This is a genomic window from Enterococcus sp. DIV1337a (genome assembly GCF_051712285.1).
GTDB classification, from domain to species: domain Bacteria; phylum Bacillota; class Bacilli; order Lactobacillales; family Enterococcaceae; genus Enterococcus; species Enterococcus faecalis.
In genome coordinates, this window is record NZ_JBIOOP010000001.1 from 1737746 (window position 1) to 1853088 (window position 115343).

Consider the following 115343-nt stretch of genomic DNA (forward strand, 5'->3'; position numbering starts at 1 on the left):
ATTTTTATTCGTTACATAGCTGTCAATTTGGGAAACGGCGTTATTTTTTTGTGAATCAATGGATAACTTAATTGTATAAGTAACATAAACGCACAAAGCAGCCACCGTTAACAAAATAATACTTGTTAACAGTAGACTGTATTTTTGTACTAATCGATTTAATAAATATTTTTTTTTAAACAGTTTTTTGAAGATTCGCTTCATTTTGTTCCAACTTTCCATCAATAAACTGGCGATTTTTACGCGTGACATAGGCACACCACATCATAATTAAGGCAAACGAAGCAAATAGTAGCAGTCCTTTCATCTTCCAAGTTAAAGCAACGATACTAATTACACCGAATAAGACTTTAAAAAATACACCGAGGTTTAAAAAGATACTGATAAATGAAAGCTTCATTAAATCAATAGTTGAGATAAAATAGCTTCCTTCATATAGTAGCATATAAATATAAAAAATAACGAGTATTAGTGAAACAAAAAATAAAATAAAAGTAATAATTAACCACATTATCCCAGTAAATTGAACGGCTAAATAAATATTATAAAAAATAAATCCTAAAGTGAAGAGAAAAAGTAAAAAATAACAGTTACTTCTTTTAAAATGTGCTTTCCATGATTCAAATGCTCGTTTAACGGTGATTGCTTGATAATTCATGCCCTCTTCCAAAATGAAATCAGTCATCATTTGGAGTGCTGGACCAACACCAAAAATAATCCCTCCAGCTAAACTAAATAACACAAACAGTAAATTTAGTTTGATTACTGTCCAGGAAAGGTAAAACAACCGTTGAATCCCTGTACTTTCCATCTTCCTCTTCCTTTCTATTATGTAAAAGGCTGAACCAAAAGCGCTCAGCTAATGCCTCAGCCTCCTGTGATTATTTTTGAGATTGGATATATTCGTCTAATTGTGTTTGCATTTCTTTTTGAACTTTATCCCAGCCAGCTGTTTTCAAGTCATCCATTAATTTTGGAAGTGTTTCTTCTGGATCAACAGTTCCTGTATTTAAGCTTGCTGCGTAACGGTTCATAACTGTAGCAACGTTAGTGATTTCAGTTTTCACTTTATCATTTACAAAAGTGAAACCAAGAATTGGTGAATCTTTTGCTTCTTCGATGCTCTTATCACGTTCTTTAACCATTTCTTCAGTGACAGATTCTTCTGGCCAAATGATTAAGTTGTTTCCTGTGTTCCAAGCACTCAAATGAGTTGTTGGTGTGTAATCTTTCAATAATTTCACGCGATCATCGCCAACTTTTTCATATTGTTTGCCTTCTTCACCATAAACAAGTCCGTTTAACAATTCTGGATTGCTGTTTAATAAGCCTAGCAATTCAACAGCTTTTTCTTTGTTTTTAGACGTATTGGCAACAACATAGTTAGCCATTTGCGCTTGTGATGTTGTTTTTAATGGTTCTGTTAGTGGGCGAGAAACAAGTGGTTTGCCAGCAGCTTGTGTTAAGATTGTATCACCATAATCCATAGGTCCTTGTGTTTCTTGACGCATGAACCAAGTATTGGTATTTAAGTCATATGGTGTTGTACTTGTAGCAGCATCTGTTGGAATTAAGCCATCTTTATACCATTGATGTAAGACTTTTAAATTATTAATCATGTCTTTGTCGGCATATTGGTTAATAATTTTTGGTGAGCCAGTATCAGTTGTTTTTACTGCAAATGGATATTGGTTACCAATAGGGAAGTCATAATTACCTGTTGCAAAGAATGTTTGGCCGATAGCAAAAGCAGCAATATTTGGTTCTTTTTTATGGAATTCTTTTAGAACTTCCGTTGCACTTTCATAACTACCATCAACTTTACTAATATCTAAATTGTATTTATCGACATATTCTTTATTAAAAGTTAAAACTTGTTGACCGTAAGAGTTACCTAAAATTGGGAACGCATACAGTTTTCCATTGATCGTATTTCCTTTAATATAGTTATCTGGCAATTGATCATAGGCTTCTTTGGCATATTTAGGTGCTAACTCAGTTAAATCAGCATAGGCGCCTTTTTGTGCATTCGTTGCATAATTTTGTGCTAATGAAATATCATAGCTTTCACCAGAAGCAACGATTGTTGACATTTTTTGGTCCCAATCGCCCCAACCAACAAATTCCATTTTTAATTTTGCCCCAATTTTTTTCTCGATAATTTTATTCGCATTATCGATTAATTGGTCATAATTATCTGGTTTGTCCCCAACACGATACATTAATAACGTTGGTGTACTATCATCACCTTTTGACGCTGCATCTTTTGAAGATTTACCGCACGCGCTCAATCCTACAGCTAAAGCTGCTGCGCCAGCTACGGCTAATCCTTTTTGCCATTTTTTCATTCCTTATTTCCTCCTGTACAATTTTATTCTTTCACGCCACCGATTGTTAAACCACCCACGAAATATTTTTGGAAGAATGGATAAGTTAACGCAATTGGTAACGTAGATAAGACAACAATCGCCATTCGAGCCGATTCACTTGGTAGAACGCCTAACCCTTCTTGTGCTGCTGCACCCATATCCGTACTTCTTGATAAGAACTCTAAGTTGTTTTGAATTTTCATCAATAAGTACTGTAATGGTACCAAGGAATCTTTTTGAATGTAAAGTAATGCATTGAACCAATCGTTCCAATAACCCAAAGCCGCAAACAAACTAATTGTGGCAATCCCTGGAACGGCTAGTGGTAACACAATGCTGACAAAAATGCGCATTTCACTTGCGCCATCAATACGCGCTGATTCAATAATACTGTCAGGCACGGTTTTCTTGAAAAACGTTCGCATCACTAAAATATTAAATGGTCCTAAAGCTAAAGGCAAAATTAACGCCCAAATTGTATCTTTCAATTGCAATAAGTTTGTCATTACTAAATAGTTCGCAACCATCCCTGGTGAAAATAACATTGTAATTAACGCAAACAATGTAAAGAATTTTTTAAATGGAAAGTTGGAACGAGAAATGACATAGGCATATAATGACGTCATTGTTGCATTGACAATCGTCCCTGTCACCGTAATGAAGACCGTTACCCCTAAGGCATGAATAATGCGTTGACTCATTGCCCCTTGGAAAATGTAACGATAGGCCTCCAATGAAAATTCTTTTGGCCAAAACCGGTAGCCGTTTGCTGCTAATGATCCTTCACTTGTCAATGAAATCATAATAACAAAGAAAAACGGAACCACACAGGAAATAGCAAAAATAGCAATGACAATATTGAAAATCAAATTCGCTGTCGGATTGAAGGATCGAACGTTAACGCTAGTGACTTTTTTCTTTTTCATAATCCTTCCTCCTAAAATAGTGCTGAATCTGGTTCAATTCGACGAACAACTAAATTCGCAATTAATAACAAACATGCCCCAACGACAGATTGATATAACGCTGCAGCTGCCGTCATGCCTACATCACCAGTAGCCGTTAAGCCATTGTAAATATAGGTATCTAACACACTTGTCACGTTGTAAAGCGCACCTGAGTTTCTTGGTACGATGTAGAACAAACCAAAGTCTGCTCTGAAGATACCGCCGATGTTTAAAATTAATAAAACAGACATCATTGGTAAAATTTGTGGAATCGTAACATTTTTTATTTGTTGCCATTTGTTGGCACCATCTACCATCGCTGCTTCATAGTATGTCGGATCAATCCCCATCACAGAAGCATAGTAGATAATACTGTTGTAGCCTAGACTCTTCCAAACATTTAGGAAGACAAAAATTACTGGCCACCAACGTGGATCTGCATACCAGTTAATCATTGTGCCGCCATTACCAGTAATCCATTGATTCAAAATCCCTTTATCCGGACTTAAAAAGGCATAAACAAAATAGTTAATAACCATCCAAGATAAGAAATATGGTAGCAATGACATCGTGTGATAAACTTTAACCAAGCGACGATTTCTTAATTCACTCATAATAATAGCAAAAGCAATCGCGAAGAATAAGTTAAAGGCTAAAAAGACGACATTGTACAAAATGGTGTTTCTAGTAATTAACCAAGCATCTTTTGATGCAAATAAAAATTTAAAGTTTTCAAAACCAACCCAAGGACTTTCTCTTAAACTAGCTAAGAAACCATCTGGCGAAATATGAAAATCTTTAAATGCGACCACATTAGCTAAGACTGGTATATAGAAGAAAAATATAAACCAGATAAATCCTGGTAACGCCATAAGGACTAAGGCCTTATAACGCCATACATTTTGAAAAAACCCGTTTTTCTTCTTCATTCGTTTCGCTCCTTTCATAAATATAATAGCGTTTTCATAATAGCTTTTTAAGGAACAAATTATAGGATTTGAGAAACAAATTATAGATTTTGTGTCATTTTAAGGTGAAAATTTGCCGAATAGACTTTTCTTTGTGAAAACGTTTATCTGATATTTTTTTAACAACTGCTTAAGAACCTTAAAAATAATTGGATAAATCTCACTCATAAAGCGGTTTCGCTAGTGCGTATTTGTTGTATAAAAGCTGAGAACTTGTTATTTTCACAAAGGATATTATCTAATTATTTTTGAGGAGGACTATTTTTGAATTTTATCCGTAAAAACACTAGAGCAATTATTTTAATTGTGGTTTATTTTTTCACAGTTTTAATGCAAGCTGGTTCTTTATTATTATTAGCTATTTCACTACTATTTAATAATAATTTAGTAGAATCATCTTTTGCAAATCTCGTAACAGGCTTGACTATTACTGCTATTGTGGGAATAGTTTTATTTTGGAAAGAAATTGTTGCAGGGTTCGACTATTTTAAAGAAGAGACCCTTTGGCGTATTTTTAGCATTTTCTTATGGGTGGGACTGATTTTTTTAGTCGATGTCATTATTCAAAAAATAATGAGTAATTATCAAAGCGGTAATCAACAAGAAGTTCTTTCATTCGGTAATCAAGTGCCTTTATTGGTTATTTTATTCTTTTTAGCGATATTAGGGCCAATTGTCGAAGAACTAGTTTTCCGACAAGTGCTAATGAATTGTTTATCAGAGACAATCGGTATAGCCTTCGCAACCGTGATTTCAATTTCCCTGTTCACCTTTATGCATATACAACAGCCTCTTGATTTTCTCGTTTATCTGCCTGGAGCTATTTTATTATCTGCGGCTTATTTAAAATCAAATCGCTCGATTGTATTTGTCATGGCTATTCATATTATTAATAATATGTTGGGTTTCTTGTTATAAATCAAAAAGAGTTGGAGACATAGGTCATTTTGACTTATGTTTCCAACTCTTAAATTTTCAGCTAATTAGTCGCTCTAAAGCAATCGATTTTGTTTACTCCTCTTTTTCTTTGTTTTTCTTTATAACATAGAGAATTAATACAATTAAGATCAGTCCTACACCCAGATACGCAAATATTTTTTGGACTTTTTCTCCTGTTTTTGGTAAATAGGATGTTTTAGACGTTTCTTTCTTGTTTATGGCAATTTCATTTTTACTATTTTTTGTAGGTTTATTCTTGTCTGTAACAACTTTTTTTGTTTCCTTTTTATTTTCCGCTGGTTCTTCGGGTGTAATGGGCACCTCTGGTTCTTCGGGCGGATTGACTGTGTCATCTACTTTGGCTTTGTTAAGAATTGTTTCGCCCGCTTTGGCTTCTTCGTTAACAATTACTTTGAAACGAATACTCCGTTCTTTCGTATCCGTGATACTTGGGTATTCCGCTGTAATTGTGCCGTTGGTCTCTTTCAAGCTGGTTGGCTTGGGTTCATCACCGACACTTGTCAGGCTATCTTTGACATATGTCAGTCCTTTTGGTAGTTGGTCTGTGATAACCACTTTGTTTAAGACGCCGTTTTCGACAGTGTTGCGGAAGCTGATGGTGTATTCGATTTCTTCCCCTAGTTTTGGTTTGGCGGTATTAACAGTTTTTGTAGCGGTTAATTTCCCTGCTTTCGCTTCTGGCACCACCGGCACCTCTGGTTCTTCGGGCGGATTGACTGTGTCATCTACTTTGGCTTTGTTGAGAATTGTTTCACCTGCCTTAGCTTTTTCGTTGACGATTACTTTGAAGCGAATACTCCGCTCTTTCGTATCCGTGATACTTGGGTATTCCGCTGTGATTGTGCCGTTGGTTTCTGTCAAGCTGGTTGGCTTGGGTTCATCACCGACACTTGTTAGGCTATCTTTGACATACGTCAGTCCTTTTGGTAGTTGGTCTGTGATAACTACTTTGTTTAAGACGCCATTTTCGATGGTGTTGCGGAAGCTGATGGTGTATTCGATTTCTTCCCCTAGTTTTGGTTTGGCGGTATTAACGGTTTTTGTTGCGGTTAGTTTCCCTGCTTTTACTCGAGGTGTGATTGGTTCTTCGGGTGTAATGGGCACCTCTGGTTCTTCGGGCGGATTGATGCCATCGTCTACTTTGGCTTTGTTGAGAATGGTTTCGCCCGCTTTGGCTTCTTCGTTAACAATTACTTTGAAACGAATACTCCGTTCTTTCGTATCGTTGATACTTGGGTATTCCGCTGTGATTGTGCCGTTGGTTTCTGTCAAGTTAGTTGGCTTGGGTTCATCACCGACACTTGTCAGACTATCTTTGACATATGTCAGTCCTTTTGGTAGTTGGTCTGTGATAACCACTTTGTTTAAGACACCGTTTTCGACAGTGTTGCGGAAGCTGATGGTGTATTCGATTTCTTCCCCTAGTTTTGGTTTAGCGTTATTAACGGTTTTTGTTGCGGTTAGTTTCCCTGCTTTTACTCGAGGTGTGATTGGTTCTTCGGGTGTAATGGGCACCTCTGGTTCTTCGGGTGGATTGACTGTGTCATCTACTTTGGCTTTGTTAAGAATTACTTCACCGGCCTTAGCTTTTTCGTTCACGATTACTTTGAAGCGAATACTCCGCTCTTTCGTATCCGTGATACTTGGGTATTCCGCTGTGATTGTGCCGTTGGTTTCTGTCAAGCTGGCTGGCTTGGGTTCATCACCGACACTTGTCAGGCTATCTTTGACATATGTCAGTCCTTTTGGTAGTTGGTCTGTGATAACTACTTTGTTTAAGACGCCATTTTCGATGGTGTTGCGGAAGCTGATGGTGTATTCGATTTCTTCCCCTAGTTTTGGTTTGGCGGTATTAACGGTTTTTGTAGCGGTTAATTTGCCTGCTTTCGCTTCTGGCACCACCGGCACCTCTGGTTCTTCGGGCGGATTGACTGTGTCATCTACTTTGGCTTTGTTAAGAATTGTTTCGCCTGCCTTAGCTTCTTCATTGACGATCACTTTGAAGCGAATACTCCGTTCTTTCGTATCCGTGATACTTGGGTATTCCGCTGTGATTGTGCCGTTGGTTTCTGTCAAGTTAGTTGGCTTGGGTTCATCACCGACACTTTTCAGGCTATCTTTGACATACGTCAGTCCTTTTGGTAGTTGGTCTGTGATAACCACTTTGTTTAAGATGCCGTTTTCGACAGTGTTGCGGAAGCTGATGGTGTATTCGATTTCTTCCCCTAGTTTCGGTTTGGCGGTATTAACGGTTTTTGTAGCGGTTAGTTTGCCTGCTTTCGCTTCTGGCACCACCGGCACCTCTGGTTCTTCGGGCGGATTGACTGTGTCATCTACTTTGGCTTTGTTAAGAATTGTTTCGCCTGCCTTAGCTTCTTCATTGACGATCACTTTGAAGCGAATACTCCGCTCTTTCGTATCCGTGATACTTGGGTATTCCGCTGTGATTGTGCCGTTGGTTTCTGTCAAGCTGGTTGGCTTGGGTTCATCACCGACACTTGTCAGGCTATCTTTGACATACGTCAGTCCTTTTGGTAGTTGGTCTGTGATAACCACTTTGTTTAAGATGCCGTTTTCGACAGTGTTGCGGAAGCTGATGGTGTATTCGATTTCTCCCCCTAGTTTCGGTTTGGCGGTATTAACGGTTTTTGTAGCGGTTAGTTTGCCTGCTTTCGCTTCTGGCACCACCGGCACCTCTGGTTCTTCGGGCGGATTGACTGTGTCATCTACTTTGGCTTTGTTAAGAATTGTTTCGCCTGCCTTAGCTTCTTCATTGACGATCACTTTGAAGCGAATACTCCGTTCTTTCGTATCCGTGATACTTGGGTATTCCGCTGTGATTGTGCCGTTGGTTTCTGTCAAGTTAGTTGGCTCGGGTTCATCACCGACACTTTTCAGGCTATCTTTGACATACGTCAGTCCTTTTGGTAGTTGGTCTGTGATAACCACTTTGTTTAAGATGCCGTTTTCGACAGTGTTGCGGAAGCTGATGGTGTATTCGATTTCTTCCCCTAGTTTCGGTTTGGTGGTATTAACGGTTTTTGTAGCGGTTAGTTTGCCTGCTTTCGCTTCTGGCACCACCGGCACCTCTGGTTCTTCAGGCGGATTGACTGTGTCATCTACTTTGGCTTTGTTAAGAATTGTTTCGCCTGCCTTAGCTTCTTCATTGACGATCACTTTGAAGCGAATACTCCGCTCTTTCGTATCCGTGATACTTGGGTATTCCGCTGTGATTGTGCCGTTGGTTTCTGTCAAGCTGGCTGGCTTGGGTTCATCACCGACACTTGTCAGGCTATCTTTGACATACGTCAGTCCTTTTGGTAGTTGGTCTGTGATAACCACTTTGTTTAAGACACCATTTTCGACAGTGTTGCGGAAGCTGATGGTGTATTCGATTTCTTCCCCTAGTTTTGGTTTGGCGGTATTAACGGTTTTTGTAGCGGTTAGTTTGCCAGTTACTTCTTCGTCTGCAATTTTTGCTTCTACTATATTAGAAGTTTCGTTGATTTTTGCAGATGTTAAAATATCTACTGCCTCAATGGTTGCGCTATTAGGCACTAATTCATTTGCTTTTGCTCGTTCATTTATCTGAGCTTTAAATTCGTAAATTGTTTCTGCTGTATCAGCTTTGTAGCTACCTCCTTGTGTAGCAGTTGCACCATTACCGACACGGACTATAATTTCTTTATTGGTTTCATCATATTCAGCTTGATCATCGCCTGAAGCATCCGTTTTTTCACCAGAATTTGGTCCACTAATAATTTTTAAAGAGCCTGGCACATAATTTAAGCGAGTATCTAGTGCATCCTTCGAGACTGAATTTATCGCTTCTGAATCAGCTTTTGTATTTTTTAGTGAGACACGGTACGTGATCGTTTCACCAACTTTGTAAGTTTCTTTTGGTTCCACAATTTCTTTCTTAATTTCAAATTCAGGCGTTTCTGCGTTTACAGCAAAACCAATCGCATTCGTAGAATAATCGTCACCACTACTTGTTGTTCTAAAATTAATTTGGTTTTGTCCAGCATTTAAAACACCTTCGGGAATTGCCATACGATCGATATCAATATCTAAAAAATTAGGATAATCTGGTGCAAATTTCCCTGGATATTTGTCTACCATATGTTCATCGTTATCTGTCACAGTTGCGTTCATAGCATTATTAACTGGGTTGAGCGTGTTCGAAATATTTACCCAAGTTCCTGCGCTATTTTTAATCTGTGCGTTGTCTCCAGTCCAGTATTTATCTCCTTGAACAGTAAACCAGGTCACAATTGGATCAAGCTTTCCTTGTTTTGCTGTTAAAAAGTTGCTCATAGTAAATTCATTATTGGTTCCAGCAGCATTGCCACGTGCTCCATAGTAAATACTAAAAGCTCTTGATTTACTTGCCTGATCCTTCGTAACAACAAATAAACTCCAACCACTAAAGTTATAATATTGATATTGACCATTTAAACTACTTGTCATAGGAATATCTGCTAACGTATAACTTCCGGTCGCACTTTTATCTCCTTGTAAAATTGAAGTTACATCTGCATAATTAGAAAATCCAGTATTATTGTAACCGAAACGTTGTCCTGGGTTTGTTGCATCTTGATCGATACGATGGTACCTTTGGGGCGAAACGCGCTGTACAGTTCCATTTGGTGTTGTAAATTGTACTGGTGCACTAATTTCTTCATCAGAAAGATTCGTTCCGTAAGCAGGACCTTTATATCTAGACGCACTCCAAAATAAGCCCGCCCAAGCAATCTCTTTTGCACCATTTAAATCGATATAAGCCCGACTAGAGTTATACGTATTTGGATCATTGTCAACATCTGCAAATTCTAAAGGAAAATTGTTAATTGCATAACCACTACTTGCTCCTCGTGTGTTTAAAAACGTCTGAGCAGCTGCCGTATTTTCATTCGCAATTTTTAGATTAGTATTTCCCGTTGAAAAAAGTTCTCCTCTATGAACACTTTGATAAATTGGTGTATCAAAGCCCCGTCCAGGTGTTGGTGGTACTAATGGCCCAGTGGGTTGTGCCTTTAACGGAGATTGCTCAGCACTTTCGGTATCCTCTGTTGGTGCTGTCTCTTGGATTCTTTCTGTCGCCTTTCCTGCTTCAGGCTTTGTTTCGTTGCTATTAGTTGAGGTCTTTTCATTTGTAGAAGAAACTGTTTCGCTTACTTGATTTTCTACTTTTGTTTCAGAAGTTTCCTGTTTTTCCTTCGATACTAATTCTTTGTCTGCTAATATATCTTTAGTGAGTAAATCAACTGCTAGCGTTCCTTTTTCACTATCATTTACTAGTACGCTCACTAATAACTTGCTTGTCGTTTTTGTCGTTATTTGCCCATTTATGGTAATCTTTCTTGTTGTATTTGGTTGAAGGTTAGGAATCATAATATCAGTTGTTTGATCTTCCTCATTTGTTTCAACTTTTACTTGCTCTTCTAGAGCCGTAGGTCCTCTCTCTTCACTTAAAGTATCTAATACAAATTTGATTGGACTATCATTGTTATTTTTTTGCTTTAAAATGATGTTTTTGATTGGTACATCTTGTATATTCATAATCTCATAAGTAATAGTTTTAGAATCTTCTTTAGTTGATGTATCTTTTACTTTTCCTGTTACTTTAAGTCCTTCTTTTTCAACTGTATTGCTAGTATCATCTGTTACTTCTTGAGCAAACGCACTCATCATTGGTAACAAATTTAAAATAAATAGCAATATGATCATTAGATAGCTGACAAAATTTTTAACTGCTTTATTCATTTACATTCTCCTTCGTTCTTTTTATTTAATTAAAAAAATAATCTTCAAGCAACTTTTACAATTACTAATTAGTTCTTAATATCCACCTCCATGAAATACTTTTTCAACCTTCAATTTTTTATTTATTTAGCTACAACAACTTTTTTAAACGTACAATTTTCCGTTTCTCCTTATAACCAAAAAGTAACATATTTTATTATCTAAAAAAAGAAAAAAGACCGATATTTCAACAAAATATCAAAAATTAAATAACATATTTTATGTCAAGCAAATATATTGACTTTCACTAAAAAGCACAAGTATAGACAAGTTCTAACTTCAAAAGCAATTTTTTTATTGTTTTCCCTTTAATAACATTCGTTCTAAATTGTTTTAAAAACTAAAACTTTTTTCATGTAATTTTCATTACATTTACCAAAAAAAGAAACTAACTTGGCTACATTTGCCATTGCTAGTTCCTTTTTTTGTTTAAATTGTTTTACTTTTCCTCTAAAATTTCAATCCAACCACAATAATATTCAATATATTGATTATCCTCTTCTAGTTGTGTCAAGATATGTTCTCCGACAACAACGCCTGTTTCAAATCCTTCTTTTGCTAAACGCTTCTTTACTTCTTCGATATTATTCAAACGGGTATCTTGCGTATTGACTTTTAAAATAAAGCCTTTGTATTGGCTACTTGATTCTTTGTGCCAAATCACTTTGTCTAAACTTTTTTTATTCACATGGTTCGCCAAACAAATCCCATATGTCAGTTCATTTGATTTACTTAAATCCCCATAGATTCCTAAAGTTGAAATATGTTCCATGTAAACCTTCATCTCTTCTGGATTCTCAATATCGACAACAACAATTTTATCAAAAGGAATTGGTTCATCTGAAAAAACCAATGTTTCTAAATCAATTAACGCATGTAAATGTAACTTTCTTTTTTTGATTTCTTGGTATTTATGTTGAAGCCTTTTTATTTCCTGTCCCAGTTGTTCTTCTGTTGCTTCCATTGTGGCATAAAGATCGGTAGGTGTCTTTTTATATAAATTCAACATATCCTTAATAGGAATCCCCATTTTTCGATAAAAATCAATATCATATATTTTAAATAAATCTTCTAAATCAAAGGTTCGATACCCGTTTTCTTCATTGCGTGTTGTACTAATCAACCCTTGTTCGTCCCAATAACGAATCGTGGACTTGGGGATATTTAACAACTCAGAGACATCTTTTATTGTGTAATTTTTTTCCATCCTATTCCCTCCATCAAAAAGTTTAGCATTTCTACTGTTGACATTCAAGTTACTTGAACGTGTACAATGACTCCTTGTAACAGCTAAAACGGAAGTGTTTAAGGAGGAAGTTTCATGAAATTAATGAAAGAATTTATTAAAGAAAATAAATGGATTGTTCTTGCAACAACTTTAAGCATCTGTTTGCAAATTGCAGGAACCCTTGGCGTCCCTAAATTAGTTGGCAAGTTGATTGACGTGGGCATCGTTAGTGGTGATCAACAAGTGATTAAAGCGATTGGCTTACAAATGTTACTTGTGGCATTCATTGGAACAATTGCTGCAATTATTTCTAGCTATTTGTCTGCTTTAGTAGCTGCTAAATTCGGTTTTCAAGTTAGAGGATTGTTCTTTAAAAAATTTCAACAATTCTCGATGAAAAATGTTGATAAATTTGGTTCAAATTCTTTGCTAACTAGAATGACCAACGATGTAGACAATGTTCAAACAATGATTGTGTTGTTTTGCCAATTAATCTTTCCAGCACCTATTATTAGTTTGTTTGCCTTAGTGATGACATTTTCTTATTCAATCTCATTAGCTTGGGTAACATTGGCTTCAATCGTATTTTATTCAGTCGTCGTTTATTTCTTAATGAAAAAAGGCACCCCTTTATCTTTAAAAATCCAACCAAAAATGGATCGAATTACTACGACTTTACGAGAGTTCTTTACTGGAATTAATATGATTCGTGCATTCAATAATCAAGACTTTGAAGAGCAGCGAACCAATCAAACATTTAAAAATTACGCTGAACGCATGAGTAAAGTGAATCAAATCTTTGCTTGGATTACTCCCGTTGCCTTTTTATTAATGGGCATTGTGTACGCCTCTATTTTATGGTTTGGCGGTAATTTAGTTGCGGTAGGCACCCTACAAATTGGTACCGTTACAGCTGTTATTGAATATACGCTTCTAACTTTGGCCTACTTAATGATCGCAGCTATGGTATTAGTTGTCATTCCACGGTCCGTTGCTTCCTTGAATCGATTGCAGGAAGTTTTGTCAGAAGAAATTGAAATTAGCGATCCTCTTACTGAAGCAACCATTACTTATCATCCTGAGAAAGCCTTGATTCGCTTCGATCAAGTCACGTTTAAATACACAGAAACAGCTGATCCTGTTTTAGAAAATGTTAGTTTTGTCATCCCTAAAGGAAAAACAACGGCGATTGTTGGTGCAACTGGCGCTGGTAAAAGTACTTTAGTTAAGTTACTTTTACGAATAAACGATGTCACAGCTGGCACGATTAGCTATTCTGGCACAGATATCCGCTCATTGTCTCAGCAAACGATTCGCCAAGTCATCAGTTATGTGCCACAAAAAGCCTTTCTTTTCAGTGGGACAATCTTATCAAACTTATTAATGGGAAACGCTGAAGCAACTCCAGAAGAAATAAAAGCGGCCCTAGAAATTTCTCAATCTTCTGAGTTCATCGATTCCTTACCACAAGGGATTGAAAGTTTCGTAGCACAAGGTGGCTCCAACTATTCTGGTGGTCAAAAACAAAGAATGTGTATTGCGCGAGCCTTAATCAAACCGGCAGACGTTTATATTTTCGATGACAGCTTTTCCGCATTAGATTACAAAACTGATGCCGCTCTACGTGCCGCTTTACATGCACAAATGTCGGACAAAACTTTACTCATTGTTGCTCAACGGTTAAGTACCATCATGAATGCGGACAATATTATCGTCCTAGATGAAGGAAGAATTGTTGGTCAAGGTATTCACGCTGATTTACTGGCCACTAATAGCTATTACCAAGACTTTGCTAAATCGCAAGGTATCTTACCCAAATAACTAAAGAAAGGATGTGACTGCTTGAAAGGAAGCTTTCTTTTCAAGCCATACAATGAAAAACACAATGAATCTTCAAAGCTTTAAACGTTTCTGGAAAATGATTAAACCTGAGCATCCAATCTTTTATGGTCTAATGATCTGCAGTTTAGTTGGAAACTTATTAATTGTTGCCATGACCTTTATTATGGCAATCGGGATTGATAATCTCTTGGAAACTATCAAACGTGTCGGCCTCAAAGGCATGACGCTTCCTTTAGTTGAGCAAGCGCTCTTAGGTCCTGTCTTGCTTTTAATTCTCTTTTCAATCATAAGTAGTATCGCTTCTTTTATTCAGGAACGAGCAATGGCTTCCTTAAGCGAACGGGTTACTTTAAGAATTAGAAAAGAAGTGACAAAAAAGTTTAAAACTTTACCAATGGCTTTCTTTGACAGTCATCAAGTGGGCGATATCATTAGTCGCTCGACAAGCGGTTTAAACCAATTGTCGCAAGTTCTATTAACAGGAATCAACCAATTTTTCACTTCCGTTGTGACTATCCTTTCTGCCGGCATTATGTTATTTTATATTGATGCAAAATTAACCATTTTAGTCTTACTCCTAATTGGCGGCAGTACCTTCATTACAACAAAAATTGCGAATAAAAATAAGGTATTTGCTGATCAAAGTCAAGCTGAATTGGGTCAATTAAATAATAAAATGGAAGAATATTTAGCAGGAAATTTAGTCACAAAAACCTTTAACCAACAGCAAAATGCTGAAAAAACAATTGGTGCCGTTAATCAACAACATTATCGTGCCTTTAAAAAAGCACAGTTTCTAAATTTTGCGATTTATCCAGCCATTCGTTTTATCAATCAGTTGGCTTTTATCATTAGTGCTATTTTAGGCGCAATGCTCGTTTTATCTGGTGGTATCACGATTGGTTTCTTGCAAGCGTATTTGCAATATATCAACCAAATTTCTGAGCCGATTTCTACCGCTTCTTATGTCATTAACTCAATTCAAGCAGCAATGGCTTCCATTGATCGGATTTTTGTTATCTTAGATGAAGCTGATGAACAGCCAGAAGCGACTCATTTAGAAACTATTTCTTCTCCTAAAGGAGCCATTGAATTTAAAAATGTGCAATTTGGCTATACACCAGAGAAAATTTTAATGAAGAATGTTGATTTTTCCGTTCAACCGAAAAAAACAGTAGCCATTGTGGGACCAACTGGCGCTGGTAAAACAACATTAGTTAACTTATTAATGCGTTTCTATGAAATAAATCATGGAACCATTACTTTTGATGGGATTGATATTACGAAACTTTCTCGACAAAATCTAAGAAATTTATTTGGCATGGTTTTACAAAACACTTGGTTATTTGAAGGAACTGTAGCAGATAATATTGCCTATGGCAAAAAGGACGCTTCTCGTGAAGAAATAATTGAAGCGGCTAAAATTGCCCAATGTGATCATTTTATTCGGACTCTACCTCAAGGATATGACACAATCATTTCTAGTGAAAATGGCGCATTATCACAAGGGCAACAACAGTTATTAACCATCGCCCGAATCATTTTAGCAAATCCTCCTGTTGTTATTCTAGATGAAGCAACTTCGAGTGTGGACACACGAACAGAAGCTCATATTCAAAAAGCTATGGAAACTGTCACAGAAAATCGAACAAGCTTCGTCATTGCTCATCGATTATCCACTATTGAAAATGCTGATTTAATTTTAGTGATGAAAAATGGCGATATTATTGAAAAAGGAACGCATCAGGAACTATTACAAGCTCCGACTCTTTACGCCAGCTTATATAATAGTCAATTTCAAACCACTTAAAAAGAACTGGAACGAGTCATTCTTCTTTTGACTCGTTCCAGTTCTTTTATTGCTTAGAAGTATTGAATTCCCATTGCTTTTTTGACTTCCGTTAAGGTTTGTGCTGCCACTTTTTCAGCAGCAAGACTCCCTTTATGCAACATTTCCATAATTGCTTCTGGATTTTTAGCTAGCTCTTCACGACGTCGACGAATCGGTGCAAGTTCTTCTTCTAAGACCTCAATTAAGTAACGTTTAATTTTCACATCACCTAAACCACCATGACGATAGTGTTTTTTTAATTCTTCAATATATTCTTTATCTTTCCCAAAAACATCCAAGTAAGTAAAGACCATATTTCCTTCAACTTGTCCTGGGTCCTCTACACGAATATGATTTGGATCGGTGTACATACTCATTACTTTTTTCTGGACCACTTCAGCTGGATCTGAAAGATAAATACCATTGCCTAAAGACTTGCTCATTTTTCCATTGCCGTCAATTCCTGGCAAGCGTCCCATACCTTTTGGTGGTAAAACTGCTTCCGGTCTAACTAAAACTTCACCGTAGGTCTGATTAAAACTATGCACAATTTCTTGCGCTTGCTCCAACATTGGTTTTTGATCTTCCCCAACTGGGACTAAACTCGCTTGAAAGGCAGTAATATCAGCAGCTTGTGAAACGGGATAAATAAAAAATCCTGTCGGAACACCTTCGCCAAATTTTTTTTGCTCAATTTCTGCTTTGACCGTTGGATTCCGCCGAACACGTGATGTGGTCACTAAATTTAAATAGTACATCGTTAATTCAGCTAACTGTGGAATTTGCGATTGGATAAAAATTGTTGTTTTCGTAGGATCTAAACCAACTGCTAAATAGTCCAAAGCAACTTCTAAAACATTGGCTGAAACTTTTTCAGGATTTTTTGCATTATCTGTTAATGCTTGTAAATCTGCAATCATGACAAATAATTGATTTGTAGGGTCTGCTTGCATTTCTACTCGTTTTTTTAAAGAACCTACGTAATGTCCTAAGTGCAATTTACCAGTTGGACGATCACCTGTTAAGATAGTATTCATTGTCTACACACCTTTATCATTTTTAAGTAGTTTAGAAAAACAAGACAACAAAAAAGGTTGTCTTGTTTTTCTGTTTATTTTTTCTGATCATCTTCATCCATTTTCAGAACCGCCATAAAGGCTTCTTGAGGAACTTCCACGGACCCAATTTGTTTCATCCGTTTCTTCCCTTCTTTTTGTTTCTCTAACAATTTACGTTTACGAGAAACATCGCCACCATAGCATTTAGCCAGTACGTTTTTGCGTAAGGCTTTAATATCTGAACGAGCCACAATTTTTTGACCTATCGCCGCTTGAACTGGGACTTCAAACTGTTGACGTGGAATTAGTTTTTTCAGTTTCTCAACAATCGCTTTCCCACGCTCAAATGCGAAATCTCGGTGAACAATAAAGCTTAACGCATCCACTTTTTCAGCATTTAATAGAATATCCATTTTCACTAGACGGCTGGTACGATAGCCAGCCATTTCGTAATCTAAGGATGCATAGCCTTTTGTACTTGATTTCAATTTATCGAAAAAGTCAAACACGATTTCAGATAACGGAATTTCATAAACTACGTTTACACGATAATCATCTAAGTAATCCATTGTAATGAATTCGCCACGTTTACGTTGTGATAATTCCATTACTGCTCCTACATAATCGTTTGGCACCATGATTTGTGCTTTAACATAAGGTTCTTCCACAGATTCAATCGTTACTGGTTCTGGAAATTCAGCTGGGTTATCAACAACGACGGTTGTCCCATCGGTTTTATTAACATGATAAATTACAGACGGTGCTGTTGTAATTAACTCTAAATTGAATTCTCGTTCCAAACGTTCTTGAACAACATCCATGTGCAGCAAACCTAAGAAACCACAACGGAAACCAAACCCTAAAGCTTGTGATGTTTCCGGTTCAAATTGTAACGCCGCATCATTTAATTGTAATTTTTCTAATGCTTCCCGTAAATCATTGTAGCGCGATGTATCAATTGGATATAAGCCACAATATACCATTGGATTCATTTTGCGATAGCCTGGTAGTGCTTCTGCTGCTGGATTGTCGGCCAAAGTCACTGTATCCCCGACCCGTGTATCTTGAACCGTTTTAATGCTAGCGGTGATATAACCCACATCACCAACCATTAAATAATCACGAGCGATTGGTTTCGGTGAAAAAACGCCGACTTCTGTTACATCAAACGTTTTACCATTACTCATCATTTGGATTTTATCCCCAGGACGAACGACACCGTCAATTACACGAATATTTAAAACGACCCCCCGATAACTATCGTAAATAGAGTCAAAAATCAAAGCCTTTAAAGGAGCCTCAATATCGCCTGATGGAGCTGGTACATACTCCACCACTTGTTCTAAAATATCTTCAATCCCAATCCCTGCTTTTGCACTTGCTAAAACAGCTTCCGATGCATCAATTCCAATTACGTCTTCAATCTCTGTCCGAACACGCTCGGGATCAGCGGCGGGTAAGTCAATCTTATTAATAACAGGTAAAATTTCTAAGTCATTATCCAATGCCAAATAGACATTTGCTAGCGTTTGCGCTTCAATTCCTTGCGCCGCATCAACAACTAGAACAGCCCCTTCACAAGCTGCCAAGCTACGAGAAACTTCGTAGGTGAAATCGACGTGCCCTGGTGTGTCAATCAAATGGAAAGTATAGGTTTCACCATCTTTGGCTGTATAGTTTAATTCAATTGCGTTTAATTTGATGGTAATGCCGCGTTCTCTCTCTAAATCCATTGAATCAAGTAATTGATCTTGCATTTCTCGACTGCTAACTGTATTTGTTTTTTCCAAAATCCGGTCGGCTAAAGTTGACTTCCCATGGTCAATGTGGGCAATGATCGAGAAATTACGAATTTTCTCTTGTCTTGCTTTCATTTCTTTACTGTTCATTTTTTGCCTCATTTCTTTTAAGAAAAGCTAGCTCCCTGCTAGCTTCATCAATCAATTGTTATATTTTAGTTGCCTTTTTTATCAAATTATCATGTTTAAAGGTCTAGGATAATCAGCACTTTTCATTATACCAATTTTTGAAGAAGATTTAAAGCACTTCCCTTTTATTCTTTTGGTATCGAAAGGCTGACAGAGTTTCGAAAAATTTGGTATACTAAAAACAGTAAATTTATTGGAGATGGAAAAATGGATGAACAAGAATTTCGCAAGCAACTGACCTTAAAGCCTGTTGAGGAAGAACACATTGATCAATTTAATGAACTTCTTTCCTATGTTTTTCAAGTGACTGAAGCAGATATTGAAGAAAGTGGTTTTGAAAACAAACGCGCATTTATCAAATCAAAACAACCGATTTTAGAACTTTCAAAAGTATTTGGCTGGTTTCACGAAAATCAATTAATTTCACAAATTGCTATCTATCCATGCGAAGTCAATATCCATGGTGCTTTGTATAAAATGGGCGGCGTTACTGGTGTCGGTACCTATCCTGAATATGCCAACCACGGTTTAATGAAAGATTTGATTCAAACGGCATTAGAAGAAATGCGCCAAGATAAACAGTGGATTTCTTATCTTTTCCCTTACAACATTCCTTATTACCGACGTAAAGGTTGGGAAATCATGTCTGACAAGTTATCTTTTAAAATTCGGGATACGCAATTACCAAAAACCGTTCCCGTTCCAGGAATGATTGAACGGTTAGCAGTCGATCACCCGGATGTCTTTGATGTCTATGCACGATTCGCTCGTCAAAATCACGGCGCGCTCATTCGTAGTGCCTTCAACTGGGAAGAATATTGGCGTTTCGAAAACGAGGAAGAACGGACTGCTGCTGTCTATTATGGTGCCAATCAAGAACCTTTAGGAGTACTTTTCTATTGGGTGGCCGATGAGGTGTTCCATATTAAGGAAATGTTTTACTTAAACCAAGAAGCCCGAAATGGCTTGTGGAATTTTATTACTGCGCATTTTTCGATGGTTTATTGGGTCAAGGGCGATATCTATAAAAACGAACCATTAGCCTTTCTTTTAGAAGATAGTCAAATTAAAGAAAGCATTGAGCCCTATTATATGGCTCGAATTGTTGATGTCAAAGCCTTTTTAGAAAATTTTCCTTTTGAAAGTACGGCTAAGCCATTCCATTTTGTCGTTAAAGATCCTGTCGCTGAGTGGAATAATGGTATTTTTGGCTTAATTTGGGATGAAAATGATCAAGTAACCATTACGGATGAACCTCTAGGCACCTCCGTTCACTTAGATATTCAAACACTAACTTGTTTAGTCATGAATTACCGACGCCCTTCGTACTTACATCGAATTGAGCGCATTGATACAGATAAAGAAACTTTAAATTCTTTGGAACGGATTTTTCCTGACCAAGAAGCTTATTTCAGTGATTATTTCTAAACCCTTGGATTGGAGACAGACAAATGACAAAAATTTATTTTGCAGGACCTTTATTTTCGCAAGCTGACTTACGTTATAATGCCTATTTAGTCGAACAAATTCGACAATTGGATAAAACAATCGATCTTTATTTACCACAAGAAAATGCGGCGATTAACGACAAATCTGCTTATGCCGATAGTAAAATGATCGCCTTAGCAGATACAGAAAACGTCCTTACTAGCGATTTATTGGTTGCTTTATTAGACGGCCCAACCATTGATGTGGGCGTAGCTTCCGAAATTGGCGTTGCTTATGCCAAAGGAATTCCAGTGGTTGCCCTTTACACAGACAGCCGCCAACAAGGTGCTGATAATCACCAAAAGCTTGATGCTTTGAACGAAGTCGCTGAAAATCAGTTCCATTATTTAAATCTTTACACAGTTGGTTTGATTAAATTGAATGGGCGGGTAGTTTCTTCAGAAGAGGACTTGTTGGAAGAAATTAAGCAACGATTGTCATAATAAAAAAGAACGAGCGCATGCGCTCGTTCTTTTTTATACTTCTTCTATTGGTTCATTTTCAAAAACTAATTGATTGTCTAATAGACTAATCGTGACTTTTGTTTTTGGCATTACTCGACCAGAAACAATTTCTTTTGCTAATGGTGTTTCGACTTCACTAGTAATGAAACGTTTTAATGGACGAGCCCCATAAGCTGGTTCATACCCATTTTCAGCAATCCATGTTTTAGCTTCATCAGTGATTTCCAATACAATTTCTTGTTGCTCTAAACGATGAGCAAGTTGTGCGGTCATTTTACCAATGATTCCTTTCACATTATCCAAGCTTAATGGTGTGAATAAAATGGTATCATCAATTCTGTTTAAGAACTCTGGTTTAAAGTGTCCTTTTAGAATATTCATGACTTGATTTTCAACTTCTTCTGGAATTGTTCCTTCAGGTGTCACACCTTCCAATAAAAGCTGAGAACCGATGTTACTTGTCATAATTAAAACTGTATTTTTAAAGTCGACGACCCGACCTTTAGAATCTGTTAAACGACCATCATCTAAAACTTGTAATAAGATATTAAAGACATCTGGGTGCGCTTTTTCAATTTCGTCTAATAAGACAATTGTATATGGATTTCGACGAACAGCTTCCGTTAACTGGCCACCTTCTTCATAACCAACATAGCCTGGAGGGGCACCCACCAAACGAGATACGGCATGTTTCTCCATGTATTCACTCATATCAATCCGTACCATATGATCTTCAGAATCAAACAAATCTTCAGCTAAAGCTTTAGCAAGTTCTGTTTTACCAACGCCAGTTGGTCCTAAGAAAAGGAACGAACCAAGTGGGCGATTTGGATCTTGTAAGCCTGCTCTTGAACGAATCACCGCATCACTAACAGCATCCACAGCTTCATCTTGACCAATCACACGTTTGTGTAATGTTTCATTCAGTTTCATTAATTTTTCTCGTTCGCCTTCAACTAATTTTGTCACAGGAATGCCGGTTAAACGACCGACCACTTGCGCAATTTCGTTTTCAGTAACCGATTCTTGTACCATTTTGACGTTATCTTTGGCGTTCTTTTCTTCCAATTCTTTCAATTCATGTTCTAATTGCGGAATTGTTCCATGACGTAAAACAGCAGCTCGTTCTAAATCATAATTATTTTCAGCATCTTCTAATTCATGTTTTGCTTTATCAATCTCTGCACGTTTGTTGGAAACCGCATTAACTTCTTCTTTTTCCGTTTCCCATTGCATTTTCATTGAGTTGGCTTCTTCACGCAAATCTGCTAATTCTTCTTGCAAATTGGCTAACCGTTTTTTACTTGCGTCATCCGATTCTTTTTTCAAGGCCGCTTCTTCAATTTCTAGTTGCATTAACCGACGTGTTACTTGATCGAGTTCTGTTGGCATCGAATTCATTTCCACTCGAATCGTTGCGCTTGCTTCATCGACTAAATCAATCGCTTTATCTGGTAAGAAACGATCAGTAATATAGCGATCGGATAAAGTAGCAGCAGCAACTAAAGCATTGTCATGAATATTCACGCCGTGGTGAATTTCAAACCGTTCTTTTAAGCCACGCAAAATAGAAATTGTATCTTCTACTGTTGGTTCTTTGACTAATACTTTTTGGAAACGACGCTCTAAGGCTTTATCTTTTTCCATATATTGGCGATATTCATCAAGCGTTGTGGCACCAATTAAATGCAATTCACCACGTGCTAGCATCGGTTTTAATAAATTCCCGGCGTCCATACTGCCTTCTGTTTTACCAGCTCCGACGATGTTATGAATTTCATCAATGAATAAAATGATTTTGCCATCACTTTTTTTCACTTCTTTTAAAACAGCTTTTAACCGTTCTTCAAATTCGCCACGAAATTTTGCTCCCGCAATTAAAGCGCCCATATCTAAAGAAAAAATAGTTTTATCTTTTAAATTTTCAGGAACATCTTTACGAACGATTCGTTGTGCTAATCCTTCAACAATCGCTGTTTTACCAACACCTGGTTCACCAATTAAGACTGGATTATTTTTAGTTTTTCTTGATAAAATCCGAATAACGTCACGAATTTCTTCGTCACGACCAATAATTGGATCTTGTTTTCCTGCTTTTACTTGTTGTACTAAGTCGACACCGTATTTCTCTAGTGCTTTATATTGTTCTTCCTGGTTTTGAGAAGTCACACGATCTCCTCCTCTCATCTCTTCAATATTTTTTCTTAACTCTTTTTCAGTAATGCCTTGTTGCATTAAATATTTTGTTAAACGATAATTTTTCAATTTCATTAAAGCTAAAAGTACAATTTCGGTTGATAAAAATTCATCTTGAAATTCTTCTCGAAGTGAATCAGCTTCTTGCAATAAATGGAACAAATTTTGACTTAAATTTTGACCATATTGCACATTACCGCCCGCCACACTTGGATATTCATCTAACGCGTTATCTACTTCTCGTTCAAATGCGTCAACATCTAAACCAGCATCAGTGTAAAAATTACGCCCAAAATGGTTTGGTTGAAGAAAAATTTTCCATAAATGTGCGATATCAATTTCTTGATGTTGCCGTGTCACCGCAACTTTTTGAGCTTCAGCAATCGCCTCTTGTAGCGTGGTTGTCATTTTTTCAATATTCATAAACGATCCCTCCCGTTTATTGTTTTGTCTTTTTTATTTTAACATTCTTTACAATTATTATTATCCGACTTTTGATGGATTTCTTCAAAAGTTAAGGTATTCGTAAACCTTATAAATTTATTATACTCCATTGGTCAGCAAAGGTCAATAAATAAATTGACCTTTTTTGACCTTTTTGATAAAAAAAACCTAAAACAGTTAAATATCACTGTTTTAGGGCTTTTTTCGCAATAACACCTGGTTTGACCAACTCTTTATTGCATTGATTTATTAAAAATAAAGTTTTAACGTAAGATACTTTTTATCGGCATAGCTAACCAAAATAGCCAAACTGGTTATTGCTAAAAATAATTCGTACTCATAACCACTAAAACCACTTGCCAAACCAAAAGAAAAAATAGCTCCGACTAAAACTGCTATGAATCCTACTGATACCAATGGAATTAAAAAGCCAATAATCATAAATAATCCACCAATTAATTCAATTGCCGCTACACCATAAACAAAAAGACTTGGCAAACCAATACTAGCAAAAAATGCTAAAGTATCTTCCAATGACGTTACTTTCATCACTCCATGAATTAGCATCGTCACCCCTAGCCAAATTCTAATCACTTGAATGCCTCGTTGTTGTTTATCCATACTTCTCCTCCTTTGTTTGCATTAAATAGCCAATGTAACTATTTAAGTTACATTGTAAAGGATAAATCGAAAAAAGTATAGAAAAAACAAACGTATTTAACAATACGTTTGTTTTTTAATCCTTCAGTTTATAACATTATAAGAGAAAAGCGAGAAGAATCCTCCTTCTTCTCGCTTTCTTGTTATCCTAAACCAACACGTTCAAAAATCGTGTCAACATTTTTTAAATGATAATGGTAATCAAAGGCATCATCTAGCTCTTCTTTTGATAAGACAGAAGTGATTTTTTCATCCGCATCTAACAACGGACGGAACGCCGTTTGATGATCCCATGCGTAAGCTGTTTTTGGTTGGACCAGATCATACGCTTCTTCACGTGTCATGCCATGGTCAATCAATTTTAATAAGACACGTTGGCTGTAAATTAGTCCATAGGTCGCATCCATGTTACGTTTCATATTTTCTGGGAAGACCGTTAAGTTTTTGACAATATTACCAAAACGATTCAACATGTAATTTAGCAAAATCGTCGTATCGGGAATAATAATCCGTTCAGCAGACGAGTGAGAAATATCTCGTTCATGCCACAAACTCACATTTTCAAAGGCAGTAATGACATGACCACGAATCACACGTGCCAAACCAGTCATATTTTCAGAACCAATTGGATTCCGTTTATGCGGCATTGCCGAAGATCCTTTTTGTCCTTTTGCAAAAAATTCTTCTACTTCACGTGTTTCTGATTTTTGTAGACCACGAATTTCTGTTGCAAATTTTTCAATACTTGTCGCAATTAATGCCATGGCAGAAACATATTCTGCGTGTAAATCACGTGGTAAAACTTGTGTCGAAATCTCTTGAGCACGGATCCCCAAATGTTGGCAAACATATTCTTCAACAAATGGTGAAATATTGGCAAAGGTACCTACGGCTCCACTGATTTTACCGGCTTCGACACCTTTGGCTGCATGTTCAAAACGTTCAATGTTGCGTTTCATTTCAGAATACCACAACGCTAATTTCAAACCAAATGTAGTTGGTTCTGCGTGAACACCATGCGTTCTTCCCATCATGACCGTATGTTTATACTCTTTAGCTTTGGCTCCGACAATCTCCGTAAATGTTTGTAAATCTTTCCGTAAAATATCATTCGCCTGTTTCAATAGATAACCATAGGCAGTATCCACAACATCTGTGCTGGTTAACCCATAGTGCACCCATTTTCGCTCTTCACCAAGCGTTTCTGAAACGGCACGAGTAAAAGCGACAACATCATGACGTGTTTCTGCTTCAATTTCTAAAATACGTGCAACATCAAATGATGCATTTTCTCGGATTTTTTGTACATCTTCTTTAGGAATTTCGCCAAGTTCTGCCCAAGCTTCATCCGCCAAAATTTCAACTTCTAGCCATGCCTTGTACCGGTTCTCATCTGTCCAAATTGCGCCCATTTCGGGTCTTGTATAACGATCAATCATTGTGCCTTATCCCCTCTTTACTCCTCAATTTTTGAAAAATAATTACGACCAAATCTTTGTTTCTTTAATTTCTTCCAGTGTTTCATCGATTTCTCTGGTTAATATAGTAATATGCCCCATCGCTCGTTGTGCTTTTGCTTCACTGTGGCCATAATAGTGGAAATGCCAATCTGGATGTTCATTAATAATGTCCATTGTTTCATAGGCTTCATTTCCAAGCACATTGACCGTGACCGCTTCAGACAACAGTTGAATCGTTGGCATTGGCCAATTACATAAACCACGAATATGCGTATCATATTGGCTAAAAGAACAAGCATCTATTGAAAAATTCCCGGCATCTTCTGGACGAGGTAAAATTTTATTTACATAAATCCCGCCTGTTTCTGTATAAAACATTTCAATTGAAAGGGTGCCGACTAAACCAACTGCTTTAGCAATCACCTTAGCAATTCGTTGCAACTCACCACTGACTTCTTCATCAATTCGGGCTGGTGCAATCGTTTCATGTAGCTTACGCTCTTTTTTAATTGTTTCCACAACTGGAAATGTCGCAAATTCGCCACGACCATTACCAGAAATCAGAACAGATAATTCTTTTTCGTAAGGAATCCAAGCTTCTAAGACACAGGTTCCTTCTCTCAGAAGATTCATGGATGGCGCTAAGTCTGAAGTACTATGTAGTACATAACGACCTTCCCCTCGCGTATTCTTCAAGATACACGGATAACCAATGCCATCAATTGCTTCTTGAATATCAGTCGGACTAACAATCGTTGCATAAGGTGCAATCACAATATTATTATCTTCCAAGAAACTTTTTTCCATTAAACGATCTTGCGTAATCGCTAAAATGTCTGTTCCTTGCGGTATATTCGCCAAATGTTGAATCGCTGTTAACGCATCAACATCTGCATGTTCAAATTCATACGTAATCACTTGGGCACGTTTTGCCAATTTCTCTAACGCTTCAGGATCATTATATGCTCCTAATAATTGCCAATCGGCAACTTGTGCAGCAGGACAATCAATTTGTGGATCTAGCACACCCACTCGAAACCCCATTTCTCTTGCACTAAGGGCCATCATTTTTGCTAAATGTCCGCCACCAATGATACCAATCACTTGACCAGGTAATAGTGGTTTATCCAAGTTCATCACAACTTTCCATCACAGTTTTATCCTTAAAATCCTTCTGCGGTTTCTCGTCGCAGTCTAGCCTTTAAGAGTGCTCTTTTTACATGATACAAGGAAAAAGGCTCAACTTCAAGTGCCAGCAGTGTTTCCATTAGGTTTTCTCATCAGAATTTATTAACGTACTTTAGGATAAAACAGCGGTAACTTACTACTCGTCTCTTTGGAACCAAGCTTTTTTCTCTTATTCTCTTCAAATTGATGAAAACATTAAATTTTTCTAAACGATGATTAGGCCAAAAAAGTATGAAAGAAAAGCCACCTGACCTTATCTATCATACTTTTTTGAAACTATTCGTTACTTTCTGGGGTTTCTTTTAAACCATTGAATAAAAGATTTAAAACAATCGCGGTAATGCTACTCATGACAATCCCATTACCAGTAAACATGCTAACAGTTTCTGGTACTTTATTAAAGAGCGTCGGCATAATATTAAAGCCTAAACCAAAGCCAATCGAAATGGCAATAATCAATAAATTTTTGTCATTTGAGTAATCAACTTTTGACAACATGCGCATTCCTTGGACAGCCACCATTCCAAACATAACCAGCATTCCACCGCCTAAAACTGGCTCCGGGATAATTTGAGCCATCGCACCAATTTTTGGTAATAAGCCTAAAATAATTAAGAAAAAAGCAGAAAAATAAATTGGTCGACGTGTTTTGATCCCAGATAATTGAACTAACCCGACATTTTGAGAGAAACCTGTATAAGGAAACGTATTAAAAATCCCACCTAAAATAACGGCTAAACCTTCTGCATGATACCCACGACGTAAATCATCTTCGCCAATTTTCTTCCCTGTAATGTCTCCTAAAGCAAAATAAACACCTGTTGATTCAACCATACTAACAATTGAAATAATAATCATCAACACAATAGAAGAAAGGTCAAACGTTGGTTTGCCAAAATAAAATGGTTGCGGAAAATGAAACCACGTAGCTTGACCAACAGGTGACAAATCAACTAATCCCAGAAACGCAGCTAAAATTGTGCCACCGACTAGGCCGATTAACACGGCAATTGACTTGATAAAGCCACGTCCCCAAACTTGTACAACAATGATTAAGGCAATTGTTACAAATGCAAGGAGCAAGTTTTTAGGATCACCAAAATTTTTGTCCGTTGCTAAGCCGCCACCCATTTTTTCAACAGCAACAGGAATTAAGGTCAAACCAATAACTGTAATAACTGTGCCGGTGACTAAAGGCGGAAATAGACGTTTAATTTTTGAGAAAAATCCTGCAATCAGAACGACAAAAATGCCCGAAGCAATAATTGAACCGTAAATTGCCCCAACCCCTTTGTTCGTACCAATCATGATTAAAGGTGCAACTGCTTGAATGGCACAACCTAAAACGACTGGCAAGCCAATCCCAAAAAACTTATTCACCGTTAATTGTAAAAGTGTCGCAACGCCGCACATAAAAATATCGATTGAAATCAAATACGTCATTTGTTGCGAATCAAAATTCAAGCCGGTTCCGATTAATAAAGGAACGGCAACTGCTCCAGCGTACATCGCTAATAAATGTTGCAATCCTAAAACGGCGGCTTTCCCATTTGGTGTTTCCGTCTGTTGTGGTGTATTCAATTGTTTTGTTTCCAAGATTATGCATCCTCCTCTAAAAACGTCACCGTTCCTTCACTTAATGAAGCAATACGTGCTAAAGAGACTACATTTAAGCCCATGTCTTCTAATAACTGACGACCATCTTGGAATGATTTTTCAATTACGATACCAATTCCTTCAACCTTTGCACCAGCCTGTTGGCATAATTCTACCAATCCTTTGGCAGCTTGTCCGTTAGCTAAAAAGTCATCAATAATCAACACTTTATCAGCATCAGATAAAAATTTTCTTGAAATTGAAATTTGACTGGTCACTTGTTTTGTAAATGAATAAACTGAAGCCGTTAAAAGCTCTTCATCCATGGTTAAACTTTTTGCCTTACGAGCGAAGATCATTGGCACGCCTAATTTTTGCGCTGCGTATAAGGCAGGAGCGATTCCTGATGCTTCAATTGTAATTACTTTGGTAATGCCTGCTTCTGCGAAAACCTCAGCAAAACGATTACCCATAGCCTCCATCAATTCTGGATCCACTTGGTGCGTAATAAAACTATCTACTTTTAAAACACCTTCACCTAATACACGGCCATCATTTTTAATACGTTCGACTAATTCCTTCACAATATGAACTCCTTTACTTATTTTTCGATAGATGCTTTGTTCTCATCCTGAGGAAAGGACGGTTCGTTAAAAACGAACGAAATAAAACAAAGTGCTATTTATATTCGTGTTCTAACAAAAGAAAAAAGCCCATTTTGCCAAAGCAAAAAAGGGCTATCCGCTCTTCTTCACTTATAGACCAGCATTTACGGTGCTGGGTAGAGACGGTCAACCGTATTTTGACCTTATACAAGCTTCTATGTTTCTCTAGGATAGTACAAAAATCTCTAACTTTCAATGGTTTAACAACTTTTTTTCATTAGAATTTTCAAATAATTGGTTCATTCTTCCATTGTTCCGTAAAAGCGAACATTAAATAGCCAAAAACGCTTTGGCAGTCTATCCTGCCAAAGCGTTTTTTATTCTTCATCGGTTGCTTTTTCTTGTTCACGATATTTTTTCATTTTTTTGCTGAATAATTCACCGTTACTAGGGGGCGTATATGTAATAGCATTCGCTCCGGCGATAATGGTTTCATGAATACTCGATTCAGTTGGTCCTCCTGTTGCAATAATCGGTAATTCTGGATACTTGCCACGAAAATAGCGTACAGTGGCTGCAGTGTCTTTTCCTGCACTGATATTAATCATATCCACGCCAGCCGCAAGTTTTTCATCAATTGGCGTATGAATAGAAGTTACTGTGCTGATAATAGGAATATCGATTGCTTCATCCACCATTTTAATTGTTTCAATTGGTGTAGGACCATTCAAAACGACACCCATTGAGCCTTGTGCTTCTGCAAATAAACTCATATAAGCAGAACGCATGCCTTGCGTTAAACCGCCGCCGACTCCTGAAAAGACAGGAATATCCGCTGCTTCAATAATGCCTTTTGTAATCGCTGGATGCGGTGTAAAAGGATATACAGCAATCACTGCCTGTGCATCCGTATTGCGGATAATCGCAATATCTGTCGTAAAAATAATTGATTTTATTTTACGGCCAAAAATTTTAATGCCACTGGCTTGCCGAATAATCTCTGGCATTTTTACAATATCTTGTTTCAGCGGCGTCATAATTTCTGGAATCCACTTTTCGCTCATTGTCATCGTTCCTCCATGCTTAACGGTCGTATTTATTTAAATTGTATTCTTCAATTACATGAATGATCTTATCAGCGTATGTAGGATCCGTTGCGTATCCAGCATCTTGAAGCGCTTGTGCAGCCTCTTTATAATTTTTGGCTAACAAGACTTTTTCATATAAATTTGGATCCCAATCGACCCCATCAACAAATAACTTGGTATGATCTCGCATGGATTCTTCCCAATTGTCATAAACTCGAAAATCACCCTGAATCGTAATCCAGACCTCATTGACATACTCTTTTGTTTCTAAATTGACTTTTGGTTGATTGCCATATGCTTTAATCCCAAAAAGATTGTTATATTTCGATGCTAATTGACTTTGTCCAAAATTTGATTCTAAAACTGCTTGCCCCATAATAATACTTGGTAACACCCCGTAAGATTCTTGTAATTCACGTGCATATGGTGTGATTTCAGCAACAAATTCTTCTTTTGAGATGTTTTCATTTTGGCGATTGACTGACTCGCTTTGTCCCTTATCTGAATCAGAAAGGACAGATAACGAAAAGACAAAGGCCAAACCGACGACAACTACGCCTAAGAATAACTTTGGCAAATTCAGCTGCTTTTTTCTTTTTTTCTGATAGTTGCTCACTTCATTAATTCCCCACTTCATCTTTTATTTTCCGATAAAATGTTTCACTATCTTTCACTTTCGTGATTGATTTCATTTGTTACTATAACCGAATAATTGTATCATTTTCACAGAAAATTATCAACTTTCATCACTGCTTACGCTCGTGATTTCAGTACTTGATTCAGTGGTAGCAGTTGAAGAAACTGTACTACTTTCAGAAATTTTAGTGGATGATTTCACTGTTGTTTCAGTTGATGTGTGAACAGATTCTTCAACTGGCTTTTTGCCAAAAAAGACAAAAATTACCGCACCAAACATAATAATCACAGATAAAATCCCAGCAATTGTGTATTTCAAAAGACCATCCTTCCTATTCGTTATTCACCTACGTAAGTATCCATCAGATTTTCATTGACCCAATCTAATAATTCAACTTTTGAGCCTTCTAATTGTCGTTGAATCGTAGCGGGTAACCGGAATGTAATAATATCATCAAAACCCCATTCCCCATAGGCCAGTGTCACTTTCAAATCGATATAACCAGCGGCAATTTCTTGTTCCTGTTTATTGTTAGGAATCAATTCTACAACGCCCAAATCAGATTGCAGCCATTTTTTGGCAATTGTTGTTTTTAGCCGTTTATATTCCGAAACAGCTAGGTTACGTTTTTCCGGAAATAAGATGGTTTGACGGAGTATTTTTTGAGTCAGCATCCACTCATAATCCGTAAACAAATTCTTAATTTTTTGCATGACTTCATTGTCCAAACCAAATTGGCCTTCTTTCCAAGCTTGCCAATCGGCTGCTTGAATTTGATAAGCGGAGTAAAAATTTTCTTCTGTTTGATACTGTTCAATAATTGCGTCAACAATAATATCTACATAAACTTGATGCATAATCATTCGCCTCCATTTTCTATTTTACTGAAATTCTCTAAAAAAAGCATCTTTTTATCTCTGGATTTTATCATATTTACAAAATTGTCCTTGTTTTCTAATTTCTCTTGTTTACAGTATAATAAATAATGAAGAAGATTTGAAGAAATTGCATAGATTAGGAGGACTTCTTTTGACAAAAAAATTATATCAATGGGGCATCGTAGGATTAGGTGGGATTGCCCACGAATTTGCTTCAACGTTTAAACAAGAAACTAGCCAACTTGCAGCTGTTGCTTCACGGACATTGGCTAAAGCAGAACAATTTGCCTCTGATTATTCAATCCCTAAAGCCTATGGTTCTTATGAAGAATTACTAGCAGATGAAACGATCGATGTTGTCTATATAGCAGTGCCAAATAAACAACATGCTGAACACATTTTAAAAGCGCTCCAGGCTGGAAAACATGTGTTGTGTGAAAAAGCTATTACGATGAACGCTGCAGAATTAAAACAAGCCTTGGCAGTTGCAGAAAAAAATAACCTTATTTTAGCAGAAGCCATGACTATTTTTAACATGCCACTATACGACGAATTACGTCGCTTGATGGATGCTGGCAAATTTGGTCAGTTAAAAATGATTCAAGCACCATTTGGAAGTTACAAAGAACCCGATCCTAAAAATCGTTTTTTTAATCCTGACCTAGCAGGCGGCGCATTGTTAGATATTGGTACTTATGCGGTTTCGTTTGCTCGTTGGTTTCTCAGCTCACAGCCAGACGTTTTAGCTTCTAGCATGGTTCCCTTCTCTACTGGCGTTGATGAACAATCGGTGACGTTGCTTCGCAATAAAGAAAATGAGTTGGCTACTATTTCATTAACATTCCAAGCAAAAATGCCAAAGCAAGGAATTGTTGCTTTTGAGGATGCCTATATTACCATTACAGATTATCCACGCGCAGATGAAGCGATTGTTCACTACAACGACGGTACGGTTGAGACCATTGTTTCTGGGTACTCAGCTGAAGCCATGAATTACGAAATCTACAATATGGTTGAAGCAATCAAAGGTACACAACCCAACCGTTCCTTATTTTTCACGACAGAAGTCATTGATATTTTGGACCAGATGCAAAAATTATGGCAGGCGTAAAAAAGAGAACTTCAGCAAAAGCTGAAGTTCTCTTTTTTTATTTGTTCTCTATGGATAAATACGATTTAACATACGTGGGAACGGAATCGCTTCACGAATATGTTCATTACCAGTAATGAACGTAACAGCACGTTCTAAACCTAACCCGAAGCCAGAATGTGGCACAGAACCGTATTTACGTAAATCTAAATACCAGCTGTATTCTTCTTCTGATAAGCCAAACTCAGCTACTTTTTCTTTCAAATAATCATAATCAGTTGCACGCTCTGAACCACCGATAATTTCACCATAACCTTCTGGTGCAATTAAATCGGCACAAATTACAACATCTTCTCGTGTTGGATGTGGTTTCATATAAAAGGCTTTAATTGCTTTTGGATAGTTTAAAATGAACGTTGGGACGCCATAGTAATTTGAAATAAAGGTTTCATGTGGACTACCAAAGTCTTCGCCCCATTCAATGTGATCATAATCATTGTTTGCTTCTTCTTTTTGTAATAACTCAATCGCATCATCGTAAGTAATACGTTTGAATGGTTCCGAAACATATTTTTCTAGTAACGCTGTATCACGTTCTAAAACATCCAATGGATATTGTTGATTTTTCAATACCGATTTAATTAAATGTTTTACGTAGGCTTCTTGAATATCTAGTGATTCTTCATGAGTTGTGTATGCCATTTCTGGTTCAATCATCCAGAATTCCGTTAAGTGACGACGAGTCTTGGATTTTTCCGCACGGAAGGTTGGTCCAAAAGTAAAGACTTTGCCAAATGCCATCGCACCAGCTTCTGCATATAATTGACCTGTTTGTGATAAGAAGGCTGGTTGTCCGAAGTAATCTGTTTCAAATAATTCTGTTGTGCCTTCTGGTGCTGAGCCTGTTAAAATTGGGCTATCAATTTTAATGAATCCTTGTTCGTTAAAGAACTCGTAAGTAGCACGAATAATTTCGTTACGAACTAACATGATCGCATGTTGTTTGCTTGAACGTAACCATAAATGACGATGATCCATTAAGAAGTCTGTGCCGTGTTCTTTCGGCGTAATTGGGTAATCTTCTGAAGCGCCAACAACTTCTAAATCAGTGATATCCATTTCATAGCCGAATTTAGAACGGCTATCTTCTTTGATAACACCAGTAACCATGACTGCTGTTTCTTGTGATAAATGTTTAATTTCTTGGAATTTTTCTGTACCAGCTTCTTCACCGAAGGCTTCAATGAAGTTTGGTTTGAACACGACACCTTGGAAAAAGGCTGTCCCGTCACGTAATTGTAAAAAAGCAATTTTTCCGCTTGAGCGTTTGTTAGCAATCCAAGCGCCAATTTTTACTGTTTCTCCAACATGTTTGTTTGAATCAATAATTTGAATTTGTTCCACGTTTGTCTCTCCGTTCATTTCTTAGTTTATTCTTTTAGGCGTTGTGCTGAATCCGTTTCTTTTCTATAAAGTCGTTCATTCGCTCAATCGCTTTTTCTAACGTCATTAAATCTGTCGCATAGCTCATCCGCACATGTTCTGGTGCACCAAAGCCCTCTCCCGTTACCAGAGCAACATGCGCTTCTTGTAATAAATCTTCCACCCAGTTAGTCACGTTATCATACCCACAAATTTCTAACGTTTTTTTGACATTCGGGAATAGATAAAAGGCGCCTTCAGGTTTTATTAGCGATACACCTGGCAAAGCTGCTACTTTTGGATAGATATGATTCAGGCGTTTTTCAAAGGCCTGACGCATATCTTCGACTGTCGACTGTTCACCTGTTAAAGCCTCAATTGCCGCATATTGGCTAACTGCGACTGGATTACTGGTGGATTGTGAAGCGAGTTGGGTCATTGCTTGAATAATTTTTTCATCCCCGACTGCAAAACCAATGCGCCAGCCTGTCATTGCATATGTTTTGGAAACGCCATTAATAATGATTGTCTGTTGACGAATTGCTTCTGAGATGGTTGCAATTGGTGTGAACCGATGTCCATTGTACACCAAACGACCATAAATATCATCTGCAATAATGAGGATATTATGGGCAACTGCCCATTCACCAATTTGGCGTAATTCTTCTTCCGTATAAATAACGCCAGTTGGGTTAGATGGTGAATTTAAAATGATTGCTTTTGTTTGGTCTGTTCGTACAGCTTCTAACTGTGCGACTGACACTTTAAATGATTGCTCTTGCGTGCTTGATACAAATACTGGCTTGCCTTCTGCTAACTTGACTTGTTCACCATAACTTACCCAATAAGGGACAGGGATAATCACTTCGTCCCCAACGTTCAAAATGGCTTGAAATAATAAATACAGCGCATATTTGGCACCATCTGTCACAATAACTTGCTTGGGTTGATAACGAAGTTGATATTCTCGTTCCACATAAGAAACAATTGCTTGCTTTAATTCAGGAATACCGCCAGAAGGTGTGTAATAACTTGCTCTTCCATCCTCAATTGAAGCAATTGCTGCTTTTTGAATATTTTTCGGGGTTACAAAATCTGGTTCCCCGACCGTTAAGCTTAAAACATCTACACCTTTTGCTTTTAATGCTTTCGCTTTGGCGGCAGCTGCTAATGTAACAGAAGGAGTCAATTGCTGTGCTCGATTTGATACGTTCATACACCTTTCACTCCCACTTTCATCAAAACCTATCTAAATTAAATATCTTTGACAACGTTGATCTCTTCGCCTTTATCAAAGCTCATCAGATAATACGTCAGGACTCCTTGATCATTTTCGGTGACCACTTCCCATGCGGGGCGCTTATCATAAAGCCCTAACGTAGCTTTAATCACCGATTCATCGGGATGGGCTTTAGCAACAATGTCTGTTATTTGTTGTTCAGTTTGACCATCTTTTTGATTTAAGACCGTGACTTTTTCTCCCGATTTAGGGACAATCACGACAATCTCTGTGCCTTTATCATTTTTGCCGGTTAAAGTAAAATACGTATTTTTGCGTGTAAACCAGTAAAATTTATCAACTTTTTCTAAATTAGCAGAAGTTTTGGCAATTGCGGTTGCTTCTTTTTTGGCTTGAGCCATTGGTTGATTGGTTCGTACAAAAAAGATAATTATTGTAACAAGAATTGCTAAAAGGATTGCCAATAGGGTTAAAAGGACAGTAATCCGTTTCTTCTCTTTCTTTTCTTCTAATTCCTCCAAAAATCCTTCCATCCTCTCTAAACTTACTGGGTCTTATTATAGCAGAAAAATAGCGGCCTTTCACAAATATGACCTAAAAATAATCGATTATTTGTTTAAAAATTCCTTTAATTCTTCTAAAATTTCAGGCATGGGCGCTTCTTTTACTGAGAGTCCCTTAGGAAACGCTTTGATTAATCGTTTGCCATATTTTGCAGTGACTAAACGACGATCCAGAATCAGCAATGCCCCTCTGTCTTCTTCAGAACGGATTAAACGGCCCAGTGCTTGTCGCAAACGTAAGGCTGCTTTCGGTACCGCTTCTTGAGCAAATGGTTGTATCCCTTCTGCTTCTAAATAGGCGTATTTTGCTTGCACAAGTGGTCGTTTCGGGTTTTCAAAAGGCAAACGCGTAACTATCAATAACTGTAAAGTTGTTCCTGGTAAGTCCACACCTTCCCAAAAGCTATCGGCTCCTAGCAAGACATTTGGTTTTCCATTAGAGAACCGTTTAAGAATTTTTTCACGACTGCCGCTAATCCCTTGGGCGAGGACCTCTTGTCCTTTTTCCAATAATCTTGGCTGGACTTGATGATACACGGTGGACAATAATTCATGCGAAGTAAAAAGAACCAACATCGAACGTTCCTCTTGCGCCATCAATTTTTCAATGGTATCTGAAATGTATTGACCCATTTCATAGGAAGAGGCATTTTGAATGGCTACTGCTTCTTCCGGTACATAGACTCGCGCATTTTCTGCATAGTTATATGGCGTTGGCAGGGTTTTGAACGTCACCTCTGTTAAACCTAACCGTTGCGGTAAATACTTTTTATTGTTGCCAAACTTCAATGTGCCGCTTGTATAAATAATTCGTTCATACCGCGGATACCACTTTGTTTCAGGAAGCAAACTAGCTTCTAAGTCATGAATTTCAATCAAGCCATGGTCTTCATTTTGTGGTAAATATTCTTTTACCCAACGTGGACGCCAATCATCAAGATAAATGGTAAAACAGTGATGAATACGTTCAATTTCATCAAAAAATTGAAATAAGCGAACAAAAACGATGCGATCAGCCAAACTAAAGGTTTCCAACTGACTCATAATTGTATGCTGTAACTTACTTTGAATAGTTAACAGCTCCTGCAGTAAAAGCTGGAGCGTTTGACTATGTTTTTCTCCTGCAGCAGATAAATAATCAATGCGTTCTTTGGTTAAAAGCAACTCCTGATGGTCTATCCGCTTCTGCGTTTTACTAAATAAACGATGCAATTCAAAAAGAAAATCTTGCCATTCATCCACAAAATCCAGTAAACCTTGCTGATAAATTTTTACAAACCGCTGCTCTTCAGAAAACTGTTGAAAAATTTGCTGTAAAGCAACAAAAAGTTGTTCTTTTTCAATAAAATGCGTGACTTGTTTTTTTAGTATCACACTGTTTACTCGTTCGCTTGCCATCCGACTAGCGATGTCTGGTAAATGATGTGCTTCATCAATAATTAGCCACGGACTTTCAGGTAATAACGGTTGTTTTCTTAGTGACTCTTGCGCCAAAAATGCATGATTAACAATCAACACGTTACTTTGAGCGACTTTTTTATACAGATGTCTTAAAAAGTCAACTTCATAAAGTTCATCTTTTTTTGAAAGAAAATCCAACCCGCGATGTGTAACTTCTTTCCAGAATAAATGATTTAAATTCGTCAATTGTAGTTCATCTAAATCGCCCGTTTCTGTTTCTAGCAACCAGACGAGAACGCCCATTTGATAAAGAGCGTATTGTTTTTGCGGTGTTGGCTGATTCAAGGTTGCCTTAAAGCGTTGTAAATCAAGATAATGTCGATGGCTTTTAATAACAATGCCTCGTAATTTTCCTTGGCAGATTTGATTAGCTAACGGTAAATCTTTTTCCACTAATTGATTTTGTAAAACAATCGAAACAGTTGAAATAATGACTGGTTTTTCTGGCGTTGCTAAATAGCTCATTGGCAACAGATAGCCTAATGTTTTTCCCGTTCCAGTCGCTGCTTCAATAAATAAATCTTTTGTCGTTCCCTCTGTAAAATGATTATAGACTAAATTCATCATCCGACTCTGTTCCGTACGATAAGCGAAACGTTCGCCAAATAGTTTTTCTTTGGCTTTTTTAGTTTTGGGATACGTACTAGTCTGATAGAACGTTTCTTCAAAAAGAGGGACTTCTTTTTTGCGTAAAGCAATGCCACTGACCACTTGATAAGCTGGATTTAATGGTGTCACTTGTTTTTTCATTTGTTCATATGTTTGTTGAATAAAGGCACTGGTTTCCCGCGCTGTCTGTTGGCTTAATTCCGCAATTTTTTCCATAGTGACTAATGGTAAAGATTTCATTTTTTCTTGAATTAATAACAAAAGTTCGGCTGTAACCTGCGCATCACTGTCTGCTTGATGGGGATTCTCATGAGATAAACCTAAGCTTTCGGACAAATCGCTTAAACGGAAACTTTTTTCTGTCGGTAAAAAAATCTGTGCCAATTCCACTGTATCAATGGCTGGAATAGTAAGTGGCGGCGTGCCACACCGTACCAGTTCACGAGCTAAAAAATTATAATCAAAGTGGACGTTATGCGCCACAAAAATAGTATCTTCCAGATAATGATAAATTGTATGTGCTACATCTTCAAAATAAGGCGCTTTTTGAACTTGCGTATTACTAATCCCCGTTAAACTTTGAATTTGTTTTGGTACTACTTGATTGGGATTCACATCTGTCGCAAAGTTCGCAATAATCTTTCCATCTTGAACGAGAACGCATCCAAACTGAATGATCCGATCACTTGTAGGATCTGTTCCAGTCGTTTCAAGGTCAACTACTGCATACACTTGTTTGTCTTTCAATGACTTCACGCCTTTCATTCATCTTTGAAAATTATACTACAATTTATAGGATTTTCACTAGTATTTCAAAAATTCTCTTGAAATCTTTTCCAATTATGATAAGAAAGAGCCTGAAACAAAAATCCAAAGTGATTTTTGTCTCAGGCTTAAAAGCTGCTAAACAGAATGTTTTTGTCTTACCTTTTTCTAAATAAACGATTAATAACAGTCAAGGATTTTCTGCATATACTGGTTTAATTGCCCATAGCCTTCCAATTCTCTGATTACTGGGAGTGGACAACGAACCTTTTTATTAAACAGTGTCCGCTTTTCAACATATTCTGTAACTTCGTCTAAAAATTTATCTAATCCTTTTTCTAATTTCATACAACTTAACTGATTGCAAATTCGCATGTCTCCTGCTTTTTTCTTTTGAACTTGTTTAAACGATTGTGAGAATGCTTTTGCTTCAATCATTTGTTCTTCTAGCTGTCTTTTTTCAATCGTTATTTTCGGTACTGCTTGATTTCCATCAGTATCCTCTAACTGGCGACTCATAAAGCGGCGATAAATTTCCTCTTCTAATTCGTCCAATTGTCGTTGAAAGTCTGCAGGAATTGGTCGACTTGCTGAACTTTCTTCTTCATTTTCCATAGGGGCAGCTTCTTTCTCTGGCTTCTGATCCTCTTCTTTTTTGGCAGAATCATTCGCTGAATTCAGTGAGATTTTTTCAGTTTCTTGTGCAAAAGTAAATAAATGTTTTGCCGCGGCGTTCTCCTGGTTTTCTTGAGGTTCTTCTGGCAGCGCTTCTTCAAATGGCGCTGGTTCAGATAACACTGGTTCTTTCGCTGATTCTTCAAGCGCTGGTTTGTTAACAGGAAGCACTGCTTCACTTGGTGCTACAGTTGTTTCAACTTCTTGCTTTTCCAGATTATCAGGCGAGAGATTGACGTCTGGTTGTTCCAGATTAGTATCCTCTGATATTTTCAGCGATGCCTGTTCTGCGGCTATCACAGGAGAAGCTCTTTTCAAATGGATCGTTTTTATTTGTCTAGAAATGACGGGATTTCTCGTTTGATTAACGGCATTATTTAAGGAGGCCAAATTCTCTCTTAAAAGTGTCAACATTTCCCGTAAGACAGCAATTTCACCAGCTAATTCCGTTAATTGATTTTCTTGTGGCACTACTTGCACATTAGCTTCATTCGTACGGACTGTTTTTTTATTTTTAGTTGTCGGTATTTCGCGCATCCATTGTTTCAGCGCGAATCGTAAGTCACGAGTGGTCGGCTCAAAGCTTCCAAAATAAACAGTGTAGTACATTAACTCCGTTTCAACATAGACATAAATCTTTTTAACAATTAACTCTTCGAACTGTTCTGATTCATCCCAGCTTTCACATAAAGCCTCAAAAAATTGTTCCCCTTCTGCTAAATTTTGGTACTCTTTCGCTAAATAAAGCTTGCGAATTAAGTAAAAATTATACGGTGTTTCGACATTATCCGCATAAATTTCTCGTCCTAAAAAATCTGGATTCGTTTCTTTACAAAGAAAGACTGTTTTCTCTTCTGGTTGTGTTTCAAGTGTTTTAGTCATGAGGTTCACTTCCTTTTTCTCCGTTAATAACCATTTTTTAATGATAGATACCTTTAGTATACAGGAGAAATTCTTCTGGTTTTCTCATGTTTTTAAGAGTCAACAGAAATTTTAGAGAAAACTCGACAGAGAAAAACGTGAGATAAACAGTCCTATTGACCATTTATCTCACGTAAAATACTTAAACTGACTATTTTATCCTTGGCACATGCAACCAATTATTCTGCTGAATCAATTGGCAAAATCGTGTCTTTTTTCTCGCGACGTGCAATTGCTGGTAAAATCATTCCTAATAGAATTAAGACGATTGGTGTCACAATATTAGATGCTAATTGGAACAACCAGCCTTGAGGATCTGAGGCATACTCAAATTTAGGCACCATTCCTAGAATACAAGCAAAGGCTGTAAATAAGAAACACCAAAGACCAAACACAAAACCAATTTTAGGATTTTTAACAAATTTATATTCTGAATTAAATTGTTTGTAGGCTTTGTTTAGAAGCATATAGGCAAAGAAGACCCATAAGTAACGCATTGGCATAACCACAGAATTTAAGTTGGTTAGCCATTTAACCACTTCGTTCATGTCCTTCAACCCAAACATTGGTAAAGCGATAATAATACTTACTAAAATACCTGTTAATAGGTAACCATTAATTAACGTACCTTTTTTCGTACGTTTACGTAACCAACTTGGAACAAATTCTGGATCTGCTTCAGCTAAAAGAATTTTCAGTGGAGCATCAATTGAAAAGGCTAACGCAGCCACTTGGCCCACTGTATTCGTTAAAGCATAAACAATCATTAAGAGATTACCGACACCATAATACGCGCCTAATTTTTGGAAGGCACTGTAGGCACCATTTGCCATTAAATCTTTAGGAATATTGTCACTTGAGAATAACATTCCCATAGCAAATGAACCTAAAACAGCCGATAAACCAACCATTGCTGCTAAGAAAATCATTCCTTTAGGGAACTCTTTGGCTGGATTTTTAGTCGCATTTACGTAAGGAGAAATTTTTTCAGCGCCACCTACCGCAAAAACTAACATCGATACGGTTGTAAAATAACTAAAGTCAAATTTAGGAATGTAGGTGCTGACTTGTGACATGTTCGGTGTCGCAAATTCAACCGTTGAATTAATAAATGGTGCGCCTACCGCTAATAAAATAAATAAAATAGACATCACAAACATGGCGGTTCCAGCTAAACCACCAATAACTTTTAAGGTGGTTAACCCTTTTGTTGATAATAACAAGAAAACCAAGAAAATTATTAATGAAATAAATGATACCGTTACAATTGGCATCGTATTGACTAAGTTTCCATTCCCTTGAACTGCCCAACCTAAAGCAATTAAAATCGCTTGTGGTTTTTGTGCCAAGTAAGGAATGTGCACTACCCAATAAGTCCATGCTGCATAATAGGCTAGACGTTTGGTACTGGTATTTTGCACCCACGAACTAACCCCACCATTACTGTCTTTAAATGTTGAACCTAACTGTCCTACGATTAACGCATAGGGAATAAAATATAAAACTAAAATCAAAAGCCATGAAGTGACCACTGAAATCCCTTGTTGTGCATAATTATTCACAACATTTCCAAGACCCCAGACCATGTTAAAGGCAATTAACCCGACGGTAAACCATCGTAATTGCTTTTTGTCCATATAACCAATTCCTTTCTTAATAAAAAAATAAAGCTCTTCATTTATCATAAGCATTTTACTTTTTATGCACAAGCTTAACATAATTAAATAAAGATGGCTTTTTAATAAGTAATTAAAACGCTTCTAGCAATGGTTTTCTAATTTATTTGATTGCTAAAAAAGAGGCGGTGAATAAGTCGCTTCACCGCCCCTTTTCTAAGAGATTTTTCTTTTATAACATATCAAATAGTGATAATTGGTTTTCATCTGGCAAGTCTTTTAAGACACCATTTTCATTCATGTATTCAATTAACGTTTTAGAAACTTTACCTCGTGTTGCCAAATCTTCTTTCGACAAGAACGGTTGCTCTTCACGGGCAGCGACAATGGCTTTCGCTACGTTGAGTCCTAAACTTGGCACTGCTCGGAAAGGTGCAATCAAGGTATCTCCATCAATCACAAAATTTTCAGCATCCGATTTGTACAAATCAATCATGCCAAATTTATAGCCACGTTCCAACATCTCATTACATAATTCTAAAACCGTTAATAAGTTTTTCTCTTTGGTGGAGGCATCCATCCCTTTGTCCGTAATTTCTTTCATTCGTGCTTTCACAGCTTCTTTGCCTTGTGACATTGCCACTAAGTCAAAGTCATCCGCCCGAACGGAGAAAAACGCACAGTAATATAAGATTGGGAAATAAACTTTAAAGTAAGCGACCCGCAACGCCATTAATACGTATGCTGCCGCATGGGCTTTCGGGAACATATATTTAATTTTAGAACAAGAATCAATATACCAGTCTGGGACGTTGTTTTCCTTCATCGCATTTAAATACGTGTCCCGTAGTTCATCAGGAATCTTATTCCACTGTCCTTTACGTACCGTTTCCATAATCTTAAAGGCCATCCCACTATCCAAGCCAGCATGAATTAAATAAACCATGATATCATCCCGACAACCAATTACTTCAGCAAGATTGGCTTCGCCACGGCGAATCAATTCTTCTGCATTCCCTAGCCACACATCGGTTCCGTGAGACAGTCCAGAAATTTGAAGTAATTCTGCAAAAGTTGATGGATGGGTCTGTTCTAACATCCCTCGAACGAAACGTGTCCCAAATTCAGGAATTCCTAATGTTCCTGTTTTAGAATAAATTTGGTCAGCATTCACACCTAAAACTTCTGGGCCTTCAAAAATACGCATCACTTCTGGATCGTCCGTTGGGATGGTTTTAGGTTCAATTCCAGATAAATCTTGTAACATCCGAATCACGGTCGGATCATCATGTCCCAGAATATCAAGTTTTAAAATATTATCGTGAATGGAATGGAAATCAAAGTGTGTGGTTTTCCATTCTGCCTCTTGATCATCTGCAGGGTATTGGATTGGCGTAAAATCATAAACATCCATGTAATCAGGAATAACAATAATACCGCCGGGATGCTGCCCAGTCGTCCGTTTAACCCCTGTTGAGCCTTTGGCTAAACGATCAATTTCAGCGCCGCGCAAATGTAAATTATGATCTCTTTCATACCCTTTAACAAAGCCATACGCTGTTTTGTCGGCCACTGTACCAATGGTTCCTGCCCGGTAGACATATTCTTCACCAAAAAGAACTTTCGTGTAGTTATGGGCTTCGGCTTGATAATCGCCAGAAAAGTTCAAATCGATATCGGGAACTTTGTCGCCATGGAACCCTAAGAACGTTTCAAAAGGAATGTCGTGACCATCTTTAAACAATCGAGCGCCACATTTTGGACAAGCTTTTTCAGGCATATCAAAACCTGAACCATAGGAACCATCTTCATAGAACTCAGAATATTGACACTCAGGACAATAATAATGTGGCGCTAAAGGATTTACTTCAGTAATCCCTGTCATTGTCGCAACAAAACTCGAACCGACAGAGCCCCGTGAGCCAACTAAATAGCCGTCTTCATTACTTTTATGCACCAGTTTTTGAGAAATTAAATAAATGACCGAGAAACCATTTCCGTTAATCGAATTCAGTTCCTTTTCTAACCGTTTTTCAACAATTTCTGGTAAAGGATCGCCATACAATTCGCGCGCACGATTGTAGCTTAAATCAGTGATCTCTTGTTCAGACCCAGGAATTTTTGGCGTATACAAATCGTCTTTTACTGGAATAACTTCTTCACATAAATCAGCGACTTTGTTGGGATTTTCTACTACAATTCGCTTAGCGACGTCTTGTCCTAGAAATTGAAATTCCGTTAACATTTCATCGGTGGTTCTGAAATGAACCTTTGGTAAACTATGGCGATTTAACGGATTAGCGCCACCCATGGACCCGACTAAAATTTTCCGATAGATGGCATCTTCTTCATTTAAATAATGAACATTGCCAGTGGCAACAACCAGTTTGCCAAGTTCGTCACCGATTTTCACTAGATTACTAATAATTTCTTCCAAATCTGCTTCATTTTTCACCAATTCTTGTTCAATTAACGGCGCATAAACTGGTTTGGGCATAACTTCAATATAATCGTAGAATTTGGCACGATTTTTTGCTTCTTCGACACCTTTTTGCATCATTGCTTCAAAAATTTCGCCGTTCGAACATGCAGAACCGATTAAAAGCCCTTCTCTTAGCTTCGATAATTGCGAACGAGGAATCCGCGGTACCCGGAAGAAATAATCGACATTGGACATAGAAATCAATTTAAAAAGATTTTTTAATCCTGCTTGAGTTGTTGCTAAAATTGTTGCATGGAAAGGTCGAGCTCGTTTGTATGAGTCTCCTTCGCCAATATGACGATTCAAATCATCATGGAAATGCATATCATGATTTTCTTTCGCTTCTTTTAAGAAAATCCAGCACAAATGACCTGTTGATTCCGAGTCATAGATGGCGCGGTGATGTTGCTCTAAGTTGACGCCAAATTTTTTCGATAAGGTATTTAGACGATGACTTTTGAAATGAGGATACAAGAATCTGGATAATTCTAATGTATCGATGACGGGATTAGCCGCTTCAGGTATTCCATGTTTGCCATAACTTGTATTTAAGAACCCCATATCAAAAGAAGCGTTGTGGGCCACTAAAATAGTTCCTTCTGAAAACTCTTTAAACATGCGTAAAACTTCTTCTTCGGATTTTGAACCGCGCACCATTTCATCTGTAATCCCAGTTAAATTGATCGTCGTTTGAGATAATGGATGGCCTGGATCAATAAATTGCTCAAATGTCTCAATGACATTTCCTTTGTGCATTTTGACAGCGGCCAATTCAATAATTGTATCATAAACAGCGGAAAGCCCCGTTGTTTCCACGTCAAAGACCACATAGGTAGCATCTGTTAATTCAATATGTTCTTCGTTGTAAGCAATGGGTACACCATCATCAACAATATTGGCTTCCACGCCGTATAAAATTTTAACGCCTGCTTTTTTACCTGCAGCATGGGCATCAGGAAACGCTTGGGCCCCGCCATGGTCCGTAATTGCGATGGCCTTATGACCCCATTTCCCCGCTTGCGCCACCAAGTCACCGACTTTATTGGTCGCATCCATCGTACTCATATTACTATGCATGTGTAATTCTACACGTTTTTCACCTTCTGGCGCATAGTCTTTTCTTGGCGCATGGGCGACTTCCATCAAATCTTGAGCATTCATGACTAAATCACGCATGAAGGTATCTTCTTGCACGCTACCTCGGACACGAATCCAACTTTGCGGTTGAATCGCATCAAAAACTTGTTCATCTTTTTCCCCATTCGAAAATTTCTTCACCACGAAAGAAGATGTATAATCGGTAATTTTCAAAATTAAAATTTTTCGTTTAGAACGCAATTCACGCACTTCTTTATCAAAAATAAAGCCTTCAATCGTTATCCGACGTTCTTCTTCCAGAATGTTCCCCATTGGCATAATGGGTTCATCATTGGGAATATTCCGCCCTAAACGAATTGGACCATCAAACGTAGGCGCTTGCTGTTGTTTTTCTTTTTTCATTTGTTCATGTTTAACAAGCGATTCCGCAGCTTGTTGTTGAAAGACTGCGGCTTGTTCTATTTTTTGCTCTTCAAACTTTTTCAGCACTTCTGCAGCTTGCTGTTGATCCATTTTTGGTTCAATATGAAATTTAGGAAACCCGTAAGAGAAATAAAGTTCCTCAATAATTGGTAAATATTGTTGCTTCAAATAAGGAATAACTGCTTCATTATCAACAGGTAAGATAATTTTCCGATCTTCAAATTGTGGTGTCTGTGTTTTTAAGACTTTCTGAACTAACGGCGTATTGCATTGACTATTTAACAAGGCCAACTGCCAATAATCCGTTAATTGTTCCTCTGTAAATGTTGTCTGATTTGTAGTTATTTGAACGGAAACCTGCGCAATTTGTTGAAAAGCTAGTTCCAATTGCTGCATAAATGTTTGATATAGCATCACTGGCATCAATTCATCAAAACTTAAATGAAATTCCCATAAGCGACTTTGTTGGTGAACAATGACCTTGTCAATCCGGCCATTTTGAATTAAGGGATGTTCTTTCGCTGTGTCATCTAACTGAATTTGCGTCATCAGTTTATCAAATAAATCGCGTGCTTTTTCTGTCACAAAATGAACCTCCTTCTATCATTGAAAAAAGGCCCTCAGACAAATCTGTCAAGTGCCTTTTTTCGGTTTCTCTGCATTCGCTTCTCTATTAAGTATACTCGTTTTTTGTAAAAAAACAATCTTGTTTCTTTTCTAAAAAGAGCTAAGAAGAGCTTGAAACAAAAATCACTTTAGATTTTTGCTTCAAGCTTAAACGCTGATAAGTGGCGGAAACAGTTTATCCTAATCATTCTGTCCGCCCTTTTCATTATTATTCCGCTTCTGATGTTGTGTTCATCAAAATAGAAAGTGTGCTTTCTAATTCTTCTTTGCGTACTTCTAACATTTCACCAGTACGTTTGATTTTGACTTCTACCACACCATCGACTGCTTTTTTACCGACTGTGATACGGATTGGACAACCAATTAAATCAGCATCAGCAAATTTTACACCTGCGCGCTCATTGCGGTCATCAACTAATACTTCGTAGCCCGCTTTGGTCATCATTGCTTCAACTTCTTGTGATAGTTTAGTTTGATACTCATCTTTCACATTCATTTGGACCACGTGTAAATCAAATGGCGCAATTCCTGTTGGCCAATTAATACCGCGCTCGTCTGCGTTTTGTTCAACGATTGCTGAAAGTAAACGACTAACACCGATACCATAGCAACCCATAATCACTGATTTTTCACGACCGTTTTCATCTAAAACTGTTGCGCCCATAGCATCACTGTAACGCGTTCCTAATTTAAAGATATGACCAATTTCGATTCCTTTAGTAAAGGCTAAGACACCATTACCATCAGGAGAAGGATCGCCTTCTTGAACAAAGCGTAAATCTTCGTAACTAATTGGTTGGAAGTCACGATCTGGATTTACATTTGTCAAATGATAGCCATCTTCGTTAGCCCCAACAATGGCGTTGGCTAAATCTTGAACGGCTAAATCTGCATAAATTTTAACATCTTCGGAAACATTGACTGGACCAATTGAACCAAAGCCAGCTCCTAAGACACGGCGAGCATCTTCTTCTGTTGCTTCATCTAGGAAATCAGCGCCTAAGAAGTTTTTCAATTTGACATCATTGACATCATGATCGCCACGAACCAAGACCATTACTGGCTCTTCATCGGCAATAAATAGTACTGATTTAATAATACGTTGTGGCTCAACTTCAAAGAAGTTTGCCACTTCGGCAATTGTACCCACTTCTGGTGTTGCAATTTTTTCTAAATCTAATTGTGTTTCATGTGATTTTTTCGGCGTATAAAGACTTGTTGCCATTTCTAAATTGGCAGCATAATCACTTTCTGTTGAATAGCAAATAGTGTCTTCCCCAATTTCAGAAATCGCCATAAATTCTTTAGAATCTTTACCACCCATGGCACCACCGTCCCCAATAATGGCACGGAATTCTAGTCCACAGCGTTCAAAAATGCGTGAGTAAGCTTTTTCGTAATCACGGTATGATTGATCTAAACTAGCTTCATCGGCATGGAAAGAATAGCCATCTTTCATGATAAATTCACGGCCTCTTAATAAGCCAGAACGTGGGCGTTTTTCATCACGATATTTTGTTTGAATTTGGTATAAATTCAAAGGTAATCGTTTGTAAGAATTGATTTCATCACGAATTAATTCTGTAAAGGTTTCTTCATGCGTTGGGCCTAAGATATAGTCACGATCATTGCGATCTTTTAAGCGATACAAGTTAGGGCCATAAGTTTCATAACGGCCTGATTCTTTCCAAAGTTCTGCGGGTAACAACGCAGGCATTAACATTTCAACTGCATCAATTTTCTCAAATTCTTCTCGCATAATCGTTTTTAATTTTTCTAAAACACGATTGGCTAAAGGTAAATAAGAATAGATCCCTGCAGCGACTTGACGAATATAACCTGCGCGCAAAAGAATTTGATGACTTAAGACTTCTGCATCATTTGGTACTTCTCTTAACGTTGGAATTAACATTTTTGACTGTTTCATTAAAACTCTCCTCTATTTTAAAATCAATTATTTTTGATTTCTTTACACACTTTTTTACTTAAGCTTTCTCCTTAAAAGAAAAAGCGTTGAATATCGTTCCAAGTAACTAACACCATTAACACCATGACAAACCCAAAGCCAATTAACGTAATGATGCCTTCTTTTTCAGGACTAATTGGTTTTCCACGTACACCTTCAATAATGTTTAAGACAATTTTCCCACCATCTAAAGCTGGAATCGGCAACAAATTAATAATCCCTAAGTTCATTGACAACATGGCCATTAAGAATACAACTGTACTTACTCCAGCATTGGATGCTTCTTCCGATAACTTAAACATCATGACTGGCCCACCTAGTTTGTTTAAACTAAAGCCTGTGAATAGTGAGCCGAGTGCTTTAAAAATCTGTGTCGTACTATTTAAAGTATCCTGAATACCACCCATCAATTTTGACGGTAAATCGGTTTTCATATAAGGATAAACACCAACTTTACCAATCGTTTGTTTTTCCACTTTTTGTTTTTCTGGTGTCACTGTTAGTTGCTCTTCTTTGCCGTTACGCTCAACTACGAACGTTAACGGCTTTTCGGGGTTCTTCTGCACAATGGTTGTAAAATCTTCGTATTTTTTGATTTTTTGATTATTAATCGATAAGACTTTATCATTTTCTTTCAACCCAGCTTCTGCCGCCGGGCCATTAGGAATCACTTGTCCAATTTGATTCGTGTTTAAATCAGTAACGCCTCCTTGTAGAAAGACCGCTAACGTAAACAGAATAAACCCTAAGATAAAGTTATTCATGGGTCCCGCAAAGTTCGTCAAAATGCGTTGCGATAATTTTGCTGATTGAAATTGAACGTCTAGTGGCGCAATCCGCACCTCGGTTCCATCACTTTCAATAATCGTTGCATCATGGTCAACTTTATAAACGGTTTCTTCTTCCTCGTTTCCATTGACATAGCCCTTGATGAATAATTCTTTTTCAAGATCAAAATCAACGACTTCCATCGGAATACTATGAGGTAATTGTACTTTTTTACTTGTATTAATTTTAACCACATTACCCACGGCATTTAACTCAACAGATAGAGGCATACCTGGTGTGATTTCTGTCATGTCTTCGCCCATCCCAGCCATTCGCACATAGCCACCAATCGGCAATAAGCGAATCGTATAAGTGGTGCCATCTTTTCCACGATGCGCAAAAATCTTTGGTCCCATTCCGATTGCAAACTCACGAACTAAAATACCCGCTCGTTTTGCAAAATAAAAGTGGCCAAATTCATGTACGAGGACAAGAATACCGAAGACAATAATGAATGTGATAATTGTTTTCATAGATGTCCTTCTTCCTTCATTCACTGACGTTCAGTGCTTTTTATTATTACATGGGAAAGTCTCGTAAAACTTGCTCTGTTCCCTTCCCGATAAACCAGTGCAACTGTTTACTGAGAACAGTTGCCACTGTTAGTGAACAAATCTTTCCTTATGTAAGACAAGTTTTATTTTAGCATATTCACTCATAAATAACCATTGGACTTGACCAGTTCGTCTGGATATTTTGTGTTTTTTTAGAAAATCCGTTAATTTGAGAACGTTGCTTTAAAAATTCAATAAGAATGTGGTTTGTTTAGCTCGTTATAGAAAAAAATATAAGCTATAGTTGATTGGTTCTAATAGAAATATCTTTGAGTAGATAAGGGAATTTCTTATTTGTTTTCTGCAAGGCAGAACGGTAGTTGTTAAAGAAAGAAACCAGCGTTAGACGCTGGTTTCTTGAAGTATGTTGTTGGTTTGAGTTTTTACCCCACACTGCCTTCCATCTCATAACTAATCAAGCGATTCAACTCAACCGCATATTCCATCGGTAATTCTTTCGTAAATGGTTCAACAAAGCCCATAACAATCATTTCTGTCGCTTCGGCTTCAGATAAGCCGCGACTCATTAGATAATATAATTGTTCTTCAGAAATTTTTGAAACTTTGGCTTCGTGTTCTAAGGACACTTGGCTGTTATGGATTTCGTTAAACGGAATCGTATCTGATTTTGATTTTTCGTCCATGATAATCGTGTCGCATTCGATGTGGGAAATCGAGCCTGCGCTGTCTTTGCCAAAAGTCACTTGGCCACGGTAGTTAACTTCGCCGCCGTCTTTAGCAATTGATTTTGAAACAATTGAGCTAGAGGTATTCGGCGCATTGTGAATCATTTTGGCCCCAGTATCTTGGATTTGGTTAGCGCCAGCAAAGGCAATCGATAACATCGTGCCACGGGCGCCTTTGCCATCTAAGTAAACGCTTGGGTATTTCATAGTTGTTTTAGCTCCTAGGTTACCATCAATCCATTCGACAGTGGCACCTTCGTAAGCTTTAGCACGTTTGGTTACTAGGTTGTAGACGTTATCTGACCAGTTTTGAATGGTCGTATAACGACAATAAGCATCTTTTCTAGTGAAAATTTCTACGATGGCCGCATGCAAGCTGTTACTTGAATACGTGGGTGCCGTACAGCCTTCAACATAGTGAACGCTGGCCCCTTCATCGACAATAATCAAGGTCCGTTCAAATTGGCCGGTATTTTCCGCGTTGATTCGGAAATATGTTTGTAATGGTACATCAACTCGAACACCTTTTGGTACATAAATAAAGGTTCCACCTGACCAAACAGCTGAGTTTAAAGCGGCCAGTTTATTATCTGTTGGTGGCACAAGTTTTGAAAAATACTCTTTGAATAGGTCAGGATATTCTTTTAAAGCAGAGTCAGTATCTGTAAAAATGATGCCTAATTTTTCAAATTCTTCTTTCATGTTGTGGTAAACAACTTCTGATTCATATTGAGCAGAAGCCCCAGCTAGATAAGCACGCTCAGCTTCGGGAATCCCAATTTTTTCAAAAGTTTCTTTGATTTTATCAGGTACATCATCCCAATCGCGTGCGGGTTTGTCACTCGGTTTTTGGTAATATTTAATTTTACTAAAGTCAATATCTGACAGGTCTGGACCCCATTCTTGCATGGGCATTTTATTGAATTGTTCTAACGATTTTAAACGGAAGTCAAGCATCCATTCTGGTTCGCCTTTCACGCGAGAAATTTCGCGAACGACGTCTTCGGTTAGGCCGTCTCCGGTACTAAAGACTGGTTCCACATCGTCGTGAAAGCCAAATTTATATTCTTCTAATTCAGGTACTGTACTCAATTCGTCGTCACCCTTTCTTTATTTTTCACAATGTAAATGACCGGCTTCGCCTTGGCCGTTATTAGCAACAGCCTGCTCTAAGGCTTTCCAAGCCAGGGTTGCACATTTAATCCGAGCTGGAAATTTAGCTACGCCGCTTAACATTGCTGCATCGCCTAATTTTTCATCTTCGGCCACTTCATTTCCTTGAACAAGTTGAGAGAAATCCTCTGCTAAGGCCGTTGCTTCGGCGATTGTTTTTCCTAAGACCGCATCAGTCATCATACTAGCACTTGCGGTACTGATGGAACAGCCACTTCCTTGAAAGGCGATATCTTTAATCACACCGTCTTCAATGGCCACATCCAGTTCAATCACATCTCCACAAGTAGGATTATTCAATTCAATTGTTTGGCTAGACGCATCTAGCGTTCCGTGGTGATGTGGGTGGCTAGAATGGTCCAAAATGACTTGGCGATATAAGTTATCTAATTTAGAAAGTGCCATGCTGGAAAAACTCCTTTGTCGCTTTAATCGCTTCAACTAAGCGATCTGCGTCTTCTTTGGTATTGTATAAATAAAAACTTGCCCGTGCGGTTGCTGGCACGCTCAAATAGTTTAATAACGGTTGCGCGCAATGGTGACCCGCTCTGACAGCGACCCCTTCCATATCTAACGCCGTAGCCACATCATGTGGATGTAAACCTTCAATATTAAAAGCAATCACACCAGTGTGGTCTTTTGAATCCTGTGGACCATAAATCGTCAAACCCTCGATAGCTTGCAACTTTGGCAAAACATAGTGAACAAGGGCTGCTTCATGTTGATGAATGGCCTCTAAACCAATTTCTGTTAAATAATCAATGGCGGCACCTAAGGCAATTGCTCCGGCAATATTAGGTGTGCCAGCTTCAAATTTCCAAGGAAGCTCTTTCCAAGTACTTTCTTGAAGATGAACAAAATCAATCATTTCGCCACCAAATTCCACAGGTTCCATTTGTTCCAATAAATGACGTTTACCATATAGGACACCAATTCCAGTTGGTCCACACATTTTGTGACCACTAAATGCATAAAAATCAGCATCGATGGCTTGAACGTCCACAGGCATATGAGGAACTGCTTGCGCGCCGTCTACCACCATCACAGCGCCATTTTGATGGGCTAATTGTGTTAATTCTTCGATCGGATTAATGACCCCTAAAACATTTGAAACATGAGCGATCGAAACAATTTTCGTTTTTTCCGTAATTTGTTGACGTGCACTCGCCATGTCTAAAAAGCCATCTTCAGTGACGTCTATATACTTCAAAATGGCGCCTGTGCGTTGGGCTAATTGTTGCCAGGGAATAATGTTTGAATGATGTTCCATGTAAGATATGACGATTTCATCCCCAGCTGTAACTGCCAAGTCACCATAACTTTTGGCAATCCAATTCAAACTGGTTGTTGTTCCTCGTGTAAATAAAACTTCCGCTGTTTCTTTGGCATGGATAAATTGGCGAACCTTTTCGCGGGAGGCTTCATAGTCCTTCGTTGCTCGTTCGGCTAACGTGTGCACTCCACGATGAACATTGGCATTATCGATTTCATAATAATGTCGTAAAACATCTAACACTGCCGTTGGTTTTTGGGTTGTTGCAGCATTGTCTAAATAAACTAGCGGTTCATCATTAACTTCTTGAAATAAAATAGGAAACGATTGACGAATGGTTGCTGCATCCATCATGCGTTTAACTTCCCTTCGATTACTTCTACGAATTCATTTTGTACTTCTTTAACTGGAATTGCTGTAATGACAGAACCTAGGAAGCCACGAATCACCAAACGTTCTGCTTCTTCTTTACGCAAGCCGCGGCTCATTAAATAATACATTTCTTCTGGATCTACTCGACCAACGCTGGCTGCGTGTCCAGCAGTCACTTCATTTTCATCAATTAAAAGAATTGGATTGGCATCACCACGAGCTTTATCAGACAGCATTAAAACACGACTTTCTTGCTGTGCGTCGGCTCCTTTTGCCCCTTTTAAAATGTGGCCAATTCCGTTAAACGTTAAAGTACCACGTTCACGAATGACTCCATGTTGTAAAATATGACCAATCGAATGTGGCGCTTTGTTTGTCACTTGTGTGTCGATGCCTTGTGTTTGTTTACCTGCACTAATTGCAACGACTTTAACTTCTGAATGAGCGCCTTCGCCAACTAAATCAGAATCAAAATCAGCCACAACATCACCATCATTCATGACGCCTAGAGCCCAATCAACAGAGGCATCCCGCATAATATAGCCACGACGATTCATATAAGTCGTTACAGTTTGCCCTAATTGATCCACGGCTGAGTATTTAACTTTTGCGCCATCTTTGGCAATTACTTCCACAACGATATTTCCAGAAGCTTTCTCTGCGTGATGACCAGTAGATTGAAAACGTTCTAAATAACTGAATTCACTATGATTATCTGCAACGATTAAAACATGTTTAAAGAAAGGTTGGTTGCTATCTGAATCCTGAATAAACAAAGATTCAATGGGCTCTTCAATCACTACGTTTTTAGGAACGTATAAGAAAACACCACTATTCATGAAAGCTGCATGAGCTGCTGTCAGCTTATCTTCTTCTGGTAATACGGCTTTAGTCATATAGTATTCTTTAACTAATTCTGGGTGCTCTTGTAAAGCAGTAAAAATGTCTGTAAAAATTACCCCTTGTTCCGCTAATGAGGCTGGCAATTGCTCAAAAGCATGAAAAGATCCTTGTTGAACAATTAAAGGATTGTCTTTCATTTGATCAAAACTTGCGACATTTCCTTCAGAAGGCACATAACTTTCCATGTGAACATTTAATAAAGGCCAACGATGAAATTTCACACGATCAATATGTGGTAACTCACTTTCGTCAGCGTTTCTTAAAGCCGTTGTTCGCAATTCAGTCATCCAAGCTGGTTCTTCATGTTCTAGTGAAAAAGCGGTGACTTCGTCAAGATAATCCATTAGATTTACTTTTTTCATTTATCTTGTCCTCCTTACGCTTCTTCTTTGTAATCAATACCTAATTCTTGGCTGATACCAGCATAGCCTTCTGTTTCTAAACGTTTTGCCAAATCAGCCCCACCGGTTTTCACAACGCGGCCTTCCATCATAATATGAACAACATCTGGCGTGATATAGTTCAATAAGCGTTGATAGTGGGTAATAATTAACGCACCAAAGTTCTCGCCGCGCATTTCATTAACCCCTTTAGAAACTACTTTTAACGCATCGATATCTAAGCCTGAATCAATTTCATCTAAAATGGCAAACGTTGGCTCTAACATCAATAATTGTAAAATTTCATTTCGTTTTTTCTCGCCGCCAGAAAAGCCTTCGTTTAAGTAACGCTCAGCCATTTCTTCAGGCATATTTAATAATTCCATTTTGCTATCTAATTTTTTTAAGAACTGCATGACTGACATTTTGTTGTCTTCGTCACGTTTTGCATTGATTGCTGCACGCATGAATTCAGCATTGGTAATTCCTGGAATTTCACTTGGGTATTGCATTGCTAAGAATAAGCCTAAGCGAGCGCGTTCGTCTACCTCTAAATCTAAGACGTTGACGCCGTCAAATAGAATTTCTCCTTCTGTGACTTCGTAATTAGGATTTCCCATAATTGCTGCTGATAAAGTAGATTTACCAGTTCCATTAGGTCCCATAATTGCATGGATTTCTCCAGTATTAATCGTTAAATCGACCCCTTTTAGAATCTTTTTATCTTCAATTGATACGTGTAAATTTTTGATTTCTAACACAGACATGTACAATTCCCTCCAACTTGTTTTAATCGTTTTTCCGTTCTCACTCATTTTAGCCTAATTGAGAATGAATCGCAAATTACAATTGCTAAAAATAACAACTCTTATCATCAAATTTTAGGATTCAATTTGTGAAGGAAAATTTTAAAAGGCTGATATTTCAAAGTTTTCCTCCATTTTTAAGTGATCGTCCCTACACAAAGAAAAAAATTCTGGTAGAATAAAAAAATTTATTCAAGAAAGCGTTTTCTTGGATAATTACTTTAGAATGACTTTTGCAAAGAGAGCGTTGAGATACGCCTTCCTCATCTATACAAAAAAATCCAGAGCATTGGCTTCTCTGGATTCAATATTTTTTATTAGCGATTGGCTTTATACTTCTAAAAGTTCTTGTTCTTTTTCAGCAGTAATCGCATCGATATTTTTGATGCTATCATCTGTTAATTTTTGAACATCTTTTTCAAATGAACGTAATTCATCTTCAGTGATGTCACCATTTTTTTGAGCTTTTTTCAACTCATCCATTGCATCACGACGAACGTTACGGACAGCAACTTTTGAGTTTTCCGCTTCTTTTTTCACGTCTTTGGCTAATTCTTTCCGACGTTCTTCCGTTAATTGTGGAATCACTAAACGGATGACATTTCCATCATTGGTTGGGCTAATGCCGATATCACTCATTTGAATAGCTTTTTCAATGTCAGCGATAGAATTTTTGTCAAACGGTGTAATCATTAATACACGTGCTTCTGGGATATTGATACTTGCTAATTGGTTAACTGGTGTTGGTGCACCATAATATTCTACTTGAATACGGTCTAATAGACTTGCGTTCGCACGACCAGCACGAATTTGACCTAATTCACGGCGTAAGCTTTCTTCCGCTTTTGTCATTTTTTCTTTGGCTGTTGCTAAAACTTCTTTAGACATTTTTTATTTCCCCCTTACAGTTGTTCCGATATTTTCACCAAGGATGGCACGACGGATATTTCCTGCTTCATTTAGGTTAAAGACAACTAAAGGAATATCGTTATCCATACTTAATGAGCTTGCTGTTGAATCCATTACTTGCAGCCCTTTAGAAATAACATCTAAATGTGTTAGTTCTTCAAATTTTGTCGCTGTTTCATCCACACGTGGATCCGCAGAATAAACACCATCAACATTGTTCTTCGCCATTAAGATGACGTCCGCATCCACTTCTGCAGCTCGTAAAGCAGCCGTTGTATCTGTTGAGAAGTAAGGATTTCCTGTTCCTCCGGCAAAAATAACAACGCGGCCTTTTTCTAAATGACGTTCTGCACGACGACGAATGTATGGTTCTGCAATTTGACGCATTTCAATTGATGTTTGAACACGTGTAGGCACACCAAGATTTTCTAATGTATCTTGCAATGCTAAGGCATTCATCACAGTAGCTAACATGCCCATATAATCAGCTTGTGCACGTTCCATGCCCATTTGAGCACCAATTTGTCCACGCCAGATGTTGCCGCCGCCAACTACGATGGCCATTTCGATACCTAGTTCATGGACCTCTTTAATTTCTTGGACGATTTCTTTAATGACTGGTGGTTTAATGCCAAAACCGTCTTCTCCGGCTAGCGCTTCTCCACTTAACTTTAATACGACACGTTGATACTTAGGTTTAACCATCATAATTCCCTCCAAGATTCTCTAAAAATCATTCAATTCCTCATTTAGATGACTTTTCACCAAAATGATTTTTTAGACCAAGCAGTGCGATCCACTGGTTTTGCCTAAAAAAAGGGAGCGCATATCAAAGTTATGCGTTCCCAAATGGCTGAAAGACTGCCTTGAATCAAGCAGTAATCAATTTATGCAGCTTCCTTTGGGGAGCGCTGTCTGTTTAGATACTTATGATTCACGGCTTTTCAACCGAGCGTTCGATGCTCTTAGTTTTTCATTTGGCTCATTACTTCATCCGCAAAGTTATCTTCACGTTTTTCGATACCTTCGCCAACTTCAAAACGTACGAATGATTTCACTTCGCCGCCTTTAGAAGCAACAAATTTTTCGACAGTCATATCTGGATCTTTAACAAATGGTTGGTCAACCAAAGCGATTTCTGCTTTGAATTTTTGTAGACGACCAACAACCATTTTTTCAACGATATTTGCTGGTTTACCTTCGTTTAATGCTTGTTCAGTTAACACAGCTTTTTCGTGTTCTAATTCTTCTTGAGGAATTTGAGATTCGTTGACATAGCGAGGGTTGATTGCCGCGATGTGCATAGCAACATCTTTCGCTACTTCTTCGTCAGTTGTGCCATCGATAACTGTTAATACAGCAATACGGCCACCCATGTGTAAGTAAGCGCCAAATGCAGCATTGTCAGCTTTTTCGACAACTTCAAAACGACGGAAGCTGATTTTTTCACCGATAACAGTTGTTGCTTCGATTAAATCAGATTCGATTGTGCCTTTTTCAGTTTTAATAGCCATTGCTTCTTCCATCGTAGCTGGTTTGTTTTCAGCAACTTTAGTCGCAATATCTTTAACTAAATCTTGGAACATTTCGTTTTTAGAAACGAAGTCAGTTTCTGAGTTTACTTCAACGATTGCTGCAACGTTACCTACAGTTGCTACGTTTGCTAAACCTTCAGCCGCAATGCGGTCATTTTTCTTCGCTGCTTTAGCCATACCATTTTCACGTAAAAAGTCTACGGCTTTTTCCATGTCGCCTTCTACTTTTACTAATGCTTTTTTAGCGTCCATCATTCCAACGCCAGTCATATCGCGTAATTCTTTTACCATTTTAGCTGTAACGTCTGCCATTATTTGTGTCCTCCTCGGATATTATCAATTCTTTTTAAAAAAGCTATCTCAAAGGAGAATCAGGCTTTTTGTCGCCTAGCCTTTGAGACAGCTCCGTAATCATTATTATTCAGCTGATTCGTTGTTTCCTTCAACAACATCAACGATTTCTTCGATTGAAGTTGCTTCTGGTGTTTCTTCAACGAATAACTCTTCAGTTGCTTGGTCTTCCCCTTGGTTACCTTCGATGAAAGCGTCAGCCATTTTAGCAGTGATTAATTTCACGGCGCGGATTGCATCATCATTTGAAGGGATTACAACATCGATCTCATCAGGATCACAGTTTGTATCAACCATTGCAACGATTGGAATGTTTAATTTGTGTGCTTCTTGAACAGCAATGCGTTCTTTACGTGGGTCAACGATGTACATTACATCTGGAATTCTTGGCATATCAGCGATACCACCTAAGAATTTTTCTAAACGTTCACGTTCTTTGTTTAAGCCAGCAACTTCTTTCTTAGGTAAAACTTCGAAAGTGCCGTCTTCTTCCATTGCATTGATTTTTTTCAAGCGAGCAATACGTTTTTGGATTGTATCCCAGTTAGTTAACGTACCACCTAACCAACGATGGTTTACATAGTATTGACCAGCGCGGATTGCTTCATCTTTGATTGCTTCTTGTGCTTGTTTTTTAGTTCCTACGAATAAAGCAACGCCGCCTTCTTCTGCAACGTTTTTCATGTAATCGTAAGCTGCATCTACTAATTTCACTGTTTTTTGTAAGTCAATGATGTAGATACCGTTTCTTTCTGTGAAGATATATTTCTTCATTTTTGGGTTCCAGCGACGAGTTTGGTGACCAAAGTGTACGCCGGCTTCTAGTAATTGTTTCATAGAAATTACTGCCATGTTGTGTTTCCTCCAGTTTGGTTTTTATTTTCCTCTTCTTTTCGTCAACTCCTTGAAGAACTACCGCAGTAGCACCACTTCGCAGATGGAAAAGAATGTGGATTTCGTGTGTGAAAATCACACCTTTAACAGTATAAGATATTTTCAGAAAAATAGCAAGCCTTAAAACTAGAAATATCGCTCCTACTGCGCTTGCCAAACAAGCTGACATTCTTCGTTTCCTGTTTCATCGGTGGTTCGCTTTTGTTCGACAAATCCTTGTTTTTGATAAAAAGCATAAGCTGCTTGATTTTCCCTGTAAACAGCCAAAGATAAGACATCCTGTTCTTCTTTTGCTACTTCCAGTAATTTCTGACCGATGCCCTTACCTTGAAACGCTTTTTTTATAAAAATTCCTGCGATATAGTTATCCATTAAGCCTAAAAACCCAATTATCTGACCCGCTTCTTCTGCTAAGATTAGTGTTGCTTTTGGTAACGCAGCGCGGACTAATGCCTTATTTTCTTGCCAATAAGTTGGTGCGACAAATGGATGAGCTTCTAGATTCGTTTGCAGCCAAATAGCCATAATGGTTTCTAATTCTTTTTCTGTTAACTGGGTTGTCTTTTTGATAGTCAGCATTTTTTGACACTCGTTTCTGTTATTGATTATTTTCAAAATAAAACATTAACACACCCGCTGCGATAGCGACATTCAATGATTCTGCTTGACCTTTCATTGGAATATAAAGATTTTTCGTGGTTTCTGCTAACAATTCTGGCGAAACCCCGCTACCTTCATTGCCTAAAATCAACGCATAATTTTCCGCTGCCTCTTGTTCATAATAAGCAATCGCAGCTTCATTTAGTTCTGTACCGAAAACTGGTAGACCTTGCTTCTTGAATGCCTGAACCACTTCAGTCAACTCTCGTTGGAGAACTGGTAAATGATAGTGGCTTCCCTGCATTGAGCGCAACACTTTTGTATTGTAAATATCTGCTGTGCCCTTACCTAAAATCACGCCTGCTAAACCTGCTGCATCAGCTGTGCGAATCATCGTACCAACATTACCAGGGTCTTGGATATTATCTAAAAGTAACCAACCACCTTTAAAAGAAAGCGACTGCTCTTGTTGCGTTTCCAAGGTGACAATTGCCAAAATCCCTTGTGAAGTTGGCAGCTCCGACAAACTATTTAAAACCTCATCACTTACAAAAATTAATTTTTCTGTTTCTTGTTCAGCTAACCAAGTTCCCCATTCTTGTTGACCTCTTTGATTAAACAAAATCCACTGGACATTGGCATTGGCCTTCACGGCTTCTTCAACTAAATGAAATCCTTCTATTATATATTGGTTCAGTTCTTCTCGGTACTTCTTTTTGTGTAATTTTTTCCATTCTTTTAATTGGTTATTTTTCGTTGATGTAATTTCTTTCATAAGTCACCTCGCCTTTGTATTATAGCATGCTTCTAGCTTGCTTGGATACTTGCTAGAACCAAGAAAAATCGCTATCATAAAGAAAAAAGCAAAGGAAGTGTCTCTCATGGAAAAACTAAGAATGAATGTACAAGGGCGTGTCCAAGGTGTTGGCTTCCGCTACATGACCAAAATGGTGGCAGATCAATTAGGTGTCACTGGTTCAGTGAAGAACGAAGACGACGGGTCCGTTTCAATCACAGCAATTGCACCTGAAGACATAATGGAAACATTTATCAAAAAAATCAAAGATTCCCCCAGTCCAGCGGGACGTGTAACGTATGTTGATATTCAAGATGACCCTTTGTTAGAAGAGACGGAACAATTTAAAGTGATTCAATAAACTTACTTTCTAACAATTGATTCCTTTGGAAAGAAGCCTTGAACAGCAAGTAGTTCCTGCTTTTTATTGATTTTTGTGAGAGCTTCTTTGCGATTTTGATTGAAAAAGAGCGCTGTTTCAAGTATAGTTAACCATGTAAAAATTTTTTAGAAAAGGACCGAATTACATGCGTAAATTAAACCGATGGCTTTACGGCTCTGGCTTACTATTTTTAGTAATGTTTTTATCAGGCTGTGTGAAAACAGGAGCAGATGGACAACCAACTGGTGAAGGTTTTGTCTATAACTTCCTTGTTTTACCGATGAGTAATGCAATTACTTATCTTGTCGATAATTTTAATTGGAACTATGGTTGGGCGATTATTTTTATCACCATTATTGTACGGATCATTATTTTACCGTTAGGCTTACATCAATCGAAAAAAAGCTTTATCCAAACGGAAAAAATGCAAGCAATCAAACCTCAAGTGGATGTTGCACAAGCAAAAATGAAACAAGCAAGTACGCGTGAAGAACAAATGGCCGCACAAGCAGAACTACAAAAGATTTATAAAGAAAACAATGTGAGTATGGTTGGCGGAATTGGTTGTTTGCCTTTATTAATTCAAATGCCTATTTTCTCTTCTCTGTTCTTTGCTGCTCGTTATACAAAAGGTATTGCCACAGCAAGCTTCTTAGGAATGAATTTAGGGCAACCAAGTATGATTTTAGTGGCATTAGCTGGTTTAGCCTATTTAGCTCAAGGCTATATTTCAATGATTGGTATTCCTGAAGAACAAAAGAAAACAATGAAATCAATGCTGATTGTTTCACCATTAATGATTGTTTTCATGTCCTTTAGCTCACCTGCAGGCGTAGCGCTTTACTGGGTAGTTGGTGGTATTTTCACATGTATTCAATCTGCCATCACAAATATCCTCTTACGTCCAAGAATTAAAAAACAAGTACAAGAAGAATTGAAAAATAACCCACCAAAACAAGTGGTTACTCCTATTAAGGACGTGACACCCAAAGAAACAAACAAAGTAACGCAAAAAACGAACCAACCAAAAGCAAACGGCAATAAAGGTCGCAATGCTGGAAAACAAAAACGTAAATAAAAAAAGGATCGCCGTTTGAGAGGCGATCCTTTTTTTATTTCAATTCTTTGCCAGTCATCTCTTCAATGGTTCGAATAGACTTAGGACCAAAGCCGTGCAACGAAAGTAACGCTTCTCGGCCTCGTGCATAGAGTTCATCCACACTATCGATTTTTTCATTCGTTAGCGCACGAACAGCTGGCTTTGATAATTGCGTTAAAATTTGTTCCAACGTTGTTTCTGACATGCTGGTGGTTCCTCCTTAGCGGTCGAAAAGCAACGCTTTTTATTTTACAATTAATAAATCTAAGCTAGCAATTGATAACGCCATTTTAGCAATTTGCATTAATTGTTTTAATCGATTTTGTTTGACTTTTTCATCCTCAACCATGACCATGGTTTCATTGAAGTACGCATCAATTAACGGACGTAGGTTTACTAGTGCTTCATAGTTTTCTGCAATCGTGCGTGTCGCAAAAGCTTCTGACAAATCGTTAACCGCTTGATATAGTTCTTTTTCTGCCTTATTTTCAAACAGACTTGGATCAATCCCTTCTTCAGCATCGCCTAAAAGTTCTTGCCCTTTTTTCGCTAAATTAATAACACGCGTTAAGGCTTCCATTGATGGTTTAAAATCTTGATCTTCAAAACGGCTTTTTAAAATATTCGCTGAAGCAAATAATTTCGATAAATCGGCTTGCTCAGCAGACACCACTGCATCGATAATGTCATGGCGAACGTTTTTCGTCATTAATAATTGACGTAAGCGAGCTTTCACAAATTCAACGACTTCTGCTTGTCCTTCGTTTAGTAAAACGCCATATTTTTCAACATCTTGATTCACTGCTTCATCAACTTCTGTTTGTAATTGGACTAATGGGAAGGTCCAGCCTTTATCTTCAATAATTCGGATAACGCCATAGGTTTGACGACGAAGTGCATAAGGATCGTTAGAACCTGTTGGAATCATACCAACTGAGAAGAATGAAAAGACGCTATCAAGCTTATCGGCTAAGGCTAAAACAGCCCCGATTGCTGTTTCTGGCAATTCACCTTCACTGGAAGTTGGTAGATAATGTTCTCGAATAGCCGTTGCTACGGCTGATTTTTCGCCTTGTAATAAGGCATATTTTTCTCCCATAATTCCTTGTAATTCTGGAAATTCACCAACCATATTTGTTACTAAGTCAAATTTATAAATTTCAGAGGCACGTTTTAAATCTTCCAATTCCTCCTCAGATAAGCCAACTTTTCTACCAATGATTTGTGCAATTAAAGCAACCCGTTGCATTTTTTCATAAATTGAGCCAATCTTTTCATGGAAAGTCACATTTTTTAGTTTTTCAACACATGCTTCAATCGTTAATTTTTTATCTTCATTGTAAAAGAATTCTGCATCTTCTAAACGAGCAATTAACACTTTTTCATTTCCTTTAATCACGTTTTCAAGGTGAACATTATCCCCATTGCGAACAGCGATAAAATGCGGCATTAATAAGCCTTGGTCGTTACGAACTTCAAAGTAACGTTGGTGTTCTTTCATAGAAGTCACTAATACTTCATCTGGAACAGATAAATATTTTTCATCAAAACTGCCTACAAATGCAGTTGGATATTCCACTAAATTCGTAACTTCTTCCAATAACTCTTCATCTAAAGCTAACTGCCAATTTTTTTCTGCAGCGAGTGCGTTCGCTTGATCAACAATCATTTGTTTCCGTTCATTCGGTTGAACCACTACAAATTGTTCTTTTAATTTTGCTTCATATTCATTAGCATGTTGGAACGTCACATCGTCTCCCAAGAAACGGTGGCCACGAGAAGTTTGCCCTGTCGTCACGTCTAACACTTTGAAAGGAATTACTTCATCATCAAGTAGTGCCACAATCCAGTGAATTGGACGAATATATTCGAAATCATAGTTTGCCCAGTGCATTGTTACCGGGAAAGTTAGACTTGTAATCACGTCATTTAATTTTGTTAATACCTCTTTGGCACTTTGGCCTTTGGTAAACTTCGTCACATAGACATATTCGACACCATTTAATTCTTTGAAAACAATGTCCTCAGTTGTGACTCCTTGGCCGCGTACAAAACCTTGTGCAGCTTTTGACCAATTTCCTTCAGCATCTAAAGCAATCTTTTTCGCTGGACCTTTTACTTCTTCTTCAACATCCGCTTGTTTTTCAGGAATCGCAGTTACTTTCACGGCTAAACGACGAGGTGTGGCAAAGGATTGCACTGTCTCATAGTCTAAATGATGTTCATCTAAAAATTTGATTACTTTTTCTTCAAGTTGGATACGGCTTGGTGTGACAACATGTGCGGGCATTTCTTCTAAGCCAATTTCTAATAATAAATCTTTTGCCATGTTATTCTGCCTCCTTGGATACGTGTTGATCTTTATTTAATAATGGGAACCCTAATTTTTCACGTTCAGCCACAAAAATTTTCGCCACGGAACGAGCCATATTTCGAATGCGGGCTAAATATCCTGCACGTTCTGTTACAGAGACAGCACCGCGAGCATCTAATAAATTGAATGTATGGCTACATTTTAAAATATAATCATAGGCTGGATGAACTAAGCTTTCTTCAATACAGCGTTTAGCTTCTTTTTCAAATTTGTCAAAGTTTTCTAAAAGCATTTCTTGGTTACTAATTTCAAAGGAATATTTTGAATGCTCATATTCAGGTTGGACAAAAATTTCACCATATTTAACGCCTTGTGTCCATTCTAAATCATAGACACTTTCGACTTCTTGGATATATGATGCCAAGCGTTCTAACCCGTAAGTAATTTCAGAAGTGACAGGATGACATTGTAAGCCGCCAACTTGTTGGAAATACGTAAATTGGGTGATTTCCATGCCATCTAGCCAAACTTCCCAACCTAAACCAGCACAACCCATTGAAGGATTTTCCCAGTTATCTTCTACAAAACGAATGTCATGTTCTAATGGATCAATTCCTAATAATTTCAAACTTTCTAGATAAAGTTCTTGGATATTTTCAGGAGAAGGCTTCATTACAACTTGGAATTGATGATGTTGGTATAGACGGTTCGGATTTTCACCATAGCGTCCATCAGCTGGACGACGAGAAGGTTCTACGTAGGCAGCGTTCCATGGTTCAGGTCCAATGGCACGTAAAAACGTGTAAGGACTCATGGTACCGGCTCCTTTTTCTGTATCATAGGCTTGCATTAACATACAGCCATTAGATGACCAAAATTTTTGCAAGGTTAAAATCATTTCTTGTACGGTTAACTTGTTTTTCATTGTTTTCCTCCTTGGAATATTTTTTATAGACATAGGTATTGGCTTTGCTTCGGGAATGTAAATTTAAAAAGGGCTACAGAGAAACAATTTTGTAGAATAGGATAATTTTTATTCGGTTACAACGTTCCACATCTGCTCCATGTTTTTGGCTAAACAGTTTGTTTTAAAATAGAGGAGACAACGTTCCCTTTGCTCACCTTGTGCTGTTCCACATCTGCTCTGACACTTTTGCGCCAATTGAGCTTTTTTGAATAAACGTTACTATTTTTTCTTTTGGTGTTAACTGTTTGCTTTTTTTTATTCGGTTACAACGTTCCCTTTGGTCACCTTGTGCTGTTCATCATCTACTCTGTCGCCTTTGCGCCAATCGTAGTGATTCACAGCAAAAAGTCCCCATGCCTATTAATAGACATAGGGACGAATAATTATCGCGGTTCCACCCTACTTCCGATGCGTTCATCGGCAGCTTCGTTTGTCGTACTCCAAAGTGCCTTTCAAAAGTTCCGTGTTTCTGGCTCCCACTCTCCCAGATTCGCTTAACAGAGGGTTCTTTTTACTTCTCTTTTTCTTCGTACGTATTTAACTTCTCTATCATAATACGGTGTCTGAGGGAAGTTGTCAAATTTTTTTTAGAAAAATGACTGCTTGTTTATGTTTCTTTTTCTTCCTTCTTTCGTGGCGGAATTTTTAGCGTATTTTCCCACGTTTTCATTTGATCAATAAATTTTTTGCTTTTTAAGTGCAAACCAACATATTCATCGTATAACATATCAATCGTTTCTCGAATACTCTTCTTAGTTTCTTCTTTTACTTGAATGTTTTGGACTTTTTCATAGGAGACTTGCGAAAATAAGCGAATAAAATGAATTGCTCTAGGATCTGCATGGTAGCGCTGTTCATCTAAATGCCAATGTTTTTCACAAAGCACACCGCTATATTTTGAGGAATAATCAAATTTCCCTTGTGTTTCGCCACAAGCCACACAATGATGCCATTCTGGTCGTACACCAAACCGTTCTAACAATTGAATTTCAAAAATATTTGTAATGATTTCCGGATCTTTATGCTCATTTAAAGCGGATAATGCCATGTGGGTAAATTGAAATAAGTTCGGATCATAGTGCTGATCTTCAATTGCTGCATCGACTAAGTTTAAAATATATGTTCCATACGCGTTAATAAATATATCTTGTTGAATGTTTCGAAAAGGTTGAACTTCTTTACTGCTATTGAGAAAAGATAAGCCTTCTTCTCTAAAATTTCCGATGTAGACGGCTTCTGTAAATGGCAGGATCGCTGGCAAAAGAGGATTATTTTTTCGATGCGCGCCTTTCACAAAAAACATCAATTTTCCATAGGATTCTGTAAAAATTTTGACGAGTTTATCCTTCTCTTTAAAATCCTTCGTAAATAAAATAATACCTTTAGTCTCCCCTAATGCCATTCAATTCACTTCCATTTCTTATGTAAATTAGTGTAGTGTTTGGGAAGTTCATTTATACACTCGCTTCCCAAACACTACTTTCTTAATATTCTTCTTTGCGATAACCGAAATCTTGTAAATAGATTTTTTTGTCACGCCAGTCTTTTTGGACTTTTACCCACAACTCCAAATACACTTTGTCATCTAATAAATATTCAATATCTTGACGCGCCTTGGTACCAATTTGTTTCAGCATTTTTCCGCCTTTGCCAATGATGATGCCTTTTTGACTGTCCCGTTCCACAATAATGGTTGCTTGGACATGGACTTTATCGTTTTCATCCCGTTTCATTGAGTCCACAACGACAGCGACAGAATGAGGAATCTCATCTCTTGTTAAAAGTAACACTTTTTCACGAATTAATTCGGAAACGATAAAATATTCTGGATGATCTGTAATTTGGTCATCAGGGAAATACTGAGGTCCTTCTGGCATTTGCTCAACGAGAACATCCATTAAATGCTCAAAATTATTTCCTTCAGTGGCAGAGATGGGAATAATTTCTTTAAAGTCCATTTGTTTCGAATAGTCTTCAATAATACTCAATAAATCATCTGGATGGACTTTGTCAATTTTATTAATAATCAAGTAGACTGGACTATTATTATTTTTCAATCGTTCAATAATAAAGTCGTCACCTTTCCCGCGTTTTTGATCAGCACTTACCATAAATAGAGTAGCATCTACTTCACGCATCGCATTGTAGGCACTTTCCACCATGAAATCGCCTAAGCGGTGTTTAGGTTTGTGAATCCCTGGAGTATCGATAAAAACAATTTGTGCTTCAGGAATTGTATAAATTCCTTGAATCTTATTACGAGTTGTTTGTGCTTTGTCACTCATAATTGCAATTTTTTGGCCGACAATTCGATTTAACAATGTTGATTTTCCAACATTAGGTCTGCCGACAATGGCTACGAAACCAGATTTATGTTCAGTTGTCATTGTATTTCTCCTCTTATTTCCACATTTGAATGATTTGTAAAATTTTTGGTACAAATAGAATTAGTCCTACTAGCACTGCGAAACCGGCTGTTAATAAAACAGCTCCTGCGGCCATGTCTTTAACTTTTTTTCCAATTGGATGAAAGTGAAAATCCGTAAACATATCTACGACATTTTCAAAAATTGTGTTGATAATTTCTGCCAACCAGACAAGAAAAACGGCCAATAACAACCACAGCCATTCAGCAAGTGTTAAGGAAAACAAGAAACCAAACACAATGGCAGTGACACCAAACGCCACATGTTTGCGCATATTACGTTCTTCTCGAAAAACTGTTTTGATTCCTTGCCAGGCAAATTCTAATGAATGAATAAAATGTTTATTTTTTCCTGTTTGCTCATCTTTTAAGGCCATACGCATCTAAAATCTCTTTCTGTAAACCAAACATTTCTTTTTCATCTTCAGGTTCCATATGATCGTATCCATTCAAATGTAAAAAGCCATGTACTGCCAAAAAGCCCATTTCTCGCTCCAATGTGTGCCCATATTCAACTGCTTGTTCTGCTGCTCGCTCTGTTGAAATAATTAAATCACCTAGATTCCGTGGTAGCTCTGCCATTTCTTCATCATCAAAAATAATTGGCAATTCGTCTTCCCCTTCATCCTCTAAAGCAAAACTGATGACATCTGTAGGCATATCTTTGCCCCGATAGTCACGATTAATCACTTGGATACCTGCGTTATCTGTAAAAGTCACCGACATCTCCGTATCTTCGGCAATTTCTAGAAAACCCGCTGCAAATTGCAGCAAGTTTTCGATTTCTTTGATTTCTTCTGTTGGTACTTTCTCGGTTTCATCAATGAAAGTAATATCCATTAGTCATCTCTCTTTTCTTGTTCATCTTTCATTTCTTCTGCTTCAGCTTTCATTTTTGGATACTTAATCCGTGAATGGAAGGTACTGCATAATCCATTAATTAATGATTTTTCAATGATGCGAATCTCTTTCATCGTTAACCCGCATTCATCTAATTGGCCATCTGAAATTCTATCTTGAATCACATTATGCACAAAGGCTTGAATTTTTTCGTTGGTCGGATGATCCATCGCCCGCACAGCAGCCTCACAAGTATCAGCAATACTAACAATCCCTGCTTCTCGTGTTTGTGGACGTGGTCCAGGATAACGGAAGTCTGATTCTTTAATTTCAGGATTGCGTTCTTTTGCTTTCACATAGAAAAATTTCATCAATGTTGTGCCATGATGTTGACGACAAATGTCAATAACCATTTGCGGCATATTGTACTCTTCTAAAATTTTGGCGCCATCAATTACGTGGCCAAAAATAATTTGTTTACTATCTTCTGGTAATAAAAAGTTATGTGGATTTTCTGCTCCAGCAGGTAAGTTTTCCACAAAGAAATTTGCGTGTTTAATTTTGCCAATGTCATGGTAATAACAAGCAACTCGTGTTAATAGCGACCGACCGCCAATCTCAGCAACAGCGTTAGCGCTCAAACTAGCCACCATCATGCTATGATGATAGGTACCTGGCGCTTCTTCTAACAGTTGTTTTAACAACGGATGGTTCGGGTTACTTAATTCATTCAAGACAATCATACTATCATCGGTCACTAATAATTCGATATATGGATGCAAGCCCATTGTTGCTAAAAATGAAAGGACCGTTCCTGCACCTGCACAAATTAAAGCCGTCCACGTTTTACCATCTGTTAAACTCATCCCTTGATAAATCATTAAGACAACCGCCATGAAAACAGGAAAGACAACTACCCACATTAAAGCTGGGAAAACTTGCTCACTCATCCGTTTCCGTTTAACAACTGTTGCTAGAAATCCTGAGAATAAGTACATAATCAGAATAACCGTCAACGAGTTTGTGCCAATAGAATTATAAAAGATAAATAACGCAAAAACGACTTGGAAAATGGCAGCGATTATCCCTGAACGACGATTCACAAAATGATTTAGAATCAGCGGTGCAAAGGCTGCTGGATAGAACAAGGGAATATACATCAACTGCTCGGTTTGGAAAATCTGGAAGAATTTCATTAAAATAACACTGATTAGCATAGCACCCGTGTAAAAGATAATAAACGAGCGTTGTCGCGAAGGCTCAGTCACTTGTTTTGTAAAGAAAATCAACACTTCAACTTGAAGTAAAATAGCTAATGCTAATGCCACCATCGGAAAAATAGACGTATTTTGACTAGTCATTCCTAGTAACTCAAGTTTTTCGACCGCTTTTGCATCAATTTGAGTACCTTCACGAACAATAATTTCGCCTTGATAAATCATTGCGGGTTGAACAGCATTCATCGCTTTTTGGCGTAGCTCTTCTGTTCGTTTTTCATTGGCAATATCGTTTACCACAATCCCTTGGTTAACAATGTAACGAATGACTTGTTGCATGGTACTCGTAATATCTAAGTATTGAATTTTACCGTTAGCTTCTTGGCGAATTTTATCCAAATCAGATTCTCGAACGTGATTTTGCATTGCGTCATCCACCAACATCAAACTTTCTGAACGAACCTTATCCAATTGCTCAGAGGTTAATGTAAAGATTGTTTGATAAAAAACATTAGGAAAACTTTGATAAAACGTAACTTCATCTTGCGGTAAAGATTCAAACAATGACTTTAAGCTAGCTACTCGTTCTTCTACGGTCGGCGCAGGAATCGTTTCTTCCTTTTTGGCCTTCGCTTGCTTATTGCTATACTCTTTGTCTACTTTTTCATTCGCAGAATCAATCAATTTAAATAATTTATCAATACGATTATGTTGGACAGATGCCGTATCTTCTTGATAAATATATTCGGGTGTGACAGCTTCTGCTGCCAATTTTTTTCTTTGTTCTGTTTCGTAGGTATTTTCGATATTTTTATTTGCACGAATAGTTTTCTCGGCCAGTTGACCTTCTTTAATTTCTACTCTTTTCTGATGGACACTGCCAAACATAATCATAAATAAAAGAAGAGAAAAAACGGCTAATAAAATAGGCAAATAGGCTTTACCTAAACGATCCCCTAACTTTGTAAGTACTTTTTTCAAAAGGTACTTTCACTCCTTCCCTAACTGCTTAGGAATGCTTTTGTTGTTCTTTTTCATAGGCTTGAATAATTTGTGCTACAACCGGATGACGCACAACGTCACTGGCTTCAAAATTTACAAAGGCAATTTTTTCAATGTCTTTTAACGTACGCTCGGCGTTAACTAAACCACTTGTTACACCACGTGGCAAGTCAATTTGACTAGTATCTCCATTAACAATCATTTTTGAACTAAACCCTAAACGAGTTAAAAACATTTTCATTTGGGCAACCGTGGTATTTTGTGCTTCATCTAGAATGACAAAAGCATCATCCAATGTACGACCACGCATATAAGCAAGCGGGGCAATTTCAATAACGCCGCGTTCCATTAAACGATTTGTATGATCCATACCAAAAATTTGATACAAGGCATCGTAAACTGGACGTAAATAAGGATCGACTTTTTCTTTTAAGTCACCTGGTAAAAAGCCCAAGCTTTCGCCAGCTTCCACCGCTGGACGAGTTAAAATAATTTTTTGTACTTCGCCTTTTTTCAAGGCTGCTACTGCCATCACCACGGCTAAAAAGGTTTTCCCTGTCCCCGCGGGTCCCACCCCGAAAATGACGTCATGGGTTTTAACTGCATCGATATATTTTTTTTGACCAACATTCTTAATTCGGATGGCCCGACCATGATGGTCCTTCATAATTTCTTCTTCATACATGGCAATAAACGCCTCTAAATTTCCAGCTTTGGCCATTTTTAAAGCAGAAACGACATCTGGCGTATGCACTTTGATGCCTCGTTGAATTAATGTTTGTAGCGCTCTTAACACGGAAGCGACTAACTCTACCTCTGATGATTCGCCAATTAACTGAATAACTTCGCCACGACTATTAATCGTTACGTGGGTATTCTCTTCTAAAAATTTGATATGTTTATCATGTGTTCCTAAAAGCATGTGTGCATCATCAGAATCAGTAAGTATTAATTCCAAAGATTTTGACTGATTATCTGTCAAAAAACGTCCATCTCCTTTATTATATAGTCCTTTACAATGATACCACATTCTTATCTGTTTAAAAAGAAGTCGTACCTGATTTGACTTTGAAAGTCAAAAAAGAGAAAACCGTAAAAAGCTACCGGTTTTCTCTTTGCATAAAAAAACTAGGACAGTATCCTGTCCTAGTTTCGATAACGCTCTTAGTTTTCTTGTAATAATTCTTTCACAATTGCGTTAACTTGGTTGCCATCGGCTTTGCCTTTGACTTTCGGCATCATAGCGCCCATCACTTTACCAAAATCTTTTGGTGAAGTGGCGCCAGTTTGCGTCATTACCTCTTGAACTAGTTGACGAATTTCTTCCTCCGTTAGTTGTTGAGGCATATATTTTTCAACAATTGCTATTTCAACTTTTACTTTTTCAACAAGATCGTCGCGTCCCGCCTTTTCAAACTCTGATAAAGAATCTTTTCTCTGTTTCATCTCACGAGACAATACAGTGAGTTCTTCTTCTCCGTTCAATTCACGGCCCGCTTTAATCTGATCATTTTGAATGGCAGTCTTTAACATGCGAAGCACGGCTAAAGTTTCTTTGTCTTTAGCTTTCATCGCTGTTTTAATGTCGTCATTCAATGTGGTTAGCAATGACATACCACCAACTCCAATTCATTCAAAACTAGAATTTTTTACGTTTTCTAGCTGCTTCAGATTTTTTCTTACGCTTTACACTTGGTTTTTCGTAGAATTCACGTTTACGTGATTCTTGTAAAGTACCCGCTTTTGAAACGGAACGTTTGAAGCGACGAAGAGCATCATCAAGAGATTCGTTTTTACGAACGACTGTTTTTGACATGTTATTCCCTCCCTCCGAGCTTAAAAAGTAACCGTTTTTCTTATTTGTGGGAAAAACCCACAAATTAAAATACTGTCCTTGTTATATTATAGCTAAAGCATAAATAACCGTCAACCACTCTACTGATAAAATACGAAATTTTTGTTTGATTTTTCGTCTTATTCGCTATTTTTCGCAACAATCGGCACAACGACCAAGTATTTCAAAGCGATGTCCTTCAATTGAACAACCTTTTAACTGTTCTTCAAAAAAATTCATCGGACACATGTGAATTTCTTCCGTTTTGCCACAAACCGTACAAATAAAGTGATGATGATGTTCCACCTCTTGGCAACAACGGAAGCGAAACTTTTGCTCGCCATTTAATTCTGTTTTTTCCAGTAATTCTAAGCGCTCAAAGTCATGTAAATTGCGATAAACCGTATCATAACTGACTCCTTTAAAGGTTTCATTCATAAATTCATACACTTCACGTGCAGAAACATAGCGATTTCGCTTAATCAAATAACTCATCAGCAATTCTCGTTTTTTGGTATATTTTAATCCACTGGCTTTCATGGTTTCTAAGGCTTGCTCAATATTAGTCTTTACTGGTGCCATCGCCATTTCCTCCCTTATCAACCTAAATCAGAATCATTACGAAATAGATTCTGGACTTATGGTATAATAAAATTATTAAAAATGCAAGAAAGGACTTACCCTCTATGACTATTTCTGAAGAAAAAAAATGTGTGACGATTTTTGTCATCTCAGATTCTGCTGGCGAGACCGCTTCAAAATTGGCGGCTGCCTCAATGGCTCAGTACCCCACTGTTGATTTTACTTTAATTAGACGAACATTCGTTAAAGACGAAGATAAACTAGTGCAAGCGTTAGAAGATGCCAAAAAAGCAGAGGCCATGGTACTGCATACTATCATTAATGATCATCTCGTGGCGATTGCTAATCAATTTTTCAATGAGCATCAATTGTTTCATTTTGACATTTTGACACCACCAGTTGCGGAAATCGAACGATTAACAGGTGTCGCACCTATGCGGGAACCAGGTGCCTTACATCATCTGAATGAAAATTATTTTAAACGAATTGAAGCGATGGAATTTGCTGTCAAATATGACGATGGCAAGGACCCACGAGGCTTTTTAGAAGCGGATGTGTTACTTCTTGGCGTTTCCCGAACTTCTAAAACACCGCTAAGTCTCTTTTTAGCCAACAAGAACTTAAAAGTTGCTAATTTGCCACTAATTCCTGAAGCACATTTACCGAAACAATTATTCGAAATGGACCCTAAAAAAATTGTTGGCTTAACCAACGATCCCAATGTTTTAAACGGGATTCGTAAAGAACGAATGCGCGCATATGGTTTACCTGAAAATACTTCTTATTCAGATATTGAAAAAATTCGGCGAGAACTGGCTTTTGCTAATGACCTTTACCAAAAATTAGGTTGTATCGTTATTGATGTCGCTTCTCTTTCAATTGAAGAAACTGCCTCAATGATTCTTAATGCTTTGAACTTAGAAGATCATAGTTATTATTCCACGGAAACATCCGAGGATTAATAAAAACGAGAAAAAATCACTAGTGATTTTTTCTCGTTTTTTTAAAAGACTTGAACGCCTTCTTGATCAATATTGAAAATTTGGATGCTCGCTTTGGTAGATAATTTTTCCAAGCTTTGAACAATTTCGTTGGTTCGTTCTTCTGGCGACAAGATCAGAACAGTGGGACCAGCTCCGCTTAAGAAAGAGCCATAAGCACCTTTTTGCTGAGTTAAACGACGAATTTCTTTTAAATGAGGAACCAAGGAACGTCGATACGTTTCATGCCATTTATCTTGTTCCATCATTTTGCCTGCTAAAGGTAAATCCCCGTTTAAAATTGCGGCAATCATAACATTGGCAATTGAACTGGCCGCGACCGCCTCTTTGTAATCCAATTTTTCTGGCAAAACAGCGCGACTTTTTTCGGTAAATAACGTTTCCTCTGGAATAAAAGCAATGACATCACACATCGGAAAGTGATGTTTGACATGGTAGACTTGATTTTCTACATGGCTAGCCACCACGAAATCCCCTAAAATAGCTGGGGCAACATTATCTGGATGGCCTTCCATCTCTGTGGCTAAACGGACTTTTTCTTTAGGCGACAAATTTAAATGTGCTAGTCGATTAGCTAATTCAATGCCTGCTACAATCACACTTGAGCTACTGCCTAGGCCTCTTGCAAGGGGAATGTCAGAAACCATCCGAATAACTTTTGGTGTCAATTCTGGTGCAATTTTCAATGCCGTTTGAATTAATAAATTCTCTTCATTAGTAGGAATCTCTTCTCCCAAAGAATGTTGAATTTCCCAAAATTCACTTTCACCTAAAACGTTGATTGTTAAATAAGCGGATAATGCAATGCCACATGAATCAAAGCCAGGTCCTAAGTTGGCACTAGTGGCAGGTACTCTTATTTTCATAGTGTTGCGACTCCTTTTCGTAAGTGCAGACGCATTTCTTCCACGTCACTCATTTTTGAAATAGCTACTTCTGTCTCCATTGCTGTATCAGGATCTTTTAGTCCGTTACCAGTAAAGACTACCACGACGGTTTCACCTGCTTTGATTTTACCGCTTTTAACGTGTTGAATAACTCCAGCTAATGAGGCAGCCGAACCAGGTTCAATGAAAACCCCATCTTGAGCAGCAATTTTTCGGTAAGCCGTTAAAATTTCTTGATCTGTCACGGCATCAATGAAACCACCCGATTCATCGCGTGCCTGTTCTGCTAATTGCCAACTAGCAGGATTTCCAATCCGAATCGCTGTTGCCACGGTTTCAGGTTGCTCAATCACTTGGCCTTTCACGATTGCCGCGGCACCTTCTGCTTCAAAACCATGCATTCTTGGTAAAGTTGTTCCTTGTTTTTCATGCCATTCTTTAAAGCCTTTCCAGTAAGCGGAAATATTGCCGGCATTTCCAACTGGAATCGCTAAAACATCAGGCGCTTGACCCAATTGTTCACAAACTTCAAAAGCTGCTGTCTTTTGCCCTTCTAAACGATAAGGATTCACTGAATTAACTAGCGCAACTGCCTCAGTTTTCGCAATTTCTCGCACCGCTTTCAATGCTTCATCAAAGTTACCTGGAATCGAAATAATGTCCGCCCCATACATAATAGCTTGCGCTAATTTTCCCAGTGCGATTTTACCTTCTGGAATCACTACATACGCTTTAATGCCTGCTCGTGTGGCATACGCAGCAGCGGCGGCACTAGTATTTCCTGTAGAAGCACAAACAATCGCTTTGGCACCTTCTTCTACCGCTTTTGCTACAGCCATCACCATCCCGCGATCTTTGAATGAGCCAGTGGGATTTAAGCCTTCGTATTTTCCATATAATTGAATACCTAATTCTTTGGATAAATTAGGTAAAGGAATCAGTGGCGTATTTCCTTCAGCTAAAGAAATCATTGGTGTTTTTTCTGTTACTGGCAAATACGCTTGATACTGTTTTAACAAACCTTCATACATGTTTACTCATCTCCTATAACCTTCATTACATTCAATAACTGAAAGGCTTCCGTATTTTGAATAGCTGTCACAACTTGTTGCATTTGTGCTTTTGATATCTGGTGCGTAATGGCAACAATTCTTGCTCGCTGTCCATCCGATTTTTGTTGAACTAATTGATCAAAACTGACTTCTGCTGTAGTCATTAATTGGGTCAACTGCAAAAATTGTCCTGGCGTATCTGGAACATCTAACGAAAAATAGTACTGCCCAAATACATTTTCGGAACTCGTCAATTGGGTTTTATGTTGATACGAATTGAACATATGGCCAGTCGTTGCCAAGCGAATGTTTTTAGCAATCGTAATTAAATCACTGACCACACTGGTTGCTGTCGGTTTAGCTCCAGCTCCTGGACCGTAATACATTGATTCGCCCACGCCTGCACTTTTAATAAATACTGCATTGTACTCATTCCGAACAGATGCAATAGGGTGCTTTTGATTGACTAGCATAGGCGCCACTTCCACCGAGATACTATGCTCATTTTGTTCAGCAGAGCCAATCAATTTGATTTCATACCCCAGTTGTTTAGCCATGGCGACATCATCTAAAGACAATCCGCGAATTCCACGAATATTAACTTGTGGTAATGAAACATTCATCCCAAAAGCAAATTGACTTAAAATAACCATTTTATAGGCTGCGTCAATTCCATCGACATCATTTGTCGGATCTGCTTCAGCAAAGCCCAACGCTTGCGCTTCTGCTAAAGCTTCTTCATAACTTTTATCAGCAGAAACCATTTGCGTAAGCATATAGTTCGTCGTACCGTTCACAATCCCTAAAACTTGTTGAATATTGTCTGCTGCTAAGCTATTAGCAATCGTTCTTAAAATAGGAATCCCGCCAGCAACACTTGCTTCGTAATATAAATCACAATGATGTTTTTGGGCTAACGCTACTAATTCACTCCCATGTTGCGCCAGTAAATCTTTATTGGCAGTCACAATATGTTTGCCCTTTTCTAAAGCTTTCATGATATACGTTTTGGCTGGTTCAATGGTTCCCATTAATTCCACAACGATTTGAATTTCTTTATCTTCTAAAATATCATCAATTGAAGTTGTTAAAGAAAGACCGTATTCTTCCGCTTGCGCTTGTTTCGTTTCAAGATTTCGGACAAATGCTTTTTCAATGAGCACATTCATTCCTGTCACTTGTGAAATTTTCTCTTGATGTTCTTTCAAGAGAGTTAAAACACCAGTGCCTACAGTCCCTAATCCTAGTAACCCAATCTTTAAGGTATCCTTCATTTTTACCTCCATCAACAGCGCTATTCTAGTTACGCTATTTTTTCCTACTTTTTATCGATGTTCAATATGCTCAAAGGTCTGATTTAAAATATCTATTACATGATGATCATCCAATGTATAAAAAATCGTTTTTCCTTCGCGACGTGCCTTGACAACGCGGCTATCTCTTAATAATTTTAGTTGATGAGAAACGGCGGACTGTTCCATTCCCAATTGTTCACTAATCGCCGTTACGTTATGCTCGCCTTCTTTTAAAAGTAGCAAAATTCTTAAACGTGTTGGATCACTTAATACTTTATATAATTGACTTACTTGTTTGATTTCTTCCATTTGTTTCATTATAGTCGCCTCACTTTGCACTCATTATAACACAGAGTTTTTTAAAATAAGAACTGCGATTGTTCTTTCCTACGAAAAATATGGCACAAAGAAAGTTGGAAAAATGACAAACTTGTCGATTTTCCAACTTTCTTCATCTATTCGTGGTTGGCTTGCTGAACTGCATCCATCACGGCATAACGGAAGCCATTTTTTTCTAGAGCTACGACACCGCGAATCGTACTTCCTCCTGGAGAAGTCACTTCATCTTTCAATGCTCCTGGGTGTTTTTTCGTGTCTAAGGCTAAGGTCGCCGTTCCTTTTATCATTTGAGCGACAATTTCATAAGATAAGTCCCTTGGTAACCCTTCTAAAACTGCTGCATCTCCCAATGCTTCCATAAAGATATCAACAAAAGCTGGACTGCAACCAGCCACAGTACCAAAAGTTTCCAGTTGCGCTTCGCGAATTTCTTTGACTAACCCTAAAGTAGCAAGAAGTTCCATTACCAGTTCCTTCGTTTGGCCTTCAATTGTTGGTGCCAAGGCTACACCAAGCACGCCTTGATTCACGCTAACTGGTGTATTAGGAATGGCATGAACAACTTTGGCTTCTTTATTGCCAAGGGCCATTTGGGCTTCTTTTATGGTATGACCTGTTGCAACAGAAATCAATAGACTTTCGTTGGAAAAATGAGGAGCTAATTCCTGAAGGACAGGTAACACGACCTTTGCTCCTGTCGCAATAAAAATAATCTTACACTCTTGGAAAAGTGCATAATCTGTGACAAGTTGAAAGCCCCACTCTTTTTGAAGAGCTTCGGCTGTTCCGCTTGAACCACCTTTAACATATAAGTTTTCCTTCTTGACTGCCTCAGCTTTCAGTAACCCTTTAATCATGGCACCGCCCATACTGCCAGCACCGATAAAGCCAATTTTCATAGCATTCCCTCCTTAGTTAAATAAAGTGTTTGTGTCAAAAGTCAATAAGCTTTTGACACAAACACTAACATTCGTACTTTTTTCCGTACAGCCTGTTTCGTTTATTTTATTTTGTTAATTCATTAACGACTGCTTCAAACGCAGCAATTTTTTCAGAAGCTTCTGAACTACTTGTTGCTTTTGTCGCTAGATAGAATTTAATTTTTGGTTCTGTTCCTGATGGTCGGATAGCAATCCAACTGCCATCTTCTAAATGATATTTCAGCACATCAGAAGGAGGCGTTTGTAATTGTTCTGTTTGACCATCTGCAAAAGTACGTGTTAATTCTTTAAAGTCTTCCGTTTGAGCAACTTGAATCCCGGCAAACTCAGTTGGCGCTTGTTCACGACATTTTGCCATTAAAGCTTTAATTTTACCGCTTCCTTCAATTCCACTCATTGTTACTGAAATGGTTTTTTCTTCAAAGTAACCAAATTCTTCAAAGATATCTTGTAAGCCATCGTATAACGTTTTTCCTTGTTTTTTATAAAAGGCCGCTACTTCCGCTAATAAAACTAACGCTTGAATCGCATCTTTATCACGAACAAAAGGTTTCACTAAGTAACCATAACTTTCTTCAAAACCAAACATAAACGTTTGACTGTGGTCTTCTTCGTATTGTTGAATTTTTTCCGCAATAAATTTGAAACCTGTTAAAACATTAAACATCTTCGTATTATATTTCTCGGCAATCGCTGTAGCAAGTTCACTAGAAACGATTGATTTTAGAACCGCAGCATTTTCAGGCAATGTGCCTGCTTGTTGATGGGCTTCTAAAATATAATGAATCATAATTGAGCCTAATTGATTTCCTGTTAATACTTGGTATTCGCCGTTTGGCATCCGCACAGCAGCGCCTAAACGATCAGCATCTGGATCTGTTGCAATCAATAAATCAGCGCCTTCTTTTTCCCCTAAACGAATCGCATATTCGAATGCCGAATGTTCTTCAGGATTTGGTGACTTAACTGTAGTAAAGTCAGGATCAGCAACGGCTTGCTCAGGTACTAAAACAAACTTTTCAAAACCGGCTTGTTTTAATGCCTTTTCTCCTAACATTTTCCCAGTTCCATGTAAGGGAGTGTAAACTAATTTTAATTCTTTACCCATTTCGTTAATTAATTCTTGATTAATCGTAACTGTTTTAATTTCTTTCAAATATGCGTTATCGACTTCTTCACCGACAATGTTAATTAAACCGCTGTGGGCAACTTCTTCATCTGATAAGACATCAATTTTCAAAGGATTTTCGATACTACGAACATATTTAGTTAATGCATCAGCATCAGCTGGCGGCATTTGACCACCGTCTTCACCGTAGACTTTGTAGCCATTATAGGCAGCTGGATTGTGAGACGCCGTAATCATGATTCCCGCAAAAGCTTTAAAGTAACGGACCGCAAAAGATAATTCTGGTGTTGGTCGTAAGCTTTCAAATACAAAAGAAGGAATATCATGTTTAGCTAATGTTTTAGCTGCTTCCATTGCAAATTCTGGAGACATATGACGTGAATCATAGGCAATGGCTACACCGCGACGTTTCGTTTCAGGATCTTGCGTATCCATAAAACGTGCAAGCCCTTCTGTCGCTTGACGAACCGTAAAGATATTCATTCGATTAATACCGGCGCCTAAAAGCCCGCGCATCCCGGCAGTCCCAAATTCTAATGGTGCGTAAAATGCATCTTCACATTTTTTAGGGTCTGTATTTAAGTCCTTTAATTCATTTTTTAAATTTTCTGGAATATTTTCTTCATTTAACCATTGTTGGTAAACTTGTTCCCAAGACATGGAAAACACCTCATTTGTTTTTTTGTTTTTACTTTTTAAGTATAGCATTGGATATTCGTTTAGAAAAGGGAAGTTGTAGCGTTTTCTCTCAGCAAATGATTTTTATAAGAAAAATCTTACTTACTGTTCTATTTTTGTTTGTCTATTTTCAGAAAGCTGTCGTGTAATCCGTACCATTCGCTCATAAAAAAGAGGCATTTCTTCTGGTGAAATCCGGGAACAGTTCAAGCGAATACTTCCACGTTTTTCACTAAAAGCTACACTTGGCGCTACCAAAACACCTTCTCGTAAAAATACTTGCCAATCTTCTGGCTTAAGCACCCCTTGACGCCAATGTGCCCATAAATAAAAACCACCTTTTACTGGCGAAACTTCCCATTCTGGCAACGATTTAAACACTTGATATACAGCTGTTGCTCGTTGTTCCACTTGTTTATTTAATAACGTAATTTTTTCAGAAAAAGAAGGATCTTCAATCGCCATTTTAGCGAGCATCTGCGGAAAAATACTCAACGATACATCCATCATTTTTCTGGCTTCTGCAATTTGTTTCGTCACGGAGGCGGGCGCACTTAACCAACCAATTTTCGTGGTCGAACCTAAAATTTTTGACAACGAACCGATATACAAGACATTATCTGGATCTAATTTTTTTAAAGGAGGAATTTCTGTTTTCGGGATAAAACTTAACTGCCCAAAAACATCATCTTCTAAAATAGGAACTTGATACGTTTGACAGACTTTCACAAGCTGTTCTCTTTTTCTTAAAGGCATCACTGTCCCAGTGGGATTTTGAAAGGAAGGATTAACCATAACCATTTTGATGCGATGTTGTCGAATTGTTTGTTCTAGCGCTTCAAGATCAATCCCTTCCTCTGTCATGGGCACACCAAATAAGCGCACACCAGCAGCTTGGAAAATTGGTAAGGCATAGAAGAAAGATGGATCTTCTACGGCAACACTATCTCCTTGTCTCAATAAAACTTGCAAAACTAAAAAAAGTGCTTGTTGCGCACCTGAAGTAAGCAATAAACTTTCACTTGGTAAATGAAGCTGATATTCCGTTGCTGTAATGGCTTGGATTTCTTTTCTTAACGGCAAATAACCTAATTCATCTTGTGCTTCCTCTTTTAAAAATTGTTTCCAATTTAATGCTGGAAAATCGAAACTGGGAATTAAGTCTAACGGCAACTCACCTGTATACATATCTAAGTCAGTCGGCAAATTTTGTTTAGCTCGTAACTCAATCTCTGCCACCAAGGGATGAACTTGTTTGAACACATTTTGTTCTAAATAACGATGCCAATCTGTTCGTGGCGTCATCATTACCCCCCATTTCCCTTCGTTGACAATCGTTCCGCTCCCTCTTTTTCGTAAAATCCAGCCTAAGTCCACCAGTTCATCTAATGCATGAACAACGGTGGAACGATTGACAGACAAGTATTCTGCCAGTTTTCGTTCCGAAGGGATTTTTTCGCCTGGTAATAATTCGCCTGTTTGAATCTTTTGAACAATCATTTCCATAATACTGCGATAAATAGGAACATTTTGTTCTTTTTTAAGTTGCCACATAGCAATCACCTCAACAATTGGATGAGTTAAAAGTAATCCAGTTAGATGCTTTTGTCAATCTAAAATACAAGAAAAAGGCACTGAAACTAAGCCGACCCCCAAAAGTTAGATTTCTAGGTCTTTTGGGGGTCGGCTTACTAATTGCTTCTTTTTAAGTTGATGATTTTTGCGAACATAACTATCTATATGTTTAATTCGTTTGTAAGATAGTCTTTTTGAGATAATTATAATAATCCATTTCTTTTAACTCATCTGGAGTGACAATATCAATACGAGTACCATTGATGTAAATGACACTATTGTTTGTAATAACACTATTCTCTATTTGTATGGCTAAATCTTTCGTTTTAGATAATAATAAGGGATCTCTTTTTTTTATAGCTGTGCGAATGGATAAAAAGTTTATACTAGGGATAGGAATATTGCCTTCTTTAAATTTACTTTTGGTTATTTCATTTTTCCAGAATTTTCCGAACATTATTTGTTCACTTGAGTATAAATATTTAACCATATAGTGTGGCCAACTAATGATAGTTTCCCAATCTAAATTTATACTTTTTTCGAGCTCTACATCGAAAATAATATTTAGTGTATAAAAAGGAATAGAGTCTTTAGTCAATCGAGAACGATTAAATCTGAAGAGCTCAATTTTTTCTAAAAAGTAATAGAATAACTCTTCAGATATTTTTTCGGGATCAGTTGTTTTTAAAAGAAAAACATCAGTTTTAACGAATTTTTTTCTATTAGCAGATTCAAGGTACGGGCAATAGTCATATGTTTTTTCTACATATTGTTCAAATAATTTTTTAAGGTATTTTTCATAAGGTTGAACCACCTTATGTGTGTAAATTTGCTGGTTTGCAATCCCAGGACATTTTGACAATCCCATTTTTGATATATTCTTCATAAGCTTTTTCATTGAAAGTACCAGATGAGTCAATAAACCAAATAATGTTTAACTTCCCATACTTTTGTTCATAATTTTTAACCCATGTAAATTCATCAACGCCACCACTAGGTTCATGTTTTAATAGAGTTCCAGCATGTTGTAAACAGAACTTCTCATATGTTGCAGGATTATTTAACATAGCATGCCATTCTTCGTCAATAAAACTGTTAGGCATCATAAGGTCAGGGACATTCTCACCAGCAAGTGCAAAAAACTTTCCTAATTCTTTTAGCGCGGCTTCTTTTTTCACTAATAATTCGACCATAAAAATTTCCTCCTAAACATTTTAATATAATTTAACTTTTTATAACTTTATTATAATTTATTTGTAATCATTTAGCAACTGTTTTATAATTTAATGACAAAGAATGACGAAGGAGCGAGAAATATGGGGAAGAACAGAAAAATAGATATAGAAATAATAAATGAGTATAAAAGTATGAAAAAAATACAATTAAAAGCAATTATTTTTATAATGGTACGGACTGTATTAAACTTATATATAATTTTTGCTATACAAAATCTCGTGGATTATATCGTGAAAAAAGAAGAAACAATGAATGATAAAGAAATAGTAATTTTAATTTTTTTAGTTATTTCATATAGCGCATGTATATATTTATCTCAATATCTTCTTCGTTTGCTGTTTTTTACGGGAAATTATGCATTAAATAATTTTTTATTTAAAAGTATTTTAGAAAAGAGTGTATTATATTTTGAAAAAAACTCTTTAGGAGAAATAATTTCTAAAATAACGTCAGATAGTGTCTTAATATCTGATTGGATGTCACAGGGAAAAGTAATGTTAGTCACACAAATTTTTATATTAATGAGCAGTATATCAGTTCTTATTTATTATAGTTATGAAATCGCAATAATATTAAGTGTACTATTGTTTGTTTGCTTTTTTTTGATACATAAAATAAGTCAAACAATGAGCACACTTACTAAGTATGATCAAGAATTAAAAGGCCGCATTTTTCAAAAAATGACACAATCAGTTTCTGGTATTTATGATGTCAAACAATTTTCAATGGAAAAATATTTTTCAAAAGAAATTGAAGTGGACTTATTTCAAAAAAGATTGCCAGTAAGTAAAAAAATATCGTTATACTTTTCTCTATATGTAGGAACTTCTGCTTTTGTCGCAATGGTCTTACCACTTCTAGCATTATTATTAGCTAGTTATTTAGCAAGTTTAAACCTTATTTCTGTTGGATCGATAATTGCTATATATTCTGTCAGTAGAATGTTAGATGAACCTATACGAGTAATTGCAGATCAAATTAGTAGTAAAAATCTAGCAATTAAAACGCAAGATAGAATAAAAGATATCTATCAAGAAAAATCTGCTAGTAATTTTAAGAGTCAGGAAAGAGATATTCCTAAGTTTAATAGTATGAAGTTAACTATTAAAGAATATAAGTATTCCGATGCAAGCAATCCTGTTATTAAGAATCTGGATATGTTGATTAGTAAAGGAGAACTAATAGTAATCAAAGGGCCTAGTGGTAGTGGGAAATCTACTATAGGAAACTTACTTATGAATCAAATTTCCCGTGAATATTTAATAGGAGATGTTTTATGGAATGGGAAAAAAATAGAAAATTTCTATGAAAAATTATATTATCAAAAAGCAAATAAGATGGATCAAAACGTATTTTTATTTGAAGGTACGATAAAACAAAATTTAACATTATTTAAAGAGTATTCTGAAAAAGAGTTGCTAGAGATTGTAAGGCTTGTTGGATTAGACACTTTAATTAACGAAAAAGGATGGAATTATTTAATTGAAAATAATGGAGGAAATGTTAGTGGTGGTCAAAAGCAACGCATAAGTTTAGCAAGAGTGTTATTAAGAAAACCAGAATTCCTCATTTTAGATGAACCTACGAGTTCTTTGAATAAGGACTTATCTACAAATATAGCATTGAGAGTAACTTCATATTTAAAACGAAATGATTTAACGACAATAGTTATCACTCATAAAGATGAATTTGATGAATATTCTGATAAGGTAGTGACATTTGAATGAGGTTAATAACTTTCAAAGTAAAATTGATGTGTAAAATAAGAAACTGAATACACGAAAATTCGAAAGGATAAAACGATGGTAGTAATGATAAGCCTTGACTTGATGTCAAGACGGTAGACCCAATAGAAGTCCTACAAGATAGAGTACAATGTAAAGAAAATAAAAAAAGTGAGGAGAAAAACTTTTAATTTTTTGAATATATAAAAAGAGGCTACCTACTAGTGATTGGAATAATACTTTAGATAAACTAAAATCAGCTTTTGAGCGTGGAGAAAAAATCCAAAGTGATTTTTACCCCACGCTCTTCCTAAACCTATTGATATTACACTTATTTCAGCTGACTTTATTAAATCACCTGCTTTTAAAATTAATAATCGACCTAGAAAATGTCTATATCGGAAAGTACTTTATAAATTTTTTTATATCGCTTCGTTGTATACTGGTGATTTTCGAAAAATTTTGTCCGCATATTTGCTAGCACTTTCATCTTCAAAACCATACTTTGGTATTTCCCTTTCGTAAGAAGAAAGCCCAATTTTTAAACACCCTTACTTTTCTGTTTTACTATTAACAGGTTTTTCTCAATACTTGTGTAAAAATGCTTGGATGGTGTTATAAAAGATTCCTGCGAACATAAAGATTAACCAACTAAACCGCCAATCCCCTAAAACAAAACTAATAAATAGATAGAGTGCAACAACTAAGGGCCAATAAATGGATGCAATAATTGCACCGACAGGATTTCCCGCAGGTCCTTCCTCTGTTTTAGTTTGCTGAGGCGCAAAATCAGGATGACCAACATGTTCTGAATAAAAATAAGTTTCATTCAACAATTTATTAAAACTTCCTTTAATTACTCCACCAAATATAAACAAGAAGACGCCAATCGATACTAAAAAGAAGAGCCAACTAATCCCCAGCGTTCCATTATAATATTGTCCGCCCATCATTTGATGCATGGAACGGCGCATCATCAGATGAAGGCCACTACTAAAGACAACAACTGGGATTAAACCCAAAATACAAAAAACTACCCCCGCTGCCATACAAAAAATAAATGATCGTTGAAAACTTTGTTCTCTTTGTGCAACTTCTTTTTTTAACTTAATCGGAATCAATCGTTGCCCCAGTTGTTTGTCCATTGCAACAAACCGATTACCAGCAACAATAAATAATGGAACGCCGATTGCCACACCTATGAAAAGACAAACTAAACCAAGACCGTTAGAAAGAACACCACGCATACCAACCAGCAAGCCAACACCTACCATGATTGCAACAACGCCAAGACCAATTTGAATAGCACCTTTGCGTTGGACAGCTAAATAGTCAAGTCCTTCCTCCACTGAAATTTCTGGCAAATCGTTCATTGAATCGTTTGTTTCATTAACATGTTTATTTTCTAAATTCAATTCTTCCATTAATTCATCAATAGTACCAAATTCAGAAATAATTGTACCGATTGCTTCATTTTCCGATTTTCCTTGGCTGAGCAAATCTTCATAACGATCCTCAGCATTTGCTAATAAGTCCGCCTTTAATTGTTTTGTTTCAGATGTTTCAACAACGCCTGAAAATAAGCTATCAATAAATTCTTCTATAATTTTCATTTTCCCATCTCCTTTACAAATGCTTCGACGACGTCTTTTGTTACTTCCCATTCTAGTAACTTTTCCTCTAAATAACACTCTCCTGCATGGGTTATTTGATAATAGGTCCGCTTTTTGCCATGCGTTACTTCTCCTGGAAATGATTCAATGTAGCCATTTTTCTCTAAACGTGTAAAAGCAGAATAAAGTGTCGTTTCTTTAATCGAATATTGTTCTTTAGAAATTTCACGAATGCGTTTAGAAATCGCATAACCATATGAAGCGCCGGATTGTAAGATTGAGAGAATAAAGGTATCGTTGTATCCTCGAATTGCATCACTACCAATCACATAAATTCCTCCCTCAAGTACTTCAACTATCGTACTACGTCTGTCGTTGTAATTATCTTAACATGATTACTACGATAGGTAAAGTAAAAAAAGCACGTAATGCAGAAATCATTTTGATTTCTGCACTACGTGCTGTCTTCTTTTCAGTCTATCGTTGAATGTTAAATGGTATCACCATTAAAAATGGAATTTTTTACAATCACATAATCAACTTTACGAATCGCTTCTAAATCACGACCACCTGCGTATGAAATGGAAGATTGTAAATCTTGTTGCATTTCGACTAAAGTATCTGCCAACTTCCCTTTATGGCGTAACCAGATTTTTTTGCCTTCAACGTTTTTCTTTTCGCCTTTTTGGAATTCAGAGGCGCTACCAAAGTATTCTTTGTAAACAACGCCATCTTCCACTTTTGTTTCACCTGGCGATTCTTCATGTCCGGCAAATAATGAACCAATCATAACCATAGTTGCACCAAAACGCACAGATTTTGCAATGTCTCCATGGGTCCGAATCCCACCGTCTGCAATAATTGGTTTCCGAGCAGCTTTGGCACACCAACGTAAAGCCGCTAACTGCCAGCCACCTGTTCCAAAGCCAGTCTTAATTTTAGTAATACAAACTTTTCCTGGTCCAATCCCAACTTTTGTGGCATCGGCCCCAGCGTTTTCTAATTCACGAACGGCTTCTGGTGTTCCAACATTACCAGCAATAACGAACGTTTCTGGCAAAGATTTTTTTAAGTGTTGAATCATGTTAATCACCGCATTTGAATGTCCATGTGCGATATCAATCGTCACGTAGTCAGGGACTAAACCTTCTTGTGCTAACGTTTCAACAAAAGCGTATTCCCCTTCTTTCACACCCACACTAATTGACGTGATCAAGCCCTTTTGTTGCATTTTTTTAATAAATGGAATTCGTGCCTCTTCATCAAACCGATGCATGATATAAAAATAACCATTTTCAGCAAGGGTTTCCGCAATCGTTTCATCAATAATTGTTTGCATATTCGCTGGAACAACAGGCATTTTAAACGAATGTTTTCCTAAAGTTACCGTCGTATCACATTCAGAACGACTATTCACGATACATTTATTGGGAATTAATTGGACATCTTCATAATCAAAAACTTTCATACTTACAGCCTCCTAGTTATTTACAAAAATAACGTAAAAACCGAACATTCGGTTATTTAACGTTCGTGTTTAAAAACACCATTGTTAATTTACACTATTTATTACCACTTGTCAAAGGTGTTTTACCGAAAATTAACCTTTTTAACCTTCTTGAACGTTTGGCAAAATGGCCTGCAATAAAATAGCAACAATCGAGGCAGTTGCCACGGGTGAACTAAACAAATATTGTAAAAATTGTGGTAAAGTTTCCAAAAACTCTTTTGGTAACAATGTTAACGCTAACGTCATAATAATCGGAACGGCAATTACATACATCTGTTTTTCATGAATCGTTACATCACTCATAACTTTCATTCCACTTACAGAAATGATGCCACAAACAACCACAAAAACACCGCCGATAACTGGCGCCGGAATGGCCGAAATTAAGGTAGAAAGTTTTCCGGATAAGCCAAATAAGACAAACCACGCACCTGCAGCCACAAAAACTTTGCGACTAGCAACTCCAGTGATTGAAATAATCCCAGCATTTGTAGAGTAACTAGTTACTGGCGTGCCGCCAATGAATGAAGAAACTAAGCAACCTAAGCCTTCACCAATTACGCCGCGATTAATTTTTTCTTCGGTCAAAGGTTCAGCGACAACATGACTCACAGCAAACCAAGTGCCTGTTGTTTCCGCCATTAAAACCAGATAAATAACTAACATCGTGGCAATTGCTGACCAATCAAATTGGAAAGAAAAGTTAACTAATGGTAACTGAGGCAAACTAAACCAAGCCGCTTCACTAACGGCCGATAAATCAAGTACTCCTAATAATTGTGCCGCGATGCTCCCAAATAATAATGCCAAAATGACAGAAGAAACGCGGAAAATCCGCCCTTTTTTCAAAGCAGAACCTAAAAGTGCAAAGAAGATCAACGTCCCCGCTGCTATAAATGCTAATAAAATATTTTGTCCTAATTCTCCTTTTGCATGGTAAATATTATCCGACAAAGCGACTGGCATTAAAGAGAGGCCCACCACAAAAATAATTGTTCCTCCCACAATTGGTGGAACAAATTTAGTGATTAAACGATTAAAAATACCAGTAAATCCTAATATAATAACCACAATCGCCCCGACTAAACTAGCACCTAAAACTGCGCCCCAGCCATTTCCTTGTTGGTTATTGGCAAAATAAATTCCTGCAATTGCCCCGATTGGAATAAATGAAGGGCCTTGCGCAACTGGTAATCTCATACAAAAATGTGATTGAATAATCGTGGCAAGTCCGGCTGCTATGAATGTTGCTTGAATTAAAGAAGACGTTTGTGCTGTGCTAATCCCAATAATTGAAGCAATGATCACAGGTACGACGTACACGTCCATCGCTAAGACATGCTGAATCCCTAACATAGTGGCCTGCCCAAAAGATACTGAATCTTCTGGCCCCACTGTTAAATGAAGATTAGTTTGTTTCTTTTCACTCATTTTTTATGCTCCTTTAGTTGCTGACATTAAATTTTTATCATGTACTTTTTCACCTTGGACCCAGACTTCTCGAATATTTTCTGGTCGTGCTAAATATAAGATTTTTTGGAAAATATCAAGCAATGATTCACCTGGATTTTTAGGGATTCGTGCTTGTGACAAACTTGTATTAATAATTTGAACATCCCAAGCATACCCTTTTTCTAATTTCCCAATTGGTAAACTTAGCGCTTGACCACCGCCAGCCGTAGCTAAATAGAACGCTTCATTGACTGTGATCCGTGCTGTTTTAACACCTCGTACCTCTGGTTTTTTTGTAGCATCCACGCCATCTTCTAACATTCTAGAAGAAATAACCGCTTGCTTTAAATTGTCAAAAAGACTTGGTGAAAAACCACCTGAAAGATCACTACCTAAACCAACTTCTACTTGATGTTGATGAATTAATTTTGCAATCGGCGTTACTGCATTGCCAAAATAAGCATTGGAGATTGGGCAGTGTGCCACAGCCGTCCCTGTTTCATGAAATAAATTCATATCTGCTTCTTCTAAAAAGCCTGCATGTGCCATCACTGCTTTTTCTGTTAATAAACCAAAATCATTCAATGCTTGCGCATCATTTTTTCCAAAACGTTCTTGAACAAATTGATGTTCCCAATCACTCTCACTACAATGACTTTGAACATGGACTTGATATTTCGCTGCTAATTCTCCTAATCCTTTAAGTGCTTCCTCTGTACAACTAGGAATGAAACGCGGAGTTACAACAGGATACACACCTTGTTTTGTTTGCTGCGCTAATGTTTGAATTTCTTGAATAAACCGCTCCGTTTCTTCTAATGCTTGTTGCGTTGTTTGATCACGATAGTACTCAGGATTCTCATTAAGATCATCCATTACAACTTTACCAATTAAGCCACGCTGCCCTTTTTCCGCACAAATCTCTGCCAAACGACGGCTGGCTTCATAATGAATGGTTGCAAAATAAAGGGCTGTTGTTGTCCCATTAGCTAACAATTGGGTTACCAATTCATCATAGACTTGTTGGGCAAATGTTAGATCTGCAAACTTGGACTCCAAAGGAAACGTGTACGTATTCAGCCATTCATACAATGGAATATCCAAGGCGGTCCCAGATTGTGCCCACTGAGGTGCATGGACATGTAAATCAACAAAGCCAGGTAAAAGATAAGAATCTTGGGGCAATTCTTGAAAACGTTGTGCCTCTTTTTGTTCTGCTAGCACAGTTTCATACGCTTCAGCATCTGGTTCAATTATTTCCTGAATTACTCCTGCCTCATCTATACAAAAAAGTGTCTCTTCATAAACTTTAATCTCTTGCAAATTTTTACTAGAAAAACCGGTTCCTTTTATTACAAAATGAAACATTTAACACTCCTCCTTACTATCACATGACGATTATACATAAATTTTCGCTTAATAACTATAAAAATGTGGTTTTTTTTAAAAAAACCACGTTGAAACAATCAAAAACCGAACATTCTAAGAAAGATATATTTTTTCTTTGGATATACAAGAAAACTTTCTATTCTTAAGATTCTTCGGTATACTTAAAGAGAATCGTTAGAACTTTAGGAGGTCCTGAGATGATACAGATTGAACAAATTAGAACAGGTGTTATTCAAGAGAACTGTTATCTTGTTTATAATGAAGAAGCATTATTAATTATTGATCCAGGTGCAGAGGGAGCAAAACTAATTCAAGAAATTACCCGTTTAGGGAAGAAACCAGCCGCTATTTTATTAACACATACTCACTATGATCATATTGGTGCGGTAGAAGAATTGCGACATCATTATCACATCCCTGTTTATGTTAGTCCATTAGAACAAGCGTGGCTTTCCAATCCTATTTTGAATCTTTCAGGATTAGGCAGACATGATGATATAGCAAATATTATTGTTCAACCCGCCGAACATGAATTTAAACTGACCGATTATGAAATTGGTGGCATGAAATTTTCCGTAGTCCCAACACCTGGTCATTCAATTGGTAGCGTCAGCTTTGTGTTTGATGATTTTGTCGTTGTTGGGGATGCGTTGTTTAAAGGCAGTATTGGTCGTACCGATTTACACACTGGTGATATGCAACAATTACTACACAGCATTACGACCTATCTATTCACTTTACCGGAAGAATTTCCTGTTTATCCAGGTCACGGTGATGCCACAACCATTCAACACGAAAAAGCCACAAACCCATTTTTTAATTAGAGATTTATTCACTATTTAAAGAAACCTAGGAGGAGTAGCAATGACTGAAGCAACGACACTTTATATTATTCGTCATGGAAAAACGATGTTTAATACGATTGGCCGTACCCAAGGCTGGTCAGATACCCCCTTAACCAAACAAGGAGAAGAAGGCATTTATCATTTAGGCTTAGGTCTTAGAGACATAGACTTTAAGGAAGCCTATAGTAGTGATAGTGGCCGTGCCATGCAAACCGCTCAAATTATTTTACAAGAACATCAAAACCACCAAAAGATTCCTTACCTAACCGATAAACGGATTCGTGAGTGGTGTTTTGGTTCTTTAGATGGTGGCTATGATGGTGAACTTTGGGGTGTGGTGCCGCGCATTCTAGCTTTTAAAAGTTATGAGGATATGATGACCACAAAAATCACCTATCGCGATTTAGCAAGTGCTATTATTGAAGCCGATACGGCTGATTGGGCGGAGCCTTATGAAGTTATTCGTGATCGTGTTTGGTCTGGTTTCGAAGATATCGCTCATCATCGGGAAAAAAATGGTGGCGGCAAAGTCATGGTGGTTTCCCATGGATTAACAATTTCCTTTTTACTTTCCTTAATTGATGCAAGTTTGCCTATGCAGATGGCGTTGGAGAATGGTAGCGTAACGACCTTAACTTACGAAAAAGGAACATTTACCATTCAAGGAATTAATGATATTTCTTATATCGAAAAAGGAAAAAAGATCGCTGAAAAGCGCCGTTCATAGTAAACAAAAAGAGAAGGTTATCTGTCAAAATGACAGATAACCTTCTCTTTTTGTTTATTCTTTTAAACGTTCTACATTTTTTCTTGAGATTTGAATTTTTTCTAAGGTTTCCTTATAGTTTTTTGCTGCATAAGCAAAAAATAAAACATCGACTACATACAATTGCGCCACCAAGGAAACGGTAGCCGCACTTCTCAGTGGCACGTCTTCCCCACTAGAGGTTTGGAGGACGATATCACTTTTTTCACCAATTACTGATTTTTCATCTTGTGTGATACTAATAATAGGAATCCCTTGCTGCTTCGCTAAATCAGCTAAAGCACTTGCTTCTTTATTCGTTCCAGAATTAGAAATAACAATAAAAACACTAGGCTTCTCTGTTGAGCCTAACATAGAAGCAAATAAATGATGATCCAATGTTGTAAATACCGTTCGGCCTAATCGCGTAAACTTTTGATAAATATCTTGAGCAACTAACGAAGAGGCCCCCAGACCGTAGACAAAAATTACTTCTGTTTTTTCCAACAAATCAACGGCTGCATTCACCGCGACATCCTCTAATGTCTGACCACTTCGCTCGACCACATGAACAAAGCGCGCTTGTAGCTTTTGTTTAATGTCAGCTGTTGATTCACCCATAGTAACTTCTGTGTACATTTGCTGTTTCATTTGGCCCAGATTTGCTGATAATAAAAGTTTCAATTCTGTAAAACCATTCACATCCATAGAATGACAAAAGCGAATAATTGCTGCTGGACTTGATCCAGCTTGTTTTGCTAACTCTTGTGCATTCATTGAAATAACTGTTTCTGTATTTTTTAAAATGTATTCTGCGATTTTTCGTTCTGATTTTGGTAATTGTTGTAGACGATCTTGGATAGATAAGACAATATTTTGTTGCATAAACACCCCTCCTGATACACGATTTCCTACGCAATTAAATTTTAACAAAGAAAAAGGGAGAAGCCAAGTTCTCCTTTTTTCTATTTATTATTTAGTTGTTTGCATATCTTTAGGAATCCCAAAGAATAATGTTGCTACAAAACCACCTGCGTAAGCGGCCAATAAACCTAATACATAAGCCAGCCATTGGTTGTTGGCAATTAATGGAATTAAAGCCACACCACTTGGTCCAATAGCAATCGCCCCAACATTACCGAAAGCGCCTATCACCGCACCACCAATACCACCGCCGATACAAGCAGTAATGAATGGACGTCCTAATGGTAAAGTAACTCCGTAGATTAATGGTTCACCAATACCTAAAATCCCAACTGGTAAGGCTCCTTTAATCATTTCAACTAATTTTTTATCTGATTTACAACGAATCCATAAAGCTAAAGCAGCACCGACTTGTCCTGCACCAGCCATTGCCAGGATTGGTAATAACAAAGTCATCCCTGTTTGATTAATCATTTCAATATGGATTGGTGTCAAAATTTGATGTAAACCAAACATTACCATTGGTAAGAAAGTTAAACCAAGAGTAAAGCCAGCGAACATGCCGCCTTTTTCTAAAACAACATTGATAATACCCACCAAGCCATTAGAAATAGCTCCGGCTACAGGCATGATTAAGAAAATAGTTGCTAAGCCAATCACTAAAAGTGAAATGGTTGGCGTTACGATAATATCAATTGATTCTGGAACAATTTTATGCAATTGTTTTTCTAACAATGATAATAACCATACAGCAAAAATAACACCGATAATTCCGCCTTGCCCTGCAGATAATGTTCCACCAGTAAAAATATTACTGATTGGTGCATCTGGATTCATTCCTGTTAACATTGTGACTGCCCCAATAACACCACCCAATGCTGGTGTTGCACCAAAAACGCTGGCACTGTTAATCCCAGTATAAAGAGCTAAATAAGCAAAAATCCCATTTTTAATGATATTTAAGACATCAATATATTGTTGCCATGAAGCTGAAATATCACCGGCAACAACTAAGTTAGACATAACAGCTGCAATCCCGCCAATAATACCAGCCCCAACAAAGGCAGGAATCATCGGAACAAAGATACTAGAAATGGCTTTTAACACTTTTTTAAATGGTGAAGTGTTATTTTGCTTCGCTTTTTGTTGCGCTTTCATTTGAGCGGCTTTTTCTTCTACTAAATCTTTTCCAGATTTGCCTGCTGAATCATCAGTTGCGGTGCCATGATTGAATGGTTCTCCCAATTTGACACCAGCTTGATCTACCATTTCTTGCGCAACCTTGTTAACAGTCCCTGGACCAACAACTACTTGTAACGTATCATCTTCTACGACACCCATAACGCCATCAATTTTTTTCAGTCCTTCAATATTCACTTTGTCATAATCGCGGATATCCATACGAACTCGAGTCATACAATGGATAACTTTGTCCACGTTTTCTTGACCACCAACTTCTTTATAAATCCCATCAGCAATGCGTTTAATTCTTTCTTCTGCCATGTTAAAACACCCTCCTAATTCCTTAATTTAATGTATTCTTGATAAATTGATTCCCGTCAATTAATTTTTGTGTTGCTTCTTCTTTGGTACTATCGGTTAAAATCATCACAATTGCTAATTTCACATTTTCTTCTGCTTCTACAAATTTTAGTTCGGCAACTTCATAGCTACAACCAGTTGCTTCCATAATAATCCGTTTGGAACGCTCCACTAATTTTTCATTGGTTGGTTTTACATCAACCATTAAGTTATTGTAGACTTTCCCAATACCGATCATGGAAATAGTTGATAACATATTTAAAATTAATTTTTGAGCTGTTCCAGATTTCAAGCGAGTCGAACCTGTTAAAAATTCAGGTCCTGCATCTACTTCAATAGGCATTTGTGCATACTTACTAATTTCAGCATTTTTATTACATGACACTGTGGCAGTTGCGGCACCCACTGTTGCAGCATATTCCAAACCGCCAATTACATAAGGTGTCCGACCACTGGCCGCAATCCCGACAACAATATCATTTGCTGATAATTTTAAATCCATTAAATCTTGACGACCTAGTTCTTTTGAATCTTCGGCCCCTTCTACTGCAACAGTCATTGCTTTTTGGCCACCAGCGATGAGGCCTTGAACCATCTCTGGCTCGACGCCAAAAGTTGGTACGCATTCGGCTGCATCTAAGACACCTAATCGACCGCTCGTACCAGCACCCATATAGATTAAGCGGCCGCCTTGATTGAAGCTTTTGATGATAGCTTTTACCACTGGTTCAATGGCCGCTAATTCTTGACCCACTGCAATTGCAACTTTTTGGTCTTCTTGATTCATTTTTTGTAAAGCTTCTTTGATACTCATTTCATCTAAACCCATTGTATTTTCATTTCTACGTTCAGTCGTTAAGTTTTCTAAATTCATTCTCTATCGTTCCTTCCGTGACTAGCTTAAATTGATTGCCCGCCTTAATTAACGGCAATATCGTTTGATCTTTTTCAATAATTCGTGTAATCGTATTAACTTTTTCATCTTTCGGCAAGTCCACAAGTGTGACTTGAATTTCTCCCATATAGCGACCATACCTTTCATTATCAATCGTTACGGTCCCAACAGCACGGGCTTCAGTCTGCTCTGACTCAATCGTTGCAATTTCATCTTTCCTGAACATTTCACTCGTTCTTGATAATTCACTTCGCAAAACATCTCTTGCAGCATCTAAACGATTGGTATGAGTTCCAAGTATTCGCTTCAAATAACGGCTCTCGCTAGGTGCTACTTCTAACAGAAATTGATTGGTTTGGTGATAATAACCAAATTGAACCATGGTTCGCTCACTAATTGTGGGATCACCAATATAAACAGCATCAACATAAGGGTCAGCCATCAAGCCAACGGCAGCGGCGAAAGGATTTTGTCCCCGATGTTTTTCTAATGTTGGTAAACCAGCAAAAATTGGGCCTCTTGTTTGCCCGTCACCTGGCACAAAAGTAAAAACTTGTAAGCCTAATTCTTTAAGCCAGCGGTTCTTTTCATTAAAAAATGTTGTTCCAATGCCTGTTTCAGGTCTTGGATAATAATTATGCCAAGCTTCTAAGCGAGAAAAGTCCGCTTGGTGAGCCTTTAACTCAGCCACTTCTTCCAGTGTAATGGTACTAGCATTCAATCCTATATCAATCTTATGTGAAGCATGAGCCATTTGTTCTATCGTAATGCCATAGTCCATCCGGAGGCCAGTTACGCCCAACTCGATTAAAGGCTCTAATTCATCGAAAGAAAAACCGGCTCTTTTTAACGCTTCACCTGAAATATCTACCATAATTTTCATTTTTTCTGCCTTAGCAATTGCCCCTAAATCAGTCAAGCGTTGGCGGTAAAGGGAAGTATCATCTTCTGGTATGTGTAAAGAAGTGAAAATACCATCAAATCCAAGCGCTTTCATCTTTTTAATATAAATAATTGTATCGTTTGTAATCTCTTCACCAAGAAAAACTGAAATACCATACATCTTTTTAGCTCCTCTCTAATACGCTCTCATTATAACTTGTTTGAAATAAAATTTCAACTATTTTTCTAAATATTTTTTAATTTCAAAATAAAATTTTATTATTGTTCGAAAAAAAACAGATATTTCTTTTTAGAAATATCTGTCTAATGCATTAATTGGCTGTGGCAGAGCCAACTGGTGTACCAGCTGTAACTACGCCAGCTTTCTCTAACGAAAATTGTGCTACTTTATCCATGTTTGTAATAATGACAACCATTTCAGTTCCTTTACCAGCTGCTTTAATTGCTTCTAAATCAGCAATTGCGACCACCGTATCTGCAGTTATTTGGTCGCCTTCTTTCACTTTAATAGTGAAAGGTGCCCCGTTTAATTCCACCGTATCGATACCCATGTGTAATAAAATTTCAAGACCGTTTGTCATTTTTAAACCAATAGCATGTTTTGTTTGGAAAACGCTTAAAACTTCTCCTTCAATGGGTGCATAAATTTCACCATTTTCTGGAACTACTGCGTAGCCATCTCCCATCATTTTTTGTGAAAAAACAGGATCATTCACTTCACTAATTGGGATAACGGTTCCATTGGCAACAGCATACATTGTATTATTTTCGACAACTTCATTCTTTTTCTTCAAAAATCCAAACATTTCTCTTCCCCCATTTTTTAAAGTATCACTAGTATAGAAAAAAGTTTCATGAATTACAAGTGGCACCTTTGTATAATTCTAAAATTTATTTTAAAATAAGAATTTGCATTGGCATTTACTTTGTCAGCGGGTATACTTATACTTGATGTGTTTTGCATTTATTTCAGAAAGGAATGGTGACATGCTTTTTGCTAACCTCTGGAAAGCAATTATTCTTGGTATTATCGAAGGAATTACCGAGTGGCTTCCAATTAGTAGTACCGGACATTTAATTTTAGTGGATGAGTTTATTAAACTCAATCTAAGTAAAGATTTTATGGAAATGTTCAACGTCGTTATCCAATTGGGAGCGATTATGGCGGTTGTTATTTTATACTTCCACAAATTGAATCCTTTCTCACCAAAGAAAAATGGCGAAGAGAAAAAAGATACTTGGGTTCTTTGGTCTAAAGTCTTAGTCGCTTGTTTACCAGCGGCAGTTATTGGTCTAAAATTTGATGATTATTTAGATGCACATTTTTATAACTTTTTAACAGTATCGATTATGTTAATTGTTTATGGGATTGCTTTTATTATCATTGAAAAAAGAAATAAAAATGTTGCACCGAAGTGTACTAATCTAAAAGATTTCACTTATAAAGCCGCTTTAATCGTTGGTGCTTTCCAAGTACTGGCTTTAATTCCAGGAACTTCTCGTTCAGGAGCGACCATTTTAGGGGCAATTTTAATTGGGGCCTCGCGGTTTGTTGCAACGGAGTTTTCATTCTTCTTAGGAATTCCAGTAATGTTTGGGGCAAGTTTTTTAAAAATTTTTAAATTCCTGGCCAAAGGAAATACGTTTGGATCAGAAGAAATCATTATTTTATTAACTGGCTCTATTATTGCCTTCGTTGTTTCAATCATTGCGATTAAATTCTTATTGAATTACTTGAAGAAAAACGATTTTACAGTTTTCGGTTGGTATCGCGTAATTTTAGGTGCAATTTTAATCGGCTACTGGTTATTCTCATAAAAATAAAACCGTTGCTTTCAACAGTGAAAGCAGCGGTTTTATTTTTTTAGATTGCCAAACGTTATTCGCTCAATCCCCTGTTCTTCAAACCACTGACGAACACGGGGATCACAAAGCGTTGCTAATTCTTTACAGCGTAAAGTTGTATAAGAAGAATTGTCTAACACAAATTGATCCAAATACCCAACATCAAAATGCATCTCGGCAATTGCTGATTCCGGCATCCTTAATAAACCAAAGTCATCTTCTAAAAAATTCTCCACTGATACGCCTTCGTGAATATAAGATAACGCTCCAGACTCTAACAAATGTGTCACCTGGAAATAGCCTTGTTGCGGTGGATATTCTTTTTCCCCACTATATTTCAGGGTTGTATGAAGTCCGTACTCTTCTGCTAATTCTAAAAATACTTGATCAACCACTTCATCCCCAATCGAATGGCAATCAAAATGTTCAGGATAATGTCCAGTTAGTTCCTTAAAGCGCGTCAATTGCGCGATCGTTTCAAGTCGTACTTCTTCATATACGAAGGTTACTTGCTTTTGTTGACGATAATAAGAAGAGCGATGAAAACTGCCTTGTTCATCCACCAGTGAAGGAATCATACAAGGGTCTGCGCAAGGTTTCCCTAATAAAAAATTCGTATGCTGGCCAACAAATAACCCTGGATAATTTTTTGCTAACGCAACGGCATGTTCTGCTGTTGGTAAATTGGGCATTAAAAGTGCCGACGTCGTTAATCCATCGACATAACTTTTGAGAATGCCATGATTAATCGCTTCTGACATCCCAAAATCATCAGCATCAATAATTACTTTAACCAACAGCTCCCCCTCTTTTCTTTACGTATTTTTGATGACAATTCCGACAATAATATTAACAGCTGATTCACAATCATTAATTGTGCGCTCAAGCTGATCGTAAACATCTTTCCACTTGATAACTTTTAATAAATCTTTTTCGTTAGTCATCAAATCTTTCATGGCGCTACTGTATAATTTATCACCTTGAGATTCAATCGTATTCACTTCATCAATCAATGAAACTAACGTTTTAGAATTTTTAAATTTTGCAAATTCCTTCGTTGCTGATTTAACGCCTTCTGTCGCTTTAACAATATAAGCAGTTAATTCTAGCGCGGGCGCAATCATTTCTTCGACAACTAAATGATCAAGTAAATAAGACAAACTATTAATGCTATCGATAATGTTGTCTAAGTGATCTGTAATATCGACAATATCTTCTCGATCAATCGGCGTAATAAAGGAAATATAGAGTTCATTTAAAATTTTGCGAACAATTTCATCATTCTCTTTTTCCAATTGATGAATTGCTTCTGATTTTTTTACTAAGTTTTCTAATGAATAATTTTCTACAATTTCTTGCAAAACGTTTGCTGCTTCATAAGCATTTGTCGCTAACTGGTTTAATTCTCCAAAATAATCAAATTGTTTTTTACGTGCCATGTTTTTCTCTCCTTAAAAAATTGCAATAAATAATTTTGACATCACATAAGCAATCAGCCCACATCCTGGGAAAGTTAAAATCCATGCTATCAGCATTTCTTTCACGATACGCCAGTCAACACTTGAGATTCGCTTAGAAGCACCTACTCCCATAATCGCTGTTGTTTTTGTATGAGTAGTTGAAACTGGAATCCCGAAAGCCGATGCTAAAAATAAACAAATAGCCGTACTTAAATCCGCAGTGAAACCTTGATAGCGTTCGAGTTTTACCATATCCATCCCGACTGATTTAATGATTCTCATGCCGCCCACAGAAGTTCCAATGCCCATTGTAATAGAACACAGAACCATAACCCATATTGGAATCACAAAACCGCCACCTGTTTTTTCGACTAAATTATTATAAAAAAGCACTAACATGAACACGCCCATAAATTTTTGCCCATCTTGCGCACCATGTAAAAAAGCATTAGCTCCCGCACCAAAGGCTTGCCCAACTGTAAAAAATTTGTTGGCTTTTCTTCTAGGCACAGCCGAGAAAGCTTTCACAACAAGTTTGGCAATCAAATAACCGCCGCCAAAGCCCATAACGGTAGAAACAACTAGGCCAACCAGCACTTTGATCCATTCCGAGCCATTGACTGCACCCAAACCACCTAATGCCATTGCCGAACCAGTCAAGCCGGCAATTAACGCATGGCTTTCACTTGTGGGAATACCAAAATACCACGCAGCAACTGCCCAAACCACAATTGAAAAAAGTGAAGCAGCCAAAGCCACCTGTGAAGCGTTTCCATTTGCGTCAAAACTGACAATGTTACTAATCGTTTCAGCTACTTGAGCATTAAAAAAGGTCATGACTAATGCCCCTAAAAAGTTCATCACAACAGCCATCCAAATTGCGACATTCGGCTTTAACACGCGAGTCGAGACAGCGGTTGCAATTGCGTTCGGCGCATCCGTCCAACCGTTAACAAAAATCACACCCATTACCAAAGTAATCGTTACCAATAATGCAATACTCACAAAGACACCACCATTTTTCATTTATCTATTTTATCATAGCATGTTTTAAAAAAAATGTATGCTTTTTTCTTAAGCCTCTGGCCAATTTTCTTATTTTTTTCTTGAAATTGTCTGTTAAGGAAAAAAACTTGTCGTCTTTTATTGCAATGGAACAATGGATTAGGTATAATGATTACTGTTGAATTACATTGGCTGACCAGTGTAAAACCTAAATCATCGGAGGTGAAACAAATGCCAAATATCGAATCTGCAATCAAACGCGTACGTACAAGTGCTAACGCGAATGCGAAAAATTCATCTCAAACAAACGCAATGCGTACAGCAATCAAGAAATTTGAAGAAGCTGTAGCTGCTGGAGCTGATAACGTCGATGCTTTATACAACGAAGCTGTTAAAGCTGTTGATATGGCTGCAACTAAAGGTTTAATCCATAAAAACAAAGCTAACCGCGATAAAATTCGTTTAAGCAAATTAGCTAAATAATGTGAGATAGAAGTTAGCATTCATGTTAGCTTCTTTTTTCATCAAAAAATGTCCAAGTCTGTTTTTACAAAGACTCGGACATTTTTTTATAAAGGTGAATCAATCCACGGCAAATCTGTTGTGAGATGTTGACTAAATAATTTAGTCTCTTCTCGCAAAGCTAAACGTTGTTGTCGTCTCGTTTCATAATTGGAACAAATCAACTTTTCTTCTGCAGTTTCTGGGACGACTGCCGCTAATTGGAAGTCGCTTTCGGGATTCATATGAGACGGAATGGCTACAAAAGTTGTAAAACAAGTCGCAGCTAAATAACGCTCTCCAGTTGTTAAATCTTCTCCTACCACTTTAACAAACACTTCCATCGATTTATGATGCACGCCAGAAACAAACGTTTCAACACACACTGAGTGATTTTCTTTTAAAGGTTTTAAAAAATTCAAGTTATCTAAAGATGCTGTAACTGCCCCTCTCCGACAATGGCGTGAAACGGAAATGGATGCGGCATCATCAATTAAAGACATTAATTTCCCACCAAATAGTGCACCAAAGGGATTTAAATCAAAGGGAAATACACGGTGTGTTTGAATCACTCGTGATTCTCGACAAAATTTTTCTTTCGTCATTAACGGTTCCTCTACTTTCATTTATAAACTTTTCCACGCTTTACTTTAGCTTACTTTACCATTTGATGCAATCCTTACTTTTTAGGAAACATTTAAAAAATAACAAATTTACAAGTCCCATTTATTCATTTTTAGGAAAGTTGCTGTATAATAATAACGGTTAAAGAACTTTTAAGGAGATGGATACACATGAAAATTGCAATTGCTGGTGCCGGCGCTATGGGCAGCCGTTTAGGAATTATGTTGCATCAAGGCGGAAATGATGTAACTTTAATCGATCAATGGCCCGCGCACATTGAGGCCATTCGTAAAAATGGTTTAATCGCTGATTTTAATGGAGAAGAAGTTGTCGCAAAACTACCAATCTTCTCACCAGAAGAAATTGACCATCAAAATGAACAAGTAGATTTAATTATCGCTTTAACTAAAGCACAACAATTAGATGCAATGTTTAAAGCGATTCAACCAATGATTACTGAAAAAACGTATGTACTATGTTTATTAAATGGCTTAGGTCATGAAGACGTACTAGAAAAATATGTGCCAAAAGAAAACATCTTGGTTGGCATTACCATGTGGACAGCTGGTTTAGAAGGACCGGGACGTGTTAAACTTTTAGGTGATGGCGAAATTGAATTAGAAAATATTGATCCTTCTGGTAAAGAATTTGCTTTAGAAGTCGTTGATGTCTTCCAAAAAGCTGGTTTAAATCCAAGCTATAGTAGCAATGTTCGCTACTCTATTTGGCGGAAAGCCTGTGTCAATGGCACGCTAAATGGTTTATGTACAATCCTTGATTGTAATATTGCCGAATTTGGTGCATTACCTGTTAGTGAATCCCTTGTTAAAACATTAATCAGTGAATTTGCAGCAGTCGCAGAAAAAGAAGCCATTCATTTAGATCAAGCAGAAGTCTATACACATATTGCTCAAACTTATGATCCAAACGGTATTGGCTTGCACTATCCGTCTATGTATCAAGATTTAATTAAAAATCATCGTCTCACAGAAATTGATTACATTAATGGTGCTGTTTGGCGCAAAGGACAAAAATACAACGTAGCAACACCTTTCTGTGCCATGTTGACACAACTGGTTCACGGAAAAGAAGAACTATTAGGAGCTAAATAATAAGAAAGTGCCAGAGACAATCGTTGTATGACGATTGTCTCTGGCACTTTCTTATTTTGCTTGCGCAGTCAATTTTAAAATAAATAATTGGAACAGCAATTCTTTATTCATTTTTCCTGTTTTCATGCGGTAATCATTTTCAACTAATTCATCATAAAGTCTTTCTAATCGAGACAATTCAAATCGTCGGACCTGTTGTAACGCTAACTTTACTCGATAAGGATGAACCTTTAATGTATCAGCGATATTCGCTTGTTGATAGCCCATCTTAGCCAAAATTTTTGTTTGCAGAAAAAGGCGAATCTGATTCAATAAGATTGCATTTAACTTAATGGTTTCTTCTCCTTGTAAAAGTAAATCTTCATACAATTGAACAGCTTTTTCACTGTTTCCAGAAAGTACTTCGTTGGTTAAATCAAAAACATTATGTTCCAAAGACTTAGGGACTAATTCTTGAACCGCTTCTCGTGTAATTGTCTTCGTTTCAAGGGCATATAAATACAGCTTCTGTAATTCTCCCATAATTTTTGATAAGTTCAAGTCTGTCAATTGAAGTAATAAATCAAAAGCATCGGAACGAATAGTGTACCCTTCGCTCTCAATCGTTTGAGAAATGTACTGACGAATAGCCTTTTCATCCATTGGATTGACGTCAACCACTGTGGCATTTTTTTTCAATGCTTTAGTAATTTTTTTGCGTTCATCTAATTTTTCATAAGAGGCCATAAAAACAAGAACAGTTGTTGGCGATGGACTTTCCAAATAATTCAATAAAAGATTGACATCATGTTCCACACCGTTTGTTTTTCTTTCGGCAGTTAAAAAGTAAGGATTTTCCACAAAGACAAGGCGATAATCACCAAAAAATGGAATTGTTTCCGCTTCAGCAATCGCTGCACTTAAAGGTGTTTCCTCCATATCAAATGAGAAAAAGTTAAATTGATCATCCTCTTCCGTCAGCAATTCTTTCATCAATGTTGTTTTAAATAATTCAGATAAATAAAGTTCTGTTCCTATTAATAAATAAACTGGAGCGATTTTTTGCTCTCGCACTTCTTTCAAAGCTTTTTGTAACTCCATTGGCCCGCTCCTTTTCTCGTTTCTCTTGTTTATCCTATCATGTTACTTCTGGAAATACTAGTCTTGTTCTTTAACAAATTTGGCTTTAGAAAGCCCCTGCCAAGGTAACCATTGATAATAAATCATTCCTTGAAGATCAGTCCGATAATAATCTATTTTTTGCTCCGCCAGCGTCGCTAATGTCTCCTGATGAGGATGTTTAAAACGATTATTCCGTCCAGCTGAAATCAATGCTTCTCGCGGATTAAGCTGTTTGATAAATCTTTTAGTAGACGACGTTTGACTGCCGTGATGACCGACTTTCAAGATGTCGATTTTCAACTGGGGATAGCGAGCCAACACTTGTTCTTCTCCTTCAGCTTCCAAGTCACCAGTAAATAAAAAATGCCGTCCGCCTAATTGTGTGGAAAACACTATCGAGTCATTATTGCCCCCAATACTACTCTTATTTGGTGATAAAATTTGAAAAGAAACGGGACCATTGATTCGCTTGGGCGCTAAAATTGGCCGACAGTCTGTCCCGCTTTTTTGAAGTTTTTTCAAGACTTGGCGAAACGAAAAATTGGCTTCAGCTGCTCCTTTAGGAAAATAAAGAACAGAAATTGGAACCTTCTGCGCAATGGCTAATAAATCGCCAAAATGGTCTTCATGTGCGTGTGTAATGATCACTTCATCTAAGCGTTTGACCCCTTGACTTTTGAGAAAAGGAATCACTGAATATTCCGCTCCTGAACGACTATTTTTCCGTTGCCGCCAAGCTTCTTTGTCAAAAGACAACCGACCCCCTGTATCGATCAATGTATTTTTTCTGTGAAAAGGCGCTTGGATAAACAAACTATCTCCTTGGCCTACATCAATCATTGCAACAATGCCAATTGGCGAAAGGTATTTACTATTTATCAAAACAATTAGTAGTCCGATTGAGAAAAAAATTTTTTTAGACTTGTCTGCTAAATAAATCATCGAAAGACCGATTAATAATAACAAACTAATTTGTATCCAAGAATTTAAATAGCCGATGATCAGCTTCGGATTTAAGTGAACTAACACCCACTCAAATAAGCCATTCATTGTTAAAAATAGTGGTTCGAGCAAGGCTGCTAAATAGCGTGCTGGCATAATAATCACTAGAAAAAAGCTAAACGTCAACAATGGTAACAAAAACCGTTCAAAAATTGGTAATAAGAGAAATGTTAAGAAACTTCCTAACAAGGGCCATTCATAAAATGATTGGACTAAAATAGGTAAGGAAGCCACAGTCAGTATGAAGGAGCTTAAACAATTTTTAATAAAAGACGAAGAATAACCAACCAATGTTTGCTCTAAGAACAGCAAAACAAAAGAAAGTAAGTAACTAAATTGACCGCCGACTGAAAAAAAGAGGGTTGGCTGAACAATCAAGTGCAGCAAGAGGGTTAAACTCCAACAATCGAGGACCGGAACCTGCCAATTAAAACGTTGATTGAGCGTATTGAGGTTTGTTTGTAAAAGCGCCCGCATGACACTGACTGAGAATCCTGTTAAACCAGCATATATCAGTGAAAAAACGCATTGCCACAAAAAATAACTTTCTTGCGTTCGGCGAGCAATTCTTAGCATCAGCAAGCGAAATAAACGAAGGAAAAAAGAAACATGCATCCCTGACAAACTAAAAAGATGCAAAATGCCTAATGCTGAAAATTTATCACTTATTTCAGCAAATTCTTCATTACGAAAACCTAAAAGCAACGCATTCATATACATTGCACTAGTATCACCAAAATTTTTCTGAATATGTACCATCGCCCATTTCCGCCAGCCGCTAATGATTTCTTTAAACCGCCAAGAAAAAAAGGAACGTGGTTGTCCTATCTCCTCAATGAATAAAATAGCTTCGATTCCTTGATTCTTTAAAAATAGTTGATAATTGAAGCCATTTTTGTTGGTTTGACCTTGGGGCGAGTCTAAAATACCTACAGCGGCTGCCTGAATCGTTGTGGTTAGTTGTTGCCATTGCTGTTTTTCTTTCACACTTTTTAATTGATAAAATGCCATTACTTTCTGCCTTTTGCCTTTTACGATCCAATTGGCAGGAAATTTTACCTGATCGCCATCTACTTGTATTTCATCTGGCAATATCGTTAGCTGTCCTGACAAGCGGACTTCTTTAGGCAACAAAGAGACTGGCTTTAACCACTGGAAAATCAATACGCCTCCTATTATTAAAAAACTGCACAAAAAACCTCCCAATATAACAGGAAAACTTTTTGTACAGACAATACGGATAACAGTGATAGAAAGAAGAAAAGCTCCTAATAGACTAGGTGCGAAAAAACACCACAGACCACAACTAGTCAGCAGAGCTACGAAGAACCAATTATTCCTCAGCTGAGGAAGGATTGTCCTCAAGTGTGGCAAATTCTTCTCCCCATTGTAATTCGGCAAAATATTTTGGTACTAAAGTCACTTTTTCAACCGTCGCACCTACTTGTTCAATTAAATTTAGGGCATACTCATCATTACGGTAATCCTTTAAATAATAAATCTTTTTAATCCCTGCTTGTAAAATCATCTTTGTACATTGCAGGCACGGGAAATGTGTCACATAAATTTCGGCCCCTTCAGTAGGGACGCCAAACTTTGCACATTGTAAAATTGCATTCATTTCTGCATGGATTGTTCGAACGCAATGATTATCAACAACATAACATCCTTCATCAATACAATGCGTTCCGCCACTGACTGAACCATTGTAACCTCCTGCAATAATTCGTTTGTCGCGAACAATGGTCGCTCCGACAGTTAAACGGGTGCAAGTACTTCTTAATGATAATAAGACGCTTTGTCCCATAAAATATTGGTCCCATGGAATTCGTTCCATAATAACCCTCCTTTATTTTTAATGACTCTTGTGTTCGATTTGCCAAATCACTTAATCTTATTACAAATAGTATGTTATCCGCATCCCATAGTCAAGAATTCTCAGGAATTTTCTGTTAAAAGTTAGCCAGTCACTGTCAACATGTCTTTTAAACGTTCTACTGTTTTCTCTCCAATACCTGGAACATTTTTCAGTTCCTCGACGGTTTTAAACGGTCCTTGTTCGTCACGAAAGCGAATAATTTCTTGTGCTTTTTTCGCACCGATTCCTGAAATCGTTTGTAGCTCTGCTTCTGTTGCCGTATTAAGGTTGATCTTTTCCTCCTGATTTTGCTGAGCAGGTGCTGATTCCTGCAGCGTTTCTAATGACTGTGCCACTGATTCTCCTTTTTTGGGTACGTAAATAATCATTTGATCTTTTACTTTTTGAGCGTAATTGACCTGGGCAGTATCTGCTTCCTCGCTCACGCCTCCAGCTAAAGCTAAAGCATCCCAAATCCGTTGCTGATTTTTTAGTTGATAGATTCCGGGTACTTTCACTGCGCCTTTAATATCAACATAAATCATTGTTTCTGGTATTTCTTTTGTGGCATCTGTTGCGACCTCTGTCGTAGTGGTCAGACTTGTTTCTTCCCACATTGTGGTGTCTACTTGTGGCTCTTTATTAACCATCAAATAAATGCCCACTAATAGAGTTATCAAAATAACCACAGACGCGCTACTACCTAGCAATAGCCACTTTTTGGGTAACTGTTTCAACCAATCCATCGTTTGTCCTCCCTTCAAAATATAATTACGCATTTTTTAACAAAAAAATGCGCCTGAGAAAAAAATCACTTTGGATTTTTTCCCAGGCGCACTTTTATTTTAATTTCTCTAGATAGTTCAAGGCATCTTGAACCGTTTTTACTGGGACAATTTTCATTTTTGTCCCAATTTTTTTCGCAGCTTCTTGTGCTTCTTGATAATTCGATTTGATTTTTGGTTCAACTTTTTTCATTTCTGGAGTTATTTCATCATCAGGTGCAAAGAAAATTTCTGCGCCGTTCTCACTGGCAGTTACAACTTTTTTGTCAATGCCTCCGATTCTACCAACGATTCCTTGACTGTTCATCGTACCTGTTCCAGCAATTTCATGACCTTTACGTAAGTCTTTATGACTTAATTGTTCATAGGTCTGCAAAGTAAACATTAAACCAGCCGATGGCCCACCAATATCCCCCGCTTCAATAGATACTGGGACAGAGGAATCGATTTCTGTATGATCGGTCAAACCAATACCAATCCCCGCTTTTTTATCCGTTGGCAATTCAATTAGTTTGCCGCTCGCTTCTTTTGCTTTGCCATCTTGAATAAATTGAACAGTGACTTTTTGATTCACTTTTTGTGCTTTAATATAATTCATTAATTCTTCACTGCTTTTAAAAGATTTACCATCTACGCCTGTCACGGTATCGCCAACTTCAATTTTTCCTTTAAAACTTGAGTTGTCTTCCAACGCTAACACATAGACGCCTTTAAATTTCATCTCATATGGAACCTTCGCTAATTTTAAGGCTTGCTCAATTGCAGCGTTTTTTGAGGAATCCATATAATATTGTTGAATTCGATTATATTCGCTATTACTACTATCCCCCATTAATTCTTTTTTGGACATGACTTCTTGAAAATCCGAAAAGTTTGCTTTTATGGCAGAAAAAATAGTGGCCGAACGAATGCCCACCGTTGTTAAATAAAAAGCACCTGACTGCGTATCTTTTTTCCCATCAACAGTTACAAACTCTTTTAAATTTTCTGTCGTTCCTGGTCCTTCAATATAATAAGGAATTGGGACGATAAACAAACCAATTAGCAGCAATGCCAATACCATTGGAATGAGTGATTTAAACGAAAATTTTTCTGTTTTTTTATTCATTATTTTAGCTCCAGTCATTCTTCTTTTGTTTTAACGCGTGATAAATATTGGGAGGAAGATAGTCAGACACATCGCCCCCAAAACGTAAAACTTCTTTTAGTAAACTGGAGCTTACGTGTGCATATGATTCTTCTGCTAATAGAAAAACCGTTTCAATTTCAGGCGCTAGATGTTGATTCATTTTAGCAATGTCTTTCTCGTACTCGTAGTCTTTGACGTTTCTAATGCCACGAATCAAAAAATTAGCTCCTAATGATTTTGCACTTTCCACAGTTAACTGGGTTTCTTGCATAATAACACGCACATTGGGCATTTCTTTAGTTGCTTCTTCAATTAAATATTTTTTCTCTTCTGGCGTAAATAATGTTTGCTTACTTGTATTTATAAAAACGCCAATAATGACTTCGTCAAATAACTTCGCACTGCGTTCAATCAAATTTAAATGACCATTTGTCATCGGATCAAAGCTTCCGGGAAATAAAGCAATTTTACTCATCCTACGCCTCCTGACGATAAATCGTTACTTGAGTGATTCCGTAAACGGTTTCTCTTATTTTTTCTAGTGTACCAATCGTTTCCGGTAACTTGACAGTTTTATCTGTTTCACAAACGATAACGGCTTCGTTTGTGAATAACTGTCGTTCTAACATCTTTTCTAATTGTGAAACAATTTCTTGTTTAGCATAGGGCGGATCCAATAAGACCAAATCAAATTGCAACTTTTCTTCATAAAACTGTTCTAAGGCACGATTAGCATCCATTTTTTTAACTTCAAATTTTTCTGGTTCTTTTGTGATTGCAATATTTTCTTTAATTACTTTTAGTGCAGCAAAATTCTTTTCAATACAAATACTTTTGTCCATCCCACGAGAAACGGCTTCAATCGCTAACCCACCACTTCCTGAATATAAATCCAGCGCCATTCCACCGTCGAAATATGGGCCAATCATATTAAAAATAGATTCTTTTACTTTATCTGTTGTGGGCCTAGTATTGTCGCCATCTAACGCTTTCAGGCGTCGGCCACCATATTCTCCAGAAATAACACGCATTGTTTCGACTCCTTTATCAATCATTCTTTTATAATTCATTATAACAAAAAGAGTGAAAAATGTTTGAAATTTCTCATAACATTTCTCACTCTTTTGCATTAGACATTTTCTGCTAAGCGAATCTCTGTAGATAATTCCTCTACTACATAGCCGTCGTCTTCTTGTTCTTGATAAGCCGCTTTGGTGCCAATTTTTTCAGCAAAATTCATTTCGACATCTGGTCGATACGATTTATCGACACTACGAACAAAATGTAACTGATTAATTTTTTCCATGTTACTTTCAATATTTTCTTCATTCATGTAAATCACCACATATTTCATTTTTCGTGAAACATAGTGAATCAGTCCATATCGGCGTAACTGTTTTAACGGTTTTAATGTGTATACCCAAACAATTAGGCAACGACGCTCTTGAAGCGTAAATTCTTTTTCTTCTTTAGCTTGCATGGCAGCTTCCTCCACAACCTGAATGTTTCTTTCCTCGTTCAAAGAAAGGATTTCCAGCATCGACTTTAATATCTTCAGAAATTAGTTGCGCAATCTTTAAACCAATTGTATCTAGCAACGTTTGAACGTTTGTCTCAGCAAAACGATAGTTTGCAACGATTTCATTTAAATCAAGCGCCCGCTTTGCTTTACGTAGGGCTCGTTGTTTCTCCCGAAAGTCGGGTGCATGAATTCCATAAGCTTCTACTCGCTCAAAAGCTGACTTAGCTTCTAAAAATGCCTTTTGTAACTGAGCAACTTCCGCCGAAGCATACATGACTTTTTTTGTTTCTTTATAGTTTTGAACAGCATCACTTTCTAAAAGTGCTGAAATTAAGCATTCTGTTTGATCTTCAATTGCAAATAAATGTTCTGTCACAATCATAACTTTTCACTACTCTCCGTGATTTGCCTATTTTCTGGTCGTTTCTCTAATAAGACTAACACACCTTCATTAGAAAAGGCAACGCCCAATTCTGTCGTTTCTGACTCAGCAAAATAGCTATCATATTGCGGGTCCGAAAACCATGACAAAATAGTAAAGGTACTATCATAAACAGGCTCTTGGAAAATACCTGCCGGCTCTCTCAACGAAAGTTTACTCGTTTTAACTAATAAAGAAAATTCGTCCTTAGTCAACTGAAAGGGATGAATGGCTGTATGTTCCTCTCTCGTTTGTAACAATTCCGCTTGTCGATTTGCCGACAAAATTGTTGGTGTATGGTCAGCCATTGTTTGATACAATGTTTGGGCATTTTTTTGACTTTGTGTGGAAACTGAAAAAGCAACTTGATTTTCTTGGTGTTTAACCAGATTCATGACATAAATCGCTTGGTTACTTTGAACAGGATCGAAGGTCATTGACTGCGTTATATCTACTGGCAAAGGAGAACCTTCATTTAATTGATAAGGCATTTCTGTGAGCAATGTCTCTTTGTTGACATAATTAACTGCCATTAAACCACCTGTCCGCTGATTAAAAAATAACACTGCAAAACTACCATTATCAAAAGCAACCAGTGGTCGATAGTTCATATCTTCTTCCATCAGCTCGACGTCGTAAGCTTCATGATGAAAATTAAATGCAAAATTCGAATAAATCGTCATTAAATCAGACAAGTCAGCAAGCTTCATATCTATCTTAAACGGTTCTATCATTTGGTTATTGTTGAAGGCCTTAATTGCGATGACTTTATTTTCTCGAACGTTGACTTCTAAGTAATCATTCATCGTCAAACCGAACGTCCATAATTCATACGTACGACCTGTTTTAATTTTTTCTTTAGGATTGCCAAACTGGCGGATAAAGGTTTCCACATCTTTCCCTATGTATACTGCGTAGCCAGAAGCTGGCAATTCTTCATGAGGAACAGCGGTGTGAGCGCTGGATAAGCGCCCACTCTGAGCTGTTTCGGTTGGTTTTTCAGCAGGGAAAAAAACTGGCTCTAAATATCCAATGAGTAGAACTGTAAAAAAAACAGCAGTAAAGGCCCAAAATCGCTTCATTTTTTCCCCTCTCATCTTATTTTTCTTTCACTTCTAATAACAAATCACCTGAGCTGATTGCTTCGCCTTCTTCAACATAAATGTGATCTACCGTGCCCGCAAAACGTGCTTCGATAGTCGTTTCCATTTTCATGGCTTCTGTAATCAGCAACGGCTGACCTTTTTCTACTTTATCGCCACGTTTGACCAATACTTGTAGAACAGAACCAGACATCGTTGCGCCGATTTGTTCTTTATTAGTTGGTTCCGCCTTTTGTTTTACTTGAACAGCAGACTTAATGGAGGCATCTTTAACTAAAACTTCACGACGTTGCCCATTCAAATTGAAGAACAAGACACGGTTTCCGTCAATATCAGGTTCGCCAATTTCATCTAAACGAATAATTAACGTTTTTCCTCGTTCAATTTGAACTTCCAATGTCTCTCCTTGACGAATACCATTAAAGAATGTCGGCGTATCTAATAAGGTTATATCTCCAAAAGTTTCGTATTTTTGGCGATACTCTAAAAATACTTGTGGATACATTAAATAACTTAAAACTTCTTCCATTTTAGGTTGATACCCAATTTTTTCAGCTAATTCTTCTTGTACTTTCGCAAAATCAACAGGTGCTGCTAAGTCACCTGGCCGCTCTGTGAAGGCTGGTCGACCTTTTAGAATAATTCGTTGGAGCTCTTTCGGGAACCCACCAACTGGTTGACCTAAATCGCCTTGGAAAAAAGTCACAACTGATTCAGGAAAACTTAGTTCTTCGCCACGCGCATAAACATCTTGTTCTGTCAGATGATTTTGAACCATGAAGAGTGCCATGTCTCCCACGACTTTTGAAGATGGCGTCACTTTTACAATATCGCCAAACATTAAATTCACTGTGTGATACATTTTTTTGATTTCATCCCAACGGTGCCCTAAGCCTACCGCTTTTGCTTGCTGCTGCAGATTAGAGTACTGACCACCAGGCATTTCATGCATATAGACTTCTGTTTGCGGTGCATTTAACCCATTTTCAAATGGTTGGTAATACATGCGCACATCTTCCCAATAATGATTGATTTTCTGCGCATTATCAATGTTAATAGTTGGTGTTCGTTCACCATTGACTAAAGCATAATACAAACTGTTCATACTTGGCTGGCTAGTTGCGCCACTCATCGCACTCATTGCAACGTCAACAATATCAACGCCCGCTTTAGTAGCTGCTGAATAAGTGATAATCCCATTGCCACTAGTGTCGTGAGTGTGTAGATGAATTGGTAAATCCGTGGCTGCCTTTAATTCACTAATTAAACGATAGGCAGCTTGTGGTTTCAATAAGCCAGCCATATCTTTAATCGCAATGATTTGTGCGCCTAAATTTTCCAATTCTTTAGCCATATCAAGGTAATATTGAACATTATATTTTGCTCGGGCTGGATCATTGATGTCCCCAGTATAACAAATTGCTGCTTCCGCAATTTTTCCAGTATCCCGAACGACTTGAATACTTTTTTCCATTTGAGGAATCCAGTTTAAACTATCAAAAATTCGGAAAACATCGACTCCTTGGCGAGCAGATTCTTTAATGAATTCTTCAATAACATTATCAGGATAATTTTGATAGCCTACCGCATTAGATCCTCTGAACAGCATTTGTAAAAGTGTGTTTGGCATCAACTGACGAATTTTTCTTAAACGTTGCCATGGATCTTCGGTTAAGAAGCGATAGGCAACATCGAACGTAGCGCCACCCCACATTTCACTAGAAAACAGCTCAGGCAGGGCTGCATCAGTTAGACCAGCAATCGCTTTAAAGTCTTGTGTTCTCACACGAGTAGCTAATAGACTTTGATGCGCATCACGAAACGTGGTATCTGTCATTAACACGCTTTCTTGATTTTTAACCCAATCGATAACGGCGGTTGCTCCTTGAGCGTCTAGAATATTTTTAGCTGTAAGCACTTTTTCTGGAACTTCAATATCTGTCGGCACGCGCGGAGCTTCAAAATATTTTTTCTCCGTTCTTTCAATGCCAGGGAAGCCATTGACCGTTACTTCTCCAATGTATTTCATCGTTTTATTGCCACGATCACGCATACGAGGGAATTCAAATAATTCAGGTGTATTATCAATAAAGGTTGTTTTGGCTTCGCCAGATTGAAACGCTGGATAGCTCACAACATTTTGTAAAAACGGAATATTTGTTTTCACGCCCCGAATCCGAAATTCTTTTAAGCAGCGTTGCATTTTACTGATTGCCTGTTCAAAAGAGAAACCATGCGTACAGACTTTAACCAATAAAGAATCAAAGTAGGGCGTCACAGCGTAGCCAGAATAAGCATTCCCTACATCTAAACGCACACCAAACCCACCTGGTGAACGATACGTATCGATTTTCCCTGTATCTGGCATAAATTGGTTCAGTGGATCTTCAGTCGTAATCCGACATTGAATAGCCGCGCCTTTTAATGTCAATTCGTTTTGTTTTGGCAAATGCATATCTTTATGCAAATCAAGCCCTTGCGCAATTTGTAATTGAGAGATCACAATATCAATATCTGTAATCATTTCTGTGATAGTATGTTCTACCTGAACACGAGGATTCACTTCAATAAAATAAAACTGGTCCCCTTCTACTAAAAACTCAACCGTTCCCGCATTCACGTAGCCGACATGTGTCATTAACTGTACAGCAGCCGAACAAATAGCTGCTCGTTGCTCTTCATTCATCGATACACATGGTGCGACTTCTACCACTTTTTGGTGGCGCCGTTGAACGGAACAATCACGTTCAAATAGATGCAAGACATTCCCATGATGATCGCCTAAAATTTGTACTTCGATATGTTTAGGATTAGAAATATACTTTTCAACATAAACCTCGTCAGAACCAAAGGCTGCTTTCGCTTCGCTTTTTGCTCTTT

At 37.5% G+C, this 115343-nt stretch carries 100 protein-coding genes and 1 riboswitch (2 of these 101 running past the window's edge); of the genes, 15 read left to right on the top strand and 85 right to left on the bottom strand.

The window, feature by feature from the left end; translation table 11 throughout:
• From IGL49_RS08290 to IGL49_RS08310, 5 genes are all read right to left on the bottom strand, one after another.
• Positions 1 to 222: the start of a sensor histidine kinase gene (locus IGL49_RS08290; RefSeq protein WP_164982880.1), read on the bottom strand. Its footprint begins 1509 nt before the window's first position; 222 of the gene's 1731 nt are visible here — the first part of the coding sequence; its start codon is at positions 220 to 222; the stop codon falls past the left edge of the window.
• Positions 176 to 811 carry a YesL family protein gene (locus IGL49_RS08295; protein WP_104853702.1) on the bottom strand — a complete coding sequence of 212 codons (636 nt, stop codon included), beginning with the start codon at positions 809 to 811 and terminating at the stop codon, positions 176 to 178. The genes IGL49_RS08290 and IGL49_RS08295 overlap by 47 nt, the downstream gene beginning before the upstream one ends.
• Positions 812 to 881: 70 nt before the next feature.
• Positions 882 to 2348, bottom strand: a complete 1467-nt coding sequence (locus IGL49_RS08300; protein WP_104853701.1) for an ABC transporter substrate-binding protein — start codon at positions 2346 to 2348, stop codon at positions 882 to 884.
• A gap of 23 nt (positions 2349 to 2371) precedes the next feature.
• Positions 2372 to 3295, bottom strand: a complete 924-nt coding sequence (locus IGL49_RS08305) for a carbohydrate ABC transporter permease (RefSeq protein WP_104853700.1) — start codon at positions 3293 to 3295, stop codon at positions 2372 to 2374.
• 11 nt (positions 3296 to 3306) lie between these two features.
• Positions 3307 to 4263: an ABC transporter permease gene (locus IGL49_RS08310; RefSeq protein WP_164982847.1), complete on the bottom strand. Its 957-nt coding sequence runs from the start codon at positions 4261 to 4263 to the stop codon at positions 3307 to 3309.
• 351 nt (positions 4264 to 4614) lie between these two features.
• On the opposite strand from IGL49_RS08310, the gene IGL49_RS08315 reads away from it, so the two are divergent.
• Positions 4615 to 5202, top strand: coding sequence for a CPBP family intramembrane glutamic endopeptidase (locus IGL49_RS08315; RefSeq protein WP_104853763.1), 588 nt, complete (start codon positions 4615 to 4617; stop codon positions 5200 to 5202).
• Between the two features lie 93 nt (positions 5203 to 5295).
• Here IGL49_RS08315 and IGL49_RS08320 read toward each other — a convergent pair whose 3' ends face one another.
• Positions 5296 to 11010: an isopeptide-forming domain-containing fimbrial protein gene (locus IGL49_RS08320; protein WP_202585442.1), complete on the bottom strand. Its 5715-nt coding sequence runs from the start codon at positions 11008 to 11010 to the stop codon at positions 5296 to 5298.
• A gap of 478 nt (positions 11011 to 11488) precedes the next feature.
• Positions 11489 to 12304 (bottom strand): MerR family transcriptional regulator, encoded by an 816-nt coding sequence (locus IGL49_RS08325; protein ID WP_164982986.1) that lies wholly within the window; start codon positions 12302 to 12304, stop codon positions 11489 to 11491.
• Between the two features lie 66 nt (positions 12305 to 12370).
• Here IGL49_RS08325 and IGL49_RS08330 point away from each other — a divergent pair, with 66 nt between their 5' ends.
• Complete coding sequence (locus IGL49_RS08330; protein WP_104854747.1) at positions 12371 to 14098, top strand: ABC transporter ATP-binding protein; 1728 nt, start codon at positions 12371 to 12373, stop codon at positions 14096 to 14098.
• A gap of 52 nt (positions 14099 to 14150) precedes the next feature.
• Positions 14151 to 15929 carry an ABC transporter ATP-binding protein gene (locus IGL49_RS08335; protein ID WP_104854748.1) on the top strand — a complete coding sequence of 593 codons (1779 nt, stop codon included), beginning with the start codon at positions 14151 to 14153 and terminating at the stop codon, positions 15927 to 15929.
• A 53-nt stretch (positions 15930 to 15982) separates the two neighbouring features.
• On the opposite strand, the gene trpS is transcribed toward IGL49_RS08335, so the two are convergent.
• Both trpS and lepA read right to left on the bottom strand, forming a co-directional pair.
• Positions 15983 to 16987 carry a tryptophan--tRNA ligase gene (trpS, locus tag IGL49_RS08340; protein WP_104854749.1) on the bottom strand — a complete coding sequence of 335 codons (1005 nt, stop codon included), beginning with the start codon at positions 16985 to 16987 and terminating at the stop codon, positions 15983 to 15985.
• Between the two features lie 74 nt (positions 16988 to 17061).
• Complete coding sequence (gene lepA / locus IGL49_RS08345) at positions 17062 to 18897, bottom strand: translation elongation factor 4 (RefSeq protein WP_010730009.1); 1836 nt, start codon at positions 18895 to 18897, stop codon at positions 17062 to 17064.
• 246 nt (positions 18898 to 19143) lie between these two features.
• Here lepA and IGL49_RS08350 point away from each other — a divergent pair, with 246 nt between their 5' ends.
• The gene (locus IGL49_RS08350) at positions 19144 to 20364 is read left to right on the top strand and encodes a GNAT family N-acetyltransferase (RefSeq protein ID WP_104854750.1); all 1221 of its coding nucleotides are present in this window, start codon (positions 19144 to 19146) and stop codon (positions 20362 to 20364) included.
• Between the two features lie 23 nt (positions 20365 to 20387).
• Complete coding sequence (locus IGL49_RS08355) at positions 20388 to 20867, top strand: nucleoside 2-deoxyribosyltransferase (protein WP_104854751.1); 480 nt, start codon at positions 20388 to 20390, stop codon at positions 20865 to 20867.
• 33 nt (positions 20868 to 20900) lie between these two features.
• Here the strand turns inward: IGL49_RS08355 and clpB are convergent, their stop codons facing one another.
• From clpB to IGL49_RS08405, 10 genes are all read right to left on the bottom strand, one after another.
• Positions 20901 to 23507: an ATP-dependent chaperone ClpB gene (clpB, locus tag IGL49_RS08360; protein WP_104854752.1), complete on the bottom strand. Its 2607-nt coding sequence runs from the start codon at positions 23505 to 23507 to the stop codon at positions 20901 to 20903.
• A gap of 270 nt (positions 23508 to 23777) precedes the next feature.
• Positions 23778 to 24149: a DoxX family protein gene (locus tag IGL49_RS08365; RefSeq protein ID WP_002359784.1), complete on the bottom strand. Its 372-nt coding sequence runs from the start codon at positions 24147 to 24149 to the stop codon at positions 23778 to 23780.
• Positions 24150 to 24331: 182 nt separating this feature from the next.
• Positions 24332 to 25627 carry an adenylosuccinate lyase gene (purB, locus tag IGL49_RS08370; protein ID WP_104854753.1) on the bottom strand — a complete coding sequence of 432 codons (1296 nt, stop codon included), beginning with the start codon at positions 25625 to 25627 and terminating at the stop codon, positions 24332 to 24334.
• A gap of 42 nt (positions 25628 to 25669) precedes the next feature.
• On the bottom strand, positions 25670 to 26785 hold the full coding sequence (purK, locus tag IGL49_RS08375; RefSeq protein ID WP_104854754.1) for a 5-(carboxyamino)imidazole ribonucleotide synthase: 1116 nt from the start codon (positions 26783 to 26785) through the stop codon (positions 25670 to 25672).
• A gap of 327 nt (positions 26786 to 27112) precedes the next feature.
• Positions 27113 to 28432 carry a nucleobase:cation symporter-2 family protein gene (locus IGL49_RS08380; protein WP_164982985.1) on the bottom strand — a complete coding sequence of 440 codons (1320 nt, stop codon included), beginning with the start codon at positions 28430 to 28432 and terminating at the stop codon, positions 27113 to 27115.
• 2 nt (positions 28433 to 28434) lie between these two features.
• The gene (locus IGL49_RS08385) at positions 28435 to 29016 is read right to left on the bottom strand and encodes a xanthine phosphoribosyltransferase (protein WP_002356804.1); all 582 of its coding nucleotides are present in this window, start codon (positions 29014 to 29016) and stop codon (positions 28435 to 28437) included.
• A gap of 154 nt (positions 29017 to 29170) precedes the next feature.
• Positions 29171 to 29268: riboswitch (purine riboswitch) on the bottom strand.
• Between the two features lie 146 nt (positions 29269 to 29414).
• Positions 29415 to 30101 (bottom strand): hydrolase, encoded by a 687-nt coding sequence (locus IGL49_RS08390; RefSeq protein WP_002356802.1) that lies wholly within the window; start codon positions 30099 to 30101, stop codon positions 29415 to 29417.
• A gap of 19 nt (positions 30102 to 30120) precedes the next feature.
• Positions 30121 to 30762 (bottom strand): glycoside hydrolase family 73 protein, encoded by a 642-nt coding sequence (locus IGL49_RS08395; protein ID WP_002366997.1) that lies wholly within the window; start codon positions 30760 to 30762, stop codon positions 30121 to 30123.
• A 99-nt stretch (positions 30763 to 30861) separates the two neighbouring features.
• Positions 30862 to 31041, bottom strand: coding sequence for a hypothetical protein (locus IGL49_RS08400; protein ID WP_002384259.1), 180 nt, complete (start codon positions 31039 to 31041; stop codon positions 30862 to 30864).
• 59 nt (positions 31042 to 31100) lie between these two features.
• Positions 31101 to 31625 carry a hypothetical protein gene (locus IGL49_RS08405; protein WP_002382789.1) on the bottom strand — a complete coding sequence of 175 codons (525 nt, stop codon included), beginning with the start codon at positions 31623 to 31625 and terminating at the stop codon, positions 31101 to 31103.
• Positions 31626 to 31791: 166 nt separating this feature from the next.
• On the opposite strand from IGL49_RS08405, the gene IGL49_RS08410 reads away from it, so the two are divergent.
• On the top strand, positions 31792 to 32751 hold the full coding sequence (locus tag IGL49_RS08410; RefSeq protein WP_104854755.1) for a Gfo/Idh/MocA family protein: 960 nt from the start codon (positions 31792 to 31794) through the stop codon (positions 32749 to 32751).
• A gap of 48 nt (positions 32752 to 32799) precedes the next feature.
• Here the strand turns inward: IGL49_RS08410 and asnS are convergent, their stop codons facing one another.
• From asnS to IGL49_RS08510, 20 genes are all read right to left on the bottom strand, one after another.
• Positions 32800 to 34152, bottom strand: a complete 1353-nt coding sequence (asnS, locus tag IGL49_RS08415) for an asparagine--tRNA ligase (RefSeq protein WP_002376912.1) — start codon at positions 34150 to 34152, stop codon at positions 32800 to 32802.
• Positions 34153 to 34168: 16 nt separating this feature from the next.
• A complete protein-coding gene (locus IGL49_RS08420; protein ID WP_104854756.1) occupies positions 34169 to 35368 on the bottom strand; it encodes a pyridoxal phosphate-dependent aminotransferase in 1200 nt (399 codons plus the stop codon).
• Between the two features lie 38 nt (positions 35369 to 35406).
• Positions 35407 to 35925, bottom strand: a complete 519-nt coding sequence (locus IGL49_RS08425; RefSeq protein ID WP_104854757.1) for a cell wall elongation regulator TseB-like domain-containing protein — start codon at positions 35923 to 35925, stop codon at positions 35407 to 35409.
• Between the two features lie 75 nt (positions 35926 to 36000).
• Entirely contained in the window at positions 36001 to 38790 is a 2790-nt protein-coding gene (locus IGL49_RS08430) for an ATP-dependent DNA helicase DinG (protein WP_104854758.1), read from the bottom strand.
• Positions 38791 to 38970: 180 nt separating this feature from the next.
• The gene (locus tag IGL49_RS08435) at positions 38971 to 40347 is read right to left on the bottom strand and encodes a hypothetical protein (RefSeq protein WP_104854759.1); all 1377 of its coding nucleotides are present in this window, start codon (positions 40345 to 40347) and stop codon (positions 38971 to 38973) included.
• Between the two features lie 218 nt (positions 40348 to 40565).
• The gene (locus IGL49_RS08440) at positions 40566 to 42023 is read right to left on the bottom strand and encodes an amino acid permease (protein ID WP_002356790.1); all 1458 of its coding nucleotides are present in this window, start codon (positions 42021 to 42023) and stop codon (positions 40566 to 40568) included.
• A 211-nt stretch (positions 42024 to 42234) separates the two neighbouring features.
• Positions 42235 to 46590: a PolC-type DNA polymerase III gene (locus IGL49_RS08445; RefSeq protein WP_104854760.1), complete on the bottom strand. Its 4356-nt coding sequence runs from the start codon at positions 46588 to 46590 to the stop codon at positions 42235 to 42237.
• Between the two features lie 250 nt (positions 46591 to 46840).
• Positions 46841 to 48559, bottom strand: a complete 1719-nt coding sequence (locus tag IGL49_RS08450; RefSeq protein ID WP_104854761.1) for a proline--tRNA ligase — start codon at positions 48557 to 48559, stop codon at positions 46841 to 46843.
• 71 nt (positions 48560 to 48630) lie between these two features.
• On the bottom strand, positions 48631 to 49899 hold the full coding sequence (gene rseP / locus IGL49_RS08455; protein WP_002362168.1) for an RIP metalloprotease RseP: 1269 nt from the start codon (positions 49897 to 49899) through the stop codon (positions 48631 to 48633).
• 464 nt (positions 49900 to 50363) lie between these two features.
• The gene (gene sufB / locus IGL49_RS08460) at positions 50364 to 51758 is read right to left on the bottom strand and encodes a Fe-S cluster assembly protein SufB (RefSeq protein WP_002356769.1); all 1395 of its coding nucleotides are present in this window, start codon (positions 51756 to 51758) and stop codon (positions 50364 to 50366) included.
• An 18-nt stretch (positions 51759 to 51776) separates the two neighbouring features.
• Complete coding sequence (gene sufU / locus IGL49_RS08465; protein WP_002356768.1) at positions 51777 to 52244, bottom strand: Fe-S cluster assembly sulfur transfer protein SufU; 468 nt, start codon at positions 52242 to 52244, stop codon at positions 51777 to 51779.
• Positions 52231 to 53466 carry a cysteine desulfurase gene (locus IGL49_RS08470; protein ID WP_104854762.1) on the bottom strand — a complete coding sequence of 412 codons (1236 nt, stop codon included), beginning with the start codon at positions 53464 to 53466 and terminating at the stop codon, positions 52231 to 52233. The genes sufU and IGL49_RS08470 overlap by 14 nt, the downstream gene beginning before the upstream one ends.
• Complete coding sequence (sufD, locus tag IGL49_RS08475; protein WP_104854763.1) at positions 53463 to 54749, bottom strand: Fe-S cluster assembly protein SufD; 1287 nt, start codon at positions 54747 to 54749, stop codon at positions 53463 to 53465. The genes IGL49_RS08470 and sufD overlap by 4 nt, the downstream gene beginning before the upstream one ends.
• 14 nt (positions 54750 to 54763) lie before the next feature.
• On the bottom strand, positions 54764 to 55534 hold the full coding sequence (sufC, locus tag IGL49_RS08480) for a Fe-S cluster assembly ATPase SufC (protein ID WP_002356763.1): 771 nt from the start codon (positions 55532 to 55534) through the stop codon (positions 54764 to 54766).
• Between the two features lie 369 nt (positions 55535 to 55903).
• Positions 55904 to 56461 (bottom strand): ribosome recycling factor, encoded by a 558-nt coding sequence (gene frr / locus IGL49_RS08485; RefSeq protein ID WP_002356762.1) that lies wholly within the window; start codon positions 56459 to 56461, stop codon positions 55904 to 55906.
• A gap of 3 nt (positions 56462 to 56464) precedes the next feature.
• Positions 56465 to 57187 (bottom strand): UMP kinase, encoded by a 723-nt coding sequence (gene pyrH, locus IGL49_RS08490; protein ID WP_002356761.1) that lies wholly within the window; start codon positions 57185 to 57187, stop codon positions 56465 to 56467.
• A 260-nt stretch (positions 57188 to 57447) separates the two neighbouring features.
• On the bottom strand, positions 57448 to 58329 hold the full coding sequence (tsf, locus tag IGL49_RS08495; protein ID WP_002356760.1) for a translation elongation factor Ts: 882 nt from the start codon (positions 58327 to 58329) through the stop codon (positions 57448 to 57450).
• Between the two features lie 105 nt (positions 58330 to 58434).
• Entirely contained in the window at positions 58435 to 59220 is a 786-nt protein-coding gene (gene rpsB / locus IGL49_RS08500; RefSeq protein WP_002356759.1) for a 30S ribosomal protein S2, read from the bottom strand.
• 183 nt (positions 59221 to 59403) lie between these two features.
• On the bottom strand, positions 59404 to 59841 hold the full coding sequence (locus IGL49_RS08505; RefSeq protein WP_104854764.1) for a GNAT family N-acetyltransferase: 438 nt from the start codon (positions 59839 to 59841) through the stop codon (positions 59404 to 59406).
• A 19-nt stretch (positions 59842 to 59860) separates the two neighbouring features.
• Positions 59861 to 60637 (bottom strand): TrmH family RNA methyltransferase, encoded by a 777-nt coding sequence (locus tag IGL49_RS08510; RefSeq protein ID WP_104854765.1) that lies wholly within the window; start codon positions 60635 to 60637, stop codon positions 59861 to 59863.
• A 106-nt stretch (positions 60638 to 60743) separates the two neighbouring features.
• Between IGL49_RS08510 and IGL49_RS08515 the strand changes: the two genes are divergently transcribed.
• Both IGL49_RS08515 and yidC read left to right on the top strand, forming a co-directional pair.
• The gene (locus IGL49_RS08515) at positions 60744 to 61019 is read left to right on the top strand and encodes an acylphosphatase (protein WP_104854766.1); all 276 of its coding nucleotides are present in this window, start codon (positions 60744 to 60746) and stop codon (positions 61017 to 61019) included.
• Positions 61020 to 61185: 166 nt separating this feature from the next.
• Positions 61186 to 62118, top strand: a complete 933-nt coding sequence (yidC, locus tag IGL49_RS08520; protein WP_104854768.1) for a membrane protein insertase YidC — start codon at positions 61186 to 61188, stop codon at positions 62116 to 62118.
• Positions 62119 to 62152: 34 nt separating this feature from the next.
• Here yidC and IGL49_RS08525 read toward each other — a convergent pair whose 3' ends face one another.
• The 12 genes from IGL49_RS08525 to IGL49_RS08580 all read right to left on the bottom strand — a co-directional run bounded on the left by IGL49_RS08525 (position 62153) and on the right by IGL49_RS08580 (position 73326).
• A complete protein-coding gene (locus IGL49_RS08525) occupies positions 62153 to 62344 on the bottom strand; it encodes a DNA-directed RNA polymerase subunit alpha C-terminal domain-containing protein (protein WP_113794407.1) in 192 nt (63 codons plus the stop codon).
• 39 nt (positions 62345 to 62383) lie between these two features.
• A complete protein-coding gene (gene glyS / locus IGL49_RS08530) occupies positions 62384 to 64468 on the bottom strand; it encodes a glycine--tRNA ligase subunit beta (RefSeq protein ID WP_104854769.1) in 2085 nt (694 codons plus the stop codon).
• Between the two features lies 1 nt (position 64469).
• Positions 64470 to 65378, bottom strand: coding sequence for a glycine--tRNA ligase subunit alpha (gene glyQ / locus IGL49_RS08535; RefSeq protein WP_010706545.1), 909 nt, complete (start codon positions 65376 to 65378; stop codon positions 64470 to 64472).
• A 649-nt stretch (positions 65379 to 66027) separates the two neighbouring features.
• Entirely contained in the window at positions 66028 to 66822 is a 795-nt protein-coding gene (gene recO / locus IGL49_RS08540; RefSeq protein WP_104854771.1) for a DNA repair protein RecO, read from the bottom strand.
• An 82-nt stretch (positions 66823 to 66904) separates the two neighbouring features.
• The gene (gene era / locus IGL49_RS08545; RefSeq protein ID WP_002359745.1) at positions 66905 to 67807 is read right to left on the bottom strand and encodes a GTPase Era; all 903 of its coding nucleotides are present in this window, start codon (positions 67805 to 67807) and stop codon (positions 66905 to 66907) included.
• A 13-nt stretch (positions 67808 to 67820) separates the two neighbouring features.
• Complete coding sequence (locus IGL49_RS08550; protein WP_174108292.1) at positions 67821 to 68222, bottom strand: diacylglycerol kinase family protein; 402 nt, start codon at positions 68220 to 68222, stop codon at positions 67821 to 67823.
• Positions 68206 to 68685, bottom strand: coding sequence for an rRNA maturation RNase YbeY (gene ybeY / locus IGL49_RS08555; protein ID WP_104854773.1), 480 nt, complete (start codon positions 68683 to 68685; stop codon positions 68206 to 68208). Before ybeY ends, IGL49_RS08550 begins: the two co-directional genes overlap by 17 nt.
• Positions 68685 to 70883 carry an HD family phosphohydrolase gene (locus IGL49_RS08560; protein WP_002382763.1) on the bottom strand — a complete coding sequence of 733 codons (2199 nt, stop codon included), beginning with the start codon at positions 70881 to 70883 and terminating at the stop codon, positions 68685 to 68687. The genes ybeY and IGL49_RS08560 overlap by 1 nt, the downstream gene beginning before the upstream one ends.
• A gap of 28 nt (positions 70884 to 70911) precedes the next feature.
• A complete protein-coding gene (locus IGL49_RS08565) occupies positions 70912 to 71826 on the bottom strand; it encodes a PhoH family protein (protein ID WP_369810298.1) in 915 nt (304 codons plus the stop codon).
• Between the two features lie 242 nt (positions 71827 to 72068).
• The gene (locus IGL49_RS08570) at positions 72069 to 72518 is read right to left on the bottom strand and encodes a GatB/YqeY domain-containing protein (protein ID WP_002356741.1); all 450 of its coding nucleotides are present in this window, start codon (positions 72516 to 72518) and stop codon (positions 72069 to 72071) included.
• Positions 72519 to 72543: 25 nt separating this feature from the next.
• Positions 72544 to 72720, bottom strand: coding sequence for a 30S ribosomal protein S21 (gene rpsU / locus IGL49_RS08575; protein WP_002356740.1), 177 nt, complete (start codon positions 72718 to 72720; stop codon positions 72544 to 72546).
• A gap of 165 nt (positions 72721 to 72885) precedes the next feature.
• Positions 72886 to 73326, bottom strand: coding sequence for a Fur family transcriptional regulator (locus tag IGL49_RS08580; protein ID WP_002387080.1), 441 nt, complete (start codon positions 73324 to 73326; stop codon positions 72886 to 72888).
• A 98-nt stretch (positions 73327 to 73424) separates the two neighbouring features.
• Here IGL49_RS08580 and IGL49_RS08585 point away from each other — a divergent pair, with 98 nt between their 5' ends.
• Entirely contained in the window at positions 73425 to 74282 is an 858-nt protein-coding gene (locus IGL49_RS08585; RefSeq protein WP_002382760.1) for a pyruvate, water dikinase regulatory protein, read from the top strand.
• 41 nt (positions 74283 to 74323) lie between these two features.
• On the opposite strand, the gene thrB is transcribed toward IGL49_RS08585, so the two are convergent.
• The 9 genes from thrB to IGL49_RS08630 form a co-directional block, all read right to left on the bottom strand.
• Positions 74324 to 75187: a homoserine kinase gene (gene thrB / locus IGL49_RS08590; RefSeq protein ID WP_104854774.1), complete on the bottom strand. Its 864-nt coding sequence runs from the start codon at positions 75185 to 75187 to the stop codon at positions 74324 to 74326.
• On the bottom strand, positions 75184 to 76239 hold the full coding sequence (gene thrC / locus IGL49_RS08595) for a threonine synthase (RefSeq protein ID WP_010828904.1): 1056 nt from the start codon (positions 76237 to 76239) through the stop codon (positions 75184 to 75186). The genes thrB and thrC overlap by 4 nt, the downstream gene beginning before the upstream one ends.
• 2 nt (positions 76240 to 76241) lie before the next feature.
• Positions 76242 to 77534, bottom strand: coding sequence for a homoserine dehydrogenase (locus tag IGL49_RS08600; protein ID WP_104854775.1), 1293 nt, complete (start codon positions 77532 to 77534; stop codon positions 76242 to 76244).
• A gap of 51 nt (positions 77535 to 77585) precedes the next feature.
• Positions 77586 to 77894 carry an ArsR/SmtB family transcription factor gene (locus IGL49_RS08605; RefSeq protein WP_002356730.1) on the bottom strand — a complete coding sequence of 103 codons (309 nt, stop codon included), beginning with the start codon at positions 77892 to 77894 and terminating at the stop codon, positions 77586 to 77588.
• 116 nt (positions 77895 to 78010) lie between these two features.
• The gene (proC, locus tag IGL49_RS08610; RefSeq protein WP_104854776.1) at positions 78011 to 78793 is read right to left on the bottom strand and encodes a pyrroline-5-carboxylate reductase; all 783 of its coding nucleotides are present in this window, start codon (positions 78791 to 78793) and stop codon (positions 78011 to 78013) included.
• Between the two features lie 106 nt (positions 78794 to 78899).
• Positions 78900 to 80624, bottom strand: coding sequence for a phospho-sugar mutase (locus tag IGL49_RS08615; protein ID WP_104854777.1), 1725 nt, complete (start codon positions 80622 to 80624; stop codon positions 78900 to 78902).
• A gap of 120 nt (positions 80625 to 80744) precedes the next feature.
• Positions 80745 to 82196: a PLP-dependent aminotransferase family protein gene (locus IGL49_RS08620; protein WP_104854778.1), complete on the bottom strand. Its 1452-nt coding sequence runs from the start codon at positions 82194 to 82196 to the stop codon at positions 80745 to 80747.
• Positions 82197 to 82386: 190 nt separating this feature from the next.
• Positions 82387 to 83085 (bottom strand): hypothetical protein, encoded by a 699-nt coding sequence (locus IGL49_RS08625; protein WP_129317379.1) that lies wholly within the window; start codon positions 83083 to 83085, stop codon positions 82387 to 82389.
• Positions 83033 to 83410 carry a hypothetical protein gene (locus tag IGL49_RS08630; protein WP_104854780.1) on the bottom strand — a complete coding sequence of 126 codons (378 nt, stop codon included), beginning with the start codon at positions 83408 to 83410 and terminating at the stop codon, positions 83033 to 83035. Before IGL49_RS08630 ends, IGL49_RS08625 begins: the two co-directional genes overlap by 53 nt.
• Positions 83411 to 83533: 123 nt before the next feature.
• Here IGL49_RS08630 and IGL49_RS08635 point away from each other — a divergent pair, with 123 nt between their 5' ends.
• Entirely contained in the window at positions 83534 to 85180 is a 1647-nt protein-coding gene (locus tag IGL49_RS08635) for an ABC transporter transmembrane domain-containing protein (RefSeq protein ID WP_164982984.1), read from the top strand.
• 581 nt (positions 85181 to 85761) lie between these two features.
• Here the strand turns inward: IGL49_RS08635 and IGL49_RS08640 are convergent.
• From IGL49_RS08640 to guaD, 5 genes are all read right to left on the bottom strand, one after another.
• The gene (locus tag IGL49_RS08640; RefSeq protein ID WP_104854782.1) at positions 85762 to 86790 is read right to left on the bottom strand and encodes a permease prefix domain 1-containing protein; all 1029 of its coding nucleotides are present in this window, start codon (positions 86788 to 86790) and stop codon (positions 85762 to 85764) included.
• Positions 86787 to 87119, bottom strand: a complete 333-nt coding sequence (locus IGL49_RS08645; protein ID WP_002367058.1) for a PadR family transcriptional regulator — start codon at positions 87117 to 87119, stop codon at positions 86787 to 86789. Before IGL49_RS08645 ends, IGL49_RS08640 begins: the two co-directional genes overlap by 4 nt.
• A gap of 161 nt (positions 87120 to 87280) precedes the next feature.
• The gene (gene guaC / locus IGL49_RS08650) at positions 87281 to 88258 is read right to left on the bottom strand and encodes a GMP reductase (RefSeq protein ID WP_104854783.1); all 978 of its coding nucleotides are present in this window, start codon (positions 88256 to 88258) and stop codon (positions 87281 to 87283) included.
• Between the two features lie 141 nt (positions 88259 to 88399).
• Complete coding sequence (locus tag IGL49_RS08655; RefSeq protein WP_104854784.1) at positions 88400 to 89731, bottom strand: nucleobase:cation symporter-2 family protein; 1332 nt, start codon at positions 89729 to 89731, stop codon at positions 88400 to 88402.
• A 3-nt stretch (positions 89732 to 89734) separates the two neighbouring features.
• Positions 89735 to 91120: a guanine deaminase gene (guaD, locus tag IGL49_RS08660; protein WP_104858213.1), complete on the bottom strand. Its 1386-nt coding sequence runs from the start codon at positions 91118 to 91120 to the stop codon at positions 89735 to 89737.
• Between the two features lie 218 nt (positions 91121 to 91338).
• Here guaD and IGL49_RS08665 point away from each other — a divergent pair, with 218 nt between their 5' ends.
• Both IGL49_RS08665 and IGL49_RS08670 read left to right on the top strand, forming a co-directional pair.
• On the top strand, positions 91339 to 91965 hold the full coding sequence (locus IGL49_RS08665; RefSeq protein ID WP_104854785.1) for an MBL fold metallo-hydrolase: 627 nt from the start codon (positions 91339 to 91341) through the stop codon (positions 91963 to 91965).
• Between the two features lie 40 nt (positions 91966 to 92005).
• Positions 92006 to 92713, top strand: a complete 708-nt coding sequence (locus IGL49_RS08670) for a histidine phosphatase family protein (RefSeq protein WP_104854786.1) — start codon at positions 92006 to 92008, stop codon at positions 92711 to 92713.
• Positions 92714 to 92767: 54 nt separating this feature from the next.
• Here IGL49_RS08670 and IGL49_RS08675 read toward each other — a convergent pair whose 3' ends face one another.
• From IGL49_RS08675 to IGL49_RS08695, 5 genes are all read right to left on the bottom strand, one after another.
• The gene (locus tag IGL49_RS08675) at positions 92768 to 93616 is read right to left on the bottom strand and encodes a MurR/RpiR family transcriptional regulator (protein ID WP_104854697.1); all 849 of its coding nucleotides are present in this window, start codon (positions 93614 to 93616) and stop codon (positions 92768 to 92770) included.
• 87 nt (positions 93617 to 93703) lie between these two features.
• Entirely contained in the window at positions 93704 to 95158 is a 1455-nt protein-coding gene (locus tag IGL49_RS08680; RefSeq protein ID WP_104854696.1) for a PTS transporter subunit EIIC, read from the bottom strand.
• 22 nt (positions 95159 to 95180) lie between these two features.
• The gene (murQ, locus tag IGL49_RS08685; protein WP_104854695.1) at positions 95181 to 96071 is read right to left on the bottom strand and encodes an N-acetylmuramic acid 6-phosphate etherase; all 891 of its coding nucleotides are present in this window, start codon (positions 96069 to 96071) and stop codon (positions 95181 to 95183) included.
• Positions 96046 to 97155, bottom strand: a complete 1110-nt coding sequence (locus IGL49_RS08690) for a DUF871 domain-containing protein (protein WP_104854694.1) — start codon at positions 97153 to 97155, stop codon at positions 96046 to 96048. The genes murQ and IGL49_RS08690 overlap by 26 nt, the downstream gene beginning before the upstream one ends.
• A 151-nt stretch (positions 97156 to 97306) precedes the next feature.
• Positions 97307 to 97867 carry a PTS sugar transporter subunit IIA gene (locus tag IGL49_RS08695; RefSeq protein ID WP_164982983.1) on the bottom strand — a complete coding sequence of 187 codons (561 nt, stop codon included), beginning with the start codon at positions 97865 to 97867 and terminating at the stop codon, positions 97307 to 97309.
• 115 nt (positions 97868 to 97982) lie between these two features.
• Between IGL49_RS08695 and IGL49_RS08700 the strand changes: the two genes are divergently transcribed.
• Positions 97983 to 98813 (top strand): undecaprenyl-diphosphate phosphatase, encoded by an 831-nt coding sequence (locus IGL49_RS08700; protein WP_104854692.1) that lies wholly within the window; start codon positions 97983 to 97985, stop codon positions 98811 to 98813.
• Between the two features lie 38 nt (positions 98814 to 98851).
• Here IGL49_RS08700 and IGL49_RS08705 read toward each other — a convergent pair whose 3' ends face one another.
• From IGL49_RS08705 to IGL49_RS08715, 3 genes are read right to left on the bottom strand one after another with little or no spacing between them, the layout of a single operon-like run.
• Entirely contained in the window at positions 98852 to 99637 is a 786-nt protein-coding gene (locus IGL49_RS08705) for a ChbG/HpnK family deacetylase (RefSeq protein WP_104854691.1), read from the bottom strand.
• An 18-nt stretch (positions 99638 to 99655) separates the two neighbouring features.
• On the bottom strand, positions 99656 to 100279 hold the full coding sequence (locus IGL49_RS08710) for a DUF47 domain-containing protein (RefSeq protein ID WP_104854690.1): 624 nt from the start codon (positions 100277 to 100279) through the stop codon (positions 99656 to 99658).
• A gap of 12 nt (positions 100280 to 100291) precedes the next feature.
• Positions 100292 to 101326, bottom strand: coding sequence for an inorganic phosphate transporter (locus tag IGL49_RS08715; protein WP_104854689.1), 1035 nt, complete (start codon positions 101324 to 101326; stop codon positions 100292 to 100294).
• A gap of 210 nt (positions 101327 to 101536) precedes the next feature.
• On the opposite strand from IGL49_RS08715, the gene rpsT reads away from it, so the two are divergent.
• Positions 101537 to 101788 carry a 30S ribosomal protein S20 gene (rpsT, locus tag IGL49_RS08720; RefSeq protein WP_002356703.1) on the top strand — a complete coding sequence of 84 codons (252 nt, stop codon included), beginning with the start codon at positions 101537 to 101539 and terminating at the stop codon, positions 101786 to 101788.
• Positions 101789 to 101874: 86 nt separating this feature from the next.
• On the opposite strand, the gene IGL49_RS08725 is transcribed toward rpsT, so the two are convergent.
• The gene (locus IGL49_RS08725; protein ID WP_174108325.1) at positions 101875 to 102432 is read right to left on the bottom strand and encodes an acyl-CoA thioesterase; all 558 of its coding nucleotides are present in this window, start codon (positions 102430 to 102432) and stop codon (positions 101875 to 101877) included.
• A 168-nt stretch (positions 102433 to 102600) separates the two neighbouring features.
• On the opposite strand from IGL49_RS08725, the gene IGL49_RS08730 reads away from it, so the two are divergent.
• On the top strand, positions 102601 to 103542 hold the full coding sequence (locus IGL49_RS08730) for a ketopantoate reductase family protein (protein ID WP_078126961.1): 942 nt from the start codon (positions 102601 to 102603) through the stop codon (positions 103540 to 103542).
• Between the two features lie 51 nt (positions 103543 to 103593).
• Here IGL49_RS08730 and holA read toward each other — a convergent pair whose 3' ends face one another.
• From holA to IGL49_RS08785, 11 genes are all read right to left on the bottom strand, one after another.
• Positions 103594 to 104622: a DNA polymerase III subunit delta gene (gene holA / locus IGL49_RS08735; RefSeq protein ID WP_104854967.1), complete on the bottom strand. Its 1029-nt coding sequence runs from the start codon at positions 104620 to 104622 to the stop codon at positions 103594 to 103596.
• A 57-nt stretch (positions 104623 to 104679) separates the two neighbouring features.
• A complete protein-coding gene (locus tag IGL49_RS08740) occupies positions 104680 to 106944 on the bottom strand; it encodes a DNA internalization-related competence protein ComEC/Rec2 (RefSeq protein WP_164982987.1) in 2265 nt (754 codons plus the stop codon).
• Positions 106945 to 106978: 34 nt separating this feature from the next.
• Positions 106979 to 107482 carry a ComE operon protein 2 gene (locus IGL49_RS08745; RefSeq protein ID WP_002395327.1) on the bottom strand — a complete coding sequence of 168 codons (504 nt, stop codon included), beginning with the start codon at positions 107480 to 107482 and terminating at the stop codon, positions 106979 to 106981.
• A 122-nt stretch (positions 107483 to 107604) separates the two neighbouring features.
• Positions 107605 to 108282 carry a helix-hairpin-helix domain-containing protein gene (locus IGL49_RS08750; RefSeq protein ID WP_162782513.1) on the bottom strand — a complete coding sequence of 226 codons (678 nt, stop codon included), beginning with the start codon at positions 108280 to 108282 and terminating at the stop codon, positions 107605 to 107607.
• A 61-nt stretch (positions 108283 to 108343) separates the two neighbouring features.
• Positions 108344 to 109414 (bottom strand): SepM family pheromone-processing serine protease, encoded by a 1071-nt coding sequence (locus IGL49_RS08755; protein ID WP_164982982.1) that lies wholly within the window; start codon positions 109412 to 109414, stop codon positions 108344 to 108346.
• On the bottom strand, positions 109401 to 109892 hold the full coding sequence (gene coaD / locus IGL49_RS08760) for a pantetheine-phosphate adenylyltransferase (protein ID WP_104854963.1): 492 nt from the start codon (positions 109890 to 109892) through the stop codon (positions 109401 to 109403). Before coaD ends, IGL49_RS08755 begins: the two co-directional genes overlap by 14 nt.
• 1 nt (position 109893) lies before the next feature.
• On the bottom strand, positions 109894 to 110487 hold the full coding sequence (gene rsmD, locus IGL49_RS08765) for a 16S rRNA (guanine(966)-N(2))-methyltransferase RsmD (protein WP_104854962.1): 594 nt from the start codon (positions 110485 to 110487) through the stop codon (positions 109894 to 109896).
• A gap of 59 nt (positions 110488 to 110546) precedes the next feature.
• The gene (locus IGL49_RS08770; RefSeq protein ID WP_002359714.1) at positions 110547 to 110897 is read right to left on the bottom strand and encodes a YlbG family protein; all 351 of its coding nucleotides are present in this window, start codon (positions 110895 to 110897) and stop codon (positions 110547 to 110549) included.
• The gene (locus tag IGL49_RS08775) at positions 110887 to 111321 is read right to left on the bottom strand and encodes a YlbF family regulator (protein ID WP_104854961.1); all 435 of its coding nucleotides are present in this window, start codon (positions 111319 to 111321) and stop codon (positions 110887 to 110889) included. Before IGL49_RS08775 ends, IGL49_RS08770 begins: the two co-directional genes overlap by 11 nt.
• Positions 111318 to 112442, bottom strand: coding sequence for a CAP-associated domain-containing protein (locus IGL49_RS08780; protein WP_104854960.1), 1125 nt, complete (start codon positions 112440 to 112442; stop codon positions 111318 to 111320). Before IGL49_RS08780 ends, IGL49_RS08775 begins: the two co-directional genes overlap by 4 nt.
• 16 nt (positions 112443 to 112458) lie before the next feature.
• On the bottom strand, positions 112459 to 115343 hold the 3' portion of the coding sequence (locus IGL49_RS08785; protein WP_104854959.1) for a pyruvate carboxylase. 544 nt of this gene lie beyond the right edge of the window; only the last 2885 of its 3429 coding nucleotides appear in the window; its start codon lies off the right edge, out of view — the gene reads right to left on this strand; it ends in the stop codon at positions 112459 to 112461.

Excerpts from the sequence above, each read along its gene's own strand:
- IGL49_RS08295 (WP_104853702.1), bottom strand. The coding sequence starts at position 811 with ATGGAAAGTACAGGGATTCAACGGTTGTTTTACCTTTCCTGGACAGTA.
- IGL49_RS08300 (WP_104853701.1), bottom strand. The coding sequence starts at position 2,348 with ATGAAAAAATGGCAAAAAGGATTAGCCGTAGCTGGCGCAGCAGCTTTA.
- IGL49_RS08305 (WP_104853700.1), bottom strand. The coding sequence starts at position 3,295 with ATGAAAAAGAAAAAAGTCACTAGCGTTAACGTTCGATCCTTCAATCCG.
- IGL49_RS08310 (WP_164982847.1), bottom strand. The coding sequence starts at position 4,263 with ATGAAAGGAGCGAAACGAATGAAGAAGAAAAACGGGTTTTTTCAAAAT.
- IGL49_RS08315 (WP_104853763.1), top strand. The coding sequence starts at position 4,615 with ATGCAAGCTGGTTCTTTATTATTATTAGCTATTTCACTACTATTTAAT.
- IGL49_RS08320 (WP_202585442.1), bottom strand. The coding sequence starts at position 11,010 with ATGAATAAAGCAGTTAAAAATTTTGTCAGCTATCTAATGATCATATTG.
- IGL49_RS08330 (WP_104854747.1), top strand. The coding sequence starts at position 12,371 with ATGAAATTAATGAAAGAATTTATTAAAGAAAATAAATGGATTGTTCTT.
- IGL49_RS08335 (WP_104854748.1), top strand. The coding sequence starts at position 14,151 with ATGAAAAACACAATGAATCTTCAAAGCTTTAAACGTTTCTGGAAAATG.
- trpS (WP_104854749.1), bottom strand. The coding sequence starts at position 16,987 with ATGAATACTATCTTAACAGGTGATCGTCCAACTGGTAAATTGCACTTA.
- lepA (WP_010730009.1), bottom strand. The coding sequence starts at position 18,897 with ATGAACAGTAAAGAAATGAAAGCAAGACAAGAGAAAATTCGTAATTTC.
- IGL49_RS08350 (WP_104854750.1), top strand. The coding sequence starts at position 19,144 with ATGGATGAACAAGAATTTCGCAAGCAACTGACCTTAAAGCCTGTTGAG.
- IGL49_RS08355 (WP_104854751.1), top strand. The coding sequence starts at position 20,388 with ATGACAAAAATTTATTTTGCAGGACCTTTATTTTCGCAAGCTGACTTA.
- clpB (WP_104854752.1), bottom strand. The coding sequence starts at position 23,507 with ATGAATATTGAAAAAATGACAACCACGCTACAAGAGGCGATTGCTGAA.
- IGL49_RS08365 (WP_002359784.1), bottom strand. The coding sequence starts at position 24,149 with ATGGATAAACAACAACGAGGCATTCAAGTGATTAGAATTTGGCTAGGG.
- purB (WP_104854753.1), bottom strand. The coding sequence starts at position 25,627 with ATGATTGATCGTTATACAAGACCCGAAATGGGCGCAATTTGGACAGAT.
- purK (WP_104854754.1), bottom strand. The coding sequence starts at position 26,785 with ATGAACTTGGATAAACCACTATTACCTGGTCAAGTGATTGGTATCATT.
- IGL49_RS08390 (WP_002356802.1), bottom strand. The coding sequence starts at position 30,101 with ATGAGCGAAAAGTGGATTCCAGAAATTATGACGCCGCTGAAACAAGAT.
- IGL49_RS08395 (WP_002366997.1), bottom strand. The coding sequence starts at position 30,762 with ATGAAGTGGGGAATTAATGAAGTGAGCAACTATCAGAAAAAAAGAAAA.
- IGL49_RS08400 (WP_002384259.1), bottom strand. The coding sequence starts at position 31,041 with ATGTTTGGTGCGGTAATTTTTGTCTTTTTTGGCAAAAAGCCAGTTGAA.
- IGL49_RS08405 (WP_002382789.1), bottom strand. The coding sequence starts at position 31,625 with ATGATTATGCATCAAGTTTATGTAGATATTATTGTTGACGCAATTATT.
- asnS (WP_002376912.1), bottom strand. The coding sequence starts at position 34,152 with ATGAACGGAGAGACAAACGTGGAACAAATTCAAATTATTGATTCAAAC.
- IGL49_RS08420 (WP_104854756.1), bottom strand. The coding sequence starts at position 35,368 with ATGAACGTATCAAATCGAGCACAGCAATTGACTCCTTCTGTTACATTA.
- IGL49_RS08425 (WP_104854757.1), bottom strand. The coding sequence starts at position 35,925 with ATGGAAGGATTTTTGGAGGAATTAGAAGAAAAGAAAGAGAAGAAACGG.
- IGL49_RS08430 (WP_104854758.1), bottom strand. The coding sequence starts at position 38,790 with ATGAAAGGCGTGAAGTCATTGAAAGACAAACAAGTGTATGCAGTAGTT.
- IGL49_RS08435 (WP_104854759.1), bottom strand. The coding sequence starts at position 40,347 with ATGACTAAAACACTTGAAACACAACCAGAAGAGAAAACAGTCTTTCTT.
- IGL49_RS08440 (WP_002356790.1), bottom strand. The coding sequence starts at position 42,023 with ATGGACAAAAAGCAATTACGATGGTTTACCGTCGGGTTAATTGCCTTT.
- IGL49_RS08450 (WP_104854761.1), bottom strand. The coding sequence starts at position 48,559 with ATGAAACAGTCAAAAATGTTAATTCCAACGTTAAGAGAAGTACCAAAT.
- rseP (WP_002362168.1), bottom strand. The coding sequence starts at position 49,899 with ATGAAAACAATTATCACATTCATTATTGTCTTCGGTATTCTTGTCCTC.
- sufU (WP_002356768.1), bottom strand. The coding sequence starts at position 52,244 with ATGGCACTTTCTAAATTAGATAACTTATATCGCCAAGTCATTTTGGAC.
- IGL49_RS08470 (WP_104854762.1), bottom strand. The coding sequence starts at position 53,466 with ATGATGGATGCAGCAACCATTCGTCAATCGTTTCCTATTTTATTTCAA.
- sufD (WP_104854763.1), bottom strand. The coding sequence starts at position 54,749 with ATGAAAAAAGTAAATCTAATGGATTATCTTGACGAAGTCACCGCTTTT.
- sufC (WP_002356763.1), bottom strand. The coding sequence starts at position 55,534 with ATGTCTGTGTTAGAAATCAAAAATTTACACGTATCAATTGAAGATAAA.
- frr (WP_002356762.1), bottom strand. The coding sequence starts at position 56,461 with ATGTCTAAAGAAGTTTTAGCAACAGCCAAAGAAAAAATGACAAAAGCG.
- pyrH (WP_002356761.1), bottom strand. The coding sequence starts at position 57,187 with ATGGTTAAACCTAAGTATCAACGTGTCGTATTAAAGTTAAGTGGAGAA.
- tsf (WP_002356760.1), bottom strand. The coding sequence starts at position 58,329 with ATGGCAGACGTTACAGCTAAAATGGTAAAAGAATTACGCGATATGACT.
- rpsB (WP_002356759.1), bottom strand. The coding sequence starts at position 59,220 with ATGGCAGTAATTTCTATGAAACAATTACTAGAAGCCGGCGTACACTTT.
- IGL49_RS08505 (WP_104854764.1), bottom strand. The coding sequence starts at position 59,841 with ATGCTGACTATCAAAAAGACAACCCAGTTAACAGAAAAAGAATTAGAA.
- IGL49_RS08510 (WP_104854765.1), bottom strand. The coding sequence starts at position 60,637 with ATGAAAGAAATTACATCAACGAAAAATAACCAATTAAAAGAATGGAAA.
- IGL49_RS08515 (WP_104854766.1), top strand. The coding sequence starts at position 60,744 with ATGGAAAAACTAAGAATGAATGTACAAGGGCGTGTCCAAGGTGTTGGC.
- yidC (WP_104854768.1), top strand. The coding sequence starts at position 61,186 with ATGCGTAAATTAAACCGATGGCTTTACGGCTCTGGCTTACTATTTTTA.
- IGL49_RS08525 (WP_113794407.1), bottom strand. The coding sequence starts at position 62,344 with ATGTCAGAAACAACGTTGGAACAAATTTTAACGCAATTATCAAAGCCA.
- glyS (WP_104854769.1), bottom strand. The coding sequence starts at position 64,468 with ATGGCAAAAGATTTATTATTAGAAATTGGCTTAGAAGAAATGCCCGCA.
- glyQ (WP_010706545.1), bottom strand. The coding sequence starts at position 65,378 with ATGAAAAACAAGTTAACCGTACAAGAAATGATTTTAACCTTGCAAAAA.
- recO (WP_104854771.1), bottom strand. The coding sequence starts at position 66,822 with ATGGCATTAGGGGAGACTAAAGGTATTATTTTATTTACGAAGGATTTT.
- era (WP_002359745.1), bottom strand. The coding sequence starts at position 67,807 with ATGACAACTGAACATAAATCTGGTTTCGTAGCCATTGTCGGCAGACCT.
- IGL49_RS08550 (WP_174108292.1), bottom strand. The coding sequence starts at position 68,222 with ATGGCCTTAAAAGATGAGCAAACAGGAAAAAATAAACATTTTATTCAT.
- ybeY (WP_104854773.1), bottom strand. The coding sequence starts at position 68,685 with ATGGATATTACTTTCATTGATGAAACCGAGAAAGTACCAACAGAAGAA.
- IGL49_RS08565 (WP_369810298.1), bottom strand. The coding sequence starts at position 71,826 with ATGCTTTTAGGAACACATGATAAACATATCAAATTTTTAGAAGAGAAT.
- IGL49_RS08570 (WP_002356741.1), bottom strand. The coding sequence starts at position 72,518 with ATGTCATTGCTAACCACATTGAATGACGACATTAAAACAGCGATGAAA.
- rpsU (WP_002356740.1), bottom strand. The coding sequence starts at position 72,720 with ATGTCAAAAACAGTCGTTCGTAAAAACGAATCTCTTGATGATGCTCTT.
- IGL49_RS08580 (WP_002387080.1), bottom strand. The coding sequence starts at position 73,326 with ATGGCGATGGCACCAGTAAAGACTAATATTGAGCAAGCCTTAGAAACC.
- IGL49_RS08585 (WP_002382760.1), top strand. The coding sequence starts at position 73,425 with ATGACTATTTCTGAAGAAAAAAAATGTGTGACGATTTTTGTCATCTCA.
- thrB (WP_104854774.1), bottom strand. The coding sequence starts at position 75,187 with ATGAAAATAAGAGTACCTGCCACTAGTGCCAACTTAGGACCTGGCTTT.
- thrC (WP_010828904.1), bottom strand. The coding sequence starts at position 76,239 with ATGTATGAAGGTTTGTTAAAACAGTATCAAGCGTATTTGCCAGTAACA.
- IGL49_RS08600 (WP_104854775.1), bottom strand. The coding sequence starts at position 77,534 with ATGAAGGATACCTTAAAGATTGGGTTACTAGGATTAGGGACTGTAGGC.
- proC (WP_104854776.1), bottom strand. The coding sequence starts at position 78,793 with ATGAAAATTGGCTTTATCGGTGCTGGCAGTATGGGCGGTGCCATGATT.
- IGL49_RS08615 (WP_104854777.1), bottom strand. The coding sequence starts at position 80,624 with ATGTCTTGGGAACAAGTTTACCAACAATGGTTAAATGAAGAAAATATT.
- IGL49_RS08620 (WP_104854778.1), bottom strand. The coding sequence starts at position 82,196 with ATGTGGCAACTTAAAAAAGAACAAAATGTTCCTATTTATCGCAGTATT.
- IGL49_RS08625 (WP_129317379.1), bottom strand. The coding sequence starts at position 83,085 with ATGGGATTGTCAAAATGTCCTGGGATTGCAAACCAGCAAATTTACACA.
- IGL49_RS08630 (WP_104854780.1), bottom strand. The coding sequence starts at position 83,410 with ATGGTCGAATTATTAGTGAAAAAAGAAGCCGCGCTAAAAGAATTAGGA.
- IGL49_RS08635 (WP_164982984.1), top strand. The coding sequence starts at position 83,534 with ATGGGGAAGAACAGAAAAATAGATATAGAAATAATAAATGAGTATAAA.
- IGL49_RS08640 (WP_104854782.1), bottom strand. The coding sequence starts at position 86,790 with ATGAAAATTATAGAAGAATTTATTGATAGCTTATTTTCAGGCGTTGTT.
- guaC (WP_104854783.1), bottom strand. The coding sequence starts at position 88,258 with ATGAAAGTTTTTGATTATGAAGATGTCCAATTAATTCCCAATAAATGT.
- IGL49_RS08655 (WP_104854784.1), bottom strand. The coding sequence starts at position 89,731 with ATGAGTGAAAAGAAACAAACTAATCTTCATTTAACAGTGGGGCCAGAA.
- guaD (WP_104858213.1), bottom strand. The coding sequence starts at position 91,120 with ATGTTTCATTTTGTAATAAAAGGAACCGGTTTTTCTAGTAAAAATTTG.
- IGL49_RS08665 (WP_104854785.1), top strand. The coding sequence starts at position 91,339 with ATGATACAGATTGAACAAATTAGAACAGGTGTTATTCAAGAGAACTGT.
- IGL49_RS08670 (WP_104854786.1), top strand. The coding sequence starts at position 92,006 with ATGACTGAAGCAACGACACTTTATATTATTCGTCATGGAAAAACGATG.
- IGL49_RS08675 (WP_104854697.1), bottom strand. The coding sequence starts at position 93,616 with ATGCAACAAAATATTGTCTTATCTATCCAAGATCGTCTACAACAATTA.
- IGL49_RS08680 (WP_104854696.1), bottom strand. The coding sequence starts at position 95,158 with ATGGCAGAAGAAAGAATTAAACGCATTGCTGATGGGATTTATAAAGAA.
- murQ (WP_104854695.1), bottom strand. The coding sequence starts at position 96,071 with ATGAATTTAGAAAACTTAACGACTGAACGTAGAAATGAAAATACAATG.
- IGL49_RS08690 (WP_104854694.1), bottom strand. The coding sequence starts at position 97,155 with ATGTATGGTATTTCAGTTTTTCTTGGTGAAGAGATTACAAACGATACA.
- IGL49_RS08700 (WP_104854692.1), top strand. The coding sequence starts at position 97,983 with ATGCTTTTTGCTAACCTCTGGAAAGCAATTATTCTTGGTATTATCGAA.
- IGL49_RS08710 (WP_104854690.1), bottom strand. The coding sequence starts at position 100,279 with ATGGCACGTAAAAAACAATTTGATTATTTTGGAGAATTAAACCAGTTA.
- IGL49_RS08715 (WP_104854689.1), bottom strand. The coding sequence starts at position 101,326 with ATGAAAAATGGTGGTGTCTTTGTGAGTATTGCATTATTGGTAACGATT.
- rpsT (WP_002356703.1), top strand. The coding sequence starts at position 101,537 with ATGCCAAATATCGAATCTGCAATCAAACGCGTACGTACAAGTGCTAAC.
- IGL49_RS08725 (WP_174108325.1), bottom strand. The coding sequence starts at position 102,432 with ATGAAAGTAGAGGAACCGTTAATGACGAAAGAAAAATTTTGTCGAGAA.
- IGL49_RS08730 (WP_078126961.1), top strand. The coding sequence starts at position 102,601 with ATGAAAATTGCAATTGCTGGTGCCGGCGCTATGGGCAGCCGTTTAGGA.
- holA (WP_104854967.1), bottom strand. The coding sequence starts at position 104,622 with ATGGAGTTACAAAAAGCTTTGAAAGAAGTGCGAGAGCAAAAAATCGCT.
- IGL49_RS08745 (WP_002395327.1), bottom strand. The coding sequence starts at position 107,482 with ATGGAACGAATTCCATGGGACCAATATTTTATGGGACAAAGCGTCTTA.
- IGL49_RS08750 (WP_162782513.1), bottom strand. The coding sequence starts at position 108,282 with ATGCGTAATTATATTTTGAAGGGAGGACAAACGATGGATTGGTTGAAA.
- IGL49_RS08755 (WP_164982982.1), bottom strand. The coding sequence starts at position 109,414 with ATGACTGGAGCTAAAATAATGAATAAAAAAACAGAAAAATTTTCGTTT.
- coaD (WP_104854963.1), bottom strand. The coding sequence starts at position 109,892 with ATGAGTAAAATTGCTTTATTTCCCGGAAGCTTTGATCCGATGACAAAT.
- rsmD (WP_104854962.1), bottom strand. The coding sequence starts at position 110,487 with ATGAATTATAAAAGAATGATTGATAAAGGAGTCGAAACAATGCGTGTT.
- IGL49_RS08770 (WP_002359714.1), bottom strand. The coding sequence starts at position 110,897 with ATGCAAGCTAAAGAAGAAAAAGAATTTACGCTTCAAGAGCGTCGTTGC.
- IGL49_RS08775 (WP_104854961.1), bottom strand. The coding sequence starts at position 111,321 with ATGATTGTGACAGAACATTTATTTGCAATTGAAGATCAAACAGAATGC.
- IGL49_RS08780 (WP_104854960.1), bottom strand. The coding sequence starts at position 112,442 with ATGAAGCGATTTTGGGCCTTTACTGCTGTTTTTTTTACAGTTCTACTC.